Raw genomic sequence first — 115,343 nt, 5'->3', positions numbered from 1 at the left:
TTGGTCAGATGGTTACTGTCGGTACGGATATAGACGCGATAGTAGTAGACATCCCTTTTCACCTCATCCTGCAGGGTGTCCGGCGAAATCATGGTCACTTCCCCTTCCAGCCCGCCGTAAATGGAGTAGTCATAGGCCGTAATTTTCACCAGCGCTTTCTGGCCGGGATGGATAAACGCCACATCACGCGGCGAGATTTTCGCTTCAACCACCATCTGATCGTCAAGCGGGACAAGGCTCATCAGCTTGCCGTTCGGCGGAATAACGCCTCCCACGGTCGTGACGTCAATATCCTTCACGATCCCGCGAACCGGGGCATTGAAGGTCAGCCGGGTCAGGGAGTCCTCACGCCCTTTCATCACCGAACGCTGGGCCTCAATCTCCGCATTGGCTTTTGCCAGCTCTTCACGGGCGCGAACGTAATACTGGTTTTTCATCTCGGTGATTTTGTTCTCAAGCTCATTTTTTTGACGCTCAAGACGTAACACCTCAACCTTGCTGGCCGCCCCCTGGGTCACCAGAGGACGAGTTAACGACAGCTCGCGCTGCACCAGCTCGGCGCCCTGACGCAACCCGGCCAGCCCTTTTTCGAGGCTTTCACGACGGGACTGGTAGAGCGCCGTTTCCTGTTTGACCAGCTCAACGTCGTCATCCAGCTCCTCCGGAAACGCGAGCTCCGTGTCGTTCACTTCGGCCTTCAGGCGCGCAGCGGTTGCCAGCGCCGCATTCAGGCGAGACTCGCTCTCCAGCACGCTCGACTCGGTTTTTGTCCGGTCAAGCTGCGCGAGCTGCTGCCCGCGTTCCACGATGTCGCCTTCGCGCACCATCAGGCTGTGAATGATGCCGCCTTCCAGGGACTGGATGACCTGCTCATGCGAAGACGGTATGACCTTGCCGCTGCCGGTCGTCACTTCATCCAGATGGAACAGGCTTGCCCAGGCGATAAACACCGCCAGCAGGGCGAACAGGGACCATGCCACCAGCGACGAGCGCGGCAGGCGTGGCTCCTTCAGTCGGCTATTGAAACGAGAGAAATCATTCATGCCGCGCCCTCCTCTGCAACCGCCGCTGGCTTCATGGTCACGGTGCGCTGCGCGGCTTTCTGCGGCGCCATACCGTGCTGGTGCAGGATTGCATCGCGCGGGCCGTCCATCACCACCTTGCCGTTTTCCAGCACGATGATGCGGTCAACCAGGTCCAGGATCGGCAGGCGATGCGTCGCCACGACCAGCGTCCGGCGTTTGCCCAGCCATTTGTGAAGATGCTGAATAAACTGCTTCTCGCTCATTTCGTCCAGCCAGGCGGTAGGCTCATCCAGCAGCAGAATATTCGGCGAGGTAATCAGGGCTCGCGCCAGCAGCAGCGCCTGATGCTGGCCGCCGGAGAGACCCGCCCCGCCCTCGTTGATGATGTAGTTCAGCCCCATTTTCTGCTTGCGCACAAACTCCAGCGCGCCGCTGTTGACCAGCGCCTGATGAATCTCATCGTCGGTGGCTAACGGGTTCCCCATCAGGATGTTGTCCCGCACGGAGCCAAAGAACAGCCGGGCCTGCTGGCTGAGCAGCTGCATGTCGCGACGCAGGTCGGCCGGGTCCAGATGATTGAGGGCGATATCGTCGAGCAGGATGCTGCCCTGCTGCGGCTCCTGCATGCCCGCCAGAAGCTGTAATAGCGTGCTTTTACCGGAGCCGTTGCGCCCAAGCACCGCCACGCGCTCTCCGGCGCGGATCTGCAGCTTGCCGATATTGAGCACGGTGAGTTTTTCTTCCTCGTCGTAATAAAACCCGACGTCCTCAAGCGCATAGTCGCCGCGCAGGTGGGCTTTGTGCACCTTCTTGCCGTGCTGCGGATCGTCAATCGGGCGCTGCATCAGGTCGTCCAGCCCCTTGCGGGCCACCTTTGCCGACTGCCAGCGCGACAGCACGCCTGAGATCTGCGACAGCGGCGCGATGGTGCGCGACGCCAGAATCGAGGTTCCCACCAGCGCACCGGTAGTCATGTCGCCGCTGATGACCAGATAACAGCCCACCAGCAGTACCACCGCGTAGACGATGGACTGCACCTCCTGCGTCCAGGTGAGCAGCAGGCCCGTCAGCCAGCGCTGCTTCATGCCGACGCTGGCGGCAACGTCGTTGGTGTTATTCCACTGGTTCTGGAAACGCTGCTCGGCGCGCATCAGCTTGATGTCTTCAATGCCCTGCACCGCTTCCACCAGGGTGGCGTTACGGATGGCGGATTCACGCATCCCTTCGCTGGAGAGTTTCCCCAGCGGGCGCTGCACCAGCAGGCCGGGGATGAGCAGCAGCGGCACGGCGAGCAGGGCCACCAGCACCAGCGGGCCGCCAATCATCCACAGAATAAAGACGAACAGCAGGAAGAACGGCAGATCGGAAATCGCCGCAATGGTGGTCGAGGTAATGAGCTCGCGCACCGACTCCAGCTCGCGGATCTGGGCGATAAAGGATCCGGTTGATTTGGATCGCGCGCCGTTTTTAATCCGCAGCGCGTGGGCAAACACGCGTTCAGAGATACGCAGGTCGGCGCGCTTCCCCACCACGTCAGAAATATGCACGCGCAGCATGCGCATGATGAATTCGAACACGATGGCAATCATCACGCCGCCAAACAGCACCCACAGCGTGGCTTCCGACTGCGACGGTACCACCCTGTCGTACACCTGCATGGAGAAGACCATGCCGGAGAGCGCCAGCACGTTGGCCACCAGCGCCACCAGCATAATGTCGCTGTAGCGTCGCCAGTCCTTCAGCGCCAGCTGCCAGAACCAGTTTTTCTCATAGGGTTTGATGTAGTCGTCCACGCGGGCATCCGGCGTGGATTCAAGCGGGCGCAACACCATCAGCCCTTTTAACCGCGCCCCGAGTTCGTCACGCGTCAGCGTCGTCTCCAGCCCCGCGTCGCCGCTAAACTGCAGGCTGACGTTGCCTTCGCTGTCCATGCGGTTAATGACCGCGATTTGTCCGCCGGTGAATTCCGCCAGCAGCGGCAGGCGCCACGGATCGAGGGATACCGCTTCAGCCGCCACCATACGCATCCCCAGCCCAAGCTGGCGCGCCATCTCCTCCAGCACCAGCTGGCGCGGAGACTGGCTTTCATGGTTAATCGTGACCCGCACATGCTCCGCTGAGAAATCCAGCCGGTAGTGCTTCGCGATGATGAGCATGCCCTGCAGCCAGGGTTCGTACTGTGGATGTGTCTTCATAATGCTACGTCCTGTCCAGAGCGGTAATTTCGCACTGAAATGATACCTCTACGGAATGATTAAAAATCGAACACTTTCTAAACGAGCCCGCAAAATAATCATGTGAAATATAGGGTTATGGCTATTCATGTAAAGAAACGCAAAAGGCCGCGGGGATCGCTCCCCGCGGCGTTGTTTTACGCAATTAACAGCTGATGGTTCGCCAGCAGCGTCGCCAGATCCGTCTGCACGCCGTTCAGGGTCACCAGCGTGGTTGGCGAGAACTGACCGCCGGTACCGTCCAGGTCAACCTGGATCTCGGTATTGCTGCCGTTCTGCACCACGCGGATGTAATCGCTGATATTGCCCGCGCTGCTGTCCAGGGTGGCGACGCCGTTCACGTAGCTCGCCGAGCCCGTGCCGGTATAGCCGCTGCCGGAGAGCAGATCGCGCAGATCAATGCGATCCGTGTCCGCGGTCCCTTCCCAGGTGCCGACCGTAAAGCCGTTCACCACATCGTGGCCGTTACCGCCCGTTGCATCCGAGGCGTTGATCAGCTTGTAGAGCAACGTATCGTGACCGCCGCTGCCGATGTTGAAGGTGTCGTTCCCGCCGCGGCCTTCGAACTGGTTATCACCGCTGTTGCCGGTAATGACGTCGTCGAAGTCCGAGCCGTTGATCCCCTCAATGTTGAGCAGTCGTGACGTTCCGAACCCGGTGTCCTGCGCGGTAGAAAGGCGCAAATCAACGGTCACGCCGGAGGTCGCATTCCGGTAATCCACCACGTCCATCCCGCCGGTGTTGCTCCAGGTGTCGTAGTCGGAATGGGTATTCCAGCCGCCGGAGCCGTTGTAGGTATAGGTGCCGTCCTCTGCGATAAAGGTGTCGTTATACCCGGTCCCGGTTATGGTCCCGCTGTGGCCGCCGGTGGCGGCTTCGGCCGTCAGGACGTAGCCCTCTTTGCCGTTGCCCGCTTCCAGACCGCTCCAGGTGACGTTATCCGACACGCCGTTGGTGATCTTCAGGATCTCGGCCGAATAGGTTTCATTCGGATCCAGCCCGTAGAAGCTCACCAGCGCAGAAGTATCGTTCGACCCGATACCGGACTGGGCGTTGATGATCTGCGAGGCCACCAGCACGCCCGCGGCGTTGTACAGATTGACCGTGTTGCCGTAGTAGGCGTTGATGCCCTCGCTGTCGACAATGTGCAGGTGCATCGCGGTGCCGTCAGCAATGGTTTTGCTGTTTTGCACCAGCATCACCTTGCCGTTCTGCTGAGAGACCAGCAGATCCTGCGCGCCGTCCCAGTTGTAGTCCACCGCCGCCACGCCGGTCGCGTAGGCAATACCGGACGCCAGCTGGCTGGAGGTCCAGGTGGAACCGTAACCGTTGTTGGTGAACAGCGTTGCCGTCTGCGAGCCGCCGTAGGTGCTGAGCTTGATGATGTCCATCTGCCCGTCACCGTTCCAGTCCACCGCCACCGACAGATACCCCGCCGTGGCGTTAGAGGCTTCCACCGCGCTCTTGGTGGCAGAGAGCTTCCCGGTACCGTCGTTGTAGTAGATCACCCCGCCGTTGTTGTTGTAGCTGCTGCCCAGGTACAGATCCATGTAGCCATCGCCGTTGAAGTCCGCCCACGTCATGGACGCCGCCGTGGTGGTATTCGAGGCGTTTGCCACAAACACGTTGGTCAGGTTCTGACCGATAGAGAGCGTGCCGTTGCCGTTGTTGTTGATCACGGTTAACGAGTACGCGCCGCTGCGGTTGGTGTGCTGAACGATATCCACCGTGCCGTCGTTGTTCAGGTCGACGCCGGAGATTTCACGCCCGGAATCGAACTGGCCGTAGAAACCGCCTTCGCCACCGGTGCCGTCCGGCGACAGAACGCCGTTGTTGTTCACCAGGTAGGTCAGTGAGTCCATGCCGGCATCACCGTACGCCAGATCCAGATAGCCATCGCCGGTTTTGTCGTACGCAATCACGCCGCCGTACCAGATAGTGGTGCCCATCGCCAGCTGGCTGGCGTTATAGGTGCTGCCATCGTAGGTCCACATCACCTGCGTTGACCCGGCGTAGGTATTTTCCGTCGCGAAGATATCCTGCGTGCCGTTACGGTCAAAGTCGGCGGCGGTCTGGCTCACCACGTAATAGCCGCGGGTATTGGTCAGCGCATTTCCGGCATAGGTCGAGCTATCGCTGCTGGAGTATGACTGGCCGTTAGCAATGATATTCCACAGACCGCTGCTGTTCATGCCGAGGGTCATGGTGGAGTTGTTGCTGTTCCCCGCCGTGGTTGCCCAGTCGGTATTCACCGAGGTGGTATCAATCACCAGGCTGCCGGTCGCCGTACCGGTGGTATTGCCATTACCTGCGCTGCTCTTCACCTGCGCCGTCACGCTGTAGCTCGACACGCTCAGCGCATCGCCGTCCGGGATCTGCAGATACCAGGTGTTATGATCCGGATCGACCACCACTGCGCCGCCGGTCTGGGAGGTGTAGGTTTTTCCGTTCACCGTTACCACCAGGTATTCACCGTTCACCAGGTCAGCGGAGACGGTACCGCTGACAATCGGCGTGGTGTCCGACGTGGTCTGCGCGGTAATCGCCGCCGTGGTGGTCGGGATGCTGGTATCAACGTTCAGCACAAAACCGTCGGATTCCGTGTAGTTACCTGCCCTGTCGGTGACGCGCACAATGTAGGTGTGGTTGCCGTCGCTGAGGCCGTTGTCCTGGAAGGACCAGCTTGCGCTGCCGTTCATGGTCACCTGGCCGAGCAGGACCCCGTCACGGTAGAGCTGCACAATTTCACCGTCGTCCGGGGCGCGGTTAAGCGTACCGTTGATCAGCGGCGAGTTATCGTCCGTTGCCACCGCGCTGCCAAAGGTCCCCTGACGCTCGCCTTCGCCGTCGGTATAGCTCACTACGGTTCCCACCGTGGTTGGCGGCGTGGTGTCTACCGTCACCACCTGAGAGGCGGTAGAGCCAACGTTGCCCGCCTGGTCGATAATCCGCACCTGGTAGGTGTAGTCCCCGTCAGCCAGATCGCGGGTATCGGTGTAGCTCCAGCGCTGGTTGGTGACCGTGGCGTCTGACCAGGTGTTCCCGCCGTCCAGGCTGATCTGTACGCGCTCGTCGTTTGCCAGCGCGCTGCCCAGCGAACCGTTGATGGTCAGCGTGGTGTCCATGGTGATGAAATCACTCCCGGACTGGCCGGTATCTTCGCTGATGCTGTCGATGGTGACGCCGTACTGCGGCGCCTGCGTATCCACCGTCACCGCCTGCGAGGTGGTTGCCCCTACATTCCCCGCCTGGTCGACGACCCGCACCTGGTAGTTATGGCTGCCGTCGGTCAGGGTACGCGTGTCGCTGTAGCTCCACTGCGTACCGCTGACGGTGGCGTACACCCAGGTGCTGCCGCCGTCCATGCTCACCTGCACGAATTCACCCGCGCCCAGCTCTGCGCCGAGCGTTCCGTGCAGCGTGTACGAGGTCGAACTGGTCAGGAAGTCGTTATTGTCGAAGCCGGTATCCACGGTAATGTTATCCACGGTTACCGTAATCGCCGCATCCGGGGCGACCGTATCGACGGTCACCTGCTGATGGGCGCTGGCCCCCACGTTGCCCGCCGCATCCACCACGCGAACGTAGTAGTCATAGGTCTGGTTACCCAGCGTGCGGCTATCGACGTAGTACCAGCTGTTGCCAGTGACAATCACGTTCTGCCAGGTGACGCCGCCGTCGATGCTGATCTGGGCATATTCGCCGTCGGCCAGCGTCGCGCCGAGCGAGCCGTGCAGCGTCAGGGACGTATCGTTGGTGATAAAGTCGCTGCTGCTCAGGCCGGTATCGTCGCTGATGCTGTCGATGGCGATGGTTTTGCTGGCGTCCGGCGCAACCGTATCAATGGTCACCACCTGGCTGGCGGTGGCGCTGATATTGCCCGCGTCGTCAATCACGCGCAGCTGGTAGTTGTAATCCCCGTCGGCCAGCGTGCGGCCATCGACATAGGTCCAGCTCAGGCCGCTGACGCTGACGTCTGTCCAGGTAACGCCGCCGTCGAGGCTGATCTGCGCGTGGTCGCCGCTGCCCAGCGCCGCGCCGAGCGTCCCTTTCAGGCTGATCTGGCTGTCGCTGGTGATAAAGTCGCTGCCGGACAGGCCCGTATCCTGGGTGATGGAATCCACCGTAATCGTCGTAGCCGCAGGCTTCGTCTGATCGATAACCACGTCCTGGCTGTCCGTCGCCCCCACGTTGCCCGCGTTGTCGATCACGCGCACCTGGTACTGATACGAACCGTCCGTCAGGGTGCGGCCATCGGTGTAGCGCCAGGTGGTGCCGGTCACGGTCAGGTCAATCCAGGTGGTGCCGCCGTCAAGGCTGATCTGCGCCTTCTCGTTATTGCCGAGCTGCGCGGTCAGCGAGCCGTTGACCACGACCTGGCTATCGTTGGTGATGAAATCACTCGCGCTCAGGCCGGTGTCGTTTTGCAGCGAATCAATGCTGATGCCCATCGACGGCGCGGTGAGATCCACGGTGACGCTGTGGTTATCGCTGCCGCTGTTGCCGATGGTGTTGCTGACCTGCGCGTTAATGACGTACGAACCGCCGTCCGCCAGCGCGGCCACCTCTGCGCTGCCCACCGTATAGCTCCAGCTGCCGTCATTCTGAACGGTCGCCGTGTAGGTTTTACCGTTCAGCGTAATGGTCACCGTCTGGCCCGCCGGGGCGTCGGTGGTGCCGCTGACGACCAGCGGCGTGCCGTGCTCGGCGGCGTTGACGATATCGTCCTGCGCAAAGGTGTTGATGGTGATGGTTGGGACATCGCCGTTCAGCGTCACGTCGTGCGTCACGCTGCCCGGGTTGCCCGCCCTGTCGCTTACCGAAGCGGTGATGGTGTAATCCCCGTCGCTCAGGCCGAGGAAATCACGGCCCGGCACGAAGACCGACCACGAACCGTCCTCCCCGACGGTCGCCTGATAGCTGTGCCCGTTGAAGGAGACGGTCACCGTCTGGCCCTGTTCCGCCGTGGTGGTGCCGCTGATGGTCTGGCCCGCCAGCTGCTCCGCGTTGTTGACGATATCGTCATCGGCCACGGTGCTGATGGTCACGGTTGGCGCGACGGTATCGACCGTTAAGGTGTGCGTGGTCTGGCCGTTATTACCCGCGTTATCGTTGACCGAGGCGGTCACCGTCAGCGCGCCCTGGCTCAGCGCGGCCAGATCGGCTGCCGGAACATCCAGCGTCCACGTCCCGTCGTTCGCGACGGTGGCAGTGTAGGTTTTGCCGCCCAGCGTCACGGTGACGGTCTGGCCCGCTTCCGCGCTTGAAGAGCCGTGCACGGTCAGCGGCTGCTGCGCTTCAAGCGCGTTCAGCATGTCGTCACCCGACAGCGTCGCAATGCTCACGACCGGCGCAGTGGTATCCACGCTGATGCCGTGGGTCGCCGACGCGCTATTGCCCGCGCTGTCCTGCGCCGAGACGGACACCTGGTAGCTCGCGCCATCGGCCAGGGCGCCCACGTCGGCGGCAGGTACGGTGGTCGTCCAGCTACCGTCGCTCTGGATGGTGGCCGTATAGCTCTTGCCGTTCAGCGTCACGGTGACCTGCGTCCCGCTGGCGAACTGGGCGCTGGAGCCGTTAATCACCAGTGGCGAACCGGCTTCAGCCGCGTTGATGACGTCATCGCCGCTGAGGGTATTGATGGTCAGCGCCACGGAGGCTGTGTTCACTACCACGTCGTGGGTCTGGGTGCTGCTGTTGCCCGCGCTGTCGGTAATCGTCGCGCTGAGGGTCACGGTGCCGTCGGTCAGCGCGGAAATCACGCTGGCCGGCACGCCCACGCTCCAGTTACCGCTGGCGTCAACGGTGGTGGTGTACTGGTGCGAACCGATGGTGATGACCAGCTTATCGCCGACGCTCGCGCCGGTTGCCGTGCCGCTGACGATCTGCGCCTGCCCGTGCTCCACGCTGTTGATGACGTTATCGCCCGCGACGGCGTTAAAGCTGACGGTCGGCGGCGTGGTATCAAGCGTAATCGCTTTGCCCGCGCTGCCCGGGTTACCCGCGGCGTCGCTCACGCTGACCTGCACGGTGTAGCCGTTATCCGCCAGTGCGGACAGGTCGGAGCCAGGCACGTTCACGCTCCAGATGCCGCCCTGCTGCACCTGCGCGGTATAGCTCTTACCGCCCAGCGTCACGGTGATCGTCTGACCGACTTCCGCCGTGGTGGTGCCGGAAATGGCCACGCCCGCAGCCGCTTCGCTGGCGTTAATCACGTTATCGCCTGCGACCGTATCGATGGTCACGGCTGGCGCGGTGGCGTCCACGCTGTACTCGCGGCCCGCCGAGGCGCTGTTGCCGTGCGCGCTGGTGACGCTCACCTGCACGCTGGCATCACCGTCCTTCAGGCCCGCGAGATCGGCGGAAGGCACGGTGGCCGTCCAGTTACCGTCGGCATCGACTTTCGCGGTGTACGTCTTGCCGCCGAAGGTGATGGTAACGGTCTGGTTTTCCTCCACGTTCGAGGTGCTGCCGGACAGCACCAGATCAGCGCCTTTCTCCGCCGCGTTAATCACGTCGTCGGTGGCAATCGCATCGATGCTGATAGCCACCGCTGACAGATCGACGGTCACGTCATGACTGATGGTCACCGGGTTGCCCGCCGCGCTCTGGCCTGCAACGGTCACGGTGACCGTGCCCGCATTCAGCGCGCTAACGTCCGCCGCCGGGATCGCCGCGCTCCATGTGCCGTCTGCCAGCACGGAGGCCGCATAGGTTTTGCCGTTGACGGTCACGGTGAGCGTGGTGCCTGCCGCCAGCCCGTCGCTGGAGCCGGTAACGATCAGATTCTGCCCGTGCTCGATGCTGTTGATCACATCGTCGCCCGCCACGGTATCAATGCGCAGACCCGGCAGGCTGGCGTCGATAACGATTTCGCGCTCGCCCGCGCCGGTATTGCCGTGGCCGTTGGTGACGGATGCTGACACCGTCAGGTCACCGTTGCCCAGCGCCGTCAGGACGGATTCCGGCACGTTCACGGACCAGGTGAGATCGCTCTGCACCGTTGCGGTGTAGCTGTTGCCGCCGATAGTCACGGTTACCGTGTTGCCCGCTTCCGCGTTCGCTACTTTACCGCTGATGGTCTGACCCGCGGCCACTTCTGCCGCGTTGATGACGTTATCGCCCGCCACGGTATTGATGGTGACGGTCGGCAGCGCGGTGTCGACCAGCAGGGTCGCCGTATTGCTGACTCTGTTGCCCACGCCGTTGGTGGCGGTCGCGCTCAGGGTGTAATTCGCTTCGCCCAGCCCCGCCAGATCCGCTGACGGAACCGTCAGGCTCCAGGTGCCGTCTGCCGCCGTCGTTGCAGTGTAGTTTTTGCCGTTGAGCGTCACGGTCACCACGGTGCCTTCCGCGAGGTTGGCGCTGGTGCCGCTGACGCTCAGATCCTGACCTTTCTCCACCGCGTTCAGCACGTTATCGCCGCTGATTGAGTTGAACGCCACCGATGGCAGGCCGGTATCGACGGTCACGTTATGGCTGCCGGTGCCGGTGTTGCCCGCCGCGTCGGTGACTGACGCAGTCACGGTCACGGTGCCGTCGCTGAGGCCGGAAATGACGCTCGCCGGGACGCCCACGCTCCAGTTACCCGCCGCGTCCAGCACGGTGGTGTAGGTCTGGCCGCCAATCGTGACGGTGACCTTATCGCCCGCTGCCGCGCCGGTGGCGGTGCCGCTGATGATGTGCGCCTGGCCGTGCTCAGCGATGTTAATCACATCGTCGCCCGCCACGGTGTTGATGGTCACCGCAGGAACGGTCACGTCCACCGTCAGATTGCGATCCGCCGACGCCGGGTTGCCCGCCTTGTCGCTGACGCTCGCCGTCACGGTGACGCTGCCGTCGCCGAGCGATGCCAGATCCGCCGCCGGAACGCTCAGCGTCCAGCTGCCGTCCGCGTCTGCGGTTGTGGTGTAGTCTTTGCCGTTCAGCGTCACGGTCACGGTCTGGCCTGCTTCGGCGGTGGTGGTGCCGGATACGGTCAAATCGGACTGCGCTTCTGCGGCATTCAGAATATCGTCAGCCGCCAGGGTATGAATGGTCACGGACGGCGCGGTTGCATCCACGCTGTACTCGCGGCCTGCCGAAGCGCTGTTGCCGTTCACGTTGGTGACGCTCACCTGCACGCTGGCATCACCGTCCTTAAGGTGTGCCAGATCCGCAGAGGGTACGGTGTAGGTCCAGTTACCGCTGTCGTCTACTGTCGCGCTATAGATTTTGCCATTCAGGCTGATGGTCACGGTCTGCCCGGCTTCCACGTTGGTGGTCGCACCGGACAGCACCAGATCCGCGCCCTTCTCCGCCGCGTTAATCACGTCGTCGGTGGCGATGGCGTTGATGCTGATGGCAACGGTCGCCAGATCTACCGTCACGTCGTGAGTGATGGTGATCGGATTGCCCGCTGAGCTGTCGCCGGTCACGCTGATTTTGACGGTGCCTTCCGGCCACGTGCTCACGTCGGAGGACGGGATCGCCGCGCTCCAGGTGCCGTCCGCCAGTACGGTCGCCGCATAGTCTTTACCGTTGACGGTGACGGTCAGCGCCGTGCCTGCCGCCAGCCCGTCGCTGGAGCCGGTGACGATCAGGTTCTGCGCGTGTTCGATGGTGTTGATCACGTCATCACCCGCGACGGTGTCGACGCGCAGGCCCGGCAGGTTAGCGTCGATAGCGATTTCGCGCTCGTCGGTGCCGGTGTTGCCGTGGCCGTTGGTGACGGTCGCCGTTACGCTCAGGCTGCCGTTGCCCAGCGCGGTCAGCACGTCGGACGGCACGTTCACGGACCAGGTCAGATCGTTCTGTACCGTTGCGGTGTAGCTGTTGCCGCCAATGGTGACGGTGACGATATTGCCCGCTTCGACATTCGCCACGGTACCGCTCAGGGTCTGGCCTGCCGCCACTTCCGCCGCGTTGATGACGTTATCGCCCGCCACGGTATTGATGGTGACGGTCGGCAGCGCGGTGTCCACCAGCAGGTTCGCGGTGTTGCTCACGCTGTTGCCCACGCCGTTGGTGGCGGTCGCGTTCAGGGTATAGTTGGCCTGGCCGAGACCGGCCAGATCCGCTGCCGGAACCGTCAGGCTCCAGGTGCCGTCTGCCGCGGTCGTCGCCGTGTAGTTTTTGCCATTCAGGGTCACGGTCACCACGGTGCCTTTCGCCAGGTTGGCGCTGGTGCCGCTGACGCTCAGGTCCTGACCTTTCTCCACCGCGTTCAGCACGTTGTCGCCGCTGATGGCGCTGAAGCTGACCGAAGGCAGACCGGTATCGACGGTCACGTTATGCGTGCCGGTACCGGTGTTGCCCGCCGCGTCGGTGACTGATGCAGTCACAGTCAAGGTGCCGTCGCTGAGGCCGGAAATCACATTCGCCGGCACGCCCACGCTCCAGTTCCCCGCCGCGTCCAGCACGGTGGTGTAGGTCTGGCCGCCAATGGTGACGGTGACCTTATCGCCCGCTGCCGCGCCGGTGGCGGTGCCGCTGATGATCTGCGCCTGGCCGTGTTCTGCGATGTTAATGACATCGTCGCCCGCAACGGTATTGATGGTCACCGCAGGCGCGGTGATATCTACCGTCAGGTTGTGATCCACGGACGCCGGGTTACCCGCTTTATCGCTGACCGATGCGGTAACGGTGACGCTGCCGTCGGTTAATCCAGCCAGATCGGCCGCCGGGACGTTCAGCGTCCAGCTGCCGTCTGCGCTGACGGTTGTGGTGTAGTCTTTGCCGTTCAGCGATACGGTCACGGTCTGGCCCGCTTCGGCGGTGGTGGTGCCGGATACGGTCAGATCCGACTGCGCTTCAGCGGCGTTCAGAATATCGTCGGTCGCCAGGGTATTAATGGTCACGGACGGCGCGGTCGCATCCACGCTGTACTCGCGGCCCGCCGAGGCGCTGTTGCCGTTGACGTTGGTGACGCTCACCTGCACGCTGGCGTCGCCGTCTTTCAGCCCCGCCAGATCCGCAGACGGCACGGTAGCTGTCCATTTGCCGTCGGCGTCCACCGTGGCGGTGTAGTTCTTGCCGCCAAAGGTAATGGTAACGGTCTGGTTTGCTTCCACGTTCGAGGTGGTGCCGGAGAGCACCAGATCCGCGCCCTTCTCGGCCGCGTTAATCACGTCATCGGTGGCGATGGCATCAATGCTAATGGCAACGCTCGCCAGATCCACCGTCACATCGTGGCTGATGGAGACCGGGTTACCGGCGCTGCTCTGGCCCGATACGGTCACGGTAACCGTGCCTGCGGCCAGCGCACCCACGTCCGCAGCCGAGATGGCCGCGCTCCAGGTGCCGTCCGCCAGCACGGTTGCCGGATAGGTTTTGCCGTTTACGGTCACGGTCAGCACCGCGCCAGCCGCCAGCCCGTCGCTGGAGCCGGTGATAATCAGATTCTGCCCGTGTTCGATGCTGTTGATCACGTCGTCACCCGCCACGGTATCCACGCGCAGGCCCGGCAGGTTAGCATCTATCACGATTTCGCGCTCGCCCGTTCCGCTATTGCCCACGCCGTTCGTGACGCTGGCCGACACCGTCAAATCACCGTTGCCCAGCGCGGTCAGCACGGATTCCGGCACGTTAACGGACCAGGTGAGATCGCTCTGCACCGTGGCGGTGTAGCTGTTACCGCCAATGGTCACGGTCACGGTGTTGCCCGCTTCGGCATTCACCACCTTACCGCTGATGGTCTGGCCGGCTGCCAGCTCCGCCGCGTTAATCACGTCGTCGCCCGCAATGGTGTTGACGATCACGCCCGGCAGAACGGATTCCACGTTCACGGTGTGCGACGCGCTGGTATTATTGCCGACGCTGTCCGTTGCTGAGGCGGTGACGGTATAAAGCGCCTCGCCCAGCTGCCCGACCTCGTTCGCCGGAACGGTGGTGGTCCACAGCCCGCTGTCATCTACCGTCGCGCTGTACGCTTTACCGTTCAGCATCACGGTCACCACCGCGCCTGCCGCCAGGCCGGAAGCCGTACCGGAGATCGTCAGATCCTGGGTTTTCTCGGCGTTGTTGATCGCATCGTCACCGGAAACGGTGTCAATGGTCAGCACCGGCGCGGTCAGGTTCACCTCCACGCCGTGCGTGGCGCTGTTGCTGTTGCCCGCTTTATCGGTCAGCGCCGCGGTGATGGTGTAATCCCCTGCGGCCAGGGCGGTAACGTCCGCCGCAGGCACGCCCACGCTCCAGTTGCCTGAGGCATCCAGGGTGGCGGTGTACGATTTGCCGTTGAGGGTGACGGTGACCACATCACCCGCCGCCGCACCGGTCACAGAACCCGTGACAATCAGTGCCTGCGCATGCTCGGCGCTGTTGATCACGTCGTCGTCGGAAACGGTGTGGATGGTCAGCTGCGGGACGGTGGTATCGACCAGCACGTCGCGATCCGCTGAGGCCGGGTTGCCCGCCTTATCAGACACGGCGGCGCTGATGGTGTAGTTGCCGTCGGTAATACCGCTCAGATCCGCGGACGGCACGGTCACGCTCCAGCTGCCGTTTGCCTGCACGGTGGTGGTGTAGTCCACGCCGTTCAGCGTCACGGTGACGGTCTGGCCCGCTTCGGCGTTGGTCACGCCGTTAACGACCAGATCCTGCTGCGCTTCGGCGGCGTTGATGATGTTGTTGTCGCTGACGATCTCAATAGATACCGTCGGCGCGGTCGCGTCCACGCTGTACTCGCGGCCCGCGGACGCGCTGTTGCCGTTCACGTTGGTAACGCTCACCTGCACGCTGGCATCGCCGTCTTTCAGGCTGCCCAAATCGGCGGACGGTACGGTCGCCGTCCAGTTGCCGTCGGCATCGACCGTCGCGGTGTACGACTTGCCGCCGAAGGTAATGGTGACGGTCTGGTTTTCTTCCACGTTGGAGGTCGAGCCGGACAGCACCAGGTCCGCGCCTTTCTCAGCCGCGTTGATTACGTCGTCCGAGGCAATCGGGTTAATGCTGATGGCGACTGCCGCCAGATCCACCTTCACGTCGTGGCTGATGGAAACCGGATTGCCCGCCGCGCTCTGGCCTTCCACGGTCACGGCAATCGTGCCCGCATTCAGCGCGCTGACGTCAGCTGCCGGAATGGCCGCCGTCCAGGTGCCGTCTGCAAGCACGGTTGCGGCGTAGGTTTTGCCGTTGACGGTCACCGTTAACGCCGCGCCCGTTGCCAGGCCCTCGCTGAAGCCGGTGATAATCAGGTTCTGCGCGTGCTCAATGCTGTTGATGACATCGTCGCCCGCCACGGTATCGACGCGCAGGCCCGGCAGGTTAGCGTCTATAACGATTTCGCGCTCGCCGGTTCCGGTGTTGCCGTGGCCGTTGGTGACGCTGGCTGACACGGTCAGATCGCCGTTCCCGATGGCGGTTAAGACCGTGGACGGCACGTTGACCGACCAGCTCAGATCGTCCTGAACCATCGCGGTGTACGTATTGCCGCCAATTGAAATCGTGACAGTGTCACCGCTCGCCGCGCCGCTCACTTTGCCGCTCAGGGTCTGCCCGGCAGCCACTTCCGCTGCGTTAATGACATCGTCCGTGGCGACAGGGTTGATGGTGACCTGCGGCAGCGCGCTGTCAACCAGCACGCTGTGGCCGGTGCTTGCGCTGTTGCCCGCCGCGTCGGTTACGCTCGCCGTCACGACGTAGCTTGCTTCGCCCAGCGCGGAGACATTTGCCGCCGGAACGGTGATGCTCCAGTTCCCGCTGGCGTCGGTGGTGGCCGTATAGCTGATACCGTTCAGGGTCACCGTAATGGTGGTTCCGTCCGGCTGGTTGCTGGTGCCGGACACCAGCAGATCCTGGCCTTTCTCGGTCGCGTTGATCACGTCGTCAGCCGCCAGGGTATTGATGGCAACCACCGGCGCGGTCAGGGAGACGTCAAACTCGTGCGTCGCGGTGGTGCTGTTACCGGCTTTATCGGTGAGTGTCGCGGAGATGGTCTGTTCGCCGTTAACCAGCGCTCCCACGTCCGCAGCCGGAACGCCCACGCTCCAGCTGCCTGACGCGTCCAGCATGGCGGTGTAGTCTTTGCCGTTCAGGGTCACGGTAATCACGTCACCCGCCTGCGCGCCCGTGACCTTACCGGAGACAATCAGCGCCTGGCCGTGCTCGGCAATATTCACTACGTCGTCGCCCGCGACGATGTTGAACGAAATCTGCGGTACGGTGGTGTCGACCAGCACCGCGGAGCCCGCGCTGGCGGGGTTGCCTGCTTTGTCGGACACGGTCGCCGTCACCGCCGCGCTGCCGTCGGCGATGCCTGCCATATCCGCCGCCGGAACGTCGAGCGTCCAGCTGCCGTCCGCCTGCACCTGCGCGGTGTACTGATTGCCGTTGAAGGTCACGGTGACCGTCTGGCCTGCTTCGGCAGTAGAGGTGCCGCTCAGGGTCAGATCCTGCGCCGCCTCTGCCGCGTTCAGCATATTGTCATGGCTGATGGTGTTGATGGTCACCGTCGGCGCGGTGGTATCGACGCTGAATTCCTGCGCCGAAGACGCCGCGTTGCCGTTCACGCTGGTGACGGTTACCTGCACGCTGGCGTCACCGTCTTTCAGACCGCTCAAATCGGCTGCCGGAACGGTCCAGGTCCAGTCGCCGTTAGCATCCACCGTCGTGGTATAGGTTTTACCCGCAAAGGTGATGGTTACGGTCTGACCCGCTTCCACGTTGGAAGTCGTGCCGGAAAGCAGCAGGTCCTGGCCTTTTTCCGCCGCGTTGAGCACGTTATCGTCGGTCACGCTGCTGATGGTGATGGCGACAGGCGCGAGATCGACGTCCACGACGGTGCCGATAGTCACCGGGTTGCCGTAAGCATCCTGCGCGCTTGCCTTGATATCCAGCGAACCGTCCGCCCACTGGGAGACATCGGCCGCCGGTACCGCCGCCTGCCAGGTGCCGTCCGCCAGTACCGTTGCGGAATAATCTTTGCCGTTGATGGTCACGGTCACGGTGCTGCCCGCCACCAGATCGGTGCTGGTACCGGATGCAATCAGGTTCTGAGCGTGTTCAATCACGTTGATCACGTCGTCACCCGCCACGGTATCAATACGCAGTCCCGGGAGCTGGGCGTCGATGGTGAAGTCGTGAGAAGAAGAGCCGGTATTGCCGTGCGCGTTGGTCACGCTGGCGGATACGGTGAGGTCGCCGTTACCGAGCGCGGTTAACTGGCTCTCGCTTAACGGCAGGCTCCAGGTCAGATCGTCCTGCACGGTAGCCGTGTACGTCTGGCCGCCAAGGATAATAGTGACAGTGTCACCTGAAGCCGCGTTCGTCACTTTACCGGTCAGGGTTTGCCCTGCCGCCACTTCCGCTGCGTTAACGATATTGTCGCCCGCCAGGGTGTCGATCGTTACCACCGGCAGCGAGCTGTCCACCAGCACATCATGCGAGGTTGAGGCGCTATTGCCTGCGCTATCCGTGACGCTCGCCGTCACGGTGTAATGGGCTTCTCCCAGCGCGCTTACGGCCGAGGCCGGTACGGTCACGCTCCAGTTTCCGCTGGCGTCAGCGGTGGCGGTGTACTGAATCCCGTTCAGGGTCACCGTAATGGTCGTGCCTTCCGGCTGGTTGCTGGTGCCGGAGAGCAGCAGATCTTCGCCCTTCTCGGTCGCGTTGATCACGTCGTCCGCCGCCAGCGTGTTGATACCGATGACAGGCGTCACGGTATTCACCACCACATCCAGCGAACTGCTTCCGGTGTTGCCGGATCGGTCGGTCACGGAGACGTCGATGGTCCAGGTGCCGTCAGTCAGCCCCTGCACGACGGACGCCGGCAGGCCAAGGCTCCAGTTCCCCGCCGCATCCACCACGGTGGTGTAATCAACGCTGTTAATGGTGATGGTGACCAGGTCGCCCGCCGCCGCACCGGTGACGGAGCCGCTCAGGATCTGCGCCTGTGAATGGGCGAGCTGGTTAACGGTGTTGGTGTTGGTGACAAAGTCGTTGATGGTCACCTGCGGTACGGTTGCGTCCACCAGCCCCACGCGATCGGCGCTGCTGGCGTTGCCCGCCACGTCGCTCACGGTTGCGGTCACGGTCACGATGCCATCCGTCAGGGCACCGACGTCTGCCGCCGGGACGCTCAGCTGCCAGGTACCGTCCGTCTGGACCGTGGTCTGATACGTTTTGCCGTTCAGCATCACGGTGACCGTCTGGCCTGGTTCCGCACTGCTGCTGCCGCTTAACAGTAAATCCTGCTGCGCTTCAGCGGCATTGATGATGTTGTCGGCGGTCAGGTTATCGAGCGTAATCGCCGGAGGCTGCGTATCCACCGTGACCACACGCGCGGCGTCGGCGCTGTTGCCGCTGACGTTAGTGACGCTGACGCTCACCTGCGCGCGCCCGTCGATCAGGGTTTCCATGGCGCTGGCGGGTACGGTCAGGCTCCAGGAGCCATCCTGCTGCACCTGCGCGGTGAAGGTCTGGTCGGCGAATTTCACCACCACGGTCTGCCCCGTCTCCACGCCCTGCGTCTGGCCGGAAAGGGTTAAATCACCGCCTTTTTCTGCCGCATTCAGCAGGTCATCGCCGGAGACGGTATCAATGGTGACCGCCACGGCGTTCAGATCGAGTTCAATCGGGTGTTCAGCCGCAACGGGATTGCCCCAGGCATCTACCGCGCTAACGCTAACCGTCATGCCTCCCGCCGTCCAGGCCTGCAGGTCCGCCGCCGGAACGCCGATCTGCCAGCTGCCGCTGGCGTTAACCGCGGTAACGTACTCCACGCTGTTGATGGTGACGATAATCTGCGTGCCCGCGGCCAGATGACTGCTGGAGCCGGTGACGCTCAGATCCTGCTGCTGTTCGATGGCGTTGATCACGTCATCGCCGGAAATGGTGTTCACGCGCAGACCCGGCAGCTCCGCGTTGATGTTGATATCACGCTCGCCGGTGCCGGTATTGCCGTGCCCGTTGGTGACGGAGGCGCTGAAGGTTAAATCCCCGTCGCCGAACGCCTGAAGATCCGCTGACGGGATTTTCACGCTCCAGGTCAGGTCGCTGCCAACCGTTGCGGTGTAGCTCTTGCCGCCTGCGGTGATGGTGACGGTATCGCCCGCCGCCGCGCCGGTAACGCGACCGCTGAGGGTTTGATCGACGCCCGCTTCGGCGTTATTGACCAGGTTGTCGCCCGCAAACGTATTGATAATGACCTGCGGAAGAACGGTATCCACCAGCAGATTCGCCTCGGCAGAACCGCTGTTACCCACGCTGTCGGTCCCGCTGACGCTGACGGTATAAAGCGTGTTCGCCAGATTCAGGACGTCGGAAACCGGCACCTGGACCGCCCAGATACCGTTTTCGACGGTGGCCTGATAGCTGACGTTGTTCAGCGTCACGGTGACGGTGGAGCCGTCCGGCAGGTTGCTGGTGCCGGTCAGGCTCAGCGGCTGCATCGCCTCCTGGGCATTAAGGACGTTATCCTGGCTGATGGCGTCAATCGTAAATTCCGGCGGGTGTCCGCTCAGCGTAATGCCGTGCGTGGCGCTGCCGGTGTTGCCTGCCGCGTCAGTGACGGAAACCGAAAGCGTGTGGTTGCCTTCACCCAGCGCGCCCAGCACGGACGCCGGAACGCCCACGCTCCAGCTGCCGTCCGCCAGCACCACGCCGGTGAAGGTCTGGCCGCCAAGGGTCACGGTGACCACATCGCCCGCGGCGGCACCGCTCGCCAGGCCGGAAATAATGTGCGCCTGGCCTTGCTCGCTGATATTGAGGATATCGTCGCCCGCCACGGTATGGATGGTGACGATCGGCGCGGCGGTATCCACCGTGAAATCTGCCGTCACGGACGAGCCGTTGCCCGCTTTGTCGCTAACGTTAACCGTCAGGGTGTGATTACCCTCACTCAGCGCCTGCACGTCGTTCACATCAAGCGTGACGGACCAGGTGCCGTCGCTGCCCACCGTGGCGTTATAGTTTTTACCGTTCAGCGTGACCGTGACGATCTGACCGGCTTCCGCATTCGTTTTACCGGTCAGGGTCAGCGGCTGGCCGTGCTCAGCCGCATTAATGATGTTGTCCTGCGCGAGGGTATCGACAGATAGGGTTGGCGCGGTGGTATCCACCCCAATCGTCTGGCTTCCGCTAACGGTGTTACCCGCCGCGTCTTTACCGCTCACGTTGACCGTCCAGGTACCGTCGCCCAGCGCCTGCGCGTCCGCCGCAGGCACGTTAACACTCCACGCGCCGTCTGCCCCGACTTCAGCCGCGTAGGTTTTGCCGTTCAGCGTCACGGTGAGTGCGGTACCCTGCGCCAGGTTTTTGCTGGCACCGGAAAGCGTAAAGCCCGCGGATTGCTCGCTGGCGTTCAGCACGTTATCGCCCGCCGTGGTGGCCAGCGTAATGGCGGCGTCGGCGGTAGAGACCGTCACGGTGATACTGCCCGCAGAGGTGGTTTTACTGCCGTCGATCTGCACGACGGACCAGGTGTGTTCCCCGTCCGTCTGGGTCGGTAATATTACCGTCCAGGTGCCGTCTTTACCGACCATGGCGCTGGCAATGGTGCTGCCGCTGCTGTCTTTGATCTGGATGGTCGCGCCCGGCTGACCGGTGCCGCTAAAGGTTGGGTTGCTGTCGTCCGTGATCTCGTTTGCGCTCAGCACGCCCTGCTTGTCACCCGCTTTATCCGACAGCAAGAAGGTCGGCGTGGCGCTTTCAACTTCTTTCGTATTATCAATGACTTTTGTTTTAGTTTCGCCGTCACCGCCGTTTGCCAGCAGTGCCCCGATGGCACCGCCGCCTAACGCAGCCCCCGCAATCCAGCCCCACGGCGCGTCGCTTAAAACACTTTCCTGCTCGAGGAAAGGTTGAATGCTGCTAATCGGTGTGGCCTGCGCGGTTAACTCGGTCACCGCAGCGCCTGACGCTTCCCCGGCATCAGCAAAAGAAATATGCGTCAGTTCCTGACGGTCGTTGAACACCAGCTCTGACTGATTATGCGTTTCTGGATCTTCGACAAAATAGTTATTGCAGCGAATAACGCTGCCATCTTTCATATAAATGAGGAGATCTTTACCCTGGCGGACATAACGCGCCACATCCTGAGCAGAGCCCTGGATTTCAATCACGCTCGGCGATGAAATAGAGACCGACAGATTTCCTTCGCCGGTTAATTTCGTTTTCTCCGCCGTTTTGCGAATGATGACATCAACAACTTTCATGTTACTCATATTCTTCTCCTTGCAGGTGTACGGATTCCTGTGGATATGTCCACCAGACGGATGTAGCTATCCCTGGGAAAAAACACCCATTATTTTCAGTCTTACTTTGCGCAACACTGCGCGTCTTTTATTAACTCAAGTCGGGTAATTTTGCGGCAGCGTTTTTCTCTATTCCAATAAGCGGCATTAAATTATCAACCGCGGAAGCATAATTAATTGCCGAACTCCAGCCGTCATACTCGGCGATTATTTTCGCTGAGGTGGCCTGCCAGACATCCTGCTCAACGCTGAGCAGATCGTTAATGCTCCGCTTGCTCAGGGTGTATTCATTTTTATAAACATCGCGGGCCCGCAGCGCATTTTCCAGCTGCTGCTTCCCCGCCTCCATTCGTCCCCGCGCGCCGGTCCAGTCAGCCTGCGCGACGGAGGCCTTTTGCAGGACATCGAAACGCGCCTGATCGACCTGAGAGGAGGCCATGGCACGTGCGCCTTCCGCCTGCCGAACGCGCGCGGAAACCGCGCCCCCCTGATACAGCGGCGCGTCGATATTGAGCTGTATCTGGTCGTCCCAGTAGGAACGGTTGTCCGATTCATAACGGGTGCGCCCCCCCTTCAGGCTTAACGTCGGCCAGTGCTGTGACTTCGCCGTTTCCACGCCATACTGAGCCGAACGTTCCATGTTCTGCGCGGCCATCACCGCCGGTATCAGGGAATAATCGATGCGGTTGAGCGAGTCCGGCTCCACGGCAAGATTCGCGGGCACCGGCGAATAGGCCTCTGCCTGCATGCCGGTTAATACCGCAAGCCTGGCGCGCGCGCTGTTTAAGGCGGCGCGATACTGCGCGACCGTCGCCTGCATGCCGGCAATGCGCGTGCGGGTCTGAAGCTCATCGGAGGTCGAACTCACGCCCGCGTCTGCGCGAAGCTTTGCCAGCTGCTCGACGTTCTTGAGCGCCTGCACGTTATCTATTGCCGCCTGCAGCAGATCGGAATAGCGTTTGACCTCGACGTAGCTCAGCGCCGTTTTTTCCGCCACGTCCGAAAGCGTGCCCATCAGCTGATAGCGGTAGCTATCGCGCTGGGCGGAGGACTGGCTGATGCTGTTATTGGTCTTGCCAAAATCGTACAGCAGCTGCGTCAGGCTCAGCCCCCAGGCGGCTGAATTCTTCAGCGACCCGCTGGAATCGGTGGTCTGGCTGTGCCCCGTACTTCCGTTCAACGATATTTGCGGCATCCAGCCGCTGCGCGCTTCATCTATTTGTGCCTGGCCAATACCTAATTGCGCGGCCTGCTGGCTAATTGACGGATCGCGGTCGATCGCAAAAAGAATACTTTCTTTTAAGGTTGTGGTTGCCACCGGGGCAATACCCACCTGATTACTATTGGCGAAAGCCATATTTATGGCTAATGAAATGAATGCCAGTGCTGCTGTAAATCGGCGTAACATAGGCTTTCGTAATATCGTCATGTTATCTCCCTGACTCTGAGTGATACTCAAGCAAATACCCAAAAAGAGGTACAGATAATTAGACAAATATCTTATTTAGCTACCTTGCTGAATTTCAGGTAATACTCCCCATACCCATTTCCATCGGAGATGAGATCTGCCCGCATCTTATTTCAATTAAGAATTTACTTATTTCTTAAACTGGTTAGCAGCATAACAAAATGTGTTATAGCCCACTACAGCCACAATGTTAATGTGGTGTTACAAGCAAGAAAAAATATGGGGTTTCTGGACAAAACTCTAAAAGTATCCTTTCAGATGAAACATATAAACTCTCTGTTATCTAAGGAAAATTCTTAATTCCCTCCGTGCACATTTTTGCGTTAATTTCAGAGCGAGTCAGACACAAAGATTTTCAAAGAAGTGTCAGTTTACGTAGCCAAAGGGATATATTTAAAATTAAAAACTCTTAAAAAACTAATTAAAGCAATCAAACCCTGCATAATTTCTATTAAACAGCATTTAACACCACGCAATGGCGTTACGCTGGTTACATAACCCAAATCGTTAAATAAAACATAACAATAACATCGTGATTAACATTCAAAACGGCTTCCTTATACCCGCTTAATAAAATTTTAATAATCACCCATCTGAATTATCACGCCGCCGCACATCGTCCTGAGGATATTCCCCTTCTCTCTGCGTCAAAATGCTGTATTATGCAAACTATTGCGACATTTTGCAGGAATGTATCCCCATGCACAAAACCGCTCGTCAACGCTACGTCCTGGATATCCTCAGCGAGCAAGGCCAGGCCAGCATCACCGACCTGGCTGAAAAGCTGCAGGTTTCGGCGGATACCATTCGTCGGGATCTGACCGACCTGGAAAACCAGGGCCTTGCGCAGAAGAACCACGGCGGCGCCATCGCGCTCAACCTCTCCGCCATGAACCGTCAGGGCCGCAATACGCTGCTGCCGGAGACCAAACAGCGCCTGGGTAAACAGGTCGCACAGCAGGTTCCACCGGGCTCCACCCTGTTTCTGGATGCCGGAAGCACGGTGATGGCCGTCGCCACCTTTCTTCAGGGGCCGCTCACCGTTATTACCCCCTCGCTGGATATCGCCCAGCATTTTAGCGACCGGGAAGATATTGAGCTGATCCTGCTCGGCGGGAAATGGGACCACAAGCAGCGACTGTTTGCCGGCAGCGCCACGCTGTCTTTGCTGTCCCGTTATCGGGCAGATATCGCCATTCTTGGGGCGTGCGCCATTCATGCCGAACTCGGTTTGAGCGCCGGTAAAGAAGCGGATGCCGAGGTTAAACGCGCGATGCTGGACGCAAGCCACGCGCACTGGATTGTCGCCGACCACCTGAAAATTAACCGCTGCGAGCCGTATCTGGTTTCCGGGTTATCCAGCATTCAACAACTCTTTTTAGATCGTCCCTGGCCTGAGCTTGGGGACCATAGCGCACTGCAGGTTACGGTGTGCGCGAATTAACGTGGAGAAGGTCATGAATAAAGTTCAAACAATCAACATTGCGCTGATCGGGTATGGATTTGTCGGTAAAACCTTCCATGCCCCGCTGATCCAGTCGGTGGACGGGATTAAGCTGGCCGTGGTCTCTTCTCGTGATGAAGAGAAGGTTAAACGCGATCTGCCGGATGTACAGGTAGTAGCGACACCGGAAGAGGCCATTCAGCATCCTGATATCGATCTGGTGGTGATTGCCTCCCCCAACGCCACGCACGCCCCGCTGGCGACGCTGGCCCTGAACTCGGGTAAACACGTGGTCGTCGATAAGCCTTTTACACTCGACATGCAGGAAGCCCGCGACCTGATTGCGCTGGCGGATGAAAAGCAGCTGCTGCTCTCCGTCTTCCACAACCGCCGCTGGGACAGCGATTTCCTCGGCATTAAGCAGATTATTGAGCAAGGCACGCTCGGCAAGGTTAAACACCTGGAATCGCACATCGACCGCTTCCGCCCGGAAGTGCGCGTGCGCTGGCGCGAGCAGAACGTCCCCGGGAGCGGTTTGTGGTTTGATCTGGGCCCTCACCTGATTGACCAGACGCTACAGCTCTTTGGACTGCCGGAGTCGGTTCAGGGGAATATCGCGACGCTGCGCGACGGCGCAGAAATTAACGACTGGGCGCACGTGGTCTTAAACTACCCGGAGCATAAGGTCATTCTGCACGCCAGCATGCTGGTTGCTGGCGGTACGGCGCGCTTTACCGTCCACGGGGACAAGGGCAGCGTGGTGAAAGCCAGAATCGACCAGCAGGAAGCGCAGCTGCTCGCAGGGGTGATCCCCGGCAGTGAAACCTGGGGCGAAGACGACGACAGCATGGTGTTCTTTGGGGCCGACGGCGCACCGCAGACGATCCCTACCCCGAAAGGCGATCAGCGCCAGTATTACGTCAACGTACGTGATGCGCTGCTCGGGAAAATCACCAATCCTGTCCACCCTGTTGAGGCACTGGCGGTCATGGCCGTGCTGGAAGCGGCGGTGAAGTCGTCGGAGACGGGGTCAACGCAAGCGCTGGCGTTAACTGCCGAAGAGCGTGCGCTGCTGGGTTAAAAAACAAGCCGGGTGGCGCTGCGCCACCCGGCAAGCGTTAAAGACTACGAACGCTTTTTCGGCATCATGCGCAGAAGAGTATTATCTTTCCAGAAATAGTGATGCATCAGCGCCGCCGCCGCGTGCAGGCCAATCACAAAGTAGCCCAGGTTCGCCAGCGTCTCGTGCCACTCTTTCAGCACATCAACCAGGTCGAAATTGGACTCCGCCGCATGCGGCATCGCCAGGCCGAAAGCAAACCAGTCGCTGCCCCGGTTGTACATCATCACAATGCCAATCAGCGGCAGCGCAATAAACAGCAGATACACCACCAGATGCCCAAGGTGGGACATCCCCGTCACCATCGCTTTTGGCTTCGGCTGAATCGGTGGCGCGCGGAATTTCAGGCGAACCAGCAGACGCGTCACCATCAGCACCAGGATACTGATACCGCACGAGACGTGGATCATATTGATCGCTGGACGCGCGGTGCGCGGGAAGAAACCTTTGAACTCCATGGCGCAGTAGGCGACGATGATTAACAGAAACACCAGCCAGTGGATGCCGATTTGCAGGCTTGTATATTTAGTGCGCATGTGATTTCCCGATTAAAAACAGTTACCGCGCCAACATAATCTCCTTTCCTTAAAAATTCATTAACTTTTCTGTATGGTTTTTCAAATACTTCCTCCCGCATGAAGCATCTTCAATTGCCGCCCTGCCCGTGATGGTCTAAGCCTGGATGAGTTCAAACTGTCGCATCGACACGTTTACAGGAGAACACCATGAGTAAAATTGGCATTAACGGCTTTGGACGCATTGGGCGCCTTGTACTGCGTCGCCTTCTTGAAACCCAGGACAGCAATACCGTCGTCGCCATCAACGACCTCACCTCACCGAAAGTGCTGGCCTACCTGCTCAGGCATGATTCCAACTACGGTGGCTTCCCGTGGAGCGTCGATTTCACCGAGGATGCGCTGATTGTCGACGGTAAAACCATTGCGGTGTACGCCGAAAAAGAGGCGAAGCACATTCCGTGGAAAGCCGCAGGCGTGGATATCGTCGTGGAGTGCACCGGCTTTTATACCTCTGAAGAGAAATCACGGGCGCACCTGGACGCCGGGGCGAAGAAAGTGCTGATCTCTGCGCCTGCGGGCGAGATGAAAACCATCGTCTACAGCGTGAATGACGACACCATTGACGCCAGTGACACCATTATTTCCGTCGCATCCTGCACCACCAACTGCCTCGCCCCGCTGGCAAAAGCCCTGAACGATGCGTTTGAAATAAAAGTGGGCACCATGACCACCATCCATGCCTATACCGGTACGCAGGCGCTGGTGGATGGCCCGCGCGGGAAAGACCTTCGCGCCTCGCGGGCGGCGGCAGAGAATATCATTCCCCACACCACCGGCGCCGCAAAGGCCATCGGTCTGGTGATCCCGGCGCTCAGCGGCAAGCTGAAGGGCCACGCGCAGCGCGTGCCGGTAAAGACGGGTTCAGTAACCGAGCTGGTGGCGATTCTGGGCAAGAAAGTGACCGTTGAGGAGATCAACGCCGCGCTGAAAAAGGCGACGCAGGGCAATAAATCGTTCGGGTATACCGACGAAGAGATTGTGTCGTCCGATGTGATTGGCTCGCATTATGGTTCGGTGTTTGACGCCACGCAGACGGAGGTGTCAGAAGCGGGAGAGCTGCAGCTGGTGAAAGCGGTAGCCTGGTATGACAACGAGTACGGTTTCGTGACGCAGCTGGTGCGGACGCTGGATAAGTTTGCGGCGCTGTGATTTTCCCCTCACCCTAACCCTCTCCCCAATGGGGCGAGGGAATGGTTCCGTGCTTAGATTATTTTACGCGCCCCCTTCAGAACCGGGTCCTGCTGTAACTGTTCCCATGCGGCAATCACAGCATCCGGGAATTCAACGTGCGCGATAAAATCCCGCCCGGCCGGACCATAGCCGTTAACGTCATCGTACAAACGCGGCAGTTCCCCCAGGACCAGTGACAGGTAGCGCTCAACGGGCCACAGTCCGCTATTGCCCGCGCTAAACTCCGCGCCCTCTTTGCCATTCTGCAGCGTTGGCGTAAACCCGGGATGGCTTATCCACTGCGGTGACACGGGCTCATCCCGACAAACGCGGGCAAACGTTGCCATCGTACGGCGCTGCATCGTCGGGTCCTGCACCACCAGCACCCGCCCGGTTGCGCGCTGATGCTGTTTCAGCATGTTCCAGCTAAAGAGCGCGTTCTCACCGCAGTTGGTGGAGCGATCTTCAACCCACAGGCGCGTCTCGGGGATCTGCCAGAACTCCCGCGCAATGTCGGCAAGAATGCTCGCTTCCGCCCGCCCTTCGACGGGCAAGGTGTGATAACGCGGATGACTGCCGATAGCTGAATATAAAAACGCGGTTGAATGACCAATACCGCCGCTAATCAGGAGCGGGATGTCTCTCTGCGCGGCAATACGGCAGGCCGCCTCAATGGTCGGGATCACCGCGTTTCCTGCCAGGATCACCGCATCGACGTCCGGGGGCTGGCGGCTGTCGCTCAGGTCGTCCTGCGCCAGCCATTCACCGACAGTATTGATGGCCGCCAGCGTGGCATCCGGCAGGATGGGAAAATGGGGCTGAACCATGGTGAACTCCTCATTTATGTCTCTTCAGGGTAGCGGCTTCTTACCGATAACGCAGAGGCGGGCTCTGAAACCAGACGTTGTTTTATCGCCCAAATTGTCATTTTTCTGAAATAACCAGAAACATCCAAAAACAATCGGGTTGCACCTGCATATTATGCTTTTGGTTTTCCATCATACAAAACATCCTGTTGCACATGCCCTCTACAAAAGCACCCAACGCTGCTTATTTCACCGTGATCTGACCAGTTTCATCCCCCGTTAGCTTGCCAAATACAACATCCAACCCTAAGTTGCTTAACAATTTCACAACCTTTTTCATCATCACAGGTTGCACCTGAAGCGCGCCAGGTGACACCTCATACATCATCAACGTGGCGGGGTTTCAGGTCATGACAGAACATGAAAGTACGACGGCGGTATTACGAAAAAATAAGAAGGTATTAATCGCCAGCCTAACCGGGAGCGCCATTGAATGGTTTGACTATTTTCTCTACGGCACGGCGGCCGCGCTGGTCTTCAATAAGATCTTTTTCCCGATGGTCGACCCGGTGATCGGGCTCATTCTCTCTTATCTCTCTTTCTCATTAACCTTTTTCATTCGCCCCATTGGCGGGGTACTTTTCGCCCATATCGGTGACCGCATCGGACGTAAAAAAACCCTCGTTCTTACCCTCTCTCTGATGGGAGGTGCAACCGTCATGATCGGTCTGCTACCCACGTATGAAATGATTGGCCTGTGGGCGCCCGCTCTGCTGATCCTGATGCGTATCATTCAGGGGATGGGCATAGGCGGTGAATGGGGCGGCGCGCTGCTGCTGGCCTACGAATACGCGCCCGAAAAACGTAAAGGCTTCTTCGGCAGTATTCCGCAGGCGGGCGTAACCATCGGCATGCTGATGGCGACCTTCATCGTCTCGCTGATGACCCTGTTCAGCGAGGAAGATTTCCTCTCCTGGGGCTGGCGCATCCCGTTCCTGCTGAGTTCGGTTCTGGTGTTGCTCGGCCTGTGGATCCGTAAGGACATCGACGAGACGCCTGATTTCAGGAAGGTAAAACAATCGGGCAAGGTGGCGAAAGCGCCTCTGCGCGATACTCTGAAACACCACTGGCGCGAAGTGCTGATTGCCGCCGGTCTGAAGGTGGTTGAAACCGCGCCGTTCTACATCTTCTCGACGTTTGTCGTGAGCTATGCCACCACGACGCTGACGTATCAAAAGTCTCAGGCGCTGGAAGCCGTGACGCTGGGAGCCCTGGTGGCCACGGTGATGATCCCATTAATGGGGCTACTCTCGGATAAAATTGGCCGTCAACGCATGTATGCCGCGAGCGTCTTCATCCTGGGGTTGTTTATCGTGCCGTGGTTTATGCTGCTCAATACCGGTACAACCTGGGGCATTGTGCTCGCGACGGTCATCGCCTTTGGCGTGCTGTGGGCACCGGTAACAGCGGTACTCGGCACGCTGTGCTCTGAAATTTTTAGTGCAAACGTACGCTACACCGGCATTACGCTCGGTTATCAGCTGGGTGCCGCGCTGGCAGGCGGTACCGCGCCGCTGATTGCCACCGGACTGCTGGCGAAATATGACGGCGACTGGGTTCCAGTGGCCTGGTATCTTGCCGTCACGGTAGCCATTTCCCTAATCGCGATTTTCTGCGCCAGCCGCGTTAAGCGAACATCCCCTCTGCAGGCACAGCCCGAACAGCTCTGATCGTTGTCGGCCCGACTTTCGGGCCGCTCTTTTTCCTTAAACTTCCCTTCTACATTTGATTAACATGCGTAAATCATATTCACTTGAATTATCATTTGCGGCAGACGTAGAATCGCTAGCCCGCTAATTATTCAATTATTTCTAAGGTAAACGACGTTATGCGCCTGCCCGAACGCGACCCTTATGCTCCTCGCGAGTGGCAGCCACATGAGAAACCCGCCCTGCTGGGTTCGCCTTCCACACCCGAGCACAGTACGCCAAAACGCATTGCCTACGGCGTCGTTGGCCTGCTGGTGTGCCTGACGGGAGCGCTGGGAAATGCGGTGGTGACCGCCAACCTGCAAAACCTGCAGGGAACCTTCGGGGCCTGGTCGACCGAAATCGCCTGGCTGCCCGCGGTCTACGTCATGACCAACATCTCCATCAACCTGCTGCTGGTCAAGTTCCGCCAGCAGTACGGTCTGCGCGCCTTCACGGAAGGTTTTCTGGTGCTGTACGTGCTGGTGACCTTTTTCCACCTGTTCGTTAACGATCTCAGCTCGGCGCTGATGGTGCGCGCCGCGCACGGGATGGTGGCCGCCGCGCTCAGCTCGCTGGGGATTTACTATCAGATCCAGGCCTGGCCTGCGAAGCACCGCCTGAAGGCGCTCACCATCGGGATTACCGGGTCGTCGCTCGCTATCCCACTTGCCCGCCTGTTTTCGACCGAACTGCTGCAGCTGGACGAGTGGCGCGGGCTCTATTTCTTCGAGCTCGGGCTGGCGCTGATCTCCCTGGCCTGCGTGATAGCCTTAAAACTGCCGCCGGGCGATCGGCGAAAGGTCTTTGAGAAGAAAGACTTCATCACCTTCTTTTTAATGGCCCCCGGAATGGCCCTGCTCTGCGCCGTGCTCTCGTTGGGCCGCCTAGACTGGTGGTTCGAGGCGCCGTGGATCGGCTGGTCGCTGGCGCTGTCGCTGGTGCTGATTGTGGCCGCCATCGTCTTTGAACATAACCGCGCCAACCCGCTGCTGAACACCCGCTGGCTGTCGAGCGGCAGCATCGTCCGTCTGGGGCTCATCATGCTGCTGATCCGTATCGTGCTGGCAGAGCAAAACACCGGGGTCATCGGCTGGCTGCAGTACGTGGGGTTACAGAACGAGCAGATGACCCACCTGGCGTGGTCCATTTTCGCCGGGATCGTCTGCGGGATTGTCACCAGCTGCCTCACGATTAAGCCGACCAAACTGGCGTGGCCGATTATCACCTCCCTGGCGCTGATGATTGTTGCCTCGCTGCTGGACAGCCAGTCCAACAACCTGACCCGGCCGGATCAGCTGATGCTGAGCCAGTTTCTGCTGGGCTTCGGCAGCGCCTTCTTTCTGGCGCCCGCCATGCTGGCCGCCATTGGCGGGGTGATCGCCGACCCGCGCAACCTGGTCAGCTTCTCGGTGATGTTCGGCATGAGTCAGAACCTCGGCGGCCTGCTGGGCTCCGCGATCCTCGGAACCTTCCAGACCTGGCGCGAGAAGTACCACTCCAGCCTGCTGGCGGACCAGCTCACCACGCTCAATCCGCTGGTCAACGAGCGTATCCAGCTTTACACCCAGATGTACCGGAGCCTGATTGGCGACAGTTCGCTGCTGGGAACGCAGGCGATCACGCAGCTGCAAACGGTGACGACGCTTGAGGCGAATATTCTGGCTTACAACGATACTTATCTGCTGACGGCGGGCATCGCTGCCGCCACGCTGGTCTGGATTTTATGGCGCTTGCTGCGCCTGCGCATCACTGCCCGTATGGCGCTTAAGAACGCCACCGGCAACAAATAATTGAAATATTTCTGGAGAGTTTATGAGTCAGCAGGATGCCGCCAAAGAGCAGGCCAACACCCGCAAAAATGTGCGCATTGTTTCCGTTTTCACCGCCGCTGCCATCGGTATTGTCGGCGTGCTGGTGATCCTTTACGCGTGGCAGCTTCCGCCGTTCACCCGCCACGCGCAGTTTACCGACAACGCCTACGTGCGCGGTCAGACGACGTTCATCAGTCCCCAGGTGAATGGCTATATCACCGAGGTGAAGGTTCAGGACTTTGTACAGGTTAAAAAAGGCGACCTGCTGCTGCAGATTGATGACCGTATCTATCGTCAGCGCGTACATCAGGCCGAGGCACAGCTGGCAATGAAAATTGCCGCGCTTAATAACAACCTGCAGCAGCGTAAAAGCGCCGAAGCGACGATCGCCAAAAACGACGCGGCGCTGAAAAATGCCCGCGCCCAGAGCCTGAAAACCCAGGCGGATTTAAAGCGCGTGAAGGATTTGACGGCGGACGGCTCGCTTTCCATTCGCGAGCGCGACGCGGCGCTGGCCAGCGCGGCCCAGGGCAGCGCCGACATCGAGCAGGCCAAAGCCCTGCTTGAGATGTCGCGTCAGGATCTGCAGACGGTAATTGTGAACCGCGGCGCGCTGGAGGCGGATGTCGAAAATGCGAAAGCGGCGCTGGAGCTGGCGCAGATAGACCTGCAAAACACCCGCATCATCGCCCCGCGCGACGGCCAGCTCGGCCAGATTGCCGTGCGTCTCGGGGCGTACGTGACCGCCGGGACCCACCTCACCACGCTGGTTCCGCCGCAGCACTGGGTGATCGCCAATATTAAAGAGACCCAGCTCGCGGAGCTGCGCGTCGGCCAGCCTGTCAAATTCACCGTCGATGCCCTGAACAACAAAGCCTATCAGGGCCGCGTGGAGAGCATCTCGCCGGCAACCGGAGTTGAATTCAGCGCCATCACGCCGGACAACGCCACCGGCAACTTTGTCAAAATCGCCCAGCGTATTCCGGTGCGCATCGAGGTGCTCGGCAAGCCTGAGGAGTCCGCCCTGCTGCGTCCGGGCATGTCGGTGCAGGTGACGATTGATACGCGGGAGGGCAAACAATGACCCTTCGCCCGATAGCCGGTCTGGTACTGGCGGTGACGCTTGCCGGATGCCAGTCCGTCGACGTAAAACCGGCGCAGCCGACGCTGCAAATCCCCGCCCAGTGGCGTGCTGACGCCGGTCCTGCCAGCCCGGCGGAGCAGCTCTGGTGGCGCAATTTTCATGACAACAACCTCAACCGCTACGTGGATCGGGCGCTAAAGAACAACAGCGACGTGCTGATCGCCCGCGAACGGATTAACGAGTATCAGGCGCGGGTCTTTGCGGCCGACGGCAGCCTGTTTCCGTCACTTGACGCGGGCGTAACGGGGACGCGCGCCCGTTCGCAATCCGCCGCGACCGGGCTGCCGGTCTACGGCACGCTGTACAGAGGCAGCCTGACGGCGAGCTACGACGTGGATATCTGGGGCGTCAACCGCAGCACCGCCAGTGCCGCCGAAGCCTCGCTGGCGGTGCAAAAAGCCGCCGCTGCCGCCGCGGATTTGACCGTCGCGTCTTCCGTTGCATCCGGGTATGTCACCCTGCTCTCGCTTGACGAACAGCTACGGGTGACCGAATCCACGCTGAAATCGCGCGAAGAGGCATTTAACCTCGCGAAACGTCAGTTTGAGACGGGCTACAGCTCGCGTCTGGAGCTGATGCAGTCGGATTCCGAACTCCGCTCGACGCGAGCGCAGGTTCCCGTGCTGCAGCATCAGATTGCACAGCAGGAGAACGCCCTCAGCCTGCTGCTGGGAAGCAATCCCGGCGCGGTAGCGCGCAGCGAAAGCTTTGAGGCGCTAACGCCGCTGACGCTGCCGTCACAGCTGCCTTCCACCCTCCTGAACCGTCGACCGGATATCGTTCAGGCCGAACGACAGCTGGTGGCGGCAGACGCCTCGCTTGCCGCGTCGCGCGCGAGAGCCTGCTGCCGTCGATCAACCTGACCGCGACCGGATCGGTCCAGGATCGTACCCTTTCAGGCCTGCTGGACAACCCGCTTCAGCTCTGGAGCGTCGGGGGCAGTATTCTCGCCCCGCTGCTGAACCGCCAGGCGCTGAATGCGCAGGTGGATATTTCCCAGTCCCAGCGTAACCAGGCGCTGTACGCCTATGAAAAAACCGTGCGTAACGCGTTTGCCGAAGTGAACAACAGCCTTGATGCTATTAGGCGCTATCAGGAACAGCTGACGGAGCTGCTTGCCCAGCAGGAGGTGGCGCAGGAGACGCTGCGCATTGCGCAGAACCGCAATCGCAACGGCTACTCCTCCTATCTGGACGTGCTGGACGCGCAGCGCACGCTGTACTCGGTTCAGACCAGCGTGGTGCAGGTGAAAAATAACCTGCTGCTGGCGCAAATCGATTTGTACAGGGCGCTGGGCGGCGGCTGGAAGAGCGCGTGAACCGCCTTGCGCGCTGGTGCCCTCACCCCGACCCTCTCCCACAGGGAGAGGGAGAAAAATCCAGGGAGTCAATCTCTGCATCAACAATGGTCTGCAGTAGATAATTACATGATTTCTTCGCTGATCCCTGACGATGACGTGCTTCATCAGGTACTGGAAAACAATAAACGCGCCGGGCTACCCGAACACGATGTTGCGGCCAATCAGGGGCAGCTGCTGGCGCTGTTCGTGCGCATGACCCAGGCAAGACGCATCCTTGAGATTGGTACGCTGGGCGCCTATAGCTCAATCTGGATGGCGCGCGCCCTGCCGCCGGACGGAAAGCTGATTACGCTCGAGGCTGACCCGACGCATGCCGATGTGGCCCGCCAGAATATTCACCTCGCGGGGCTGAACGATCGCATTGAACTGATTGAAGGCCCGGCGCTGAGCTCGCTGGAGAATTTCGGTGACGTTCCGCCGTTCGACCTGATCTTTATTGATGCCGATAAGCCAAACAATCCCGGCTATCTGGAGTGGGCGCTGCACTATTCACGTCCCGGCACGATAATCATTGGCGATAACGTGGTGCGCGATGGCGAAGTGATTAACGGGCAAAGCGACGACGCGCGCGTGCTGGGGGTGCGGCGTTTTATCGAAATGATTGGGGATAACCCGCGCCTAACCGCCACCGCGCTGCAAACGGTGGGGGTTAAGGGATGGGATGGGTTTACGCTGGCAATAGTGAACGGGTGAAAATTGTGCGGCCTGATGCCCTCACCCCGCCCCTCTCCCACAGGGAGAGGGAGAAAACCGGGTTTTAAGCGGAAATCTGCTCCATCGCCTGCAGAATACGCTTATCCGAAATCGGATACGGCGTACCGAGCTGCTGGGCAAAGAAGCTGACGCGCAGCTCCTCGATCATCCAGCGGATCGCCTGCACGTCTTCATCGTCGCGGCGCGCCGGCGACAGCTTGTTTAACCACTGCTGCCACGCCTGCTGCACGCTCTCCACTTTCAGCATCTGCGCGCGATCGCGGTGCGGGTCGATAGCCATTTTTTCCAGACGTTTTTCAATCGCCTGCAGATAACGCAGCGTATCGCCCAGACGCTTAAAGCCGTTGCCGGTGACAAAGCCGCGATAGACCAGCCCCGCCATCTGCGCCTTCACGTCCGACAGCCCCAGCGCCATGGTCATATCCACGCGCCCCTTCAGGCGCTTGTTGATATTGAACACGGCGGTGAGGATCTGCTCGACCTGTTTGGCTATCTCCACCACGGTGTCGTTCAGCTCCGCGCGCACCTTTTCATGCAGCTGAGCAAAGCCCTCTTCCGTCCAGACCGGACCGCCCGCCTCGTGGATCAGCTTGTCCACGCCGCAGGAGATGCAGTCGTCAATCAGATCCAGCACCTTGCCGTACGGGTTAAAGTACAGCCCGAGCTTGGCTTTGTTCGGCAGCTTCTCGTGCAGATACTTGATCGGCGACGGGATGTTGAGCAGCAGCAGGCGACGCAGCCCGCGCCACATCATCTGCTGCTGTTCCAGCGGGTTATCAAACAGTTTGATCGCCACGCTGTCGCGCTCGTCCACCAGCGCAGGCCAGGCTTTGACCTTATAGTTACCGCGCTTCTGTTCGTAGCTTTCCGGAAGCTGACCAAAGCTCCAGATATGCAGCCCGCTCTGCTCGATACCGTCGTCCGCCACCGCAGAAAGCGTCTCCTGAACTTTCCCTTTCAGCGACTCTTTCAGCTCGCTCAGCGAACGTCCTTCCAGCAGCTTTTTGTTTTTATCATCCACCACGCGGAAGCTGATTTTCAGGTGATCGGGCACCTGATCCCAGTTCCAGTCTTCGCGGTCGATGGTGGTGCCGGTCATGCGTCGGAACTCGCGCTCGAGCGCGTCCAGCAGCGGCAGCTCCAGCGGCGTGACGCGGCCTAAAAACGCTTCCGCATAGTTTGGCGCAGGCACAAAGTTACGGCGCACCGGTTTCGGCAGGGATTTGATCAGCGCAATCACCAGCTCGCGGCGCAGGCCGGGGATTTGCCATTCAAAACCGCCCTCATCGACCTGGTTTAGCAGCGGCAGCGGAATATGAACGGTCACGCCATCCGCGTCGGCACCCGGTTCAAACTGATACGTCAGACGCAGCTTGAGGTTGCCCTGATGCCAGAAGTTCGGGTAGTCGAGCTTGCTGACCGACTCCGCCCCCTCTTTAATCAGCATGCTCTTTTCAAAGTTGAGCAGGTCCGGCGTCTCTTTGCTGGCCTTCTTCCACCAGCTGTCGAAGTGGCGGGCGGAGATAACATCGTGGCTGATGCGCTGGTCGTAAAACTCAAACAGCGCCTCGTCGTCCACCAGAATGTCGCGGCGGCGGGACTTGTGCTCAAGCTCCTCCACTTCCGCGCGCAGCTTCAGGTTTTCGCGGAAGAAGGCGTGGCGCGTCTGCCAGTCACCCTCCACCAGCGCGTGACGGATAAACAGCTCGCGGCTGAGCGCCGGGTCAATCTGGCTGTAGTTGACCTTACGCGCGGCGACCACCGGCAGGCCGTAAACGGTCACCTTCTCGGTCGCCATCACCGCGCCCTGCGCGCGCTCCCAGTGCGGCTCGCTGTACGAGCGTTTCAGCAGGTGCTTCGCCACCGGCTCCACCCATTCCGGATCGATACGCGCGGCAATACGCCCCCACAGGCGGCTGGTTTCCACCAGCTCGGCGACCATGGTCCATTTCGGCGGCTTCTTGAACAGGCCGGAACCCGGGAAGATGGAGAAACGGGCGTTGCGCGCGCCGGTATACTCCTGCTTTTCGGCGTCCTTCATCCCAATGTGGGACAGCAGGCCGGTCAGCAGCGCGATATGAATCTCGCGGTACTCCGCCGGTTCGCTGTTGACCGGAATGCCCAGCTCTTTCACCACCTGGCGCAGCTGGGTGTAGATATCCTGCCACTCGCGCACGCGCAGGTAGTTGAGGAAATCCACGCGGCACTGGCGGCGGAACTGGTTCGAGGAGAGCGCTTTCTGCTGCTCGCCGAGATAGTTCCACAGGTTTACGAAGGCGAGGAAGTCGGACTCTTTGTCGTGGAAGCGACGGTGCTTTTCGTCAGACGCCTGCTGCTTGTCCATCGGACGCTCGCGCGGATCCTGAATGGAGAGCGCCGAGGTAATGATCATCGCCTCGCGCACGCAGCCGTGCTTCTGCGCTTCCAGCACCATACGGGCCAGACGCGGATCCACCGGCAGCTGGCTGAGCTGGCGGCCCAGCGGCGTTAGCTTGTAGACCGTCGCCTGCTCGTCGGTGGTAATGGCGCCGAGCTCTTCCAGCAGACGTACGCCGTCCTGAATGTTGCGTTTATCCGGCGCTTCGACGAACGGGAACGCCGCGATGTCGCCCAGCCCCAGCGCGGTCATCTGCAGGATAACGGACGCCAGGTTGGTGCGGAGAATTTCCGGGTCGGTAAACTCCGGGCGCGACAGGAAATCATCTTCCGAATAGAGACGAATACAGATCCCTTCCGACACGCGGCCGCAGCGGCCCTTACGCTGGTTCGCGGACGCCTGGGAGACCGGCTCAATCGGCAGCCGCTGAACCTTCGTGCGGTAGCTGTAGCGGCTGATGCGCGCCGTGCCCGGGTCGATAACGTATTTAATCCCCGGCACGGTCAGCGAGGTTTCCGCCACGTTGGTCGCCAGCACGATGCGTCGCCCGCCGTGCGGCTGGAATACGCGGTTCTGCTCGCTGTTTGACAGGCGCGCGTAAAGCGGCAGGATCTCCGTGTGGCGCAGGTCGCGCTTGCTGAGCGCATCGGCGGTGTCGCGGATTTCGCGCTCGCCGCTCATGAAGATCAGAATGTCGCCCGCGCTTTCGTTGCCCAGCTCGTCAACGGCGTCGAAGATGGCCTGCAGCTGGTCGCGCTCGGTATCGTCCGCCTCTTCAACAATCGGGCGATAGCGCACTTCCACCGGATACGTGCGTCCTGACACCTCGATAATCGGCGCATTGTTGAAATGCTTCGAGAAGCGCTCCGGGTCGATGGTCGCGGAGGTGATGATGATTTTCAGATCCGGGCGACGCGGCAGCAGCTCTTTCAGGTAGCCGAGCAGGAAGTCGATGTTCAGGCTGCGCTCGTGCGCTTCGTCAATGATAATGGTGTCGTACTGCATCAGCAGGCGATCCTGCTGGATTTCCGCCAGCAGAATACCGTCGGTCATCAGCTTGACCATGGTGTTATCGCTAACGTGGTCGCTGAATCGCACCTTGTAACCGATGCAGCCGCCCGGCTCCGTCTGCAGCTCTTCGGCAATACGGTTCGCCACGGTGCGCGCCGCCAGTCGACGCGGCTGGGTGTGGCCAATCAGCCCTTTTAGCCCGCGTCCCAGCTCCATACAGATTTTCGGCAGCTGGGTGGTTTTCCCCGAGCCGGTTTCCCCCGCAACAATCACCACCTGGTGGTCGCGGACGGCCTCAAGGATGTCCTGTTTTTTCTGGCTGACGGGCAGGTTTTCCGGGTAGGTAATTGCCGGACGTGCGGCTTCGCGCAGCACAACTTTCCCTGCCGCCTGTTCAATCTCTTTCGCCATCTCCTGGTAAATGGCCTGTTGTGCATCAGGATTTTTAACCTTCTTCACGCCGTGCAGACGGCGGGCAAAGCGCTGTTTATCGCGCAGCATCAGAGAATCAAGCTGTTGCAGGAGCATCGTGAAGGTTAATTTTTGTTGTTCTGTCATAGCGTTAAAGGGCAGTACACGCCCTGATAAACTCTCTTTTTAATGATTGCTATAGAGTACCACATCGACGCCTTTCGCGCCTTATTCAAAAAATTCGAACATAGGCTTCGATATATTGCGCTATCTCTGTGGCAGGATTGTGAATAGAGTGTCAACAAGCAACGGGGCAACCCCCTTCAATCAAATGCAACAACAGGAATCACCCATGAGCAAAGTATTAGTTTTGAAATCCAGTATTCTGGCAGGGTACTCTCAGTCTGGTCAGCTGTCTGATTACTTCGTTGAACAGTGGCGTGAACAGCATTCCGCTGACGAAATCACCGTGCGTGACCTGGCTGCAAACCCAATTCCTGTGCTGGACGGCGAGCTGGTTGGCGCGCTGCGTCCAGGCGATGCACCGCTGTCTCCACGTCAGCAGGAAGCCCTGGCCCTGTCCGACGAGCTGATTGCTGAGCTGCAGGCGCACGACGTTATCGTCATCAACGCCCCAATGTACAACTTCAACATCCCTACCCAGCTGAAGAACTACTTCGACCTGGTGGCGCGCGCTGGCGTAACCTTCCGTTACACCGAGAACGGCCCTGAAGGTCTGGTGAAAGGTAAACGTGCGATCGTACTGACCAGCCGTGGCGGTATCCATAAAGACACCCCAACCGACCTGGTTGCGCCGTACCTGAGCCTGTTCCTGGGCTTCATCGGCATCACTGACGTGAACTTCGTGTTCGCTGAAGGTATCGCTTACGGTCCGGAAGTGGCGACCAAAGCGCAGACCGATGCGAAAGCCGCCATCGACAGCCTGGTAGCAGCCTAAGACTTCACCCTCTCACCGCCTGGTGGGAGGGTTTTTCTTTTCCCCGCATTTCGTTATCATCCGCTCCCACTCTCCAGCCGGGCGGCCTGATGTCTGCGATTATTGATTCTTTTATTGCCCCACCGTGTCACGACGACATTCAGATCCTCTGGCAGGATGAACATCTGCTGCTGATCGATAAGCCTTCCGGTCTGCTCAGCCTCTCGGGCAAAAATCCGCAAAACCTTGATTCCGTCCATTATCGTCTGGTCCAGACGTTCCCCGGCTGCACGCTGGTACACCGTCTGGATTTCGGCACGTCCGGGCTGATGGTGGTTGCGCGCAATAAGGCCATCAACGCGGCGCTGTGCCAGCAGTTCAGCCAGCGCAGCGTGGAGAAGGTCTACAGCGCCCTGCTTTGCGGCCATGTGGAAAACGACGAGGGAATAATAGACGCACCGATTGCCAAAGACCCGGCGCTGTTCCCGCTGATGTCGATTTGCGCCCTCAACGGAAAACCCGCCCGCTCCCGCTATCGGGTGGTAGAACGGTTTTATCAGGGTACGGGACTGCCGTTAACGCGGGTGATACTTACGCCGGAGACCGGGCGAACCCATCAGCTGCGTATTCACTGTCAGCAGCTGGGGCACCCGATTCTGGGCTGCGATCTGTATGGCGGTCTTGAAGCGCCGGGGGCGGAGAAAACGCCCCGGCTGATGCTGCATGCAAGCGAACTGAATTTTATTCATCCCGTGAGCGGAGAGCCGGTTAACGCCCGTCACGCCGCCCCGTTCTGAATGCGGTTTACCACATCAAATCGTCAGGGATTTTGAAGTCCGCGTACGGATCGTCTTCGTCCTGCTCTTCCTGGCTGAGCGCGCTGTTTAACACGATGCTGTCGGCATCGCGCTGGGCAATTTTATCGGCCACCACCGCCGGAATAATCGCGTATTCACAGTCGCCGCTGGCGTTGATGACCAGACGGGCAATCGCCAGACGGCCATTAATCAGCTGAGCCTGGGTTTGCTTGTCGACGTCGATTTTTTTGATCAGATTGCCGTCGGTGAAGTTAAAGGTGATATTACCTTTCGCCACAGTGATGCGGTTCATCTCAATCAGCTGCTTCACCTGTGCCTTAAACTCTTTCGCCAGCACGGCCTGCTTCTGCTGTTCGCTCAGCAGCTTGTCGCGCTCGATCTGCGCTTTCTTGTTCTCTTCTACCGCTTCCCGGGCCTCACGCGCCTGAACGCGTGATTTCTTTGCCGTGCGCTGCACTTTTGCCGCTTTTTTGCTGCTGACCAGGCCCGCTTTCAGCATCTGCTCTTGTAAGGTGAGTTTTGTCATGATTGTTTCTAAACCGGTTGGAAATTTTGGCGATTATAGCGGGAATTGCGGAGCGTGTGCCAGAGAAGTAGGCATGGCGCTTTGTCGCATGGGCCTTGTTTATTATTTATTCAGCGTTTACTAACATTACAGCCGCAAGAGTGATTAAAAATTGTCAGGTCATTTTCTTAAAAAAAATGAGCAGTTCGTGAATATGATGCGGATTGAATAATTGCGATCGCTTCAGGCGTAGGCTGTTTTTTCTTATTAAGAGAATGAAAAAAAATATGCCCTTAAAAGGAACAATGATGCTTAACGATAAGGATTCCGCATGTTTCGACTCTACCGGTCACATGATTTAACACGGCAATTAAACCCTGAAGATTTTCAATACATTCTTACTCCAGCAGGTTCACTGAAAGAGGCGTGTAAACATTATGATCTGTCTTATGAAGCAAACGGTCATAGCCTCTCTTTTGGTCTTCCCAAAAGAAAATACAGCATATCTCCACATCAAAGACCATATGAACGAAGGCAATGCAGCTACGCAGATCCCATTTATGATCAAGTAGAACGCGAACTTCAAATTGGCTGGCTTGTTGGAGTAGATACCTCCAGGCGCTGGAGCAGCGACCGGAACCCGTTTTATATCGACAATAACGGCGAGCTAATTTTTACCCCTACTTCCTCATCGTGGCATGCATGGTATAAGGACGAAATCATGAGCGCTTACCGGCACGTTATTGCCGATCGGCAAGGCAGGAAGCCTGCTCCCACTCAACGGATGCATTATGATTATTACGGGCCAACAACTTCACCGTCGGGGAAAACGCTGAATAGTAAAGCTGTTGGTCGACTGCTCGCCGCTGGTGGGGTGTATAACGGCAATATTAAAGGTTTTCATGAAACCGCACAGCAGCTTGGTGGGGATGCCCCCGCGGGCTACGATCAAATCATGAACAACAAAGGGTTAATGATTGCGGGTGCCTCCATTGCAGCAGGATTGACAATTGGCAGGTTGAACCCTTTAAGCGAAATAGACGAAATATCGGGTCTCAGTAAGATACCAGCACTTGAAAACCCATATGTAAAAGGTTTCACCTCTGAGAATGGTACATTAGTGAATGCTGAACACGCCGTTATCGACCCAAAAAAACTCGCGGCTTATGCTTTAGATTCAACACATCCTACAGGGGGGCACAAAGCCAGGGTGTTTGAATCAGCGCTGGGATACAACCCAACTAATGCAGATGTTTTAGCCGCAAGAATCCAGGAAGGCGTATTATCGGCCCCAGCCAAAGTGTTGCAGGCAAATAATTACGCCAAACAATGGCTGTCGATATGTCCATTTTAGGCGTCAATGATGAAACAGCGATCGTGCGTACAGGTTGGATGTATGAAACAGACGCGTTAGTTCCTCGCCTGACAACCATATTCGTTAAATGAGAAAATACAAATGAAAAGAGCCGAATTAGACGTAGTGATTTTAGGCGAGGATTTACCGAATGAAGGACTGGTAAAAGGGACTATTGGTACGATTGTTATGGTTTTCGACACCCCTACGCGGGGCTATCTTGTCGAGTTTTGCGATGAGGAAGGAAGAACAATCGCAATGCCTGCTTTGCTTCCCGCTCAACTAAAGAGTTATTTCACTCCAGGTATCCTTAAAACACTGCTGGTTGACAATAATTTCCCGGTAGCCAACCCAGTAGATCCTGACGTAATGACAGACTTGATGTACAAAGCCGCCCCTGCTGAATGGGATGCTCAGAAGAGAAGAGTTTACCAGGATATCCAACGTCTGATGGTTAACCGGCTGGACTACTCTGGTATGTTCGAAATCATGGATGGCCTTGAGTATAACGGTTTGACGCTGTACAGCCTGGTGCAGGCGGAGAACGGTGAACCCGTATGGTCGAATATCTACATTCGTAACTTTGAAATACGTGACAACGAAAGCTATGTTGATCCGAACCTTACTGACAAGGTACTCATTGGTGAAGATGGTATGACCGTGTTTGCCTACAACTTCACAGATGACTGTTTCGAGATCCGTGATAAAGCATCAATGGATTATGCGATTGAAACACATGCTAACCTCAGCGAATTGTTGTCCACGCTGATTGATACGTTGAGCTGAAATCCGCAACATCAATTGCTGGTTGTATTTTCAACCAGCCTATTGGATCACATTAATAAGGAGGTATAACGAAAGCATTCCGATACCTCTTCTCTCACTGCCCTCTCCAGCCTGTGCGCAACACTGTTCATGAACTTCGCTCATGTTGCATTGAAATTAAGTCACTTCCCCTACGCCGCGGGCTCAGGCATAAATTATGCATCGGTAACTTCTTAGCAACATGAACTTAGGATGCATAACCACAATGAGCAAAGCTTTCACATATACCCTTAAGCGCAGTTGCTTCGATGAGAATTACAACCCGTCAGAAAATACGCGTACGACCACCAACTTTGCCAACCTGGCGCGCGGGGAAAAACGTCAGGAAAACCTGCGCAATACGCTGGTGATGATCAACAACCGCTTTAACGCCCTGGCGCGCTGGGATAACCCAAACGCCGATCGCTACGCGGTTGAGCTGGAAATCATCTCTGTCGACTTGAACATTGGCGCGGAAAAACCGTTCCCGGCCATTGAGATATTGCAAACCACGATTGTCGACAAAAAAAATAACCTGCGTATCCCTGGCATCGTCGGGAATAACTTCTCTTCTTACGTGAGGGATTATGATTTCAGCGTGCGCCTGCTGGAACACAACAAGAACCAGCAGCACTTCAGCATTCCGGAAAAGTTTGGCGAACTGCACGGCAATATTTTCCGCCACTTTGTCAATTCGCCGGAATACAAAGAAAACTTCAGCAAGGGTCCGGTGATCTGCCTGAGCGTCTCCAGCAAAGACACCTATCGCCGCAACGGTAACCAGCACCCGGTACTGGGCATTGAATATCAGCCGGATGGCGAGTCGCTAACGGAACAGTACTTCGCGAAGATGGGCCTGCAGGTTCGCTATTTCATGCCGGAAAACAGCGTGGCGCCTTTCGCGTTCTTCTTTACCGGGGATTTGCTGAGTGACTACACCGATCTGGAGCTGATTGCCACCATCAGCACGATGGAGACGTTCCAGAAAATCTATCGCCCGGAAATTTATAACGCAAACTCGGCGGCGGGACTGTGCTACCGACCGGATCTGAACCAGCAGGATCACTCCTTAACCAAAATTGTTTATGACCGGGAAGAGCGTAGCCGACTGGCGATTGAACAGGGTCGCTTTACCGAAGCGTACTTTATTAAGCCTTACCAACACATTCTTGAGCAGTGGTCTGATAACTACACGCTTTAATTCATCAAAAAAGGTCTTTTATTATGAAAACATTGCTCCCGACTTCTACGGCTGGCAGCCTGCCTAAGCCGACCTGGCTTGCACAACCTGAAACGCTGTGGTCACCCTGGAAATTACAGGATCAGGAACTCCTGGCGGGTAAACAGGACGCGCTGCGCCTGTCCCTGGATGAGCAGATCCGCGCGGGTATCGATATCGTCAGCGACGGAGAACAGACTCGCCAGCACTTCGTCACCACCTTTATTGAACACCTGAGCGGCGTGGATTTTGAAAATCGCCAGACGGTGCGCATTCGTAACCGCTACGACGCCAGCGTGCCGACCGTGGTTTCAGCCGTTGCGCGTCAGAAGCCGGTATTCGTGGACGATGCGAAGTACCTGCGTCAGCTCACGGACAAGCCGATCAAATGGGCCCTGCCCGGGCCAATGACCATGATCGACACCCTTTACGACGCGCACTATAAAAGCCGCGAAAAGCTGGCCTGGGAATTCGCCAAAATCCTCAATCAGGAAGCGCGTGAGTTAGAGGCCGCGGGCGTGGATATTATCCAGTTTGATGAACCGGCATTTAACGTCTTTTTTGACGAGGTGAACGACTGGGGTATCGCCGCGCTGGAGCGCGCCATTGAAGGGCTGAAGTGCGAAACCGCGGTACACATCTGCTACGGCTACGGCATCAAAGCCAATACCGACTGGAAAAAAACGCTCGGCTCAGAGTGGCGCCAGTACGAAGAGGCCTTCCCTAAGCTGCAGACCTCTAATATCGACATTATCTCCCTGGAGTGCCACAACTCCCGCGTGCCGATGGATCTGCTGGAGCTGATCCGCGGTAAAAAGGTGATGGTCGGCGCGATTGATGTGGCAACCAACGCCGTTGAAACGCCGGAGGAAGTCGCCGATACGCTGCGTAAAGCGCTGCAGTTCGTCGATGCCGACAAGCTTTACCCGTCTACCAACTGCGGCATGGCTCCGCTTTCACGTCAGGTGGCTAACGGCAAGCTGAAAGCGCTCAGCGCCGGCGCAGAGATTATCCGCAAGGAGCTCGGCGCGTAATCCCTTACGTTTGCCAGTAGAGCGGCGTACCGAAAAACGCCACGTAATAATCAATCACCGCCCTGACGTTCAGGGGCGGATGACGTGCGTTAGGATAGATCGCCGCAATATTGAGTTGCTCCGTGTTGATGGCGCACGCCATTTCCGGCATAAGGGCGATCAGCTCGCCCCGCTTCAGCCTGTCGCCAATCAGCCAGTCCGGAAACAGGACGATCCCCATCCCACCCAGCGCGGCAATAAGCAGCGACTCCGCATTATTGGACGTCATCAGCGGCGCGACGGGATAATGCACCCAATTCTCCCCTTTGCGCCGCACGAGCCAGCGGTTAGGCCCGGACGAACCGCGATAGACCAGACATTTGTGCTGGCTCAGTTCGGTCGGGTCGGCCGGGACGCCGTGCTGACGCAGATACGCGGGCGACGCGGCGAGGTGGTAGCGCTGCTGCCCAAAAACACGGGCGTGGAACGTCGAATCCGTCAGCGTGCCGATGCGGAAGATGAGATCGGCGGCATCCCGGTGCGGGTCGATAAAGTCATCGGTCAGCGTCAGCTCAATGGTTAACTGTGGATAACGCTCGGCCAGACCTGCCAGTCCGGGCGCAACGTGTCTCTGTCCAAAAAATACCGGCCCGTTTATGCGGACCGTGCCGGAGGGTTCGGTCGAACGTTCATCCAGCTCACGACGCGCCTCTTCGAAGTTATCGACCATCGCCCGGGCATAGCGGATAAACAGATGCCCGCTTTCCGTGGGGATCACCGCCCGGGTATTGCGATAGAACAGCTGCTGGCCGAGCGCGTCCTCAAGCTGATGAACAATGCGCGACACCTGCGAGGCAGAGATTCCCTCTCGTCGCGCGACGACGGAAAAGTTCTGCGTTTCATAGACGGCAATAAACAGCAGCAGTGAGCGAAGGTTCATGCTTCCGGCATCTGACATTAATGCATTTCCTGCAAAGGTGTTTCCTGCATTATGGCATTTTTCTCACTGGTCTACCGACGTAATCTTCTTCGCCTGAAAACGGAGGAAGCGTAATGCAGTTTGTTTTGATTTTACTGGTGATTGCCGGCGGGATGGGCCTCTCCGTCGAGGCGGGGCTACTGGGGCCATTAGGGGGAGAAGTGGGCGATTTATGGGCGACGTTCAGCATTTTTGGCGTCGGCGCCGCGCTGACGTTTCTGCTGATGCTGTTTTTCAGCCCGCGTAACAGCCCGTCGTTTTTCGCCCAGCCCGGCTGGCAGCTGCTCGGCGGCGTGCTTGGCCCTGTTTACGTGGTCATTCTGACGATCGCCACGCCGACCATCGGCATCGCTCTGACGATGATTGGCATTCTGGCTGGTCAGGTTTTTAAAAGCCTGATCATTGACCACTTTGGCCTGCTGGGTACGCCGCACAGGAAGATAAACGCAAAACGTATCGTGGCGCTGGTTTTTATTATTGCGGCACTGGTTCTGGTCGCGCAGGGGTGATGATATGACGCTGATAATGATTCTTCTGGCCGTCTGCGGCGGCGCAACGCTGAGCATTCAGGCCGCGATTAACGGGCAGCTCGGCAGCAATGTCGGGGTATTTAAAAGCGCGTTTCTGACGTTTTCCGTCGGCGCGCTGATAACCGCCCTGCTCATTTTCTTCTTTGAACCGAAGCAGGCGGTCACGCTGCTGGACGTGCCGAAATGGCAGCTCATCGGGGCGATGTTCGGCGTGCCCTACATTGTGATCATGGTCGTGGCGGTGCAGCGCATCGGCACCGCCGTCGCCACGGTGGCGGTGATATTCGGCCAGCTCGCCATGAGTATGTTGATTGATAACTTTGGCTGGCTGGGCAATCCCGCCATTCCGTTTTCACCGAGCCGTCTGAGCGCGGTGGTGTGCCTGGGGATTGCCCTGGCCTTTATATACTCGGGAAGCAAATCCCGCGCCGAAAGCTAAAAAATATTGAGGAACATAGAGTGTACCGAATGACCACAGCCGCCCTATGTTCCCCTCACCCTAACCCTCTCCCCATAGGGGCGAGGGGATAGTTCACTGCTCGCATCATCACTCTTTACGGGTAAAGAACAGCGTCACCGTGGCGACGGTGACGCCAAATTTCTTCATCTCGGTTTTATTAAACAGATGCGTTTCATCCTGCAAATACATCCAGTCGTCGAAGTTCAGTAGCCAGGTGCTGCCGTTGGCCTTCACGTTCATGCTGTAATGCCAGTTAAAGGCGTTGCCTGCTGCCTGCCCCGTGGCAACGCCTTCAATGTCCCCTGCCGTTCCCTCGTAGCGGTCGTTCCCCACGCGCCGGATGTGCCAGACCCGCTGCTGCTTCTCGCCATCGTCGTAGACAAAGTGCTCGTTGAGCGTCAGCGTATCGCCGATAACGTCTCCGGCAATCTCAACGTGGAAACGGCGGATCTGCTTGCCGCTGCGATCCTGCACCATCCCCCACGCTTCGGTTTTGCCCTGGAAGTAGTGGAAGATATCAAGCCGCGGCTGCTGCTGGCGATACTCGGCCACCTCAGTGCTACAGCCCGCCAGCAGCATCGTGAATGCCAGCGCCATCATCAGGATACGTTTCATTTTTGGCCTCCGATTAACTGCTGACGCAGCTCAGGATATTGCGTGCGGGGATCGAGCCAGATGGCCAGAAAACGGGTGCTGAACGCTTCCGACTGGCGCGCTCCGAGTGGAATAAAGGATGTTTGCGCCGCTGACGCGCGATACCAGAACTGCCCCTGCTTATCGTTGAGAACAAACGCCAGCTGTGAGCCCGGGCGGACATCCGGCCAAAGGGACTGGAGCATCCGCAGCCAGGCTTCGCTTTGCGGCTCCTGGGCCAGGATCCCCTGCGCCTGCCACTGGTCGCGGGTCGCCTCAACCAGTTCATCGCGATCGATGTCGCGCGCATAGGTAATAATGAGCGCCTGATCCTGGTCCCGGCTGTAACGGCCGTCCGGGGTGCGCAGCTGGGAGGTGTAGACGGTGAAAGGTCCCCAGGTGAGCGTGGCGTCACCCACCTTCCGCCAGGCAAGCCAGTCGGCGGCCTGGGCAACCGGAACAACCAGCGTCAGCCAAAGCAGCAAAACCACAGATCTCATTTTTGTCTCCCCATCAGCAGGTGGAAAAACAGCATCAGTACCAGCCAGCCCGGCGCCATCCAGCTGACGACGATAAAGGTCGGCTCCAGAAACGTGATGCCTCCCAGCCGCTCGCCGAACAGGTAGGCCACCGGTCCGCCCACGGCGGCCAGCAGGGTCAGCAGCCAGCCGGGTAGCGTGGTGGTGCGCGTCAGCTGCGTCCAGACCGTGGCGAACATCAGCCACAGTGCCACCATCCATAACGGCATCAGGGACTCGCCCGTAAAGGCAATCAGCCCGGTCAGGGCCCAGAGTGCGTCCAGCAGACTGCCCGCCGCGGCCAGCCCAATGGCGTAAAAACGGTAAGCAGGCGGCAAGAGCAGGCACGCCAGGATCGCCAGCGCAAGCCAGATAATCAGGCCCTGTTCGCGAAAGAGCACCACCAGCACCCAGTAGAGATCGAACGCGACGGCGAGCAGGAAGACCTGAAGGTAACGTCTCATACGCGCTCGGCGGTCAGCTGCACCACGCTGATGGTGCGAGCGTTAAACCCGGCCTCACAGTAGCCAAAGTAGTACAGCCACATGCGGCGGAACCGTTCATCGAAGCCGAGCTTTTCAATCTCCTGCCAGGCATGGACAAACCGCTGCCGCCAGTGGGCCAGCGTGCGGGCGTAGTCGGGGCCCATGTCGAAAAGATTGCGCACCACGAAATCGGTGTGGCGCGTCATCAGCTCGTTCATCGCGGTGATGCTCGGCAGGAAGCCGCCGGGAAAAATGTAGCGCTGGATAAAATCGACGCTTTTGCTGTAGTCGCGATAGCGCTGGTCCTGAATGGTAATGGCCTGAATCGCCATCCGTCCTCCCGGGCGCAGCCGCGCCTGGCAGGTGCGGAAGAACGTGGGCAGATAGCGTTGCCCGACGGCTTCAATCATCTCGATTGAGACCAGCTTGTCGTACTGTCCGGTGAGGTCGCGATAGTCGCAGAGCAGTACCTCAACGCGATCCTGCAACCCCGCGCGGGCGATCCGCTCTGTCGCCCAGCTATATTGCTCCTGCGACAGCGTGGTGGTCGTCACCCGACAGCCGTAATGACGCGCCGCGTATTCCGCCATCGCGCCCCAGCCGGTGCCAATTTCCAGCAGATGGTCACCCGGGCTTAGCGCCAGCTGGTCACACAGGCGCGCCATTTTGGCCTGCTGGGCCGCCGTCAGATCCTGCTCGTCAGCGGTAAATAGCGCGCTGGAATAGAGCAGCTCTTGATCCAGAAAATGGGCGTAAAAGGTATTGCCCAGATCGTAATGGGCGGCAATATTTTCGCGCGCCTGCATGCGGGAGTTACGCCGCGTCCAGTGGCGTATCCGCTCCAGCGGCCTGCCGAGCAGACGGAACCCGTTTTCCAGACGGCCAAGCACCTCGCCGTTTATCGCGAGCAGCTCCAGAAGCGGCGTAAGGTGCGCAGTTTCCCATTCGCCGTCCATCCAGGCTTCTGCTGCAGCAAGGCTCCCGCCTGTTAACACGCGCCAGTAGACGCCGGGCGTGAGGATCTGCACGTCGGCGTGCAGCGCGGAGGATGTCTCGCCAAAATGAAAGGTCTGCGCCCCTTCACGCAGCGTGAGCGAGCCGCCGCGGATACCGCTTAACAGACGAAACAGCAGCCATCGCGCGATGCGGACGTTGCGCGGAATATCGGGTTCCAACGCAAAGACGGGATCGGTCATGAGCGTTCACTCCTGCTGACGGGATGGTTATACAGCGGCACGCGCTTGAGCCACAGGCGCAGCGCCTGCCAGTAAATGGCAAAAACGGTTTTCAGGGTCATGAGCGGAATGCGCAGCAACAGCGAGCGCAGCGCGGAGCGCGTCAAAGGCTCCCGGCGCAGCGCCAGCGTGGCGTCAAAAACCTTCGCTTCCTGATGATTTTCAATGTGCATATGCAGCGTGTTATCCGGGTCGTTAAAGCGCCAGTGGTAGATCATGTCCATCGGGTTGAAGGGGGAAACGTGAAACGCTTTTTCCGTCGGCTGCGCATCCTGTCCGTTGACGGCATAGTAATGACGTTCATTCCACGGCGTGTTGCGGACCTCCGCCAGAACCCAGCGCAGCGTTCCCTTCCCGTCGTAGCAGTAGTAAAAGTTGACCGGATTGAAATGAAAGCCGAAATAGCGCAGCTGCGTCAGGAGCATCACCCGCCCGTCCGGACGTTCCCCGGTCAGGCTCTCCAGCCTGCTGAGCACGTTCTCTTTAAGCGGCGTGCCGAGCGGATAGTCAGCGTCGTGGAACGATGCGCCGGCAAAGCGATTGCGCCGCACGCCGACTGACGGCAGCAGCGGCAGTTCATCGAGATCCAGCCAGGCCATAAAGACGCTGTAGCTGAATTCATGGGTTTTCGGCTGAAGGCGGCGGTGGCGTAATACGCCGTGGTAGAGGCAGCTGTTCATCTCAGTTCCCCTCTCCGGCCGCTATCGCATTGACCACGTCCAGCGCGCTGCGCACGCCATCTTCATGAAAGCCGTTGTACCACCAGGCACCGCAGTACCAGCTCCGGTTATGACCGTTGATCTCGCCGCGCCGCGCCTGCGCCCGCCAGCTTTGCGGGTTAAACAGCGGATGTTCATAGACAAAGCGTTGCAGAACGAAGCGTTCATCTACCGGCGCGTCCGGGTTGAGGGTGACGCAGAACAGCGGACTGCCCGCAGGGAGCCCCTGCAGGATGTTCATGTTGTAGGTGACGCAGGCGCTGGCCTGCTCGTGAGCGCTCAGGCGGTAGTTCCAGCTGGCCCACGCGCGCCGCCGCTCCGGCAGCCAGCGCGGATCGCTGTGTAAAACGACCTCGTTGCGCTGCCAGCCGATATCGCCGAGCACCTCGCGCTCTGCGGGCGTCGGGTCATCAAGCATCGCCAGAGCGCTGGCGGAGTGGCAGGCAAAAATCACCCGATCGAAGGTATGGCTGCCGTTTTCAAGCTGAAGCGTAACCCCGTGCTCGTGGCGGCTCACCCGCTGCACCGGAGAATTGAGATGCAGATTCAGACGGTCGCCCAGCTTGTCGAGCATGGCGCGGATATACTCCCGCGATCCGCCCGGCACCACGTACCACTGCGGGCGCTGGGTGATATCCAGCAGCCCGTGGTTTTGGAAGAAACGTAAGAAAAGCGGCAGCGGGAAACGCTTCATCTCCTGCAGCGACGAGGACCAGATGGCGGCCCCCATCGGCAGAATGTAGTGGCGCGCAAAAAACGGCGTGAAGCCGTGCTTTTCCAGAAACGTTTGCAGCGTGGCGTTCGGGTCCACCTCCCCGTCCAGCGCCTGTTTCGCCAGACGATTGAAGCGGACGATCTCCCCGAGCAGCCGCCAGAATGCCGGATTCACCAGGTTTCGGCGCTGGGCAAACAGCGACGTCAGGGTGTGTCCGTTGTACTCCAGCCCCGTCGCCGGGTTGTGCACCGAAAAGCTCATCTGCGTTTTTTGTCCGCTGATGCCCAGCTCGCTGAGGAGGCCCATAAAGCGCGGATAGGTGCGATCGTTGTAAACGATAAACCCGGTATCGATCGCGTAGGTACCCTGTGGCGTCGGGACGTCAACCGTTGCGGTATGGCCGCCGGGCGTGGCGCCCGCTTCAAACAGGGTCACCTGATGGTGCCCGGCCAGGCGCCAGGCGCAGGTCAGCCCGGCGATGCCGCTGCCGATAATCGCAATGTTCATGAACGCACCATCCTGCGCAGCAGCGCGCGCTGAAGAAACGCAGGCAGCCCGGAGAGCAACCGCAAAATAAAGCCGAACCCGTCAGGAAACGCGATATGCATTTTCCCTGCCGCCAGCCCGGTACGGATCGCCTTGACCGCCTCGTCGACGCTCACCCTGCCCGGCATGGCAAAGTCGTTTTTGCGCGTCAGCGGCGTATCAACAAAGCCCGGGGAGACCACCGTGACGGCAATTCCTTTTGGCTCCCAGTCCAGGCGCAAACTCTCGGCAAACCAGCTCAGGGCCGCTTTGGACGCGCCGTAGGCCTCTGCCCGTGGGAAAGGTAGCCAGTGGGCCATGGAACTCACCAGCACTACGCGGTTGCCAGCCGTCAGCTGGGGCTGCAGCGCGTCAAGACAGTTCACCGGGCCGAGGAAATTTGTCGCCATAACCCGCTCCACCAGCGCCGCATCCACCACGCCTCCATCGAGATATTCGCAGGTACCGGCGCAGAGAATAATCAGATCGGCGTAGCTGCCGGTCAGCGCCTGGCGACAGGCATCCCTGTCTGTCATATCGAACAGGCGAACGGTGAGATTGGGGCAGGTCTGATGCAGCGCTTCGAGGCGCGCCGGATCGCGTCCGCAGGCAATCACGTGGTAGCCGTCTGCGGCAAAGGATTTCGCCAGCCCGGCGCCAATGCCCGAGCTTGCACCGGTGATCAGCACCGTTTTCATGATTTGACCCTCCGCTTCACGCCGCGTACCGCCCAGCCCAGCAGAGGAAGATGTTCGTAGATCATCTCTCCCGCATCGTAGTAGTCGCGCTGGTGCGTGATGAGATCGTTTTCCGTGTTCACCACCGAACACCCCGGCAGTTCGAGCGGCTCTCCCCCGGCAATGCGCGGATGCGACCAGTGCATTACCCAGGTCACAGCAAACCGGTTCCCGCTGCACAGCGGCGTATCGATGGAAAAACGGCAATGCTCGACGTTGGCCAGCAGATGGGTGAAATAGCGCTGAAGCGCGAAAATCCCGTCATGCTCGCCAAACGGATCGATAAGCGTGGCATTCGAATGGTAAAGCCCCACCAGCGCGGACGGCGGCTGGCTATCCAGTGCGGCGTAGTACTCAACAAACCGACTCACGACAGAGGGCAAAGTGCTCATGGGTCACATCCTGGCTGTAAACAACGTGGCGTAATCGCATACTTAAAACTTACACAATTAACGTTATTTGTCCAAGTTTGTGATGATTTATTTTTTATTTTAACTATATATCAATAACTTAATAACAGTAAAAAAGTGAGTTTTGTAGACCGGGTAAGGAGTGGCCGCCACCCGACTTTAACTTTCAGGATTTCCTTAAGGCAAACTCGCAGGTCTTCTTCCAGGCTTATCCTTTTTATTCATAAGGATGCCTGCATGAAACGTTTCTTTCTCTCCCTATTCTCAAGCCCGGAATCCTTACTGCAGGTGATGAGCCAGCAGGAAATCATAGAAGCCGTCGAAGATGGCGATCGCATCATTATCGACCAGGACGGAAACGCCTCGGTGAACTACAAAAGCAACGAGGTACGGCAGGATTTTCTGCGTCACGTCAACATGCTGAAGAGGGCCTGATATGGGAACGGCGATATTTATGGTGCTGATGGTATGCGGGTACTGGTACACCAGCCGCGACCTGTCGACACGCTTTAAAATCAAGCGCTCCTTTGGCTGGGACGTCTATTTTCTTGTGGCGCTGTACGGCTGTATTTTCGTTCTGCAGGGCGTGATTGCCACCGGTCTGCTCTGGCTGCTCCTGCTCGCTCTTTCTGCAGCCAACAACGCTTTTCACTTTGCCTCGCCGAAATATACCGACTGGCAAATCGACTTTATGAACTGGAGCTTTTTAGGCATTCAGGCGCCGGTGGTCGTGATGCTGGCGTTTGCCATCCTGTTTTGCCTCTACCGCTCTAACTGGGCAGGCAGCGCCAGGCTGGACGGCGAAAGCCGGAAAAAGCTCTATAAACGTCTGGCGCAGTCGAGCGGTATTGAACAGCTGCTGTATCAGTGTATGGAGCAAGGGGAACTGGCGCAGGTCACGCTGCGGTCGAGGCGGATTTACGTCGGCATGATCCACACCGCGACGCTGGAATATGAAAAAACGGCCAATATCGTGCTGATCCCGATGTTAAGCGGGTACAGAGATGCGAAGACGATGAACTTTCGCATCGAGAATAACTACAGCAAGTGGTATGCGGAGCATGACATCACGCTCGACTCCGAGCCCCGCAGCGCCATGTCATTCCGGAAGGTGATTTTACTCAATCAGATTGAGAGCCTCTCGCTGTTCGATCCCGCCAGCGCCAGCGCGCTATCGCTGGCACAGCGCGACGAGAGCTCTCGCCCTAAAGAGACATCCCCATAATTCTGAGAATGCTCTGCTGTGAAGCGGTTTCGAAAAGGACGTTCTTAACGCAGAGCATGCCCTGCTTCTGGTAGAACCGGTACGCTCCCGCGTTCTGCTCAAGCACTTCCAGCCAGAGATAGTCTTTTCCCCTGCTCCGGGCCATATCGGTGATGCTGTTGAACATCACCTGGCCATAGTTCTTGCCGGTCTCGGTGGGATCGAGGTAGAGCTTGTTGAGGAGAACGCCCTTCTTGTCCGTTTCCGGGAGCAGGGCTTCCCAGGTCACTTTCATAAATCCCACTGGCCGATCGGTCTCAGCAACACACCAGGAAACAGCGTTATCTTTCAGGCTCTGTTCAAGTACGGAAAGCGCGTACTCGCCGTCCAGAAAATCCTTCATCTCTGCGTCTGACACCCACAGATGCTGAAAATGGGCGGGATAGATTCGGTATCCCAGCTCGCTTAAGAGCGCGGCATCGGCACGGGTGGCCTGTCGAATTTGAAGCGTCATGGAAAGTCTCCCTGGTAATCACCCGCGTTGGGCATTTTGGTAGAGATCCCAGCGGTTGCCGTAAATATCTTCAAACACCACTACCGTACCGTACTCTTCCTCACGAGGCTCTTCGCAGAAATGAACGCCTTTGTCTTTCATGGCACGGTAATCGCGCCAAAAATCGTCCGTCTGGAGGAAGAGGAAAACTCTGCCGCCGCATTGATTGCCGATAAAGCTTTCCTGCCTCTCGTTAGAAGCGCGAGCCAGCAAAATGTTGCAGTCACTTTCCGGGTTGGGTGAGACGACCACCCAGCGTTTACCCGGTTGAGGCGTATCCTCTACGAGGGTAAACCCCAGCTTGTTGGTGTAGTATTCAATGGCGCGATCGTAGTCATCAACCACAATAGCCACGCAGCCAAGGCATCGCTTCTGTGTTCTCATTTTTCGTTTCCTTTGCATAAATGGGTTACGGGCAACGCTATTCCATTGCAGCGTGCTGGCCGCCGGGTTTACTGGCTTGCGTAAGCCTCGCGCTTTTCTGCCCATTTCAGCATGGCATCAAGCGCCGGACATAATGCCTGCCCCCAATCGGTGAGGCGATACTCCACTTTCGGTGGCACTTGCGGGTAGACCATCCGCGAAACGATACCATCGGATTCAAGTTGCCTGAGCTGCTGCGCCAGCATCTTCTGGGAAATACCGGGGATCAGTTTTTCGAAATCTGAGTAGCGCTGCACTTTTCCGTCGAAAAGATGAAAAAGAATAATTAATTTCCAGCGGCCTTCCAGCAGCCGTAACACTTGCTCCACCCCGCTCGCGGCAGATTCCGGACTATATAACTTACTCATAATTCAGTAGCTCACTTTTTCGTGCGTACTTGTCAATTTCTCAGTCTATGTTGAATATACCTGTACTGTAAATAACGGGAGTGCAAGGTCATGTCATTAGATATTGATTTTAAAGGCAAACGCGTGCTTGTTACCGCGGGCACGAAAGGGCTCGGAAAAGCGGTCGTCGGGCTTTTAAAACAGCTCGGTGCAACGGTATTCACCACTGCGCGCCACGAGCCGGACGTAGATGTCGCAGATACTTTCGTCGCCGCTGACCTTACGACGGTCGCTGGATGTGCCGCTGTCGCATCTGCGGTTCAGGAGCAGATGGGAGGCGTCGACGTGATTATCCATGTTGCGGGCGGTTCAACCTCACCTGGTGGCGGTTTTGCTGCGCTTGGCGAAGAAGAGTGGCAGCAGGAGCTCAATCTTAATTTGTTGCCTGCAGTACGCTTAGATCGCGCCCTGCTTCCCGGAATGCTCGCGCAGGGAAATGGGGTGATTATTCACGTGACGTCTATTCAGCGCGAGCTGCCGTTACCGGAATCAACAACGGGTTATGCGGCGGCTAAAGCAGCCCTCTCAACCTACAGTAAAAGCCTTTCAAAGGAAGTCTCACCGAAGGGCGTTCGGGTGGTGCGCGTTGCGCCCGGCTGGATCGAAACTGAAGCGGCGGTTGCACTGGCGGAGAGGCTGGCAAAGCAGGCAGGTACAGACTACGAAGGCGGCAAGCAGATTATTATGAAGGCGCTAGGTGGAATACCGCTCGGACGCCCTGCCAGACCGATTGAGGTGGCCAACCTCATCGTCTTCCTCGCTTCATCGCATGCTGCGAGTATCACAGGTACTGAATTTGTGATTGATGGCGGCACCATTCCCACAGTGTAACGCGGGTGCTTAATCGGCTCGGTGCGAGAGTTGATTAAGCACCGGGGAATATCACTGTTCGGACAGTTTCTCCAGGCCCTTTTTTAACACATGTCTTACCGTTTCTGAATCCATACCCATCTGTGCATGAATAATTGCGCCGTCAATGAGCAGCATGATTTCATTGACGACGCGCTCATCAGCACTCTTCGTCAGCAAGGCAATAATTTTCTTTGTTTCTGATTTATGACTGCGGCATATCTCTTTTATTTCGTTTTCAATATCTTCCGATTTCGCCTCTGCGCTGGCGTTAATAAACGCGCAGCCGTGGAACTCGGGCGAAATAAACCATTCGTAAAGCGTTGCAGATATCGCATCGGCAGGTATTTCGCCTTCATCGAGATGTCGACGCAGCGTGGTCTCAAACCAGTTAATCCATATTTCATGCCGGTAGTTCAAATAGGCAAGAATAAGCAAGCTCTTACTCGGGAAATGGCGATAGAAAGTCACCTTGGTCACTTTAGACGCTTTAATCAGCGTATCCACCCCCGTCGCCCTGAAGCCCGTGGAATAAAACAGATCGTGCGCCGTGAGTAATATCTTATCTCTGACGCTGATTTTAGTATCGTTGCCTGCGGGTTCTGTTTTCACTTTTGGGTAGCCTCTAAAATAATGTTGACAGCGTTATTTTACAGGCATAGATTACCGCAAGTAGACAGACCTGTCTACATAATATAACACTGAGGTAATCGCCATGAACACACGTCCTCCTTTACCGCCCTTCACTCGTGAAAGCGCCATCGAAAAAGTCAGACTGGCAGAAGATGGCTGGAACAGCCGCGACCCGGCGAAAGTCGCGCTTGCCTATACGCTGGATACCCAATGGCGTAACCGCGCAGAGTTCGCCACCAACCGTGAAGAAGCCCAGGCGTTTCTGGAGCGGAAATGGAAAAAAGAGCTGGACTATCGTCTGATTAAAGAGCTCTGGGCATTTACGGAGAACCGGATCGCGGTGCGCTATGCCTATGAATGGCATGATGATTCCGGCAACTGGTTCCGCTCTTACGGCAATGAAAACTGGGAGTTTGAGCCGGACGGACTGATGAAGCGCCGCTTTGCCTGCGTAAACGATATGCCAATCAAAGCCTCTGAGCGTCTGTTCCACTGGCCGCTGGGCAGACGCCCGGACGATCACCCTTCGCTGAGCGATCTTGGCTTATAGGATTTTTGCATCACTCCGGGCCGCCCCGGAGTGATGAACTTACAGCGCGCCCAGCTGTTTCATCAGCGTCAGGTTGTCCTCAATATGCCAGTTAGCCACGATCTTACCGTCACCAATCTCATAAATATCCGTGGCGATAAAATCTATTTTCTGCCCCTTTCCTTTCAGCTTGCCAAATGTTCCGGTGAACGTGCCGTGAAAATGTAAATGCGAAACCACGCGATCGCCTGAAATAATCATTTGCTCAACGTCACAGCGCAAATCAGGCACGGCTGCACGAAACGCGCGGGACGCTAAAATAGCGCCTTCCGGCCCCTGCCTACGCCCTTCCGGAGGCGTTTTATCAATAAAACCTGCCGCCAGGGCATCACGCGCCAGGTTTTCATTACCCGTGTTCCAGAATGAAGCATATTCTCTGGCGGCGGCTTCACTCGCCTTTAATTGCGCCTGCGGCAGGCTGTTGTCCACTATAAGCTGTTTCGGCTGAAGCCATTCCCCCTGCGCGGAAATCGCATTGCCCGACAGACCTGCAAAAATAACCATCGCTACAGCCGAATGAAAATACGTCGTATATTTCATGATATCTCTCAATAGAGTATTACATTACCCGCAGTCGATTTCCTGCGGTTCAAATCAAAGAGGGTCAGTTAATTAACGCCCCGCCCTCAATATCAATGACCGACCCCGTGACAAAGGGATTTTCAATGGCGAAAAGATACCCTTGCGCGACGTTCTCCGCCCTTCCCCAGGCTTTGGCTGGCAGGGTTTCCGCCGCGCCAGCGAGCATTTTTTTCCGCGCGGCGGCGTCCATGCCCGCATACGCTTCCGTGTCGGTCAGCCCCGGACTCACGACGTTGACGCGCAGCGGTGAAAGCTCTTTCGCCAGCACTTTTGTCGCGGCCTCGATGGCGGCATTCATCGTCGTTTTAACAATGGCCCCCGCCACGGTGCGACGCGCCACGAACCCGCTGGTGAACGTCAGCGTACCGCCGGGGGCGATGTTCCCGCTGAGATAGCGGGCGACATTGATGCTTCCCCAGAATTTTGTATCAAAAGCCAGCCTTGCCGCGCGGAGATCCAGCCCGGAAAGAAGCCCTCCCGGAGCCAGTGAACCCGCCGTAACGACGATATTATTGACCTCACCCAGCGTTTCACCGAGTGCGACAAGCTCTGCCTCACGGCTGATATCCAGCACGAGGGTATGAACAGACGCGGCGTGGGCGCTCAGCCGTTGCCGCGCAGCGTCCAGCTTCGCGCCGTCGCGGCCCGCGAGAATAATCTCCTCGCCGCGCCCGGCAAGCAGGCTGCCCACGGCGAAACCGATGCCGGAAGCGCCGCCGATAATTAAGGTTTTACGGGTCATAGCGTTTTCTCCTGCAGGGTGTAAATGGGGTAATCGGTATATCCCGTCGCGGTTCCGCCAAACAGCGTGGCGGGATCGCGCACCTGGGCCAGAGGCAGCTGGTGCGCCAGACGGTGGGGTAAATCCGGGTTGGCAATAAACGGCCGTCCGAAGGCAATCAAATCGGCATAGCCGGCAGCAAGGATCTTTTCCGCTTTTTGAAGGTCATAGTTCCCCGCGACGATAAGGGTTCCGCTAAAGGTCTCGCGTAGCGATTGACGGAACTGCTCTGGTACCTGCGGCGCATCGTCCCAGTCGGCTTCCGCCAGGTGGATGAACGCAATCCCTTCTTGTTCACACCAGGCCGCGAGAGCGAGTATGGCTTCCGTCACCTGCGGATCGTTCATCCCGCGCTGGGTAATAAACGGGGAAAGGCGAATGCCCGTACGCTCGCGGCCAATGGCCTCGGCAATGGCGCTTAGCACCTCCTGAGCAAAGCGGATCCGGTTCGCCAGCGTGCCGCCGTACTCGTCCGTGCGTTTGTTGGAGGTTTGCCGCAGAAACTGGTCGATCAGATAGCCGTTTCCGCCGTGAACCTCCACGCCGTCAAACCCGGCCTGAACGGCATTCAGTGCCGCCTGACGATAGTCCGCGATGATGCTGTGAATGTCCTTGCGCGAGAGCGTTCTCGGCTGCGGGCAGTCAACCATTTGGCCTTCGCCCTTTTCGTTCACCACCCACACCTGCGCGTCCGGCGCCAGTGCTGACGGGGCGACGGGCTGACCATCCTGATGAAAGCTGGCGTGCGACATCCGCCCGACGTGCCAGAGCTGCGAAAAAATCACCCCTCCCGCCTGATGCACGGCGCCCGTCGTGAGTTGCCATCCTGAAACCTGCTCAGGCGAATAGATGCCGGGCGTCCATGAGTATCCCTGCCCCTGAGGCGAAATCTGGGTGGCTTCCGTGATGATTAATCCGGCGCTGGCCCGCTGCCGGTAATACTCCGCCATCAGCGCTGAAGGAATATTTCCCGGTTGAAGGGAGCGCGCTCGGGTCATCGGCGCCATGACGATACGGTTTTTCAGGTCCCGCTGACCCAGCCTGTAGCGTTCAAAAAGTGAGATACGTTGCATGTTTTCATCCCTTATGGTTTGGATGAAATCACTTTACAGACGGCATCTGATTTTGATAATTACGCTAAAATAAGATGCACTTTTCGGAAAATATGAATAATGGGTAAACTCGAAGACATGGCGTTACTGGTGGAAGTTGCCGAGGCCGGTGGTCTTTCTGCCGCCGGGCGACGCCTGTCGCTTTCTCCCGCCACCATGACGGCCAGGCTGAAGGCGATTGAGGAGCGTTACCAGACGCGCCTGTTTCACCGCTCAACGCGATCGATCGCGCTGACCCGCGCCGGGGAAGAGTTTTACCATGCCGCGCTGCGCGTGCTGGAAGAAGTGCATCACGCCGAGTCGTTACTGGCGCAAAAGGAAGGCGTGCTCAGCGGCAACATTCGCCTTTCTGCGCCCTCGGACTTTGGCAGACAGTATCTTAGCCCCGCCGTCGTGGAATTCTCCCGACGCCATCCCGACGTTAAATTTTTCATCTCGTTAAGAGAACACGTTGAGGACCTGGTCGCTAACCGGCTGGATATGAGCGTGCGTTTTGGCAACCTGCCGGACAGCAGCCTTGTCGTCAGAAACATCCGCCCGAACCATCGGGTGCTGGTCGCCTCCGGGGAGTATCTTAACGAACGCGGCATCCCCGCCACGTTTGCCGATTTAGCTCAGCACCGGTGCCTGGCGCTTGAGTCTCAGGGCGTGGTGATGAACGAATGGCGCTTTGAAAAAGATGGCGAGGAAAGCGTCGTTCGCGTTGAGCCTGCCATGGTGTGCGATGACGGGGCTTTGCTTCGTCAATGGGCACTCAGCGGAGCTGGCATCGCGGGGAAATCGTGGTGGGACGTCAAAGACGATGTTGAAACCGGAAGGCTCACGGTACTGTTTGCCGACAGCTTCACCGGCTTTAGCCGATACGATCGCAAAGATGTCGGCCTGCAGCTTGTTTACCCCCAGCGCAAACTGCAGCCGCTTCAGGTCACGGCGTTTAGCCAGTTTTTTCTCGACTGGCTAAAAAAACAGTAAAATTAAATCGCGTCAGGCATCTGCGGTTAATTTCTCGCCAAAATAAGAGATAGCGCGCATTTCGTTGACAACCTCAGGACTACTCTGTGTGCGGTTTTCAGGAGGTACAAAATATGAAAAAGCTTCTGATCTGTTGTTTGTTTGGTAATACCGCAAACTCTCTCGCCAAAAAAATGCAGTCTCTGGCAGAACGCGAAGGCTATCCGCTGATGATTAGCGCTGTTGGGCTGGATAACTTCGCCAGCGTCGCTCCCGCTTTCGATGGTTTCCTCATCGCGCCGCACATTCAGTACAAACTCGATGAGATAAAAGAAACGGTGGGCAATACGCGTTCACTCGCCATTATTGAGAGCCTGCCCTATGCCTCTCTCGACGCGAGGAACGTATTGAATTTCGTGAAGGAACAGATGCCTGAACTGGCTGCCTGACAGATAAGGCCGCATCGGTTTTGCGGCCTCCTCTCACCCGGCGATCAAAACGTGTCGACACAAGGCTGGCCGACCTTATTAAGGGCATTTTTCAACCTGGCTCTGAGTTCAATTAACGCCGCTTCTTTCTCTTCAAGCTGCTGCAGCTTGTGGCGCAGAGACGCCTGTTTTTGCTCAGCGGTAAAGTTGTCGTCAACCCAGACAGCCAAAACATCTGAAATTTCAGCTAAGGTAAAACCCAGCATTTTGGCATGCTTGATCATGTTTAAACGCTGTAAATCGACGGCGGAATAGACTTTATAGTTATTGCTGCGATTGGGTTGCGGGATATTCTCTAACAGCCCCTGTCGCTCATAGTAACGCACCGTTTCTTTCGACAATCCCGTTTTCGCACACAGTTCACCAATTCGCATCGCGTCGCCCTCACCTTGTAAAAATCACGCTTGACCGTGTACCTAAGTGCACGGTTTATGCTGTGCAGCATACATTAGGGAAACGGGATTAAACATATGAATTCTTTTGATTATACAGGTAAAACAGCGCTGATTACCGGAGCGTCGTCGGGCATAGGCCGTGATTTTGCCCGGCAGCTCGCCGACCGCGGCGTGGCCTTGATCCTGGTCGCCCGCTCCGAGCCAAGGCTACAGGCGCTTGCCGTAGAGTTAGTCAGAAAGCACGGCGTCTCCATCACGATTATCGTGCAGAATTTAGTGAAGCCGGAAGCCATTCCGCACATTGTGGAACGGCTTGAAACCTTAAGACGCGTCCCCGACATTCTGATCAATTGCGCCGGCTTCGCCACCTACGGGCTATTCGAAAAGTTGTCGATCGACAGGCAGCGTGATGAGGTAAACGTAAACTGCATGGCCCCCGTAGAGCTGACTCACGCCTTGCTGCCGGGAATGCTGCAGCAGGGCTCCGGGGTAATTATTAACGTTGCCTCAACCGCCGCGATGCAGCCGGATCCCTATATGGCGATTTATGGCGCAACCAAAGCCTTCCTGCTCTCGTTTTCGAACGCGCTGTGGGGAGAATATCGCTCCAGGGGCATCCGCGTCCTGGCGCTTTGCCCCGGCGCAACGGATACGGCCTTTTTTGATGTGGTGAATGCTGAGGAAGCCTCGGTAGGGAAAAGAATGCCCGCTGACAAAGTGGTCGCCCTGGCGTTGAAGGCCGTTGAGAGTAACCGTAACTACCTGATTACCGGATGCGGTAACTGGCTTCTGGGGCAGCTACACCGGTTCGTGACGCGCAGGCGTCTGGTGCTTATCGTTGAAAAAATATTGCGTCCGCGCTCGGCCTGAGCAAAAACGGCTCCGTTCAGCGCAAGGGAGTTGCGCTGAAATGCTCGCTTATCGCAGGCAGATAGATGCCATAGTGCACGAAAAACAGTGATACACTTACCGCACATGGTTGATCGTCCCGTCTGAAGGGCTCATGATGAATGATGGTAACCAAATCTCAGAATGGTCACTCGTTGTTAATCGTAGCCTGTCACGCTAAGCTTAAATAATGACTAAAAATATGAATCCCCCATCATCACGTGGTCCCCTTGACCACGCTGTCAGAGAGCAAATCGTCGAAGCGGCTTTTGAGCACTTCGGCCACTACGGCTATGAAAAAACCACCGTCGCCGAACTGGCTAAATCCATCGGCTTTTCAAAGTCCTATATATATAAGTTTTTCGATTCCAAACAGGCAATCGGCGAGGTGATTTGCGCTAACCGCCTGGAGCTGATCATGGCGGCAGTGCTTTCCGCCATCGAGGATGCGCCGTCGGCAAGCGAAAAATTACGCCGCCTTTTCAAAGCGCTCACCGAGGCGGGAAGCGAGCTGTTTTTCCACGACCGTAAGCTATACGACATCGCCGCCGTCGCCGCGCAGGAGCAGTGGCCTTCCACGCAAAAGTACAGTGAAAGCCTGATGAAGCTGATCGAGAGCATCATTATCGAAGGCAGGCAGGCCGGCGAGTTTGAAAGAAAAACGCCGCTGGATGAAGTCACCTGTGCCGTCTACATGGTGATGTGCCCTTACATTAACCCCGTTCAGCTACAGTACAACCTCGAAATGGCCCCCACGGCGGCAGTGCTACTCTCTTCACTGATTTTAAGAAGCCTGGCCCCCTAACTTGTGACCATTGACAATTTTGGTCACTAGTCAGAGAATGCGGATACCGTCCTGTTACGTCAAAAAGGTTTCCCATGCTCAGGCTCACTTCAGCCCGCGTTGCCGTTTGTCTCCTGCCGTTTGCCCTGGTGGCGTGCGGCGATATTTCCGCGAGTGACGATCCGCGCACCAAGCCACCGCTCGTCAGATCCGCCTCCGTCGAGCTTGCGAACAATAACGCCCGCGCCTTCACGGGCGTGGTGGTCGCAAGAACGCAAAGCGATTTAGGTTTCAGGGTTCAGGGAAAAATCCTTGAGCGGCTGGTCGATACGGGCCAGACCGTCAAACAGGGCCAGCCCCTGCTGCGCCTGGATCCGGTTGACCTGAAGTTACAGGCTCAGGCGCAGCAGCGCGCGGTGGATGCGGCCCAGGCGCGCGCGCGAAAAGCCACCAGCGATGAGGCGCGCTATCGCGGTCTTGTGGCGTCCGGCGCGGTGTCTGCCTCGGAGTATGACCAGATCAAAGCGGCGGCCGATACGGCCAGGGCCGATCTCAGCGCCGCCCGGGCGCAGGCCAGCGTGGCGCAAAACGCCACGGGCTATGCCGTGCTGCTGGCGGATTCGGACGGCGTGGTCATGGAGACGCTCGCCGAGCCGGGTCAGGTCGTCAGCGCCGGACAGGTGGCGATCAGGCTCGCCAGAGCGGGACAGCGTGAAGCGCTCGTCCAGCTTCCGGAAACGCTGCGCCCTGCCGTCGGCAGCGAAGCGCAGGCCACGCTGTATGGCAATGAAAAACATCCGGTCACCGCAACGCTGCGCCTGCTGTCTGATTCGGCCGATGCCGCGACCCGCACGTATGAAGCCCGCTACGTGCTGGATGGCCTGCTGGCGAACGCGCCGCTGGGGGCGACCGTCACGCTGAACGTTCAGGACAACAAAGCGGAAGGTCAGGTCATGCAGGTCCCGCTGGCCTCACTCTATGATGCAGGAAAAGGTCCCGGCGTCTGGCTTATTTCCGCCCAGCCGGCAAAGGTCGCATGGACGCCCGTCAGGGTGCTGAGCGTGGGTGAAGATGCGGCGCAGGTCACGGGCGGCGTGAAGCCCGGTGAGAAGATTGTTGCGTTAGGCGCCCATCTTCTGCACGAAGGTGAGGTCGTCAGGCTTGCTGAGCAGCGCAATGCCGCCCTGGCGGAGAACACACCATGAGCGGAAGCCGCTTCAACCTGTCGGCGCTGGCCGTCCGCGAACGTTCCGTCACGCTGTTTCTGATCGTTCTCGTTACCATCGCCGGAATTTACGCCTTCTTTGGGCTCGGGCGTGCGGAAGATCCGCCCTTCACGGTAAAGCAAATGACGGTGATAACCGTCTGGCCGGGCGCGACCGCGCAGGAAATTCAGGATCAGGTCGCCGAGCCGCTGGAAAAGCGCCTGCAGGAACTCAAATGGTACGACCGTACCGAAACCTATACCCGTCCCGGCATGGCGTTTATCACGTTGTCATTGCAGGACAAGACCCCGCCTGCCGAAGTGCAGGAGGAGTTCTATCAGGCGCGTAAGAAGCTTGGAGATGAATCTCAGCGACTTCCGGCGGGCGTCATCGGCCCGATGATCAATGACGAATTCTCGGATGTCACCTTTGCCCTCTTTGCCCTGAAAGCGAAAGGCGAACCGCAGCGGCTGCTGGTACGCGATGCCGAAGGCCTGCGCCAGCAGCTTCTGCACGTTCCCGGCGTGAAGAAAGTGAACATTATCGGCGAACAGGCCGAGCGGATTTACATCTCCTTCTCCCACGACCGTCTGGCGACGATAGGGCTCTCACCCCAGGATATTTTCAACGCCCTCAACAGCCAGAACGCGTTAGCCGCGGCGGGCTCTATTGAGACCCGAGGCGCGCAGATTTTTATCCGCCTGGACGGCGCGTTCGATGAACTGCAGAAAATCCGCGATACGCCTTTTATTGCTCAGGGCAAAACGCTCAAGCTGTCCGATGTGGCAACGGTTGAGCGAGGCTACGAAGATCCCCCGACGATGCTGATACGCAATCAGCATGAGCCCGCCCTTCTGCTGGGCATTGTGATGCGTGAAGGCTGGAACGGTCTGGCGCTGGGGAAAGCGCTGGATGCGGAAACGGCAAAAATAAATGATAGCCTGCCGCTGGGCATGTCCCTGACCAAAGTCACCGACCAGTCCGTGAATATTCGCTCGTCGGTCGATGAGTTCATGATCAAATTCTTCGTCGCCCTGCTTGTGGTCATGGTGGTGTGTTTTGTCAGCATGGGCTGGCGCGTGGGTGTTGTCGTTGCGGCGGCGGTACCGCTGACGCTGGCGGTCGTTTTCGTGGTGATGGAAGCCGCGGGGATAAACTTTGACCGCGTGACGCTGGGCTCCCTGATCCTCGCCCTCGGCCTGCTGGTTGATGATGCCATCATCGCCATCGAAATGATGGTGGTAAAAATGGAGGAAGGTTACGACAGAATCAAAGCCTCGGCCTTCGCCTGGAGCCATACCGCCGCGCCCATGCTGGCCGGTACCCTGGTGACGGCCATTGGATTTATGCCGAATGGTTTTGCCCAGTCGACCGCAGGGGAATACACCAGCAATATGTTCTGGATCGTCGGCCTCGCCCTGATTGCCTCGTGGTTTGTCGCGGTGGTGTTCACGCCCTATCTTGGGGTGAAGATCCTGCCGGCGATCCCCATAGTCGAAGGGGGTCATGCCGCCATCTATAACACGCCTCGCTATAACCGTTTTCGCCGGCTGCTGGCCCGCGTTATCGCCAGAAAATGGCGGGTGGCCGGGTTGGTGGTCGCCATTTTCATCCTGGCCGTGCTCGGCATGGGGCTGGTTAAAAAACAATTCTTCCCGACCTCCGATCGCCCGGAAGTGCTGGTTGAGGTGCAGATGCCCTACGGTACCTCGATTGAGCAAACCAGCGCCGCCACCGCAAAAATCGAAGCGTGGCTGGGCCAGCAGCCCGAAGCCAAAATTGTCACGGCCTATATTGGTCAGGGTTCACCCCGTTTTTATCTGGCGATGGCGCCAGAACTGCCCGACCCGTCTTTTGCGAAAATAGTGATCCTGACGGACAGCGAGACGTCACGCGAGGCGCTCAAGCTCCGGCTGAGGGACGCTGTCGCCAACGGCCTTGCCCCCGAAGCGCGCGTGCGGGTAACGCAGCTGGTGTTTGGCCCGTACTCGCCCTTCCCGGTTGCCTGGCGCGTGTCGGGGCCGGATGTCGAACAGGTTCATGACATCGCTGACCGGGTGAAAGCCGTGCTCCAGGCAAGCCCGATGATGAGAACCGTCAACACCGACTGGGGCTCACGCGTTCCCGTCCTGCATTTCACCCTCGATCAAAACCGCCTGCAGGCGACCGGCTTGACCTCAAGTGCCGTTGCCGATCAGCTTCAGTTTCTGCTCTCAGGCGTGCCTGTCACCTCCGTGCGGGAAGATATTCGCTCGGTTGAGGTCATTGGCCGCGCGGCGGGAGATATCCGTCTCGATCCGGCCAAAATCGAAGGTTTCACCCTTGTCGGCAATGCGGGACAGCGCGTTCCGCTGTCTCAAATCGGCAAGATTGAGATCGGTATGGAAGATCCGATCCTGCGCCGCCGCGATCGCACTCCGACGATTACCGTGCGGGGCGATATCGCTAACCATCTTCAGCCACCGGATGTGTCGGTCGCCATCATGAAGCAGCTCAATCCGATTGTTGATGCGCTGCCGGCCGGATACCGAATAGACATGGCGGGTTCGATTGAGGAATCGGGCAAAGCCACGCAGGCCATGATTCCGCTGTTCCCTATCATGATTGCCCTGACGCTGCTGATCATCATTTTGCAGGTGCGCTCAATCTCGGCGATGGTGATGGTGTTCTTAACCGCGCCGCTGGGGCTGATTGGCGTGGTGCCCGTGCTGTTGATTTTCAATCAGCCGTTTGGCATCAACGCGCTGGTCGGCTTGATCGCCCTTTCCGGCATTCTGATGCGCAATACGCTGATCCTGATCGGTCAAATCGATCATAACCAGAAGGAGGGCCTCGAGCCGTTCCAGGCGGTGGTTGAAGCGACGGTCCAGCGCGCACGCCCTGTCCTTCTGACCGCCATGGCCGCCGTGCTGGCGTTTATTCCCCTGACGCATTCGGTGTTCTGGGGCACGCTGGCCTACACGCTGATAGGCGGAACGCTGGGCGGGACGATCGTCACGCTCGTCTTCCTGCCCGCGATGTATGCGATCTGGTTCCGGATCCGACCATCGGAACAACGCGTGCAGCACCGAACAGAAAACGTGTAAACTACCATGAGTAGATAACACTTATGAGGAAAGCATGGTTGTTAAGCGCTTAAGAAAAGAGGACCGCCGCGTGCAGCTGCTGGAGGTTGCGCGCGGAATCGTTCGTCAGCAAGGCACGGAGGCCCTAACTCTTGGCTACCTGGCCGAGCGGGCCAACGTGACCAAGCCTATCCCCTACGATCACTTTGGCGATCGTGAAGGGCTGCTGATGGCGCTGTACCGGGACTATAGCGATCGGCAGCTGGCGAAATTCCGCGAGACGCTGGCGGTCGACAGCAAAACGCTGGAGAAGACGATCCGCTTTTTCAGCGCCGCCTATATCGACTGCGCCATTAGTGCCGGGCCGGAGACCGGCCCAATCGCCGCGGCGCTGTCCGGATCCCACGCGCTGCAGACGTTTCGTGAGGCATGCGTGGCCGAATGCGCCGACTGCCTGCGTACCGCGCTTTCCCCGTTCGTTGCGCTGAAAGGCGTTCAGGGAGAAGCGGTACTGACGGCCATCATTGGCGCGGCGGACGCGCTCAGCACCGCCGCGGGCAACGGCGTGCTCGCCCGGAACGTGGCGGAAGATACGCTCAGCGGCGCCATGACCGGCGTGCTGGAGACCTACGTGAATAGCACAAAATGATCGCTGGGGGCGGATTGACACCTAAGTTACCAATAGTAATATAGGCGTCAGTTCTCACCCATTCGAGGTCGCTATGTCTGCTACAAATGCCATTAATAACGCACTGATCGTGACGGCTCATCCTGTCGACAATTCGTTATCCCATTCGCTGGCAGCCCGTATTGCCGGAAAATTACGCGAGCAAGGTACGCAGGTTGAGATTGCCGATCTGCATGCTGAAGGGTTTAATCCGGCGATGACCCGCGCCGATCTCGATTTGTATCACGGCGATCCGAGCGCCCTTCCCGACGATATTCTGCGCGAGCAGCAGCGCGTCGAGCGAGCGGATATGCTGGTGTTTGTCTTCCCCGTGTACTGGTGGTCGGTCCCCGCGCTGTTGAAAGGCTGGTTCGATCGCGTATTAACCCTGAACTGGGCGTATAAGGTGGCCGACGACGGCCGGATTGTGGGCAGCTTACGCGACGTTCCCGTCCGCCTGATTGCCACAGGCGGCAGCGATCTCACCGGATTCGACAAACACGGCTATTCGACGGCGATTCAGACGCAGATAATCGAAGGCGTGTTTGGCTTCTGCGGGTTGAAGAACGTTAAGCTCGATATCCTTTACCAGGCAGACGCGGCGACGCCTGAGCAGGTTGAGGATTTCCTGCAGGGGCTAGAGAGTCTTAAATAATCCCGGCTATCCAGTCACAGCAAAGGCGCGCCTCCTTCGCCAGAAGGAAGCGCGTGTTTCGTTATCACCTACCACCGTCAGGGGCGATCTTTTAATCCTGCTGGCTAACCGGAACTCTCTTTCCAGCGATTATTCAAAAAATAACGAGAAAAGGCCAATCGCCATCACTACGCTCATAATCACCTGAATCAGAATAATAAAAAAAGCGACCCCACCCAAGACTGTGATTTTTCGACGCAGAATGAAAGTAATGCCGGAAAGTACAGCACTGAACAGAATGGCTTTAAGGATATAGGAAAGCGGAACCATTGCCGGGTGACCGGTATGCACTCCAGCAAGCCCAATGAGACCCAGCAGAAAACCTCCGCAGAATCCCCATCCCCAGAAAGTCATCGGTAAGCTCATCTGCCCCGCGACTAATCTTTTCAACATACGCACATCCTTTTTGTGATTATTTTTATCAAAATTCACCGGTTTACAGGGTAAAACCCCCGTCCCCCACCTGCGCCTGGGCGTACCATTTCATCAGCTCCGCGCAACCGGGCGCGTTCTCAGCCGGTGACCATGGGGCGGTATCGTGCTCCGGAACAGGCTGATAGCCGCCGTGTTTTACCTCGAAAATGACGCCGCCTTTATCCAGCGACAGCACGGCATGCCAGGTACCGGCATCCATCTCCAGCACTTTGCAGTCTTCACCTAACACCACGCGCTGGGTCACGTTACCGCCGTCATCAAAATTCAACACCAGAAAGCGACCGCTCAAAGCCGTCAGCAGTTCAAACGTGTGCGGGTGGCGATGAGGGCGAACATAGGTACCAGGCTCCATCGCGATAGCCAGGCGCTGTACCGGGTCGCTCAGCTCGGGATGTAAATTGCGGTGCGCGCGTAAGCGAGGAGAATTGGCAGCCTGCTCGCTTTGTTGCTGCAGGTCACTGAACGTAATTTGTTTCATATACACCTTTGTGAATGGAGTCAGCGGACGGCAACCCTTTAGCCGCACGACGTTATACCATTCTGGACGGTCGATGAGCGATGGCATTTGTGAAACAAATCGCTGCAGCGTGAGGATGCGCGCGATCGCCCCCAAAGCGCAACGTTGAGTAAAACTCACATTGATGCCCACTATTTATCGTTTTTAAAAAGTGACGCACCTGAAATACCATCCATTCACCCCTGGGATAGAAAAATAAATAATACTAAGCCTGTATGGAGCACCTATGACACTCGATGTTTTATTCCCTGTATTGAATATTATCTCGCCTCATAAATTTAGCGCCCAAACAAATGTGCATGAGTTGATAACGTTACTTTCAGCAGAAAAGGAAAGCTCAGAAGCGCTATCGCCCTTCATCCATCGACTGCATCTTTTGGCTTTCGCCCAAAGCAATCCGGGTAACGCCGAAGAGTTGCTCTCAGCGCATTTACCAAAAGAGGATGGGATCCTTCCGCTGCTGGACTTTGCGGACTGGCCAAAGGTGCGTTACGCCGCGTCAGGCGAAGCTCAGACGCGTGAATCGCAGGAGTATTTCCGTGATATGACCTCGGCTGCCAATCTGTTACGCACTGCGCTGATCGACGCCGAGCGAGCAAAGGGAACGCCTGCGCTTTATATTCTGGATAAATTACTCAACCTGAACAGCGCCCTGCCGGAGCGATATAAACAGATGGCGAATATTCCCTACGCATAAATATGTTCTATATGCGGAATATCCTTCACTAAATATTCCGCTATTTATTAAACCCGATTTTCATTGTAATCAAGACAGACGATATCCAACGAAGGCAGCACCGGCGCATTAAGGTTAAGCCACGCCAGCAACCGTTCAATACTCTGTCTTCTGAGCGAATTTTTCGGCCAGACGAGGTAGTAGCCATCGCCGGTTGCGATAGCTTCCCTGAAGGGTAGCGCGAGCAGGCCGCTTTTCAGCGCGTCGAGCGTGAGGCGGAGGTCGGCCATCGTCACGCCGTGACCGTGCATGGCGGCCAGGCTTCCCTGCTCCAGGGTGTCGAACACGATTCCACGACTCACGTCGAGCCCTGGGAATGACCCGGTTCTTTTCAGCCATCGCTTCCAGTCCCGTCTGTCCGGAGAGGGATGGATAATATCGCACTGCGCAAGCTGATGCCGGGCTGAATCAAGCAAAGACGGGGTACAAACCGGAATGAGCCATTCACTGAAGAGCAGCCTGCTTTCCGTAGACTCGCCGAAATAGCCATTACCGAGCAGGATCGCACAATCGTAGGGCTCACGGCTGAAGTCAACGGTGTCGAAGTCCATCCAGACGCTGGCAATTTCAATTTTTGGCTTAGCGTGGTTCTCGCGAAAGGATTTAAGCACATTCAGCAGCCACCGCATCGTCAGGGTGCTGGGGGCTTTGAGGCGCAGAAGGTGGTTTTCGCTTCTGAATGCGCGACAGGCCCACTCAATATTCGAGAAACTTTCGCTGAGCTGTCCGGCCAGAATACGTCCGGCATCACTGACCTCCACTCTCGGCCCCTGGCGTTTAAAGAGCTCACAGTCGAACCACTGTTCAAGCGTCCGGACATGCCTGCTGACCGCGCCCGGCGTGATATTCAGTGCTTCAGCCGCTTTGCTGAAGGAGTTCAGCCGCGCGGCAACTTCAAAAGCGCGCAGCGCATACAGTGGTGGTAAAGACATACATTCCCTTTCTGTGAGGTTTAGCTATGCAGTTTTTGTATTATCGGCACTCGGTGACTTGTCGCTCAGGTCCTCAGACGGGAACGTCATCAGCAGCTCCCTGAGCAGGGACTCAAGCTGCGCGCGCTGCGCGTCAGACAAGTTGCTCAGCAGCGCATTTTGCGTTTGTGTATGGACGATCAGCGCCTGTTCGATGCGCTCCTGCCCGTGCGGTGTCAGGCTTACGAGGGTGCTGCGCTTGTCATCCGGATCGGCAATTCGCCTGATAAGCCCAAGCTGTTCGAGATGGCTGAGCCGGTTCGTCATCGCCCCTGAGGTTACCAACAGCGATTTATAGAGCTGCGTGGGGGAAAGGCAGTACGGCTCACCGGCGCGACGCAGCGTGGCGAGCACGTCAAACTCGCCCTCGCGAAAGCCAAACTGCGCCATCGCCTGCGCCCATTCTTTTCCCAGATGCTTCATCAGCCGGAGCATTCGGCCAAAAATTTTCATCGACGAGGCGTCCAGCTCCGGCATGGCGCGGCTCCACTGGCCGACAACGAAGTCTACGTGATCTTGCATTTTCACCCCTGATGGCGTGCGAATTTATCCTGTTGTGCGGTACATCTTACGCAAAAACACATTTTATCTTAACGTTAAGATAAATGCTCGTGCGATTTGCCCGGGCCATTCACAACCGAAAAGGACTCAATGTTGAAACGCACGTCGCCTTTACTCTTCGCCGTTATCGCTTTTATCGTCGGGCTGAACCTGCGCCCCATTCTGGCTTCTGTCGGACCGCTGTTTTCCGTGCTGCAGCGCGAAGCGGGGCTGACCGCTACGCAATTCAGCCTGCTGACCACCCTGCCGGTCGCGATGATGGGGCTTGCCGCCCTGTGTGGCCCCTGGCTTTTAGCCCGAGTCGGCGCCGTTCGGGGAATTATGTTTGGGCTCTTCATCCTGCTTGCGGCCTGTTTGCTGCGCGGTTTTAGCGCCTCACCGGAGAGTCTTATGGGCACCGCGTTACTGGGCGGGGCCAGCATAGGCACGATGCAGGCGTTAATGCCTGCCCTGATAAAAAAGGAATATACGCAAACGGCCAGCACGGTAATGTCGCTTTTCAGCACGGGCATTATGGCAGGAGCGGCAGTCGCCGCCGCCAGCGCCGAGCCGTTGTTTTCATGGCTCACGCTGAAGCCCGCGCTGGCAATGGCCGGGCTGTTAGCGCTGCTGGCGCTGATACTGTGGTTAACCCTGGTTAAGCATCCTCAGGAGGAAAAAACAGCACGCGAAACCGTTACGCTCTCGTCCTCCCGTACAGGGCTACTGCTGCTCTTTTTCGGCGTGGGAACGGGAGCCTACACGCTGGTATTGGCCTGGCTGCCCCCGCTCTATATTCAGGCGGGATGGTCCGCACGCAGCAGCGGCTACATGCTGGCCTGGCTGACGTTAACCGAGGTTGTCGCCGGGTTTGCCGTCTCCGCGCTGATCGGTAAATTCCCCGACCGCCGCGTGCCGCTGATTGCCGTTTTGCTGTTGCTGCTGGCAGGATTACTGTGTCTGGTCTTTGCGCCGGGTACGACGCCTGTATTATCCACGTTGCTGCTTGGCACCGGGATCGGCGCCCTCTTCCCGCTGTCGCTCATCGTCACGTTCGATCATGCGCGAACGCCCGCGCAGGCCGGGAAGTTGCTGTCTAAAGTTCAGGGTGGCGGATACACGATCGCCGCGCTTATGCCGTTAATTGCGGGGATCGTTCGCGACAGTTCGGTCTCGCTGACCAGCGCATGGCTGATCATGAGTGCGGGAGTCGTGCTGCTGATCGTTATCGCGCTGAATTTTAAACCCGTCGTGGACGTGCAGGCACGGTGAACGCGATACCAGTTTTGAGAGTCGTATTTCCGCCGATCGTAAGATAAATTCAGGGTGAATTTCACCTCATTCAGGAGTGGATATGCCGCAGACGTTACCGGAAATTGATGTCTTGTTCGTCGCCGGGTTCGGGCCCATTTCGCGGGATACGGAGTCCAGCAGCGCGTTTTATGTTCAGACACTCGGCCTTCCGCTGAAGCCGATGGAGGGGAATACCGATTATCTGCTCACTGAGGAGGATCAGCTGGAAGGCGTGAAGCATTTCGCCGTCTGGCCACTCGCACAGGCGGCAGCATCCTGTTTTGGAGAGGAACAGTGGCCAGTTGAGCACCCGATACCGCAGGGATGGGTTGAGTATGAGGTACAGGATTTAGACTCGGCTACACGCGTTCTGAGTGAAAAAGGCTATCGGCTGCTGGTGGCTAACCGCACGGAACCGTGGGGGCAAACCGTCACTCGCCTGCTCAGCCCGGAAGGCTTGCTTACCGGGCTGACGATTACGCCGTGGCTGCGGGGGTAAATGGGTTATTGGAAAGCAGCATTGTAGTGGGAAACGCCTGCTTTGAGCGAACAGTGGGCGCACCCTTATGCTATTTTCACCAACGGTGTGACTCTATTTCTGGGTACTTCAGCCGGCACTGCGGGCAAGCTCATCTATTTTTGTGCCAAAAACCCGATGATAGTTAACACTCTTGATAACCTGAGCACCGAAAGACTCATAAAACTTTTGCGCCAGTGGGTCTGCTGCCACAGATAACCAATCGAGCTGTAAACATCCCCGATCTTGAGCCCGGCTGGCTATAAAACTCATCAGCTTTCTACCCACTCCAGCCCTCCTGAAAGGTGCTGAAACAAAAAGCTCTTTGATAAACATTTGCCCGCTGAAACGTGGTGAAGGGTACATCACTGAGACACATGAAAACGCAGCTATTACTCCTTCACAAACCACTTTGTGAACTTCAGTATGAGAGTCGACTGCAAGGACCTTATCCCTCAGATATGCGGTCATGTCACTCCTGGACAAGCAAACATCCTGGTTATAATAGTTTTCCATCTCGATAAAAATATCAACCAAATCAGGATATTCGTCTGGTTTGCAGATGGTGATGTTCACGCATATCTCCTTAAGCAAATAGTACCAATTTAAATTAACACAAAAGCAATAAAGCTATATCAATAAAGGTTACTACCGCAAATTGTTAAATAACGCAGTTGTTTCATAGTTGCTGAAGCAGTTTTGAGCTCGGAGCGGACACTCAGTATATAAGTGAAAAAATTGCTGATTTTGCATTCAGGCCCTGTTAAGTTGAATGACGATGAAAACACACTCAGTCCTAACCTATTCAATGATTATTATCACCTGTCTGACTCAGGTGGGATAACGTTCGCCATTTTCCCGCCGGTAAGGCGGGCCTTACCGGTAACAATCCAGTGAGGTAAAGAATGGACACAAATGCAGTAACGACGCCTGAAAAACCTGTCTTGCACTTGTTATGTGGAAAAATTGCATCCGGAAAATCCACATTGTCAGCAAAATTAGGATCATCACCTGGGACTGTAATTGTCAGCGAGGATCGCTGGCTGGCTGCCCTCTTTACCAATGAAATGCAATCCATATCTGATTATGTGCAGTATTCATTAAGACTAAGAAATGCCATGAAGCCTCATCTGGTGTCACTACTCAAAGCTGGTTTATCAGTGGTTCTTGATTTCCCGGCAAACACACAAACAAATCGTGAATGGATGATGAGCATTATTAAGGAGTCAGGTGCCAGTAATCAGCTGCACTATCTGAAAGTTTCTGATGAAGTATGTAAATCCCGCTTGCGCGCCCGTAATGCAGAAGGCGTGCATGAATTTTCTGCCTCAGATCAACAATTTGACATCATAACGCGCTATTTCGAAGAGCCAACGGCTGATGAAGGGTTTGATATTACCGAATACAGCTAAATTTACCTTCCTGCACAAAAGCCGCCAGTTGGCGGCTTCATTATTTTCCATCTCATACGGTTATAAACGGTACTACAGCGAACTAAAAGTCCGCTCCTGGCACAAAGCGGACATCGGGTATTCCGGAAGTGCCCGACTCATGGTTAATTCCATTCACCAAAACTCTCACCTCCCCAAAGCCTCCACAATCACCCTCTCCATTTTCTCTGGCGTGGTCATCGGTGCAAAACGCTTGAGTGGTTTACCGTCGCGGCCGATCAGAAACTTAGTAAAGTTCCACTTGATCCGCCCTCCCAGCACGCCGGGCAATTCGTTTTTCAGATAACGAAACAGCGGGTGCGCCGCATTGCCGTTAACCTCCAGCTTCTCAAACATCGGGAAGCTCACGCCGTAGTTGATGTGACAGGTTTTCGAGATTTCGTCGGCGCCGCCGGGTTCCTGTTTACCGAACTGGTTGCAGGGGAAGCCCAGCACTACTAGTCCTCGATCGGCGTATTTCTTGTATAGTGCTTCAAGGCCAGCATATTGCGGCGTGAAGCCACACTGGCTGGCGGTATTGACGACCAAAACCACCTTTCCCGCATAGTCGGCCATTGAGATAAGGCGGCCATCCAGGCGGGTGGCGGTAAGTTGATAAAAGCGAGTCATACTGAAATCCCTCAAGGCTGGCCGAAAAGTCACGGTGACCTTCAACAGGGCCGCCGCCGTTTAGAAAGTTTACATTCAGGCAGGCTATTTGTGATACATTCCTGGCGCGCCAATGACCACCACACTCGCTATCAGGTATGCAGAACATAACAAAAAAAATTCGCTGGCTTCTGCTTACTCTCCCACTCCTCAGCGGTTGTGGCACGCTTTCACAGATGTCCTCCCCGGAAGGTACTCAGGAACTTCTCACCCATGATTCGCTGGATGGCGACGTTGACAGCGTGGTGCGTCACTATATGGCGCAAAAATCCGTTCCCGGGATGACGGTCGCGGTGATCCATAATCACGGCTCGCCGCAGTTTTACACCTGGGGCGTAACCGATGCGGTCAATCGCTATCCGGTCAGGCCCGACACCCTGTTTGCGCTCGGCTCGCTCAGCAAAGGGATCACGGCGGAAGTGGTGGCTTGTCTGGTGAATGAAGGGCAACTGAACTGGAACGATAACCTGGCGACATTGCTACCGCCGGGTACGCCGCTTAGCGCGGATGCACAAAAAATTACCCTGCTTGAACTGGTAACCCACACCTCCGGCCTGCCGCGTCAGAATATGGATGTTCCGATGCTTGGAAAATTCATCAGCTACTTAAGCACCGGCGATAATTTCTATAGCGAGCTTGATAGCGATAACGTGCTGCGCTACCTCGCTGACTGGCGGGCGCCAAAGAATAAAGTGCCGCAATATTCCAATACCGGCTACGCCCTGATCGGCTATATCCTGAAGCACAAAACCGGCGAAGATATCCAGAGTTTAGCCTCGCGCTATATTTTCCGTCCGCTGAAAATGGCTAACAGCAGCTTTATTCCCCAGCAGCTAAAAGGATACCCGGAGCGTGCGCTCGGCCATGCGGGCGATCAGCCGAAATTTATCCCGCGCGGGCAGCTCACCCCAGACTGGCATTTTTCCAACAACATGGTGGCGGCAGCGAGCTTATACAGCAACGCCGAAGATCTGGCGACCTATGCCCGCTATCACGTATCGACGACCCACAGTCCCCTGCTTGACAGCGTCTTTGCCGAAGTGAGAAATACCGATATTCAACGTCCCGACGGAGTACAGGGTATTGCCTGGACCACTGACTTTATCGGTCTGGAAAAAATCACCTATCAGGTCGGCTATATCGGCGGCTACTCCAGCTTTATCGGCTATGACAAAGAAAAAGGCAATGCGGTGGTGGTGCTGCAAAATACCTTTAACTGGAGTAATTACATCGGCATCGCGCTGTTGATGGATATGGCGAAAAAAGACGGTCTGAGCCCTACACCGCCGACTTCGGCCTTAAGTTCTCATCAAACGCCAGCCGTTTCCGGTCAGGCTCAACTTCTCGCAGCGGCTCCACCTGGTGCATAGTTAGCTTGCAGCGCTCCACCAGCACCTGATACTCCCGCGTGCCCTGCTGCTTCCACGCCAGCTCCTGTTCGCTGAGTTCGCGAATCGCTTTGGCGGGGCTGCCGATAATCAAATGGTTGGCGGGCATCTCCGCTTTCGCCTTCACGAACGCCGCCGCGCCGACGATGCTGTTTTCACCGATGACCGCCCCGTCCATCACCACCGCGTTCATGCCCACCAGTGCATTGCGGCGGATCACGCAGCCGTGGAGAATAGCGCTGTGGCCGATATGCCCGTCCTCTTCCACCACCGTGTCCTGCTCCGGGAAGCCGTGCATCACGCAGTTATCCTGAATGTTGGCACCGTCTTTCACCACGATACGGCCAAAATCACCGCGCAGGCTGGCGTTAGGACCGACGTAAACGCCTTTGCCCAGAATCACGTCGCCAATCAGCACCGCCGTCGGGTGAACATAGCTCTCGTCCGGCACGACCGGCGTCAGACCGTCAATTTGATAAACTGGCATCTTCACTCCTTATGTGCTTGTAAGACCACCAAAGCGTTGATAGTAGAGCGTGCCGGGCACGGGCAACTCGCCCACGGAGGTTTCGCCCTTCTCGCTGACAAACGCCAACGCCCCCGGCGCGACACGCTGATAGATGTTAATGCAGAGCTGTCGGGCGCTTTGCCCCGCCCAGTGCGCGGGCAGCAACTCTTCCGGCAGCAGCGGATCTTTCAGCACCACGCGACGATAAAAGTGAATCAGCAGCAGCTGGATCTGGAAACAGCGTTCCGGCGTCAGCTCCTCCGGCGCGGCCTCTTTCAACAGCGGCAGCAGCGGACGGAATGAATCGATGAACGTCTCGTACATCGCGTTTTGCTCGGTTAACTGCCAGCACTCCTCCACCCGCGAACGCAGCGCGGCACGGGAGAGCGCCAGCGGCGAGTGGGCTTCAAAGAAAATCACGTTTTCCGCCACGCCGGCATCGTGAAGCAGAGACTGCACGTCCGCCAGATGCTGCGACGGCGAGGCCATCAGGCTCGGCGCCAGCGTGCCAAACCCCTGCCAGATCAGCTGTTTTTTGACGTCGGCAAGGGTGGTTTTATCCAGACCTTCGGAGAGCAGCAACAGCCATTTGCCGTCCCATGCGGGCAGTTCCGCACGGTAAATCTTATTCTCCGCGCGACGCGTCAGGCGAAGCCCCTTATCGCTCAGGCGGTAAAAGCTGCGACGTCCGATGCGGGAAACGTCCAGCCAGCCCTCTTTGTTGAGGCGAAACAGCGCGGTGCGCACGAAGCGCTCGCCAAACCCCATGCCTTCCAGCAGGGCGGCCAGGCTACCGAGCCAAATCTCACCGCCGCGATGGGAAAGCGCGTCACCGTATAACGAGGAGATAAGCGAGGTCCCGCTGACGGGAACGGAGCTGACCGCGTGCTGGATAAAGGCGTCGAGTTTATTCATGTGATTCATTCTGTTGTTATTTTTGTCCTGGATGAATCATAGCATAGGATTTTGGGGTTTCCCCCTCACCCTAACCCTCTCCCAAAGGGAGAGGGAACTGTTTACACCCTCTCCCTTTGGGAGAGGGCCGGGGTGAGGGAAAACTTAGCCGTTGGCCGCAGCTTTACGCAAGTCAAACACCCGGCAGGCTTTGCCCTCTGAGCGCGGGATGCTGCCGCAGTTAACGATCATTACGTCGGTGGAAATCCCCACCATCGACTTAATGCGGTGGCGAAGCTGGTGGCACACCTGGCAACGCTGCTCATGGGTCAGCGTGAGGCTACTCTCTTTCAGCTCGACCTTCACGGAAAGTGAATCAAGATGCCCGCGACGGTTCACCTCCAGCTGATAGTGCGGAGAAAGGTGTTCGAACTTGACGATCTCCTCTTCCAGCTGCGACGGGAAGACGTTGACGCCGCGGATGATCAGCATATCGTCACTGCGCCCGCTGATGCGGTCCATGCGGCGCATGCTGCGCGCGGTGGCCGGGAGCAGACGCGTTAGATCGCGGGTGCGGTAGCGGATCACCGGCAGCGCCTCTTTGGTCAGCGTGGTGAACAGCAGTTCGCCCTGCTGCCCGTCATCCAGCGGCGTGCCGTCGTTCGGGTTGACGATCTCCGGGTAGAAGTGATCTTCCCAGATGGTCGGGCCGTCGACGGTTTCGATACACTCCATCGCCACGCCCGGCCCCATCACCTCGGAGAGGCCATAAATGTCCAGCGCCGTAATGCCCAAGCGTTTTTCAATTTCGCGCCGCATGGCCTGCGTCCACGGCTCGGCGCCGAAGACGCCCACGCGCAGGGAACAGCCGCTGGCATCGCCGCCCATCTGGCGCTCCAGTTCCTCAATCAGGTTGAGGCAGTAGGACGGCGTTACCATGATCATATCCGGCTGGAAATCACGGATCAGCTGCGCCTGTTTCTCCGTCTGGCCGCCGGACATCGGGATCACCGTCGCGCCTAAACGCTCTGCGCCGTAGTGCGCCCCCAGCCCCCCGGTAAACAGGCCGTAGCCATACGCCACGTGAATTTTGTCCTTCGCGCTGCCGCCCGCGGCGCGCAGGGAGCGGGCCACCAGATTGGCCCAGTTGTCGATGTCGCCCTGCGTGTAGCCGACAACGGTCGGTTTGCCGGTGGTGCCGGATGACGCGTGAATACGCACCACCTGCTCCATCGGCACGGCAAAGGTATCGAACGGATAGTTATCCCGCAGGTCCTGCTTGGTGGTGCACGGGAATTTACGGATATCCGCCAGCTCGTTGAAATCGTCAGGGTGAATGCCCGCCGCGTCAAACTTGCGTTTGTACATCGGCACGTTGTTGTAGGCGTGATGCAGCGTCCACTTCAGACGCTCGGTCTGCAGCGCCTGTAACTCGTCAAGGGAGGCCGTTTCAATCGGATCAAGCTTTGTTGTATTTGTCATTGTAGGGTACTCACATTGTTTTTATGCTCAAACACGCTCAAGGATCATGGCAATGCCCTGACCCACACCGATGCACATCGTACACAGCGCGTAGCGCCCGCCGCGTCGGTGCAGTTCATTGCTCGCGGCCAGCGCCAGCCTGGCACCGCTCATCCCCAGCGGGTGGCCCAGCGCAATCGCGCCACCGTTCGGGTTAACGTGCGCGGCATCATCCGGCAGGCCCAGCTGACGCAGCACGCCCAGCGCCTGCGAGGCGAAAGCTTCGTTAAGCTCGACAATGTCCATATCGTTAATGCTGAGTCCTGCGCGTTCCAGCACCTTGCGGGTCGCCGGGACCGGGCCGAGCCCCATCAGACGTGGCTCCACGCCTGCCGTCGCCATCGCCACGATCCGCGTGCGCGGGACCAATCCCTGCGCCAGCGCCATCTTCTCGCTGGCGACGATCAGCGCCGCAGCGCCGTCGTTGACGCCGGAGGCATTCCCCGCAGTGACCACCCCGTTCTTACGGAACGGCGTTTTTAGCCCGGCGAGCTGTTCGAGCGTGGTGTCCGCGCGCGGATGTTCATCCACGCTGAACTCAGTGACCGTCCCTTTTTTTCCCGGCACCGGTACCGACACAATCTCCTGCGCCAGAATGCCGTTCTGCTGAGCCTGCGCGGTACGCTGCTGGCTGCGCAGCGCGAACGCGTCCTGATCGGCACGGCTGATATTTAACAATTCAGCTACATTCTCTGCCGTTTCCGGCATACTGTCAGTTCCGAATTGCTGATGCATGAGCGGATTCACAAATCGCCAGCCGATAGTGGTATCAAAGATTTCCGCCTGACGCTGAAACGCGGCGGTGGCTTTGCCCATCACAAACGGCGCGCGGGACATGGACTCCACGCCGCCCGCAATCAGCAGCTCGCCATCGCCCGCCTTAATGGCGCGGGCAGCAAACCCAATCGCGTCCAGACCTGACCCGCACAGGCGGTTAATGGTGGTTCCGGACACCGTCTGCGGCAGCCCGGCCAGCAGGGACGACATGCGCGCTACGTTGCGGTTATCTTCCCCCGCCTGGTTAGCGCAGCCGAAAATCACATCGTCGATCCGCTCGAGGTCGAGTTGGGGATAGCGGGCCAGCAGCGCGCGCAGCGGCACGGCACCGAGATCGTCGGTCCGGACTGCGGCAAGCGCGCCGCCGTAGCGACCCACCGGGGTTCGAACGCCATCACAAATAAATGCGTCACGCATCAGGCCTCTCCTGTCACGCTGCCGCCGATGCGGTGAGATTTCCCGCGAAAAAGGGCGACGGTTTTCTGTTGTTGGTTCTGGATTTCAATGTCGTACACGCCGGTCAGCTTGCCCTGATGCATCACCCGCGCGGTGGCGGTGAGCGTGTCCCCGGCAAAGCCCGGACGCAGAAAATCAATCGAGCAGCCTGAGGCTACCGCCGCCAGCCCCTGGCTGTTGCAGGCGTAGGCAAAGGCGGTGTCTGCCAGCGAAAAAAGCTGTCCGCCGTGGCAGGTTTGGTGGCCGTTAAGCATCTGCGGGGTGATGGTCATGGTCACCACCGCGTAGCCCTCGTCCATGGCGACAATGTCCATCCCCATCGCCTGCGCGCAGGCGTCCCGTTCGTACATCGCGCGGGCGTTATGCCAGGCGTTATGACTCATAGCTACTCTCCAGAAGCGCGCGCTGGCGCAGCAGTGAACAGGGGCGATAGCGCTCCTCGCCGTAATGACGCTGCAGGTTCTCCAGCAGCGTCAGCAGGCGCTGCCAGCCCAGCCGCTCGCCCCAGGCGATCGGCCCGCTCGGGTAGTTCACGCCCAGGCGCATGGCGGTATCGATGTCCTTCTCGCTGGCGACCCCTTTTTGCAGGGCATCCAGCGCTTCGTTGGCAATCATCGCCAGCGTGCGCCAGACCAGCAGGCCGGGATAATCGGCAATTTGCACCACCCGGTTACCCTGCTGCTGCAGGTAGCGGATGGCCTTTTGCGTCGCGGTGTGCGGGTTGCTGGCGGCCGCCGCAATCACCGCCACGTCGCGCTCAATGCGGTCCACCACCACCACCGGGCCGTTGAGCCGCAGCGCCAGCGCCTGAGCGGTTTCGCCCTGCGTTTCGATCAGGTACACATCATCAATTTCGGTGACACCGTCACGTCTTTTTTCCACGCGCATCGGGCTGTAGCTGTCGTTGACGGCCGGCACCCACTGCACGGCGGGTTTGTCACCCTGCCAGTCGTAGACGCCCTTCCCGCTCTTTTTGCCCAGCCTTCCCGCCAGCACCAGCTCCTGCTGCACCAGCGAAGGCAGAAAACGACGCTCCTGCCAGAAGGCGTTAAATACCGAGCAGGTCACCGCGAAATTCACGTCCTGACCAATCATGTCGGTCAGCTCCAGCGGCCCCATCGGGAAACCGCCGCCGTCGCGCAGGGCGGCATCAATCACCTCCGGCGGCGCGACCTGCTCTTCCAGGGCGCGCCAGGCTTCGGAATAAAACGGACGCGCGACGCGGTTGACGATGAACCCCGGCGTTGACTGGCAGCGAACGGGCTGTTTGCCCCAGTTCAGCGCCAGCTCGCACAGCGCGTCGGCTACTTCCGGAGAGGTCGCCAGCCCGCTGACCACCTCCACCAGCTTCATCACCGGCGCCGGGTTAAAGAAATGCAGCCCTGCGACGCGCTCCGGGTGGTGGACGTCCGCCGCAATCGCCGTGACGGAGATGGAAGAGGTATTGCTGGTCAGCACCGTCTGCGGCGGGCAGATCTCAGCCAGCCGAGCAAACAGCGCCTTTTTCACCTCCAGACGCTCGGAGGCCGCTTCTATGACCAGATCGGCCGCGGCGAGCGTCTCGATATCCGTGACCGGAAGCAGCCTGGCGAGGATCTGGCTCCCGGCATCGGCGGAGAGTTTTCCGCGCGTCACCCGGGAGGCCAGACGCTGGCGGATCCCGTCGATGGCCCGCGATATCGCGTCGCTGGAGATGTCGTAGATCAGCACCTGATGCCCATGGCTGGCCGCGACTTCGGCAATCCCTGCGCCCATGGTGCCGCTGCCAATCACGGCGACAGTCCGTATGTTCAGCATCTTATTTCCCCGTAAAGTTCGGCGCGCGCTTCGCCAGGAAGGCGCTGACGCCCTCGCGGTAGTCGTCGCTGCGCCCGGACAGGCGCTGGTAGTCGCGCTCCAGATCGAGCTGGGCGTCCAGGGTGTTGGTTTCCGCGGCATTGATCGCCTGCTTGATCAGCCCCAGCCCGAAGGTCGGTTGAGACGCAAAGTGCAGCGCCATCTGCTGCGCGGTAGTGGAGAGCTGTTCGTCATCCACTACCTGCCAGATCATCCCCCAGGCCTGCGCCTGTTCGGCGCTGAGCTTGTCGCCGAGCAGCGCCAGCCCCATAGCGCGGGCGCGTCCGGCCACGCGCGGCAGCAGCCAGGTGCCGCCGCAGTCCGGCACCAGGCCGAGCTTGCTGAAGGCCATCACGAAGTTGGCGGAACGCGCGGCGATCACCATATCGCACCCCAGCGCCAGCGTCGCACCCGCCCCCGCTGCTACGCCGTTAACCGCGCAAATCACCGGTTTCGGCAGCTTTGCCAGGCGGCGCACCAGCGGGTTATAGAAGGTTTCAACGGACATCCCCAGATCCGGCGCCGGGCCGTTGGGGTCGACGTTGCGGTCGTTCAGATCCTGACCGGCGCAAAAGCCGCGACCCGCCCCGGTGATCAGCAGGCAGCGAACGGTGTCATCACGCTCGGCCTGTTTCAGGCACTCGGCAAGCTGCTGGTGCATCACGTCGTTAAAGCTGTTCAGACGCTCCGGACGGTTCAGCGTAATGGTCATTACGCCCTGCTCAACATGACTGAGAATACATTCCACAATTAGCGTCCTTTAAAGTCGGGGGTGCGTTTTTGTAAGAAGGCGTCGATGCCTTCCCGGCGGTCTTCGGTGGCAGAAAGCAGCGTAAACAGCTGGCGCTCCTGGGCCAGACCGGCCTGGAGCGGCACCTCCTGAGACTGGCGCAGCGCCTGTTTCGCCGCCTGCAGCGCCAGCGGAGAGTGGCGCGCCATCAGCGCCGCCTGCTTCAGGGCATACTCCAGCGTCAGCGCTGGCGGGAAAACGTCGCTCACCAGCCCGGCGCTCAGCGCCTGCTGCGCGGAGATACTCTCGCCGGTCAGCACCATTTTGCTGGCAAGGGATTTACCGACGCTGCGGATAAGACGCTGGGTGCCGCCCGCGCCGGGCATAATGCCCAGCGTAATTTCCGGCAGGCCAAAGCGGGCGTTATCGCCAGCAATGACTACGTCGCACAGCAGCGCCAGCTCGCAGCCTGCGCCCAGCGCGAAGCCATTCACGGCGGCAATCAGCGGTTTAGGAAAAGCGTTGATGCGCGCCCACAGCTGCGGGCGGATATCGTTCAGCGTGGCGGGCAGGTCTTTCTCCGCCATTTCGTTGAGATCGGCCCCGGCGGCAAAGCAGCGCTCGCTGCCGTAAATCACGCAGACGGCGATGTCGGCATCTGCTGCGGCGTCCTCAAGCTGCTCGGCAATCTGGGTTAACAGCGCGTTATTGAGGGCGTTGCGCGCCGCCGGACGGTTTAGCGTCAGCTGCAGCACGCGGCCATGACGGGTAACAGTCAGTTCGCTCATGCCATCCCCTTCGCGTCGAAGTCGACAATCACGTCGGCGGTTAACGGCAGCGACTGGCAGCTCAGCACGTATCCGGCGGCCAGCTCGTCCGGCTCCAGGCTGTAGTTGGTCGCCATGTCCACCTTCCCACGCAGCACTTTGCATATACAGGTGGCGCACACGCCGCCCTTGCAGGCATACGGGAGATCCGCCCCCTGACGCAGGGCGGCATCCAGGATGCTTTCGTCGTCCGCCGTCAGGGTGATTTCGCGGTCGCGCCCGTCCTGGCGCACGGTCACTTTCTGTCCTTCCGCCTGGACATGCACCGCGCGTTTTGCGGTGGTTCCCGGGGTGTTAAAGCGCTCAAGGTGAATGGAGTTGTCCGGCATCCCCAGCGCCTTCAGCGTCGCTTCGGCGTCGTCCATCATCGCCGACGGGCCGCAGATAAACGCCTCGTCGTACTGGCGGAAGTTAATCAGGGTTTTCGCCAGCGCCTGCAGCTTTTCCCCGTCGATGCGGCCATAAAGCAGATCGCTGTCCAGCCGCTCCTGGCTGAAGATGGAGACCAGCTGCAGCCGCTGCGTGTACTTGTCCTTCAGGTCCGCCAGCGCCTGGCGGAACATCATGCTCTGGCTGCTGCGGTTGCCGTAGATCAGGGTGAAGTGGCTCTTGGGTTCGGTCGCAAGCGTCGCGGAGATAATCGCCAGCATCGGGGTGATCCCGGAGCCTGCCGCAATCGCCAGATAGTGGCCTTCGCGTTCAGCCCGCGGCTGGTAGCCAAACTGCCCCTGAGGCACCATCACCTCCAGCGCCATACCCGCTTTGATCTCATCCCGGGCATAGCGGGAAAAGCGCCCGCCGTCGATGGCTTTGACCGCCACGCTGATTTCGCCCGGGGCGGTACTCCGGCAGATGGAGTAGCAGCGGCGCAGCTCGTCCCCGCCAAGCTTCGTTTTTAACGTCAGGTGCTGGCCGGGGCGGAAGCGGTAGGCGTCCTGCAACGCCTGCGGCACCGCGAACGTGATGGTCACCGCGTCGCGGGTTTCGGGTTCCACTTTTGCCACTGTTAATGAATGAAACGTTGTCATGGCAGCCTCAAATGCATTTGAAATAGTCGAAGGGCTCGCGGCAGGTGTTGCAGCGGTAGAGCGCTTTGCAGGCCGTCGAGCCAAATTCACTGATAAGCGAGGTGTCGGTGCTGGCGCAGCGCGGGCAGGTCACCTCCACAGGCGCGTGCGCGTGGCAGCTATGCCCCACGGGCGGGCTGATGCCGTACGCCCGCAGACGCTCGCGCGCGTCGGCGGTCATCCAGTCGGTGGTCCAGGCGGGCTCAAGCTGGAGCACAATGTGTACCGGGGTAAAGCCGTTCGCGGTCATCGCGTCGCGGATCGCCCCCAGCAGGTGCTCCGTTGCCGGGCAGCCCGAGTAGGTGGGCGTGAAGCCAATGACCCAGCCTTCCCCCTGCGCCTTCACGCTGCGCACCATGCCTAAATCGGTGATGGTTAATACCGGCACTTCCGGATCGGGGATCTGGCTTAACAGCGACCAGATCTGCGGGATTTGCGCGGGCGCGATGTCGACGAGGCGTTGCATAGCGTTCTCCTTCACCACTGCTGACCGGGATACGCGCGCTGGAGGTACTGCATTTCCGCCAGCATCGGGCCCAGATGTTCGGTATGCAGCCCCCTCTTGCCCCCGGTGCGGTACGCCACCTCTGCGGGAACCTGCAGGCAGCCTTCATTGAGACCGGCAAAGACTTCGCTTTCCCACGGCTGGCGCAGGACGCGCGGGTCAACCGCCACGCCGGCGTCAATCAGGGCCAGCTCGACGTCATCGGCTTCAAACAGCTCCGCCGTAAAACGCCACAGGTTGTCGATGGCCTGCTGCATTTTTTGCGCGGACGTTTCGGTCCCGTCGCCCAGACGCACCAGCCAGCCGCGGCTGAAGCGCAGGTGGTAGCGCGCCTCTTTAATCGCTTTGGCGGCGATGGCCGCAAGCTGGCCGTCGCTGCTCCGGGTCAGGCGTTCGTACAGCGCCACGTTCCAGGCATCCATCAGGTACTGGCGGGCAATGGTGTCGGCGAAGCTGCCGTTCGGCTGCTCCACCAGCAGGACGTTGCGGAACTGGCGCTCGTCGCGGCCAAACGCCAGCGTGTCTTCATCGCCCTGGCCTTCCCGCTCCGCGGCATAGGTCAGGAAATTGCGCGCCTGGCCCAGCAGGTCGAGACCGATATTGGCGAGCGCGAGGTCGATTTCCAGCTCCGGCGCGTGGCCGCACCAGGCGCCGAGACGCTGGGAAAGCACCAGACCGTTGTCGCCCAGACGCAGGGCATAGGCAGTCACTGAATTCATTCTTTGCCTCACATATGCTCGATGCCGTCGGGGATGGTGTAGAACGTCGGGTGGCGGTAAACCTTGCTTTCCGCCGGGTCGAAGAACTCACCGCTCTCTTCCGGCTGGGAGGCGACAATCTCGCTCGCCTTAACCACCCAGACAGAACACCCTTCGCTACGACGGGTGTAGGCATCACGCGCATTTTCCAGCGCCATGCGATCGTCGGCGGCATGCAGACTGCCCACGTGACGGTGGGATAACCCTTGTTTGCTGCGTACGAACACTTCGTACAGCGGCCAGTAGACGTTGCTCATCGTGATTCCTCTTAAGCCACTTTGCGGGCGTGTTGTTTTTCCGCGTGCGACAGTGCGGCTTCGCGCACCCACGCCCCCTCTTCCCAGGCTTTACGTTTGGCGGCCAGGCGCTCGTAGTTGCAGATGCCGCGCCCGCTAATGACCTCGTCAAACTCATGCCAGTCGATCTCGCCGAAGCGATAATGACCGCTCTCTTCATCAAATCGCAGGTCGGGATCCGGCACCGTCATGCCCAGCATCTCCACCTGCGGCACCGTGTTGTCGACAAAGCGCTGGCGAAGTTCGTCATTGCCGAAGCGTTTGATTTTCCACGCCAGGCTGCGGTCGCTGTTCGGCGAGTTGTCGTCGTTCGGCCCGAACATCATCAGCGCTGGCCACCAGAAGCGGTTGATGGCGTCCTGTAGCATCTGGCGCTGGGCATCGCTGCCCTGCGCCAGCGCCATGCAGGCCTCAAAGCCCTGGCGCTGGTGGAAGCTCTCTTCTTTACAGATTTTCACCATCGCGCGGGCATACGGACCGTAGGAGGTCCGGCACAGCGCCACCTGGTTGACGATAGCGGCACCGTCCACCAGCCAGCCGATCACGCCGATATCGGCCCAGCTCAGGGTCGGATAGTTGAAGATGGAGGAGTATTTCATCCTGCCGTCGAGCATTTTCTGGTAGATGTCTTCCCGCGCGCAGCCCAGCGTTTCCGCCGCGCTGTAGAGATAGAGTCCGTGCCCGGCTTCGTCCTGAACTTTCGCCAGCAGGATCGCTTTTCGGCGCAGCGTCGGCGCGCGGGCGATCCAGTTCCCTTCCGGCAGCATGCCGACAATTTCGGAGTGCGCATGCTGACCAATCTGACGGATCAACGTCTTACGGTAGGCGTCAGGCATCCAGTCCTGAGGCTCAATCGCCGTCTCCTGCGCTATGCGCTGCTCAAACCGTTGTTCTTGCGTCACGTCATCACCTTTATGATTCGTTAGTTTGCAAATTAAGACGTAAAGTTGAATCACTTTGTTTTTTAAAAGTTACACATAGGTTAAATATAACCCCAAGAATTGTTTCCTGGTTTTGTGATGCTGCTCGCAAGGCTTTTGCATCATGCCTTTCAGAAAGCGTCTCAAAGAGATGAGATTCATCCAGCCAGATCACAACGTTAACAATTCATTAAAAACTCAGCTTGATTTTTATGATTCACGATCAAACTATTAATGAGTAAATCACGTAACATTTGGAGATAAGCGATGCAGCAGTTAGCCAGCTTCTTATCCGGTACCTGGCAGTCTGGCCGGGGCCGCGAGCGCACTATTCATCACGCCATCAGTGGCGAAGCCCTGTGGAGCGTGACCAGCGAAGGGCTGGACATGGCGGCCGCCCGTCGCTATGCGATTGAGCGCGGCGGCGAAGCGCTTCACGAGATGACCTTTATCGAACGTGCTGCCATGCTGAAGGCGGTGGCAAAGCACCTGCTTAGCGAGAAAGAGACGTTTTATGCCCTGTCGGCCCAGACCGGGGCGACGAAGGCGGACAGCTGGGTGGATATTGAAGGCGGCATCGGCACCCTCTTCACTTACGCCAGCCTGGGCAGCCGCGAGCTGCCGGATGACACCCTGTGGCCGGAAGACGAGTTAATCCCCCTGTCGAAAGAAGGCGGCTTTGCGGCGCGCCACGTCCTCACCTCCAAATCCGGCGTGGCGGTGCACATCAACGCCTTTAACTTCCCCTGCTGGGGGATGCTGGAAAAGCTGGCGCCGACCTGGCTTGCCGGGATGCCCGCCATCATCAAACCCGCTACCGCTACCGCACAGGTGACGCAGGCGATGGTGAAATCCATCGTCGACAGCGGGCTGGTGCCGGACGGCGCCATCAGCCTGATCTGCGGCGGCGCGGGGGATCTGCTCGACCAGCTCGACAGCCAGGACGTCGTGACCTTTACCGGCTCCGCCAGCACCGGGCAAAGCCTGCGCGTGCACCCGAATATCGTGGCGAATTCGATTCCGTTCACCATGGAGGCCGACTCCCTGAACTGCTGCGTGCTGGGGGAAGACGTTACGCCGGACCAGCCGGAGTTTGCCCTGTTCATCCGGGAAGTGGTCCGCGAGATGACCGCCAAAGCCGGGCAAAAATGTACGGCCATTCGCCGAATTATCGTCCCGCAAAACCAGATTGACGCGGTGAGCCAGGCGCTGGTTGCCCGCCTGGAAAAAGTGGTGGTGGGCGACCCGGCGCAGGAAGGGGTGAAGATGGGGGCGCTGGTCAACGCCGAACAGCGCGCGGACGTGCAGGAGAAAGTGGAGCAACTGATCGCCGCTGGCTGCCAGATACGTCTGGGCGGCAAAGCGGATTTGCAGGCCGCGGGGGCGTTCTTCCCGCCTACCCTGCTATTCTGCCCGCAGCCGGATGAAACCCCGGCGGTGCACTCAACCGAAGCCTTCGGCCCGGTTGCGACGCTGATGCCGTATCGCAACGCGCGCCACGCGATGCAGCTTGCCCGCGCGGGCGGCGGCAGCCTGGCCGGTACGCTGGTCACCGCCGATTCGGCGATTGCCCGCCAGTTTATTGCCGGTGCGGCGCGCGCCCACGGGCGTATTCAGATCCTTAACGAGGAATCATCCAAAGAGTCTACCGGCCACGGCTCCCCGCTGCCTCAGCTGGTGCACGGCGGCCCGGGCCGCGCGGGCGGCGGCGAAGAGCTGGGCGGCCTGCGCGCGGTGAAGCACTACCTGCAGCGCACCGCGATTCAGGGCAGCCCGTCGATGCTGGCGGCCATTGGCAAACAGTGGGTGCGTGGCGCAGCGGTGCAGGAAGACCGCGTGCATCCGTTCCGCAAATACTTCGAGGAGCTGCAGCCGGGCGACAGCCTGCTGACGCCGCGCCGCACCCTCACGGAAGCGGACATCGTGAACTTTGCCTGCCTTAGCGGCGACCACTTCTACGCCCATATGGACAAGATCGGCGCGGCGGAGTCGATCTTCGGCGAGCGCGTGGTGCACGGCTACTTTCTGATCTCCGCCGCGGCGGGACTGTTTGTTGATGCGGGCGTCGGGCCGGTTATTGCCAACTACGGCATGGAAAACCTGCGCTTTATCGAGCCGGTTAAGCCGGGCGATACCATTCAGGTGCGCCTGACCTGCAAGCGTAAAACGCTGAAGAAACAGCGTACCGCCGAGGAAAAACCAACCGGCGTGGTGGAATGGGCGGTTGAGATCTTCAACCAGCACCAGCAGGCCGTGGCGCTCTACTCCATCCTGACGCTGGTGGCGCGCCAGCAGGGCGATTTCAGCTAACGTCCCTTCCCCTTTACCACAATGGCTGGTGGCTCCCGGTAATTTGACGCTGCTTACAGATTCACTGGGGGCCTTCAGCAAGGCCCTCAACATAAAGTGAACGGAATAACCACCACAGCCGTATGTTCCCCCTCACCCCAGCCCTCTCCCTCAAGGGAGAGGGGGTCGCCTGTGCTGACATCATTTATGGGGAGAGGAAATGGCCCGGCATGTGATTTATCCCCGCTCTTTTTTTAACCTGGCAAGGCTGACAAATAATCTGGCAGATGCAGGCAAACGCTTTTCTCAGGCGCCTGTCAGGATAAGGCTGTCACAACACAATATCCCCTAAATAATTCGAGTTGCAGGAAGGCGGCAAGGGAACGAATCCCCGGGAGCGTACATAAGTACGTGACTGGGGTGAGTGAGTGCAGCCAACGCACCTGCAACTTGAAGTATGACGGGTATAAACACAACAAGATGAGGTCTACGATGGGAAGCAATTCTTCTTTTTCTGCCCGTAGAACGGCGCTGGCCATGGCCGTTGCGCTGTGTTGCGCGTGGCAATCCCCTGTTTTCGCCCACGGCAGTGAGGCGCATATGGTCCCGATGGACAAAACGCTGCAGGACTTTGGCGCGGACGTTCAGTGGGATGATTACGCACAGATGTTCACCATTGCGAAAGACGGTGCCTTTGTGAAGGTCAAACCGGGCGCAAAAACCGCCATCGTCAACGGTAAAACCCTCAGGCTTGAAGTGCCGGTGGTGATGAAAGGCAAGAAAGCCTTTATTTCCGATACCTTCATCAACGATGTTTTCCAGTCCGGCCTTGACCAGACCTTCCAGGTTGAAAAACGCCCTCACCCGTTAAACGCGCTAACGGCGGACGAAATTAAGCAGGCCGTTGAGATTGTGAAAGCCTCGGCGGACTTTAAGCCGAATACCCGCTTTACCCAGATCGCCCTGGCAGAGCCTGAGAAAGCCAAAGTGTGGGACTTTGTGCTTAACGGTACGGCAGTGGATGCTCCGCGTCAGGCGAAGATCGTCATGCTCGATGGCAAGCACGTTATCGAAAGCGTAGTGGACCTGAAGGATAAAAAAATCCTGCGCTGGGAACCGGTAAAAAACGCGCACGGCATGGTGCTGCTGGATGATTTCACCGCGGTTCAGCAGATCATCAACGAAAGTACCGAGTTCGCCGAGGTGCTTAAAAAACACGGCATCACCGACCCGAAAAAAGTGATCACCACGCCGCTGACCGTCGGCTATTTCGACGGTAAAGACGGCCTGAAGCAGGAAGATCGCCTGCTGAAGGTGGTGAGCTATCTGGACGTGGGCGACGGCAACTACTGGGCGCACCCGATTGAAAACCTGGTCGCGGTTGTCGATCTTGAGCAGAAAAAGATCCAGAAGATTGAAGAAGGCGCCGTTGTTCCGGTTCCCATGACCCCGCGTCCCTATGATGGCCGCGACCGCGTAGAAACGGTGAAGAAACCCCTGGAGATCGTCGAGCCGGAAGGCAAGAACTACACCATCACCGGGGATATGGTGCACTGGCAGAACTGGGATTTCCACCTGAGCCTGGACTCCCGCGTCGGCCCGATGATTTCAACCGTCACCTATAACGACAACGGCAAAAAGCGCCAGGTGATGTATCAGGGGTCACTCGGCGGCATGATCGTCCCTTATGGCGATCCGGACGTGGGCTGGTACTTTAAAGCCTATCTCGACTCCGGCGACTACGGCATGGGCACCCTGACCTCACCGCTGGTGCGCGGTAAAGACGTGCCGTCCAACGCCGTGATGCTCAATGAAACTATCCCGGATTACACCGGCGCGCCGATGGAGATCCCGCGCGCGATCGCCATTTTCGAACGCTACGCGGGGCCGGAATACAAACATCAGGAGATGGGCCAGCCGAACGTCAGCACCGAGCGCCGCGAGCTGGTGGTGCGCTGGGTGAGTACCGTGGGCAACTACGATTACATCTTCGACTGGGTGTTCCATGAAAATGGCACCATCGGCATTGATGCCGGCGCGACGGGTATCGAAGCAGTGAAAGGCGTTCAGGCGAAAACCATGCACGACGCCACCGCCAAAGACGACACCAAATACGGCACGCTGATCGACCATAACATCGTGGGCACCACGCACCAGCACATCTACAACTTCCGTCTCGATATGGACGTGGACGGCATCAACAACAAGCTGGTGGCGATGGATCCAGAAGTGAAGCCGAATACCGCCGGGGGCCCGCGGACCAGCACCATGCAGATCAATCAGTACGATATTGATACCGAGCAGCAGGCGGCGCAGAAGTTCGATCCGGGCACCATTCGGCTGCTGAGCAACACCAGTAAAGAGAACCGCATGGGCAACCCGGTCTCATACCAGATTATCCCTTACGCGGGGGGAACGCACCCGGTGGCGACCGGCGCGAAATTTGCCCCGGACGAGTGGATTTATCATCGCCTGAGCTTTATGGACAAACAGCTCTGGGTGACCCGTTACCATCCGGATGAGCTCTACCCGGAAGGAAAATTCCCGAACCGCTCGGTACACGACACGGGCCTGGGACAGTACAGCAAGGATAACGAGTCGCTCAACGATCGGGATGACGTGGTCTGGATGACCACCGGCACCACCCACGTCGCCCGCGCGGAAGAGTGGCCGATTATGCCGACGGAATGGGTGCATACCCTGCTTAAACCGTGGAACTTCTTCGACGAGACGCCAACGCTCGGGAAAAAGAAAGACGAAAAGAAATAAATAACGTACCGGGCGCAATGCCCGGTTTTTCATCCATTTACTTGCTGAATACCACTCCCCGATTATAGTTATTTCTACCTCGTTTATTCCTATTGCATTTCTTGAACCACTTTCAGCCAGGACACGAAGTTTCCACGAACGACGTAATACACCACTGAGAGGTTAGGATGAAATTCAATTTGATCGTCAGGAGTCTTGCTCTGGCTGGACTTGTTATTTCCGTCAGCTCCGCGTATGCCGCAGAAGCCCCGAAGGACGCCACGGCAGCAACGCAACAAGCCAATAACGCCCTCTTTAATCAGCTGCCTTTCTCCGACAACACCGATTTTACGAACGCCCATAAAGGCTTTATTGCACCGATTCCTCAGGAAATTATCAAAGGGGAACAAGGTAATGTCATCTGGGATCCACAGCAATATTCGTTTATTAAAGAAGGCGATAAAGCACCGGACTCCGTTAATCCCAGCTTATGGCGTCAATCTCAGCTGATTAATATTAGCGGCCTGTTTGAAGTGACCGATGGCGTATATCAGATCCGAAATCTTGACCTGTCAAATATGACCATCATTGAAGGGAAAGAAGGTATTACCGTGGTTGACCCGCTGGTGTCGGCAGAAACGGCGAAGGTCGGGATGGATCTCTATTTTAAAAATCGCGGCAAGAAGCCTGTCGCCGCCATTATTTATACCCACAGCCACGTTGACCACTATGGCGGCGTGCGCGGCGTGGTGGATGAAGCCGACGTGAAGTCCGGCAAAGTGAAGGTCTACGCGCCAGCCGGGTTTATGGAAGCGGCCGTTGCCGAGAATATCATGGCGGGCAACGTGATGAGCCGCCGCGCCAGCTATATGTATGGCAACCTGCTGAAGCCCGATGCCAAGGGCCAGGTGGGTGCCGGTCTTGGGACAACGACCTCCGCCGGGACGGTCACGCTGATTGCCCCGACCAATATCATTGAGAAAGACGGGCAAAAAGAGGTTATCGACGGCCTGACCTATGATTTTATGCTCGCACCGGGATCCGAAGCGCCATCGGAAATGCTCTGGTATATCGAAGAGAAAAAACTGATTGAATCCGCTGAGGACGTGACCCATACCCTGCACAACACCTACTCGCTGCGCGGGGCCAAAATCCGCGAGCCGCTGCCGTGGTCGAAATACATCAACCAGGCGATTGTGCGCTGGGGTGACAAAGCTGAAATCATCATGGCGCAGCACCACTGGCCGACCTGGGGCAACGAAAACGTGGTCAAGCTGCTGAAAAGCCAGCGCGATCTCTATCGTTACATCAACGACCAGACGCTGCGTATGGCCAACGAAGGGCTGACGCGCGACGAAATCGCCGCTAACTTCAAGCTCCCGGATTCACTGGCGCATACCTAGGCCAACCGCGGCTATTACGGTTCGGTGAGCCATGACGTAAAAGCCACCTATGTGCTGTATCTGGGCTGGTTTGACGGTAACCCGGCGACGCTGGATGAACTGCCGCCTGAAGAAGGCGCGAAGAAATTCGTGGAGTATATGGGTGGCGCGGATGCCATCCTGAGCAAGGCGAAAACCGACTTCGACCAGGGTAACTACCGCTGGGTGGCGCAGGTGGTGAGCAAAGTGGTCTTTGCCGATCCGAACAACCAGGCGGCACGCAACCTGGAAGCGGATGCGCTGGAACAGCTTGGCTACCAGGCTGAATCCGGTCCATGGCGTAACTTCTACCTGACCGGTGCGCAGGAACTGCGTAACGGCGTGGTGAAAGGGCCAACGCCGAATACCGCCAGCCCGGATACGGTGCGCGCGATGACGCCGGAGATGTTCTTTGACTATCTGGCTGTCCATATCAACGGACAAAAAGCGGGTGACGCCAAATCGGTGTTTAACATCGATCTGGGCAGCGATGGCGGGAAGTACAAACTCGAGCTGGAAAACGGCGTGCTGAACCACACGGCGAACGCGGAAGCAAAAGAGGCGGACGCGACGCTGACGCTTAACCGTGACACCCTGAATAAAATCATCCTCAAGGAGGTGACGCTGAAACAGGCCCAGGACAGCGGAAATATTAAAATTACTGGCGACAGCGCGAAACTTGATGCCATGCTTAGCTATATGGACAAGTTTGATTTCTGGTTTAACATTGTGACACCGTAACGGTGCACGCAAAAGGGCGGTTCGTCCGCCCTTTCCTGCTTCACGTGTTAGCCAGAAAGGGTAAAAAGCGTCAATGGAAAAAAGAAAAAAACCGACACTTGAACGGGCAACCTGGCCAACGCGCCATGCTATGGTCATGCACGGGCTGGCGATGAACCTGCCGTGGCTGGCCTTCGTGAATATCAGCTTCGCGGTGATGATTCTGCTGCGACACGTTTTGCTTAATACCAGCGATCCCCTTTATCCCCCTTCGCCGCAGCTGACGAGAATAGTTGATGCCTCCATGCTCGGCATTATCATCCTCTCCGCCGCGCTGATCCTGATGGCCTGGCGGCGCATCGCCGGCATCAGCGTGGTATTGTTTATCTGCAGCGCCATCTGGTCGGTCTCCTGCTTCTGGTTTATCACCCAGCTGCTGCTCCCGCACGTCTGGCCGCTGTGCGTCATTTTATTACTCGCTGGCTTAACAGCGCTCTATTTTTATCCTGAAGGGCTACTCGCCTTTGTGCTCCCGCTCTGGATCACCCTGCCGGTAGCAAGCTGGATACGGAACGATGGCCTCAACCTTCACTTCATTGTTATCTGGAGCGTGTTTTCGCTGATCCTGATTTGCGGGCGTTTCATCCTGCTGAGCTGGTTTGACGAGGCCTGGCGACGTAACCAGCAAAATCAGCTATTGATCTCCAGGCTGGATGCGCTGGCGCATCAGGATCCGTTAACCAAAACCGCCAATCGCCGGAAAATGGAAGTGGTGCTGGAGAACGCGGTTGAGCAGAAAAAAACCTTCTCGGTGATTATGCTGGATATCGACTATTTCAAACGCTACAACGACACCTACGGGCACCAGGCGGGTGACGACTGCCTGACCCGCGTGGCGCGGGTGCTGAAGCAGTCGGTGCGCACGCCTGACGATGTGGTGTCACGCTACGGCGGCGAGGAGTTTGTGGTGATCCTGTTTAACTGTCCGGAAAACATTGCGGAAAAGGTGGCCTTACGCATTCAGGACGGCCTGCGTACAGAAGCTATACCGCACAGTGCGTCAACCGTTAGCGATCGTGTCACCGTGAGCATGGGGATTGCGAGCATGGCGGAGGGGTTAGCAGGCACCGAGATCATCGCCCGCGCCGATGCGGCGCTGTATCGGGCGAAAGAGGCCGGGCGGGATCGGTGGTCGCTGTAAACATGTCGGGTGGCGGCTACGGCTTACCCGACCTACAAAATTCGCCCGGTGCAGCCTGATGCCCTCACCCTGACCCTCTCCCACGGGAGAGGGAACAAACAAAAAAAAGGCAACCTCCAGGTTGCCTTTTGCTTTTACTAGTAGCGCACGCACACCGATTTGGTTTCACACCAGCCGTCCAGCCAGTCCGGGCCAAAGTCACGTCCGGTGCCGGACTGCTTCATGCCGCCGAACGGCAGGTTGGCGTCAATCAGCGTATGGCTGTTCACCCAGACGGTGCCCGCCTGCAGCCGGTCGGTATATTCCAGCGCCTTGCTGATATTCTGCGTCCAGACGCTGGCCGTCAGGCCATACTCGCTGTCGTTTGCCAGCTGGAGCGCCTCTTCTCCGTCGGCGACGCGTACCAGGTTGACCACCGGGCCAAACACCTCTTCACGGGTCAGGCGCAGTGAAGCATCCGGGTTCACCACCAGCGTAGGCGAAACGTAATAGCCTTTGCCTTCCGGCCCCCGGTTACCGACGATCAGCTCCGCGTTGCGCGACTTCGCTTCATCAAGGAAGGTCTGCACCTTGTCGCAATGTGCGCGCGACACCAGCGGGTTGATAAACGCCTCCGGCGACATGCCCGGCCCGACGCTCAGGGATTTCACCGCCTGCTCAAACCCGCTGACCAGCGTGTCAAACAGCGGCGCTTCAATATAGATGCGCGAGCTCGCCGCGCACACCTGCCCCTGGTTCAGGAAGCTGCCGGTCATCAGGCCTTCGATCACCCACGCCGGGTCTGCGTCTTTTAGTACGATGGCCGGGTTTTTCCCGCCCAGCTCCAGAGTCACCCCGGTTAGCGTGTCCGCCGCCGTGCGGGCGATTTGCTTGCCCGTCGCCGTTGAGCCGGTAAAGCTCACTTTTGCAATATGCGGATGCGAGGCCAGCGCTGCGCCACACACCGCGCCGCTCCCGGTCACCACGTTGAACACTCCGTCCGGAATGCCCGCTTCGCTTGCCAGTTCCGCCACGCGCAGCATGGTCAGCGGCGTGGTCTCTGAGGGCTTGATGACAATAGAGCAGCCCGCGGCCAGCGCAGGCATCACTTTCCACATCCCGATCATCAGCGGGAAGTTCCAGGGCACAATCCCGGCCACCACGCCAACCGGCTCCTTACGCGTCCACGCCTGATAGCGGGCGCCCTGCGGCAGCGGGATGGAAAGGTCGAGAGTCTTACCCGAAATTTTGGTGGTCAGCCCGGCGGTATAGCGCATCCAGTTCAGGGTGCAGCCGACTTCAAACATGCGGGAAATGTTGATGGATTTGCCCTGCTCCAGCGTTTCAAGCTGGGCCAGCTCCTCGCTGTGCTGTTCGACCAGATCGGCGAAATGAAGCAGGATCCGCTCGCGCTCCGCCGGCAGTTTTCCGGCCCAGCTGCGGGCGACAAACGCGCGCCAGCCGGACATGACGGCACGGTCAACGTCATCGACGCTGGCATCGGCAGTCGAGGCAATGACCTCGCCCGTGGCCGGGTTGAAGACGTTCAGCCGCTTTTCACTGTCCGACGCGGCCTGACGCCCTTCAATCCACAGGCCATGCTGTCGGTCTAAAAATTGTTGTACGGCAGGCTGAATGGCTACCTGTGATTCAGACATAGGATACTCCTTCGTTATTCTTCGCAGGGTGTCCATCCAGTCTAAGTGGGGTTTTGCGTTCTCGCTTTTGTCTCTGTGACATTCGCTTTGCCACCTGTGACAGGCTCCGCAAATCGCGATAATTGCCGCTTATATCGCTGTTACCGGTGAGTGTTCTTTCCTATAGTCAGCCTCATAGCTCTGACAAAATGCAACACAAATGCAACAATGCAAAAACGTTGACGGTGCAGTGAGAGAAACGATGGCGTGTGCAAGCGAGCAGGAACAGTATCAGCAGTGGCTGGCGCAAATTAACCAGGTTTGCGGGCGTTTTAACGCGCAGCCCACCGGGGGGAAATTCTTCGGCGAGCTGGAGACCAGCTATGCGCGCAGCCTGAAGCTCAGCACCGTGACCGCAGGCGGCGTCAACCTGTTCCGCTCCCGTCAGGAGATCGCTCAGAGTAATGATGCCTGGTTCTATACTGTGTTCCAGCTCGAAGGCAGCGCGGAAATTGAGCAGGATGACCGTCGCGCGCTGCTCAGAACCGGTGATATCACGCTGATTGACGCGTCACGTCCCTGCTCGATCAACTGGCGGGAAAAATCCCGCCAGATTTCGCTGCTGGTTCCCCGTCAGATTATTGAGCAGCAGTGTCGTTTCCAGGAGATAAGCTGCGCGACCGCCCTTTCCCGCACCTTGCCGACTGTACAGCTGAGCCATCGCCTGCTGATGGAGAGCATGAGCAATGCCGACCTGAGTGACCGGGAGAGCGAAGCGGCGCTCGAAGCGATGATCTGCCTGCTGCGCCCCGCGTTCCAGCAGCGTGAAATCATTCAGCCGCGCAAGGAGCGCCAGTTCCAGCATGTGGTGGCGCTGATTGACGACCATATTCAGTCTGAATCGCTGCGCCCGGAATGGATTGCCGCCGAGAGCGGCATGTCCGTGCGCAGCCTTTACCGCATGTTTGCCGAGAAGGGGCTGGTGGTGGCGCAGTACATCAAAAACCGTCGTCTGGATCTCTGCGCGCAGGCACTGCAATCTACCGGCGATGACGAAAAGCTGGCGGGCATTGGCTACAGCTGGGGTTTTACCGACCATAGCCATTTTTCAACGGCGTTTAAGCAGCGTTTTGGCGTCTCGCCGGGTGAATACCGCAGGCGCTACCGCTAACTACTTTTTGAGCCATTTTCCGTTAATGCCCTTCACGTATTCGCCCGGCTGCGCGCGGGCAACCAGTTTCTGACCGGCCATTTTAGCCACTTCATCGACCGGCAAATTATTGCTGTCAGCCAGCTTCTGGTAGTTTTCCGTGCGCGCCGCATTGATACGATTGACCAGCGCCAGCGTTTCCGCGTCCTGTTGAATCGGGGCAAGATAGCCGCTGAGGGTTTCCCCCACGCGCCCCTGCGCCCGGGCATCGTTTAAGGTCAGCGCAGCCGCCTGCACGTTCATCCCCAGCGCCAGTAAAATCAGAGCTAATCGTTTCATGGCATCCTCAGAACAGATCGCTGCGCGATTTCAGCAGGGTTTCAACGTCTTTATCGACCTTAATGTGGATTTCATGTTCGATTTTGACATTCATATTAATTGTAATCGGCTCCTTTGGCGCAGCGACTTCAATGCGCGGCGTACAGCCGGTCAGTAACGCGGCAACGGCAACGGTGAGCACACCAGCCATCTTTTTCATTGTTGTTCCTCACTTTCCTTGCCAGTCGAACTGCGGGGAGCAGGTATCGCCGCATGTTGCTCAAACCAGGTTTGCAGATTGTCCCCAAAGCGCAGGCTGCGCCAGAGGGTAAAGACATTCTCGTCATGGGTATAGTTCAGGTTGACGGAGCTGCTTTTGCCATCCACCCGGCTGGTCCCCTTGATGGTCGCCTGCATGGTTAATTCGCCCAGATTATCTAAATTGATTTTCGTCCACGAACGCGAAATTTCCATATAGCGGAGCCAGTTAATCGCCGCGCCCGCCACCATATTATCTTTCACGATGGCGTCGGCCGTATCTTTGTCGATGCGCAGCGTCATTGGCCCCGGGTTGGTCAGCCAGCCATCTTTAATGATCCATTTTTCATTGTCCAGCCAGAACGGCAGCGCCCCGCTCACCGGCCCTGACATGGCAAACTGTTTCGGATTAACGGCGCTGATCAGCTCGCTCGAAGAGATATTGTCCACGCGCAGCAGGGCCGGATCGTGCTGAGGCATCCGCAGCTGCTGCATGGTGATCTTCCCGCCGAGGGTTTCCACCTTCACGTTGGTGAGAAGCAGCGGATTGTCCTCCGTCCAGGGATAATCCCCCTGTAGATCGGCGGTAATGTTGCGCGCGGTCACCAGGTTTTCCACTTCGCCTATGCGCAACGTGACCGGACCGCGCGTGCCGAGAGACCAGGTACCCTCGCTGAAGCGGAACGGCAGCACAAAATCGACGCCGTTAATCTGGTTATCCGGCATCCAGGCGCTGCCGGATTTCAGCACGCCGTGCCCGCCCGCTTCAAAGCCCTGATCGGCCGCCGCCGAGAAGGCGACCTGCGCGTAAAGCTCCCCGTCGCGCAGCGTCATTTTCCAGTCCGGCGGGATCAGCGGCTGGAAGACGGTGAGCGACTGTTTCGGCCACCAGGCCTGCCCGCGAAGGCGCACGCCATCCCAGCGTCCGTTCACCTGTACCGGACCGATTTTGTCCGCATGGAGGTCGCCCTTGAACTGAAAAATGGTCGGGTCGGTGCCGTCGACGCTGAAGGTCAGGACCGAGGGCGGCAACGCGCTGCCGCCGGAGAAACGGGTTTGCCCGGCGTTGAGCGACAGCGCGCCGCTGAAGGCCGGTTTTTCGGGGTCACGCAGCCAGCGCACCGGTTGATCCAGCACCAGACGCGGCTTGCTGACCTCCATCGTGCCGTACTGGAGCTTGTCAAAACCGGTGGAGAGCGCCGTCAGCTCAATAAGATTGTCGCGCCACTCGCCTTTCCCGGCGACATCCCAGCGGGCATGCATCGGCGTGAAACCGCCTTTCCCCCAGTAGCGCCACTGCCACAGGCCGTTATCAGGTAAAAAGTCGTTGGCCTGGCCGTCCAGATGGAGTTCAAAATCGCCCATCTGGTTTTCATGAGCGCGCAGAATCGCCTGTAAACGACCGTCCACGCCCTTCTGCGTCAGCTTCACGCCCGCCAGCGGCCAGCGGATTTCATCGATATCGAGTGAGTCAATGATGCGCCCGCGCGAGCGGAGCAGCGCGCCCGGCTCAAAGGCCAGCTGCGGTTCATACAGGCTGCCGGTCAGCGTGGCGGGCAATTTTGCGTAAAGAATGAGATCGTTTTGCTTCGCTTCACCGCTCAGATGCAGGGGCATGTCGCTGTTTTCCATGCTGAGCCTGCCGGGCCCAATGTTCAGTACCGCGTTGCCTTTCCCCGCGTCACCCTGGGTAAGCACATTCAGCCGTCCGGTCAGGGTGGTGTTATCCAGCCCCTGCTGCCAGTTGTCGGCGCGAAGGGATACCCGCCCGCTCAGCGGCATACCCGAGAGATCCCAGTTCCAGCGCCCGTCGCTGATGTTCAGCTGCTCCGCGGTGATCTGCCACGGCAGGTCAAGCAGCGGATCGGGGTTGTCCCGCGCCATCACCACCAGCTGTCCCTGATTGTCTTCCCAGTCCAGATCGGCATCGACCAGAGACGTCAACTGTGGCACGTTAAAGGTCGCGACCGCGTGGCCCTTCACCGGCACGCCATCCGGTACCAGCGGCAAGGTAAACTCGCCCACCAGCTTAATCGGCTGCGGCTGGTCCGGGAGCTGGACATCGAACTGGCTGACCGAGAGCGTCTGACCGCGAAGCGTGCCTTTAATGCTGACCTGCTCGCCTTTATAGGCGATCTCCTGAATGGACGGCGTCAGCGACGCATACAGCTCGCCCTGCCACTGCTGCCAGGGCGACAGCGTCAGACGGTGAACCGTGATCCAGGTATTCGGTAATACCGCCTGCCACTGTGCCAGCGTTTTGGGGGCGACCGTTGAGGGCGCAGACTGGGGAATTTTGCTCAGACAGACGGAGTTAAGATCCAGCGCACCGATATCCAGCTTCCAGCGGCTCGGATGTGACAGCGTCACGTTATCGATGCGGGCAATTTCGCAGTCCTCAACCAGATAGCGAAGATCGGGGATCACCAGCGCGTGGCGGGTAAGTTTCGGACTCTCTTCGAAAGCGATGCGCGTCCCGACGGGCAGCCAAATCCCGGCGAGCGTCGGTACCCACTGGGCGAGCGTCATCAGCAGCGTCAGCGGCAACAATATGAACAGCAGTAAAAGCGCAAGAGCGGCTTTGTATTTACCCTTCATGGGCAGTTAATATCCTGATTTAGCGAAAGATTTAAGCCGGCAGTGCCGATCATTGTCGCATGTTTAGCCAGTCAGTTGAAGGGAATGCCATTTTTAAGGATAGATGCTCTAGAATAATTGATAGAACTTATTGAATTCAATAATATTTTATAAATTGTAAGATAATTTTAATCATGCTAACGTGAATGCAAAATCACTGGAGAAAGTCTTATGAAACTCGCGGTATATAGCACAAAGCAGTACGACAAAAAGTATCTGCAACATGTTAACGAGGCTTACGGGTTTGAGCTTGAATTTTTCGACTTTCTGCTGTCCGAAAAAACCGCCAAAACGGCGCACGGCTGTGAAGGCGTCTGCATTTTTGTTAACGACGACGGCAGTCGTCCGGTGCTGGAAGAGTTGAAAAAACAGGGCGTGAAATATATCGCCCTGCGCTGCGCGGGCTTTAATAACGTGGACCTCGACGCGGCGAAAGAGCTGGGGCTGAGGGTGGTGCGCGTCCCGGCGTACTCCCCGGAAGCGGTCGCGGAACATGCAATTGGCATGATGATGTCGCTCAACCGTCGTATTCACCGCGCTTATCAGCGCACCCGTGATGCCAACTTCTCTCTGGAAGGGCTGACCGGCTTTACCATGTACGGCAAAACCGCGGGCGTGATCGGCACCGGTAAAATTGGCGTCGCCGCCCTGCGCATTCTGAAAGGCTTCGGCATGCGTCTGCTGGCGTTCGATCCGTACCCGAGCGCCGCTGCGCTGGAGCTGGGCGTGGAATACGTCGACCTGCAGACCCTGTTCTCCCAGTCTGACGTGATCTCCCTGCACTGCCCGCTGACGCCGGAGAACTACCACCTGCTTAACCAGGCGGCGTTTGACCAGATGAAAGACGGCGTGATGATCATCAACACCAGCCGCGGCGGGCTGGTTGACTCTCAGGCCGCTATCGAAGCGCTGAAAACCCAGAAAATTGGCGCGCTGGGAATGGACGTGTACGAGAACGAACGCGATCTGTTCTTTGAGGACAAGTCGAATGATGTGATCCAGGACGACGTGTTCCGCCGCCTGTCAGCCTGTCATAACGTGCTGTTTACCGGACACCAGGCGTTTCTGACTGCCGAAGCGCTGATCAGCATTTCAGAAACCACGCAGGGTAATCTGCAGCAGCTGGAAAAGGGCGAAGCGTGCCCTAACGAACTGGCGTAAGCGTGACGCCGGGTGGCGGCTATGCCCCACCCGGCGTACTGTCTGTTTCCCAGGTCCAGTGCGCAAAGCACCACCACAGCAGGACGGCCACCAGCGCAATCGCGCTCAGGACACTGAATGCCGTGGCAAATGAGTAATGACCGGCAATCGTGCCGGTTAACGCCGGGCTCATGGATGCCCCTACCCCCTGCATCAGCATCACCACACTCTGCCCGGCATTGACGTGCCCGCTCCCGCGCAACAGCACCACGATAAACGACGGCACCGCGACGCCCAGGATCCCTGCGGCGAGCCCGTCGAGAATTTGTACCGGGATCATCATGAGCGGCGCGTCCGTCGACGCCGCCAGCGCGGCGCGCACCGGCATCACCAGCAGCGCCAGCATAATTAAGCGCCAGTAGCCGTAGCGGTCTATTCGGTGGGCGACCCAGATGGCGACGGGGATCATCACGGCCTGAGAGATGATAACGGTGCCCGCCGCGTACAAACCGGGGTTGATCGAGGCGGGCGCGGCGGCCACCCTCATGCTCAGCATCGGCAGCAGCGCGGCGTTCGCCAGGTGAAACAGCAGCAGCGTCAGTCCGGTCACTAACAGCGCCCGGTTTTTAATCAGCACGGCAAAGCCGGGAACCGGCAGGCTCGCTGAAGAAGAGAGCCCCCTCGCCGCGTCGTTATCGATATCCCCGTTGCGAATGGCAAGCAGCGCACAGAGCGTTAACAGCGTGGTACAGGTCATCAGCAGGAAAATCCCGCCGACGCCCCAGTACCACGCAATGCCCCCTGCAATCAGTGCGGTAACAAAGTTACCGCCGTGATTGAACGCCTCATTTTTGCCCATCTGCGCGCTGAACCCGCTCTGGCCGGTCAGCCCCAGGGTAATCCCGGCGATCAGCGGCCCGACAAACGCCGCGCAGATACCGGAGACAATTTGCGAAACGGCGACAACAGCGCTCTGCTGGCTAAACCAGAGCAGGAGCGTGCTAAGAGTGATGAGCAGGCACACTAGCGCCAGCACGGTCCGCTTGCTGCAGGAGGTGTCGGTGATGAATCCCGCCGGCAGCGTGGCCAGTAATCCCGCCAGCCCACCGGCCGTCATCAGGATGCCGATATCATCGGGAGCCCAGTGGCGTTCGGTCAGAAAAATACCGAGAAAAGGACCGAGGCCATCGCGGACATCCGCGATGAAAAAACTTGTCAGGCATAATGCCCGCAGCGAACGAAGAGACATACTTCCTGCCTTTGTCTGTTATCGCCTGTAAAAAAGGAAATGTAGTATAGCGGGTATTTTTTAAAATCAGATGACGTCTTAAAAAATATGCCTTGCGAACTTAAACAATTCATAACGGAGGCTGTTTTTTCGCTTTACTCATTATCGACCCTGACTATACTGGCAATAAATTTTCACAGGAGTCCTTCGTTGGATAGTTATTTTATTGTTGATACGAAGGTAAGCTAGCGCGATTTCCTCGCTGCTTACCTGAAACGGTGGGCAGCAATCCTCTTTAAGCGATTGTATCCCGAAATAGTAAAACCACTCAATTTGTGGGGCATCGCATGTTCATGTTTACACATTCACTCTTTCCGCCACCGTCGTCCTGACACGTTTAGCATTTAAACGGCGTTATGATGTGCTTAGCAAAGCACTGACGCTTATTATTTAATAACGTTAACAGGCGACAGGCTGATGTTCCCTTATATCTCTCATCTGCTCGCAGCGATGCTGCTGGGCGCAATTATTGGCGCGGAAAGACAGTGGCGCCAGCGTATGGCCGGACTTCGTACTAATGCACTGGTTGCCACGGGTGCGGCAGTGTTCATTTTAAGTTCGGTATCGACTTCTCCTGATAGCCCGGGGCGTATCGCAGCGCAGATCGTCTCCGGAATCGGCTTTCTTGGCGCTGGCGTCATTATGCGTGAAGGAATGAATATTCGTGGTTTGAACACCGCCGCAACGCTGTGGTGCTCGGCCGGAATTGGCGTACTGTGCGGATTAGGCCAGTTCTGGAATGCCGCCATGGCCAGCCTAATTATTCTCTGCGCTAACATATTGCTTCGCGAAGCCGCGCAGCGAATTAATCAACTGCCCGTGCTCCATGAAGGCGAAAAATGCTATGTACTTAAAATCACCTGCAATGATGAGCATGAAGATGCGGTGCGGCAGAGCGTCGTAAATATGGCGAAAGAGTTGACGTTAAGTCTGAAAGCGATTTATTCCGCTACGGCGCAAGCAGAAGGTAAAACTGAAATTCGGGCGGAAGTGATGACCCGGGAGGAATACCGAAAATTACTCGATCTGATTATGGGGAATATGGGCGGGAATAAAATTATCGCGTCCGTCAGCTGTCACGCAATATGAACAAGGTACCGGGCCTTGCGCCCGGTTTAGGCTTTGGCGTTTTGCAGAAAACGGACCGTGACGCGGAGAGATTCATCCCCGAATGCCCCTGTTCGTTGTCACGCCACGTTGACGAGATCACGGGCAGGTTCGACTGTACGCCTATCACATAACCGAAATTTGTCCCCGTTATGACAGCTTGCTCTCTGTTTTCCTGAAATTAACGGTCTACCCTGAATTGTGTGAAAAACACTCAGGAGGGACAAATGTATAACTCAATTTTGGTTCCAATTGACATTTCAGAGGATAGCCTGACGCACATGGTTATCCCCTTCGTTCAGGCACATACAGCACTTAACACAGCTAAAGTTCACTTTCTTACCGTCATTCCATCGCTTCCGTATTATTCATCATTAGGCCTGGCCTATTCTGTTGAAATGCCGAAGCTGAAAGAGTTCCAGCACGCGGCCTTAGCGAAGCTGGATGAAATCGTTAAGCAATTCAAAATTCCTCCCGACAAGATACAGACTCACGCCGTGACGGGCTCTCCAAAGGATCAAATCCTTAAGCTCGCTGACACGATCGATGCCGACCTGATTATCATCGCTTCCCACAAACCTGACATATCGACGTATCTGTTGGGTTCGAACGCTGCGGCAGTGGTTCGGCATGCGAAATGCCCTGTCCTGGTCGTAAGATAGAAAGCGGCGTTTACGATCGTGGATACGAACGGAGAGCGGATAACAAAAACCGGGCGAGAAGCCCGGTTTTTCATTTACGCTTTCCTGAGTGAAAGCGCGATTTAGAGATTTACTCTGTTGGCGTTTAAATTTAAGTCCGTAATGGCGGCCGGTTTTCCAAGCAGGTAGCCCTGAACTTCATCACATTTATTTTTTTTCAGAAAAGACAGCTGTTCGACGGTCTCCACCCCTTCTGCGGTTACCGCCATGGAATAGGCTTTCCCCAGGTCGATAATTTTCTCCACGACTGACTGGTTCTGCGGCGAGTCACCGAGGGTAAAAATAAAGCTCTTGTCGAGCTTAAGCCCGTCAAACTGAAACTTCCGCAGATAGCTCAGTGAGGCATAGCCGGTACCGAAATCGTCAATCAGAATGCGGACGCCCATTCTTTTGAGAGACTTCATGGTCTGCAAGGTTTTTTCCGGGTCGGAAAGCGTAACGTTTTCAGTGACTTCAATTTCCAGCCGGTTGGGTTCAAGCCCTGTTTCGTGAAGGATCTCTTTTATTCTTTCGGCAAGATCGCTTGCCTGGAATTCGATAGCAGAAATATTGACGGAGACCGATAATCCCGGCAATTTGTCTTTCGTCTCCGTACAGGCTTTGCGTATGACCCAGTTGCTCAGGCTAATAATCAGCCCGGTTTCTTCTGCCAGCGGGATAAACTGATCGGGCATTATGGTCCCCCGAGCCGGGTGCTGCCAGCGTACCAGCGCTTCGACGGCCTCAATTTTAGAATACCGGAGGTTATAACGCGGCTGGTAAACCAGGTAGAGCTGTTCTTCGCGAATTGCGGTCTTGAGTTCTAATTCCAGTTTCCTGCGTTCGGTCAACTTTTCCGACATATCCGGGCGATAATAGACCCATCGGTTTCTGCCGGATTGTTTCGCCTGATACAGCGCAATATCCGCGTAGCGTAGAAGATCGTTTGCGCTGCTGCTATCCCGGGGAGCCAGCGCAATGCCCATGCTTACGCCTATCGCCACATCATTGCCCTCAATGGCGAAAGGACGGTTAAGTTCTTGCACGATACGACGACACACCTCCTCAATCTGGTCTTGCTGGCTGGTGTTGCCGAGGAGAAGCATAAATTCATCCCCTCCCTGCCGTGCGACAAAATCACCTCGACGCACGCAATTTTTAAGACGTGAAGCGACCTCGCCAAGCAGGGCATCGCCGGTGGAGTGCCCGAAAATATCATTGACGGGTTTAAACTTGTCTAAATCAAGGCAAATCATGGCAAACGGATAACGGTTGAGGTCTTCTTTCGCCAACTGGCCAGCCAGAAATTCCTTAATATGATACCGGTTCGGCAGACCGGTTAATTCATCATGGCGTGACAGGAACTCCACGCGTTTTGTTGCTTCAACTTCCTGAGAGACGTCGGTTGCCGCGCCTCGCAACACCACCGTTCCATCAGGCTGAGCAGAAAACTTTGCCAGAAGCGTGCAATATGACGTGGTTTGTTGCGCGTGAGTATAAGGACAGTTTTTAAATTCAAAGCGTTCGGTTAAGTCCCGCTGCCCGGCGCAGTCATGTGATAATCCGCCTGTCGCCGGAAAGAGTTCATCCAACCTACGGCCTATCCATTTGCTATTTTCATATCCCGTTATTGTAGAAAAACGACCCGATAGCCACGTTATCCTTAACGATAAATCTGTTTCCCAGAACCAGTCGCTGGTTGTTTCACTGACGTCCCGGAATCTTTTTTCACTCGTAATAAGATTCAACCGCGCCTGCTCGAGGAGAAACGTATTTTCGTCAAGCATTCTCGCCTTGTGCATAATATGGCGCATTAATATCACCGTCATCGATACCGTCAGAACGACGGAAAGAATGAGCAATGGCAAAAAATAAATTATTAACGCCTGGCCGGGATTTTCACCGTCCCAGATAATTTGCACATCCCCGTTTTGGGTGCTTAATGTAAATTCCGTCTGATTATTTATTTGAGAAGTGGCTGGATCAGATGAAGTACGAACGTTCTGGATGCCGTCATCCTGACCAATCGTGAGGAGTTTTTTAGCCGTTAACTTGTCTATAAACACCATTGTCGACGGTTTTCCGGGCATGGTTTGCACGCTCGCATCATCGCCCGTCGTTATCCATTGCGCAGAAACAATGGCCGGCACGGAATCGATAAGCGCTAGCACAGAAACCGGCACTCCCTTTTTTATACTCAACTCATGGAGTAAACGGTCTTTGGTTGATTTGTCTAACCAGCGCTCCAGCTCCTGAAGCTTCAGCTTCCCGTCAACCACACTGTATCGCGTGCTCCCTTCCGGAGAGAGAACAAACACCCCTTCGTAGCCAAAGTTGTCATACAGGGACTTACCCAGGTTCTGCTTATCCCATGCCCAGTGAACGTCATTGTTCAGATGAAGATGTTTGTAGGCATCTCCCCACTCGGCATTGTCTTTCAAATGACTTCGCATGCTCTCCTGGCGGGTCTCCAGGGCTTTCCTTAACAAAAATTCATCGTGCTGGTCGCTGATTTCATTTACATTATCTTTTATTATTAGCAGGGAAATTATTGCCGCAATAAAAATACTTATCAACAACGTTACAATATAAGTAAAGGTTTTATTTATCAGGCCTTTAGAAGGCTCGGTATCCGTGAAGCTCGGATTGTTCAGAGGTAGGGTCATCTTTCGCCTTCTTAACTGCTACTACGTCGATTTTTATGCCACTTTCATTTATCGGCACAAAATAACAAAAATCTATAGCTAAAAACCTGAGGCTAAAGAATATTTAATTTCTCCAATTCAGATCAAATTATTAATTATTAACTAACTTACAGCTTAAAGGTTGTTAATAAGATATATTGCCTGGTGTAATTTTTAACTCAGCGTTTATCTTTAAAAAAGAATGTACATACTCCATAAGTATAACTATTTTACCGGGCTCGCTGTCACTCCGTTATATTGAGACCTGATATCAGGTCTCAGTTTTATTCATCCCGCTTCGGCGAGGCTGCGGGGGCGGCATACCAGTTTTCTTTCGCCACCATTACGCTTTCTTCAGGCTGCATGACAAAGTTTGGCGACATGATCTGGACATTGAATTCGTTGAACACATCCTGAATGTGAGTGAAGAGCTCATTTCGCGCGACGGCTAGCGACGTATCAGGTCTCAGCGTGACCTGCAGTTCATAGGCTATGTACCAGTCCATCAGCGCCAGCTGCCGCACCAGGGGCGGAATCGTAAGGTCAACGCACTGAGTCCGCTTCGCGGCCAGCTCAAGCATGGCATGGACCTGCCGCCAGGGTGTGTCGTACCCGATGGTGACGCTTACGGTTAGGTTGATGCTGCCATCGTTATTTTGCGCGCTGAGGTTCGTTATCTTGCCACTCACCACGACGGCATTGGGTACGGTAACGATATAGTTTTCTCGCGTAATAATTTTGGTGGCGAGCATACCAATTTCACTCACCTTACCTTCGTTATCCGCGATTCGTATCACATCGCCTTTGCGCAGCGCGCGCGAGTAAATCAGCACCAGACCACTCATGGCATGATTCATCACGCCTGCCGATCCCAGGGTCAGCATCAGACCAAAAATACGCTTATGCCTTTAAAGGCCAGCGAGTTTGCACCCGGTAAAAAGGGATAGGCCGCAGAGAGCGCGAACAACCACACCATCACGGAAATAAGTTTTCGCGTCGCGCCGACGGTTTCCGGATGAAGGCCCGGTAACTGTAGACGCCCGGCCTCAACCTGATTGAGGATCACTTTTAGAAGTTTAAGGATTAATGCGGTAATGAAGAAAATGATAAGAACAATCGACAATCCTGGTAATGCGGACGCCATCGCTAAGGCAATCTGTCGTATGACATGCCACGACCAGTCACCTAATGATGTTGCCCAGACGCGCGTCCAGGGGAACAGGCTAAAGGCCCAGCTAAGCCAACCATAAAAAGCTAAAATCACCACAAAACACATCAGCAAGCCATAAAGACGGGCTTCAATGACGCCTGTAAATCGCCGCCAGTTTTGAGGTATCCAGCTTCGTTTCTCGGCTACCCTGCGGCGATAATATCCTCTCACCCATTTCCAGGAACGCAACGCAACATAACTCAGCATCAACCATGTCAGGAAACCGGCCGCGGTCTTCGCAGCGGAAAGCGCAAGCCACTGCGTATCATATTGGTCGCGAAGCGAGATGCGCTGCGCTTCCATTCGCGCCAGGACACGTTGCGCTGCCTGGTCTAAGGTCAGATCGTCCCCTTCGTCCAGATCCGATTCGGTCAGCAGCATGACCGGCTTAGCGTTCATTACGAACAGTCTGCCTTGCTGGTTGTAGCGCGTGACAGGAATGATTGTCAGCGGTTCACGAACATCTTCCTGCGTGAAATTTCGCAAGGTATCCCGAATGCGTAATACGCGTTCTTCTGGCGTGGTGAAACCGAACTTCGCCTGTAGCATAACGATGGGCTGGTGGAAAATATAAACCGTCCGCGCACGTTCTTGTTCCGTAGGTTCGAGCCGGGGTTCAGCCGATATGGCACTGAATGAGAGAAAGAAGACCGAGACGATTAAAGAGCTTATCAGAGATAGCACTACTTTGTTCATGTCTACCATCCAGAGCAGTCACGCCATCGTTTAAAACCGGGCTTCACGCCCGGTTCTGTTTTCTGCCCAAAGGGCTCTATTCGCTCAACCCGCGATTTTCCAGCATCGGTTCAATCTTCGGATCATGCCCGCGCCACTGCCGATAAAGTTCAGCCAGATCCGTGCTGTTACCACGGGACAAAATCGCCTCGCGGAATTTTTGTCCGTTTTCACGAGTCAGACCGCCCTGTTCGACAAACCACTGATAGCCATCGTCCGCCAGCATTTGCGTCCACAGGTAGGCGTAATATCCCGCCGCGTAGCCGCCGCCGAAAATATGGGCAAAATAGCTGCTGCGATAGCGCGGCGGTACGGCGGGCAGATCCAGCCCCTCTTTTTTCAGTGCTGCCGCTTCAAACGCGTCTACGCTCGAAACGGCTTCGCTAATCCCGTGCCAGTTCATGTCCAGCAGCGCGGCAGCCAGCAGCTCCGTCATGTCATAACCCTTATTGAAATGGGTCGCGTTGAGCATGCTTTCCCGCAGCGCGTCCGGCATCGGTTCACCGGTTTCGTAATGGCGGGCGTAGTGGGTAAATACCTGTGGATGGCTGGCCCAGTGTTCGTTGATCTGCGACGGGAATTCAACGAAATCACGCGGCGTATTGGTCCCGGAGAGCGTGGCGAAACGCTGGCTGGCAAACAGACCGTGCAGCGTATGGCCAAACTCGTGGAACAGGGTGATCACGTCATCCCAGGAGAGAAGCGCGACGCCGCCGTTAGCCGGTTTTTGGTAATTACAGACGTTGTAGATCACCGGACGGGCGGCAAGCTCGAAGGATTGCTCGACGAAATTCCCCATCCAGGCCCCGCCCTGCTTGGAATCGCGGGCAAAAAAGTCGCCGTAAAACAGCGCCATGCCCTCACCGGTGTGGTCGAAAATTTCCCAGACGCGGACGTCCGGGTGATACACCGGAATATCGAAGCGCTCCACAAAGCGGATGCCAAACAGCTGGCTTGCGGCCCAGAATACGCCATCGTGCAATACGGTATTGAGCGCAAAATAGGGTTTGATTTGCGATTCATCGAGGGCATATTTTGCCTGACGCACGCGCTCGGCATAAAAGGCCCAGTCCCAGGCCTGTACGGTGAAACCGCCCTGCTCGTCATCAATCACTTTCTGAATATCGGCCTGCTCGCGCTCTGCCCGGGCGCGGGCGGCGGGCACAATGCCGCGCATAAATTCCAGCGCGGCGTCCGGGGTTTTCGCCATCTGGTCGGCGATACTCCAGCTGGCGTAATCGTCAAATCCCAGCAGGCGGGCCTGCCGGGCGCGCAGCGCCGTAAGGCGGAGGATCAGCTCGCGAGTGTCGTTTTCATCCCCTTTCTGGGTGCGCGTCCAGCCTGCGTTGAACAGGTTTTCGCGGGTCTGACGATTGCGCAGCGCGGAAAGCGCGGGCTGCTGAGTCGTGTTCAGAAGCGGGATCAGCCAGCGGTCGTTTAACCCTCGCTCCGCGGCAGCCTGCGCCGCGTCGGCGATCTCGCTGGCGCTGAGCCCATCAAGCTGGTGCGCGTAATCCACCACCAGCCCACCCGTCTTATCGGCAGCCAGCAGACGCTGATTGAACTGGCTGGTCAGGGTCGCCGCCTCGGTATTCAGCGCCTTCAGCTCGGCTTTTTCCGTTTCATTGAGACGCGCGCCGGCGAGAATAAACCGCTGATACGTCTCCTCGACCAGCCGACGGGATTCGGCGTCCAGCGCGGCACGGTCCTGCCAGACGCTCTCCACGCGGGCGAAAAGGGTGTCATTCAGCCAGATGTCGTTTGCCAGCGCGGCAAGCTCGGTGGAGAACTGCTCCTCAAGCTCCTGCAGGTACGCATTTGTGTGCGCGGAGGTCATGGCGAAGAACACGCTGCTGACGCGCGAGAGCAAAGCGCCGCTTTTCTCCAGCGCCAGCACGGTGTTGGTGAAGTCCGGCGCAGCGGTTTGGGACACAATGGCGTCTACGTCCGCCCGCTTCTGGCGAAGCGCTTCATCAAAGGCCGGGCGATAGTGGCTATCGTTGATTTCATCAAAATGGGGGGCCTGGTAAGGCAGCAGGCTGATGTCAAAAAAGGGGTTCGTGGCCGTCATCTTTCGCTCCTGAGTACGGGTATCCTCCCAGAGTAGGCCAGGCCGCCATCCCCTGCAACGCCGTCATACAAATGTTGCCTTAACGCACCCTCTGCGGCCGTGCTATGTTAGTACAACACAAAAAGCGTTGAGGAACAGTGAGATGATTATTTTAGTTACCGGGGCAACGGCAGGTTTTGGTGAAAGCATCACGCGTCGCTTCGTCGCCAACGGGCACAAGGTTATTGCCACGGGCCGTCGTCAGGAGCGCCTGCAGGAGCTGAAGGACGAATTAGGCGACAGCATCCTGACCGCGCAGCTGGACGTGCGTAACCGCGCGTCCATTGAAGAGATGATTGCCAACCTGCCCGACGAGTGGCGCGCCATCGACGTTCTGGTCAACAATGCCGGTCTGGCGCTGGGCATGGAGCCCGCCCACAAAGCCAGCGTTGAAGACTGGGAAAACATGATCGACACCAACAACAAAGGACTGGTCTATATGACCCGCGCGGTGCTGCCGGGCATGGTCGAGCGCAACCGCGGCCACATTATCAACATCGGCTCCACCGCAGGAAGCTGGCCTTACGCGGGCGGCAACGTCTATGGCGCGACGAAAGCGTTTGTGCGCCAGTTCAGCCTTAACCTGCGTACCGACCTGCACGGCACCGCCATTCGCGTTACCGATATCGAGCCGGGCCTGGTGGGCGGCACCGAGTTTTCCAACGTGCGTTTCAAAGGCGATGACGCGAAAGCGGACAAAACCTACGAAAATGCGAACGCGCTGACGCCGGAAGATGTGACCGAAACGGTCTGGTGGGTGGCAACGCTGCCAAAACACGTCAACATCAATACCGTGGAAATGATGCCCGTCAGCCAGAGTTTTGCCGGACTTAGCGTCCATCGTGGCTAACTCTGCCCTTCCCGGCCTGCGGGCCGGGTCTGTTTCGGGTTATAAAAGAATGGTAGTATGTTCAGGCTAACTCTCTGAGAAATGACAACTCATGGCCGCTGAATCGCAACTCAATCCCACCCAGCCC

At 57.8% G+C, this 115,343-nt stretch carries 90 protein-coding genes and 6 pseudogenes (2 of these 96 cut by a window edge); 43 read left to right on the top strand and 53 right to left on the bottom strand.

What is annotated here, in order from left to right; translation table 11 throughout:
- From ACWKXN_RS04945 to ACWKXN_RS04925, 5 genes and pseudogenes are all read right to left on the bottom strand, one after another.
- On the bottom strand, positions 1-1,043 hold the 5' portion of the coding sequence (locus ACWKXN_RS04945; RefSeq protein ID WP_029740549.1) for an HlyD family type I secretion periplasmic adaptor subunit. Its footprint begins 133 nt before the window's first position; the window shows 1,043 of its 1,176 coding nt (coding positions 1-1,043); it begins with the start codon at positions 1,041-1,043; its stop codon lies off the left edge, out of view.
- A complete protein-coding gene (locus tag ACWKXN_RS04940; RefSeq protein WP_454543397.1) occupies positions 1,040-3,220 on the bottom strand; it encodes a type I secretion system permease/ATPase in 2,181 nt (726 codons plus the stop codon). Before ACWKXN_RS04940 ends, ACWKXN_RS04945 begins: the two co-directional genes overlap by 4 nt.
- A 176-nt stretch (positions 3,221-3,396) precedes the next feature.
- Positions 3,397-4,995, bottom strand: a pseudogene (locus ACWKXN_RS04935) (FG-GAP-like repeat-containing protein); the annotation flags it as partial.
- Positions 4,996-5,535: 540 nt separating this feature from the next.
- Positions 5,536-21,402, bottom strand: a pseudogene (locus ACWKXN_RS04930) (Ig-like domain-containing protein); the annotation flags it as partial.
- 121 nt (positions 21,403-21,523) lie between these two features.
- Positions 21,524-22,861, bottom strand: a complete 1,338-nt coding sequence (locus ACWKXN_RS04925; RefSeq protein WP_039262548.1) for a TolC family outer membrane protein — start codon at positions 22,859-22,861, stop codon at positions 21,524-21,526.
- Between the two features lie 739 nt (positions 22,862-23,600).
- On the opposite strand from ACWKXN_RS04925, the gene ACWKXN_RS04920 reads away from it, so the two are divergent.
- Positions 23,601-24,344: a DeoR/GlpR family DNA-binding transcription regulator gene (locus ACWKXN_RS04920; protein ID WP_033145477.1), complete on the top strand. Its 744-nt coding sequence runs from the start codon at positions 23,601-23,603 to the stop codon at positions 24,342-24,344.
- 13 nt (positions 24,345-24,357) lie between these two features.
- Positions 24,358-25,425, top strand: coding sequence for an oxidoreductase (locus tag ACWKXN_RS04915; protein WP_213787372.1), 1,068 nt, complete (start codon positions 24,358-24,360; stop codon positions 25,423-25,425).
- A 44-nt stretch (positions 25,426-25,469) separates the two neighbouring features.
- Here ACWKXN_RS04915 and cybB read toward each other — a convergent pair whose 3' ends face one another.
- On the bottom strand, positions 25,470-26,000 hold the full coding sequence (gene cybB, locus ACWKXN_RS04910) for a cytochrome b561 (RefSeq protein ID WP_454543396.1): 531 nt from the start codon (positions 25,998-26,000) through the stop codon (positions 25,470-25,472).
- Positions 26,001-26,189: 189 nt separating this feature from the next.
- Between cybB and gap the strand changes: the two genes are divergently transcribed.
- Entirely contained in the window at positions 26,190-27,191 is a 1,002-nt protein-coding gene (gap, locus tag ACWKXN_RS04905) for a type I glyceraldehyde-3-phosphate dehydrogenase (RefSeq protein WP_029740556.1), read from the top strand.
- A 53-nt stretch (positions 27,192-27,244) separates the two neighbouring features.
- Here gap and ACWKXN_RS04900 read toward each other — a convergent pair whose 3' ends face one another.
- On the bottom strand, positions 27,245-28,039 hold the full coding sequence (locus ACWKXN_RS04900) for a YdcF family protein (protein ID WP_454543395.1): 795 nt from the start codon (positions 28,037-28,039) through the stop codon (positions 27,245-27,247).
- A 389-nt stretch (positions 28,040-28,428) separates the two neighbouring features.
- Here ACWKXN_RS04900 and ACWKXN_RS04895 point away from each other — a divergent pair, with 389 nt between their 5' ends.
- The 5 genes and pseudogenes from ACWKXN_RS04895 to ACWKXN_RS04875 all read left to right on the top strand — a co-directional run bounded on the left by ACWKXN_RS04895 (position 28,429) and on the right by ACWKXN_RS04875 (position 34,777).
- Positions 28,429-29,748, top strand: a complete 1,320-nt coding sequence (locus tag ACWKXN_RS04895) for an MFS transporter (RefSeq protein ID WP_454543394.1) — start codon at positions 28,429-28,431, stop codon at positions 29,746-29,748.
- Positions 29,749-29,906: 158 nt separating this feature from the next.
- Positions 29,907-31,559, top strand: a complete 1,653-nt coding sequence (locus tag ACWKXN_RS04890) for an MFS transporter (RefSeq protein ID WP_039262556.1) — start codon at positions 29,907-29,909, stop codon at positions 31,557-31,559.
- Between the two features lie 22 nt (positions 31,560-31,581).
- Positions 31,582-32,664: an HlyD family secretion protein gene (locus ACWKXN_RS04885; RefSeq protein WP_039262559.1), complete on the top strand. Its 1,083-nt coding sequence runs from the start codon at positions 31,582-31,584 to the stop codon at positions 32,662-32,664.
- Positions 32,661-34,042 (top strand): annotated as a pseudogene (locus ACWKXN_RS04880) (efflux transporter outer membrane subunit). Before ACWKXN_RS04885 ends, ACWKXN_RS04880 begins: the two are co-directional and overlap by 4 nt.
- A gap of 108 nt (positions 34,043-34,150) precedes the next feature.
- Positions 34,151-34,777, top strand: a complete 627-nt coding sequence (locus tag ACWKXN_RS04875; RefSeq protein ID WP_454543393.1) for an O-methyltransferase — start codon at positions 34,151-34,153, stop codon at positions 34,775-34,777.
- 64 nt (positions 34,778-34,841) lie between these two features.
- Here the strand turns inward: ACWKXN_RS04875 and hrpA are convergent, their stop codons facing one another.
- Positions 34,842-38,744 carry an ATP-dependent RNA helicase HrpA gene (hrpA, locus tag ACWKXN_RS04870; protein ID WP_454543392.1) on the bottom strand — a complete coding sequence of 1,301 codons (3,903 nt, stop codon included), beginning with the start codon at positions 38,742-38,744 and terminating at the stop codon, positions 34,842-34,844.
- Between the two features lie 205 nt (positions 38,745-38,949).
- On the opposite strand from hrpA, the gene azoR reads away from it, so the two are divergent.
- Together azoR and ACWKXN_RS04860 are read left to right on the top strand one after the other, a co-directional pair.
- Positions 38,950-39,555: an FMN-dependent NADH-azoreductase gene (gene azoR, locus ACWKXN_RS04865; protein WP_059311330.1), complete on the top strand. Its 606-nt coding sequence runs from the start codon at positions 38,950-38,952 to the stop codon at positions 39,553-39,555.
- Between the two features lie 89 nt (positions 39,556-39,644).
- Positions 39,645-40,331, top strand: a complete 687-nt coding sequence (locus ACWKXN_RS04860; protein WP_213787378.1) for a pseudouridine synthase — start codon at positions 39,645-39,647, stop codon at positions 40,329-40,331.
- A 7-nt stretch (positions 40,332-40,338) separates the two neighbouring features.
- Here the strand turns inward: ACWKXN_RS04860 and ACWKXN_RS04855 are convergent, their stop codons facing one another.
- Positions 40,339-40,878: a DUF2058 domain-containing protein gene (locus tag ACWKXN_RS04855; protein WP_023311631.1), complete on the bottom strand. Its 540-nt coding sequence runs from the start codon at positions 40,876-40,878 to the stop codon at positions 40,339-40,341.
- 310 nt (positions 40,879-41,188) lie between these two features.
- Here ACWKXN_RS04855 and ACWKXN_RS04850 point away from each other — a divergent pair.
- From ACWKXN_RS04850 to ACWKXN_RS04835, 4 genes and pseudogenes are all read left to right on the top strand, one after another.
- Positions 41,189-42,303, top strand: a pseudogene (locus tag ACWKXN_RS04850) (DUF6883 domain-containing protein).
- Between the two features lie 10 nt (positions 42,304-42,313).
- Positions 42,314-42,997 (top strand): YrhA family protein, encoded by a 684-nt coding sequence (locus ACWKXN_RS04845; RefSeq protein WP_182072691.1) that lies wholly within the window; start codon positions 42,314-42,316, stop codon positions 42,995-42,997.
- Positions 42,998-43,241: 244 nt separating this feature from the next.
- Positions 43,242-44,216, top strand: coding sequence for a DUF1852 domain-containing protein (locus ACWKXN_RS04840; protein ID WP_045142958.1), 975 nt, complete (start codon positions 43,242-43,244; stop codon positions 44,214-44,216).
- A 23-nt stretch (positions 44,217-44,239) separates the two neighbouring features.
- Positions 44,240-45,268 carry a methionine synthase gene (locus tag ACWKXN_RS04835; protein WP_023311627.1) on the top strand — a complete coding sequence of 343 codons (1,029 nt, stop codon included), beginning with the start codon at positions 44,240-44,242 and terminating at the stop codon, positions 45,266-45,268.
- Between the two features lie 4 nt (positions 45,269-45,272).
- On the opposite strand, the gene ACWKXN_RS04830 is transcribed toward ACWKXN_RS04835, so the two are convergent.
- Positions 45,273-46,205, bottom strand: coding sequence for a LysR substrate-binding domain-containing protein (locus ACWKXN_RS04830; RefSeq protein ID WP_454543391.1), 933 nt, complete (start codon positions 46,203-46,205; stop codon positions 45,273-45,275).
- A gap of 95 nt (positions 46,206-46,300) precedes the next feature.
- On the opposite strand from ACWKXN_RS04830, the gene ACWKXN_RS04825 reads away from it, so the two are divergent.
- The gene (locus ACWKXN_RS04825; RefSeq protein ID WP_032657293.1) at positions 46,301-46,735 is read left to right on the top strand and encodes a DMT family transporter; all 435 of its coding nucleotides are present in this window, start codon (positions 46,301-46,303) and stop codon (positions 46,733-46,735) included.
- Between the two features lie 4 nt (positions 46,736-46,739).
- Positions 46,740-47,195 carry a DMT family transporter gene (locus tag ACWKXN_RS04820; protein ID WP_096151586.1) on the top strand — a complete coding sequence of 152 codons (456 nt, stop codon included), beginning with the start codon at positions 46,740-46,742 and terminating at the stop codon, positions 47,193-47,195.
- A gap of 108 nt (positions 47,196-47,303) precedes the next feature.
- Here the strand turns inward: ACWKXN_RS04820 and ACWKXN_RS04815 are convergent, their stop codons facing one another.
- Genes ACWKXN_RS04815 through ACWKXN_RS04780 form a run of 8 tightly spaced genes read right to left on the bottom strand, consistent with a single transcriptional unit; the run spans position 47,304 to position 53,175 of the window.
- Positions 47,304-47,831 (bottom strand): DUF3833 domain-containing protein, encoded by a 528-nt coding sequence (locus tag ACWKXN_RS04815; RefSeq protein WP_454543390.1) that lies wholly within the window; start codon positions 47,829-47,831, stop codon positions 47,304-47,306.
- On the bottom strand, positions 47,828-48,349 hold the full coding sequence (locus ACWKXN_RS04810; RefSeq protein ID WP_047061806.1) for a hypothetical protein: 522 nt from the start codon (positions 48,347-48,349) through the stop codon (positions 47,828-47,830). Before ACWKXN_RS04810 ends, ACWKXN_RS04815 begins: the two co-directional genes overlap by 4 nt.
- Positions 48,346-48,831 carry a DUF2878 domain-containing protein gene (locus ACWKXN_RS04805; RefSeq protein WP_143347050.1) on the bottom strand — a complete coding sequence of 162 codons (486 nt, stop codon included), beginning with the start codon at positions 48,829-48,831 and terminating at the stop codon, positions 48,346-48,348. The genes ACWKXN_RS04810 and ACWKXN_RS04805 overlap by 4 nt, the downstream gene beginning before the upstream one ends.
- On the bottom strand, positions 48,828-50,048 hold the full coding sequence (locus tag ACWKXN_RS04800) for an SAM-dependent methyltransferase (RefSeq protein WP_039262577.1): 1,221 nt from the start codon (positions 50,046-50,048) through the stop codon (positions 48,828-48,830). Before ACWKXN_RS04800 ends, ACWKXN_RS04805 begins: the two co-directional genes overlap by 4 nt.
- A complete protein-coding gene (locus ACWKXN_RS04795) occupies positions 50,045-50,767 on the bottom strand; it encodes a DUF1365 domain-containing protein (RefSeq protein WP_048981092.1) in 723 nt (240 codons plus the stop codon). The genes ACWKXN_RS04800 and ACWKXN_RS04795 overlap by 4 nt, the downstream gene beginning before the upstream one ends.
- 1 nt (position 50,768) lies before the next feature.
- Positions 50,769-52,028, bottom strand: coding sequence for an NAD(P)/FAD-dependent oxidoreductase (locus tag ACWKXN_RS04790; protein WP_454543389.1), 1,260 nt, complete (start codon positions 52,026-52,028; stop codon positions 50,769-50,771).
- A complete protein-coding gene (locus ACWKXN_RS04785; protein WP_032657315.1) occupies positions 52,025-52,744 on the bottom strand; it encodes an SDR family NAD(P)-dependent oxidoreductase in 720 nt (239 codons plus the stop codon). Before ACWKXN_RS04785 ends, ACWKXN_RS04790 begins: the two co-directional genes overlap by 4 nt.
- The gene (locus tag ACWKXN_RS04780; protein WP_182071280.1) at positions 52,741-53,175 is read right to left on the bottom strand and encodes a nuclear transport factor 2 family protein; all 435 of its coding nucleotides are present in this window, start codon (positions 53,173-53,175) and stop codon (positions 52,741-52,743) included. Before ACWKXN_RS04780 ends, ACWKXN_RS04785 begins: the two co-directional genes overlap by 4 nt.
- Positions 53,176-53,430: 255 nt before the next feature.
- On the opposite strand from ACWKXN_RS04780, the gene ACWKXN_RS04775 reads away from it, so the two are divergent.
- Together ACWKXN_RS04775 and ACWKXN_RS04770 are read left to right on the top strand one after the other, a co-directional pair.
- On the top strand, positions 53,431-53,628 hold the full coding sequence (locus tag ACWKXN_RS04775) for a hypothetical protein (protein ID WP_023311615.1): 198 nt from the start codon (positions 53,431-53,433) through the stop codon (positions 53,626-53,628).
- A 1-nt stretch (position 53,629) separates the two neighbouring features.
- Positions 53,630-54,418 (top strand): hypothetical protein, encoded by a 789-nt coding sequence (locus ACWKXN_RS04770; protein ID WP_029740578.1) that lies wholly within the window; start codon positions 53,630-53,632, stop codon positions 54,416-54,418.
- Here ACWKXN_RS04770 and ACWKXN_RS04765 read toward each other — a convergent pair.
- The 3 genes from ACWKXN_RS04765 to ACWKXN_RS04755 form a co-directional block, all read right to left on the bottom strand.
- A complete protein-coding gene (locus ACWKXN_RS04765; protein ID WP_454543388.1) occupies positions 54,399-54,911 on the bottom strand; it encodes an N-acetyltransferase family protein in 513 nt (170 codons plus the stop codon). The genes ACWKXN_RS04770 and ACWKXN_RS04765 overlap by 20 nt on opposite strands.
- An 18-nt stretch (positions 54,912-54,929) precedes the next feature.
- On the bottom strand, positions 54,930-55,334 hold the full coding sequence (locus tag ACWKXN_RS04760; protein ID WP_039262586.1) for a VOC family protein: 405 nt from the start codon (positions 55,332-55,334) through the stop codon (positions 54,930-54,932).
- 68 nt (positions 55,335-55,402) lie between these two features.
- Positions 55,403-55,741 carry a winged helix-turn-helix transcriptional regulator gene (locus tag ACWKXN_RS04755; protein ID WP_023311611.1) on the bottom strand — a complete coding sequence of 113 codons (339 nt, stop codon included), beginning with the start codon at positions 55,739-55,741 and terminating at the stop codon, positions 55,403-55,405.
- 90 nt (positions 55,742-55,831) lie between these two features.
- Between ACWKXN_RS04755 and ACWKXN_RS04750 the strand changes: the two genes are divergently transcribed.
- A complete protein-coding gene (locus ACWKXN_RS04750; protein WP_033145455.1) occupies positions 55,832-56,611 on the top strand; it encodes an SDR family oxidoreductase in 780 nt (259 codons plus the stop codon).
- 51 nt (positions 56,612-56,662) lie between these two features.
- Here the strand turns inward: ACWKXN_RS04750 and ACWKXN_RS04745 are convergent, their stop codons facing one another.
- The gene (locus tag ACWKXN_RS04745) at positions 56,663-57,241 is read right to left on the bottom strand and encodes a TetR/AcrR family transcriptional regulator (protein WP_454543387.1); all 579 of its coding nucleotides are present in this window, start codon (positions 57,239-57,241) and stop codon (positions 56,663-56,665) included.
- 103 nt (positions 57,242-57,344) lie between these two features.
- On the opposite strand from ACWKXN_RS04745, the gene ACWKXN_RS04740 reads away from it, so the two are divergent.
- Positions 57,345-57,812 (top strand): nuclear transport factor 2 family protein, encoded by a 468-nt coding sequence (locus ACWKXN_RS04740; RefSeq protein WP_023311608.1) that lies wholly within the window; start codon positions 57,345-57,347, stop codon positions 57,810-57,812.
- Between the two features lie 39 nt (positions 57,813-57,851).
- Here ACWKXN_RS04740 and ACWKXN_RS04735 read toward each other — a convergent pair whose 3' ends face one another.
- The 3 genes from ACWKXN_RS04735 to ACWKXN_RS04725 all read right to left on the bottom strand — a co-directional run bounded on the left by ACWKXN_RS04735 (position 57,852) and on the right by ACWKXN_RS04725 (position 60,287).
- Positions 57,852-58,391 carry an ester cyclase gene (locus ACWKXN_RS04735; protein WP_422714612.1) on the bottom strand — a complete coding sequence of 180 codons (540 nt, stop codon included), beginning with the start codon at positions 58,389-58,391 and terminating at the stop codon, positions 57,852-57,854.
- Positions 58,392-58,455: 64 nt separating this feature from the next.
- A complete protein-coding gene (locus ACWKXN_RS04730; RefSeq protein WP_182071274.1) occupies positions 58,456-59,175 on the bottom strand; it encodes an SDR family oxidoreductase in 720 nt (239 codons plus the stop codon).
- The gene (locus tag ACWKXN_RS04725) at positions 59,172-60,287 is read right to left on the bottom strand and encodes an alkene reductase (protein ID WP_334753382.1); all 1,116 of its coding nucleotides are present in this window, start codon (positions 60,285-60,287) and stop codon (positions 59,172-59,174) included. Before ACWKXN_RS04725 ends, ACWKXN_RS04730 begins: the two co-directional genes overlap by 4 nt.
- A 99-nt stretch (positions 60,288-60,386) precedes the next feature.
- On the opposite strand from ACWKXN_RS04725, the gene ACWKXN_RS04720 reads away from it, so the two are divergent.
- Together ACWKXN_RS04720 and ACWKXN_RS04715 are read left to right on the top strand one after the other, a co-directional pair.
- The gene (locus tag ACWKXN_RS04720; protein ID WP_023311604.1) at positions 60,387-61,298 is read left to right on the top strand and encodes a LysR family transcriptional regulator; all 912 of its coding nucleotides are present in this window, start codon (positions 60,387-60,389) and stop codon (positions 61,296-61,298) included.
- A 113-nt stretch (positions 61,299-61,411) separates the two neighbouring features.
- Positions 61,412-61,726 (top strand): PTS sugar transporter subunit IIB, encoded by a 315-nt coding sequence (locus ACWKXN_RS04715; RefSeq protein ID WP_134866328.1) that lies wholly within the window; start codon positions 61,412-61,414, stop codon positions 61,724-61,726.
- 44 nt (positions 61,727-61,770) lie between these two features.
- Here the strand turns inward: ACWKXN_RS04715 and ACWKXN_RS04710 are convergent, their stop codons facing one another.
- Positions 61,771-62,139, bottom strand: a complete 369-nt coding sequence (locus tag ACWKXN_RS04710; protein ID WP_334753383.1) for a MerR family transcriptional regulator — start codon at positions 62,137-62,139, stop codon at positions 61,771-61,773.
- Positions 62,140-62,235: 96 nt separating this feature from the next.
- Here ACWKXN_RS04710 and ACWKXN_RS04705 point away from each other — a divergent pair, with 96 nt between their 5' ends.
- The 6 genes from ACWKXN_RS04705 (at position 62,236) to ACWKXN_RS04680 (ending at position 69,424) form a co-directional block, all read left to right on the top strand.
- A complete protein-coding gene (locus tag ACWKXN_RS04705) occupies positions 62,236-63,030 on the top strand; it encodes an SDR family NAD(P)-dependent oxidoreductase (protein WP_454543386.1) in 795 nt (264 codons plus the stop codon).
- 208 nt (positions 63,031-63,238) lie between these two features.
- A complete protein-coding gene (locus ACWKXN_RS04700; protein WP_087822516.1) occupies positions 63,239-63,853 on the top strand; it encodes a TetR/AcrR family transcriptional regulator in 615 nt (204 codons plus the stop codon).
- Positions 63,854-63,927: 74 nt separating this feature from the next.
- Positions 63,928-65,037 carry an efflux RND transporter periplasmic adaptor subunit gene (locus ACWKXN_RS04695; protein ID WP_454543385.1) on the top strand — a complete coding sequence of 370 codons (1,110 nt, stop codon included), beginning with the start codon at positions 63,928-63,930 and terminating at the stop codon, positions 65,035-65,037.
- Positions 65,034-68,123, top strand: coding sequence for an efflux RND transporter permease subunit (locus tag ACWKXN_RS04690; protein WP_454543384.1), 3,090 nt, complete (start codon positions 65,034-65,036; stop codon positions 68,121-68,123). The genes ACWKXN_RS04695 and ACWKXN_RS04690 overlap by 4 nt, the downstream gene beginning before the upstream one ends.
- Positions 68,124-68,157: 34 nt before the next feature.
- The gene (locus tag ACWKXN_RS04685; RefSeq protein WP_038417506.1) at positions 68,158-68,751 is read left to right on the top strand and encodes a TetR/AcrR family transcriptional regulator; all 594 of its coding nucleotides are present in this window, start codon (positions 68,158-68,160) and stop codon (positions 68,749-68,751) included.
- A 73-nt stretch (positions 68,752-68,824) separates the two neighbouring features.
- Positions 68,825-69,424: an NAD(P)H-dependent oxidoreductase gene (locus tag ACWKXN_RS04680; RefSeq protein ID WP_064672439.1), complete on the top strand. Its 600-nt coding sequence runs from the start codon at positions 68,825-68,827 to the stop codon at positions 69,422-69,424.
- Positions 69,425-69,553: 129 nt separating this feature from the next.
- Here the strand turns inward: ACWKXN_RS04680 and ACWKXN_RS04675 are convergent, their stop codons facing one another.
- Together ACWKXN_RS04675 and ACWKXN_RS04670 are read right to left on the bottom strand one after the other, a co-directional pair.
- Positions 69,554-69,856: a hypothetical protein gene (locus tag ACWKXN_RS04675; RefSeq protein ID WP_033145442.1), complete on the bottom strand. Its 303-nt coding sequence runs from the start codon at positions 69,854-69,856 to the stop codon at positions 69,554-69,556.
- Positions 69,857-69,899: 43 nt separating this feature from the next.
- Positions 69,900-70,376: a WbuC family cupin fold metalloprotein gene (locus tag ACWKXN_RS04670; protein ID WP_182383498.1), complete on the bottom strand. Its 477-nt coding sequence runs from the start codon at positions 70,374-70,376 to the stop codon at positions 69,900-69,902.
- 265 nt (positions 70,377-70,641) lie between these two features.
- On the opposite strand from ACWKXN_RS04670, the gene ACWKXN_RS04665 reads away from it, so the two are divergent.
- Positions 70,642-71,112, top strand: coding sequence for a hypothetical protein (locus tag ACWKXN_RS04665; RefSeq protein WP_143347063.1), 471 nt, complete (start codon positions 70,642-70,644; stop codon positions 71,110-71,112).
- 47 nt (positions 71,113-71,159) lie between these two features.
- Here ACWKXN_RS04665 and ACWKXN_RS04660 read toward each other — a convergent pair whose 3' ends face one another.
- Together ACWKXN_RS04660 and ACWKXN_RS04655 are read right to left on the bottom strand one after the other, a co-directional pair.
- Positions 71,160-72,083 carry a LysR substrate-binding domain-containing protein gene (locus ACWKXN_RS04660; protein WP_143347064.1) on the bottom strand — a complete coding sequence of 308 codons (924 nt, stop codon included), beginning with the start codon at positions 72,081-72,083 and terminating at the stop codon, positions 71,160-71,162.
- A gap of 24 nt (positions 72,084-72,107) precedes the next feature.
- The gene (locus tag ACWKXN_RS04655; RefSeq protein ID WP_033145438.1) at positions 72,108-72,644 is read right to left on the bottom strand and encodes a MarR family winged helix-turn-helix transcriptional regulator; all 537 of its coding nucleotides are present in this window, start codon (positions 72,642-72,644) and stop codon (positions 72,108-72,110) included.
- A gap of 129 nt (positions 72,645-72,773) precedes the next feature.
- Here ACWKXN_RS04655 and ACWKXN_RS04650 point away from each other — a divergent pair, with 129 nt between their 5' ends.
- Positions 72,774-73,934 (top strand): MFS transporter, encoded by a 1,161-nt coding sequence (locus ACWKXN_RS04650; protein ID WP_454543383.1) that lies wholly within the window; start codon positions 72,774-72,776, stop codon positions 73,932-73,934.
- Positions 73,935-74,016: 82 nt separating this feature from the next.
- Entirely contained in the window at positions 74,017-74,454 is a 438-nt protein-coding gene (locus ACWKXN_RS04645; protein ID WP_454543382.1) for a VOC family protein, read from the top strand.
- A gap of 108 nt (positions 74,455-74,562) precedes the next feature.
- On the opposite strand, the gene ACWKXN_RS04640 is transcribed toward ACWKXN_RS04645, so the two are convergent.
- Positions 74,563-75,048: a GNAT family N-acetyltransferase gene (locus tag ACWKXN_RS04640; RefSeq protein ID WP_167819424.1), complete on the bottom strand. Its 486-nt coding sequence runs from the start codon at positions 75,046-75,048 to the stop codon at positions 74,563-74,565.
- A gap of 329 nt (positions 75,049-75,377) precedes the next feature.
- Here ACWKXN_RS04640 and ACWKXN_RS04635 point away from each other — a divergent pair, with 329 nt between their 5' ends.
- Positions 75,378-75,884, top strand: a complete 507-nt coding sequence (locus tag ACWKXN_RS04635) for an AAA family ATPase (RefSeq protein WP_047061757.1) — start codon at positions 75,378-75,380, stop codon at positions 75,882-75,884.
- Positions 75,885-76,049: 165 nt separating this feature from the next.
- On the opposite strand, the gene ACWKXN_RS04630 is transcribed toward ACWKXN_RS04635, so the two are convergent.
- Positions 76,050-76,532 carry a glutathione peroxidase gene (locus tag ACWKXN_RS04630; RefSeq protein ID WP_048977914.1) on the bottom strand — a complete coding sequence of 161 codons (483 nt, stop codon included), beginning with the start codon at positions 76,530-76,532 and terminating at the stop codon, positions 76,050-76,052.
- A gap of 137 nt (positions 76,533-76,669) precedes the next feature.
- Here ACWKXN_RS04630 and ACWKXN_RS04625 point away from each other — a divergent pair, with 137 nt between their 5' ends.
- A complete protein-coding gene (locus tag ACWKXN_RS04625) occupies positions 76,670-77,941 on the top strand; it encodes a serine hydrolase domain-containing protein (RefSeq protein WP_454543381.1) in 1,272 nt (423 codons plus the stop codon).
- Here the strand turns inward: ACWKXN_RS04625 and paaY are convergent.
- From paaY to paaA, 13 genes are all read right to left on the bottom strand, one after another.
- The gene (paaY, locus tag ACWKXN_RS04620; protein WP_033145432.1) at positions 77,850-78,446 is read right to left on the bottom strand and encodes a phenylacetic acid degradation protein PaaY; all 597 of its coding nucleotides are present in this window, start codon (positions 78,444-78,446) and stop codon (positions 77,850-77,852) included. The two genes, ACWKXN_RS04625 and paaY, sit on opposite strands and share 92 nt — an antisense overlap.
- A 9-nt stretch (positions 78,447-78,455) precedes the next feature.
- Positions 78,456-79,391 carry a phenylacetic acid degradation operon negative regulatory protein PaaX gene (paaX, locus tag ACWKXN_RS04615; protein WP_048977910.1) on the bottom strand — a complete coding sequence of 312 codons (936 nt, stop codon included), beginning with the start codon at positions 79,389-79,391 and terminating at the stop codon, positions 78,456-78,458.
- A 135-nt stretch (positions 79,392-79,526) separates the two neighbouring features.
- Entirely contained in the window at positions 79,527-80,843 is a 1,317-nt protein-coding gene (gene paaK / locus ACWKXN_RS04610) for a phenylacetate--CoA ligase PaaK (RefSeq protein ID WP_454543380.1), read from the bottom strand.
- 27 nt (positions 80,844-80,870) lie between these two features.
- A complete protein-coding gene (gene pcaF / locus ACWKXN_RS04605) occupies positions 80,871-82,076 on the bottom strand; it encodes a 3-oxoadipyl-CoA thiolase (protein ID WP_048980799.1) in 1,206 nt (401 codons plus the stop codon).
- The gene (gene paaI / locus ACWKXN_RS04600; RefSeq protein ID WP_039262613.1) at positions 82,076-82,498 is read right to left on the bottom strand and encodes a hydroxyphenylacetyl-CoA thioesterase PaaI; all 423 of its coding nucleotides are present in this window, start codon (positions 82,496-82,498) and stop codon (positions 82,076-82,078) included. The genes pcaF and paaI overlap by 1 nt, the downstream gene beginning before the upstream one ends.
- Positions 82,488-83,912, bottom strand: coding sequence for a 3-hydroxyacyl-CoA dehydrogenase PaaH (gene paaH, locus ACWKXN_RS04595; RefSeq protein ID WP_454543379.1), 1,425 nt, complete (start codon positions 83,910-83,912; stop codon positions 82,488-82,490). The genes paaI and paaH overlap by 11 nt, the downstream gene beginning before the upstream one ends.
- Before the next feature lies 1 nt (position 83,913).
- Positions 83,914-84,702 (bottom strand): 2-(1,2-epoxy-1,2-dihydrophenyl)acetyl-CoA isomerase PaaG, encoded by a 789-nt coding sequence (gene paaG, locus ACWKXN_RS04590; protein WP_454543444.1) that lies wholly within the window; start codon positions 84,700-84,702, stop codon positions 83,914-83,916.
- On the bottom strand, positions 84,702-85,469 hold the full coding sequence (gene paaF / locus ACWKXN_RS04585) for a 2,3-dehydroadipyl-CoA hydratase PaaF (protein WP_454543378.1): 768 nt from the start codon (positions 85,467-85,469) through the stop codon (positions 84,702-84,704). The genes paaG and paaF overlap by 1 nt, the downstream gene beginning before the upstream one ends.
- A complete protein-coding gene (gene paaE, locus ACWKXN_RS04580; protein WP_454543377.1) occupies positions 85,466-86,536 on the bottom strand; it encodes a 1,2-phenylacetyl-CoA epoxidase subunit PaaE in 1,071 nt (356 codons plus the stop codon). Before paaE ends, paaF begins: the two co-directional genes overlap by 4 nt.
- 7 nt (positions 86,537-86,543) lie before the next feature.
- Entirely contained in the window at positions 86,544-87,041 is a 498-nt protein-coding gene (gene paaD / locus ACWKXN_RS04575; protein ID WP_048980795.1) for a 1,2-phenylacetyl-CoA epoxidase subunit PaaD, read from the bottom strand.
- Positions 87,042-87,052: 11 nt separating this feature from the next.
- Positions 87,053-87,799, bottom strand: coding sequence for a 1,2-phenylacetyl-CoA epoxidase subunit PaaC (gene paaC / locus ACWKXN_RS04570; RefSeq protein WP_094935216.1), 747 nt, complete (start codon positions 87,797-87,799; stop codon positions 87,053-87,055).
- Positions 87,800-87,807: 8 nt separating this feature from the next.
- Positions 87,808-88,095, bottom strand: a complete 288-nt coding sequence (gene paaB / locus ACWKXN_RS04565; protein ID WP_033145422.1) for a 1,2-phenylacetyl-CoA epoxidase subunit PaaB — start codon at positions 88,093-88,095, stop codon at positions 87,808-87,810.
- 11 nt (positions 88,096-88,106) lie between these two features.
- Positions 88,107-89,036, bottom strand: coding sequence for a 1,2-phenylacetyl-CoA epoxidase subunit PaaA (gene paaA, locus ACWKXN_RS04560; protein WP_454543376.1), 930 nt, complete (start codon positions 89,034-89,036; stop codon positions 88,107-88,109).
- Between the two features lie 285 nt (positions 89,037-89,321).
- On the opposite strand from paaA, the gene paaZ reads away from it, so the two are divergent.
- The 4 genes and pseudogenes from paaZ to ACWKXN_RS04540 all read left to right on the top strand — a co-directional run bounded on the left by paaZ (position 89,322) and on the right by ACWKXN_RS04540 (position 97,433).
- Entirely contained in the window at positions 89,322-91,364 is a 2,043-nt protein-coding gene (paaZ, locus tag ACWKXN_RS04555) for a phenylacetic acid degradation bifunctional protein PaaZ (RefSeq protein ID WP_058840681.1), read from the top strand.
- A 471-nt stretch (positions 91,365-91,835) separates the two neighbouring features.
- Positions 91,836-94,112 carry a primary-amine oxidase gene (tynA, locus tag ACWKXN_RS04550; RefSeq protein ID WP_454543375.1) on the top strand — a complete coding sequence of 759 codons (2,277 nt, stop codon included), beginning with the start codon at positions 91,836-91,838 and terminating at the stop codon, positions 94,110-94,112.
- Between the two features lie 167 nt (positions 94,113-94,279).
- Positions 94,280-96,253 (top strand): annotated as a pseudogene (locus ACWKXN_RS04545) (alkyl/aryl-sulfatase).
- A gap of 73 nt (positions 96,254-96,326) precedes the next feature.
- A complete protein-coding gene (locus tag ACWKXN_RS04540; RefSeq protein WP_454543374.1) occupies positions 96,327-97,433 on the top strand; it encodes a GGDEF domain-containing protein in 1,107 nt (368 codons plus the stop codon).
- A 137-nt stretch (positions 97,434-97,570) separates the two neighbouring features.
- Here ACWKXN_RS04540 and ACWKXN_RS04535 read toward each other — a convergent pair whose 3' ends face one another.
- The gene (locus ACWKXN_RS04535) at positions 97,571-99,070 is read right to left on the bottom strand and encodes an aldehyde dehydrogenase family protein (protein ID WP_454543373.1); all 1,500 of its coding nucleotides are present in this window, start codon (positions 99,068-99,070) and stop codon (positions 97,571-97,573) included.
- Positions 99,071-99,311: 241 nt separating this feature from the next.
- On the opposite strand from ACWKXN_RS04535, the gene feaR reads away from it, so the two are divergent.
- Positions 99,312-100,220 carry a transcriptional regulator FeaR gene (gene feaR / locus ACWKXN_RS04530; protein ID WP_033145415.1) on the top strand — a complete coding sequence of 303 codons (909 nt, stop codon included), beginning with the start codon at positions 99,312-99,314 and terminating at the stop codon, positions 100,218-100,220.
- On the opposite strand, the gene ACWKXN_RS04525 is transcribed toward feaR, so the two are convergent.
- Genes ACWKXN_RS04525 through ACWKXN_RS04515 form a run of 3 tightly spaced genes read right to left on the bottom strand, consistent with a single transcriptional unit; the run spans position 100,221 to position 103,373 of the window.
- On the bottom strand, positions 100,221-100,538 hold the full coding sequence (locus tag ACWKXN_RS04525; RefSeq protein WP_028017556.1) for a YdbL family protein: 318 nt from the start codon (positions 100,536-100,538) through the stop codon (positions 100,221-100,223). It lies immediately after the preceding gene.
- Positions 100,539-100,545: 7 nt separating this feature from the next.
- Positions 100,546-100,737 (bottom strand): YnbE family lipoprotein, encoded by a 192-nt coding sequence (locus ACWKXN_RS04520; protein ID WP_014169918.1) that lies wholly within the window; start codon positions 100,735-100,737, stop codon positions 100,546-100,548.
- On the bottom strand, positions 100,734-103,373 hold the full coding sequence (locus ACWKXN_RS04515; protein ID WP_454543372.1) for a YdbH family protein: 2,640 nt from the start codon (positions 103,371-103,373) through the stop codon (positions 100,734-100,736). The genes ACWKXN_RS04520 and ACWKXN_RS04515 overlap by 4 nt, the downstream gene beginning before the upstream one ends.
- A 210-nt stretch (positions 103,374-103,583) precedes the next feature.
- Here ACWKXN_RS04515 and ACWKXN_RS04510 point away from each other — a divergent pair, with 210 nt between their 5' ends.
- Positions 103,584-104,573 carry a 2-hydroxyacid dehydrogenase gene (locus ACWKXN_RS04510; protein ID WP_454543371.1) on the top strand — a complete coding sequence of 330 codons (990 nt, stop codon included), beginning with the start codon at positions 103,584-103,586 and terminating at the stop codon, positions 104,571-104,573.
- 19 nt (positions 104,574-104,592) lie between these two features.
- Here the strand turns inward: ACWKXN_RS04510 and ACWKXN_RS04505 are convergent, their stop codons facing one another.
- On the bottom strand, positions 104,593-105,801 hold the full coding sequence (locus ACWKXN_RS04505) for an MFS transporter (protein WP_454543370.1): 1,209 nt from the start codon (positions 105,799-105,801) through the stop codon (positions 104,593-104,595).
- A gap of 456 nt (positions 105,802-106,257) precedes the next feature.
- Between ACWKXN_RS04505 and ACWKXN_RS04500 the strand changes: the two genes are divergently transcribed.
- Both ACWKXN_RS04500 and uspF read left to right on the top strand, forming a co-directional pair.
- Complete coding sequence (locus ACWKXN_RS04500) at positions 106,258-106,929, top strand: MgtC family protein (RefSeq protein ID WP_033145409.1); 672 nt, start codon at positions 106,258-106,260, stop codon at positions 106,927-106,929.
- A 245-nt stretch (positions 106,930-107,174) separates the two neighbouring features.
- On the top strand, positions 107,175-107,609 hold the full coding sequence (gene uspF, locus ACWKXN_RS04495) for a universal stress protein UspF (RefSeq protein WP_023292544.1): 435 nt from the start codon (positions 107,175-107,177) through the stop codon (positions 107,607-107,609).
- 101 nt (positions 107,610-107,710) lie between these two features.
- Here uspF and ACWKXN_RS04490 read toward each other — a convergent pair whose 3' ends face one another.
- From ACWKXN_RS04490 to dcp, 3 genes and pseudogenes are all read right to left on the bottom strand, one after another.
- Positions 107,711-110,293 (bottom strand): bifunctional diguanylate cyclase/phosphodiesterase, encoded by a 2,583-nt coding sequence (locus ACWKXN_RS04490; protein ID WP_454543369.1) that lies wholly within the window; start codon positions 110,291-110,293, stop codon positions 107,711-107,713.
- A gap of 302 nt (positions 110,294-110,595) precedes the next feature.
- A pseudogene (locus ACWKXN_RS04485) lies at positions 110,596-112,217 on the bottom strand (mechanosensitive ion channel family protein).
- A 76-nt stretch (positions 112,218-112,293) separates the two neighbouring features.
- Positions 112,294-114,327, bottom strand: coding sequence for a peptidyl-dipeptidase Dcp (gene dcp / locus ACWKXN_RS04480; RefSeq protein WP_454543368.1), 2,034 nt, complete (start codon positions 114,325-114,327; stop codon positions 112,294-112,296).
- A gap of 142 nt (positions 114,328-114,469) precedes the next feature.
- On the opposite strand from dcp, the gene ydfG reads away from it, so the two are divergent.
- Together ydfG and ACWKXN_RS04470 are read left to right on the top strand one after the other, a co-directional pair.
- Positions 114,470-115,216 carry a bifunctional NADP-dependent 3-hydroxy acid dehydrogenase/3-hydroxypropionate dehydrogenase YdfG gene (ydfG, locus tag ACWKXN_RS04475; RefSeq protein ID WP_447753162.1) on the top strand — a complete coding sequence of 249 codons (747 nt, stop codon included), beginning with the start codon at positions 114,470-114,472 and terminating at the stop codon, positions 115,214-115,216.
- A 91-nt stretch (positions 115,217-115,307) separates the two neighbouring features.
- A protein-coding gene (locus tag ACWKXN_RS04470) for a GntR family transcriptional regulator (protein WP_023311557.1) crosses the window boundary here: on the top strand, positions 115,308-115,343 show its start. 651 nt of this gene lie beyond the right edge of the window; 36 of the gene's 687 nt are visible here — the first part of the coding sequence; the start codon lies at positions 115,308-115,310; its stop codon lies off the right edge, out of view.

It is taken from the genome of Enterobacter sp. UPMP2060, assembly GCF_053709655.1.
This window is presented reverse-complemented; position numbering and strand designations above follow the sequence as displayed.

Excerpts from the sequence above, each read along its gene's own strand:
- ACWKXN_RS04940 (WP_454543397.1), bottom strand. The coding sequence starts at position 3,220 with ATGAAGACACATCCACAGTACGAACCCTGGCTGCAGGGCATGCTCATC.
- ACWKXN_RS04925 (WP_039262548.1), bottom strand. The coding sequence starts at position 22,861 with ATGACGATATTACGAAAGCCTATGTTACGCCGATTTACAGCAGCACTG.
- ACWKXN_RS04920 (WP_033145477.1), top strand. The coding sequence starts at position 23,601 with ATGCACAAAACCGCTCGTCAACGCTACGTCCTGGATATCCTCAGCGAG.
- ACWKXN_RS04915 (WP_213787372.1), top strand. The coding sequence starts at position 24,358 with ATGAATAAAGTTCAAACAATCAACATTGCGCTGATCGGGTATGGATTT.
- cybB (WP_454543396.1), bottom strand. The coding sequence starts at position 26,000 with ATGCGCACTAAATATACAAGCCTGCAAATCGGCATCCACTGGCTGGTG.
- gap (WP_029740556.1), top strand. The coding sequence starts at position 26,190 with ATGAGTAAAATTGGCATTAACGGCTTTGGACGCATTGGGCGCCTTGTA.
- ACWKXN_RS04900 (WP_454543395.1), bottom strand. The coding sequence starts at position 28,039 with ATGGTTCAGCCCCATTTTCCCATCCTGCCGGATGCCACGCTGGCGGCC.
- ACWKXN_RS04895 (WP_454543394.1), top strand. The coding sequence starts at position 28,429 with ATGACAGAACATGAAAGTACGACGGCGGTATTACGAAAAAATAAGAAG.
- ACWKXN_RS04890 (WP_039262556.1), top strand. The coding sequence starts at position 29,907 with ATGCGCCTGCCCGAACGCGACCCTTATGCTCCTCGCGAGTGGCAGCCA.
- ACWKXN_RS04885 (WP_039262559.1), top strand. The coding sequence starts at position 31,582 with ATGAGTCAGCAGGATGCCGCCAAAGAGCAGGCCAACACCCGCAAAAAT.
- ACWKXN_RS04875 (WP_454543393.1), top strand. The coding sequence starts at position 34,151 with ATGATTTCTTCGCTGATCCCTGACGATGACGTGCTTCATCAGGTACTG.
- hrpA (WP_454543392.1), bottom strand. The coding sequence starts at position 38,744 with ATGACAGAACAACAAAAATTAACCTTCACGATGCTCCTGCAACAGCTT.
- azoR (WP_059311330.1), top strand. The coding sequence starts at position 38,950 with ATGAGCAAAGTATTAGTTTTGAAATCCAGTATTCTGGCAGGGTACTCT.
- ACWKXN_RS04860 (WP_213787378.1), top strand. The coding sequence starts at position 39,645 with ATGTCTGCGATTATTGATTCTTTTATTGCCCCACCGTGTCACGACGAC.
- ACWKXN_RS04855 (WP_023311631.1), bottom strand. The coding sequence starts at position 40,878 with ATGACAAAACTCACCTTACAAGAGCAGATGCTGAAAGCGGGCCTGGTC.
- ACWKXN_RS04845 (WP_182072691.1), top strand. The coding sequence starts at position 42,314 with ATGAAAAGAGCCGAATTAGACGTAGTGATTTTAGGCGAGGATTTACCG.
- ACWKXN_RS04840 (WP_045142958.1), top strand. The coding sequence starts at position 43,242 with ATGAGCAAAGCTTTCACATATACCCTTAAGCGCAGTTGCTTCGATGAG.
- ACWKXN_RS04835 (WP_023311627.1), top strand. The coding sequence starts at position 44,240 with ATGAAAACATTGCTCCCGACTTCTACGGCTGGCAGCCTGCCTAAGCCG.
- ACWKXN_RS04830 (WP_454543391.1), bottom strand. The coding sequence starts at position 46,205 with ATGTCAGATGCCGGAAGCATGAACCTTCGCTCACTGCTGCTGTTTATT.
- ACWKXN_RS04825 (WP_032657293.1), top strand. The coding sequence starts at position 46,301 with ATGCAGTTTGTTTTGATTTTACTGGTGATTGCCGGCGGGATGGGCCTC.
- ACWKXN_RS04820 (WP_096151586.1), top strand. The coding sequence starts at position 46,740 with ATGACGCTGATAATGATTCTTCTGGCCGTCTGCGGCGGCGCAACGCTG.
- ACWKXN_RS04815 (WP_454543390.1), bottom strand. The coding sequence starts at position 47,831 with ATGAAACGTATCCTGATGATGGCGCTGGCATTCACGATGCTGCTGGCG.
- ACWKXN_RS04810 (WP_047061806.1), bottom strand. The coding sequence starts at position 48,349 with ATGAGATCTGTGGTTTTGCTGCTTTGGCTGACGCTGGTTGTTCCGGTT.
- ACWKXN_RS04805 (WP_143347050.1), bottom strand. The coding sequence starts at position 48,831 with ATGAGACGTTACCTTCAGGTCTTCCTGCTCGCCGTCGCGTTCGATCTC.
- ACWKXN_RS04800 (WP_039262577.1), bottom strand. The coding sequence starts at position 50,048 with ATGACCGATCCCGTCTTTGCGTTGGAACCCGATATTCCGCGCAACGTC.
- ACWKXN_RS04795 (WP_048981092.1), bottom strand. The coding sequence starts at position 50,767 with ATGAACAGCTGCCTCTACCACGGCGTATTACGCCACCGCCGCCTTCAG.
- ACWKXN_RS04790 (WP_454543389.1), bottom strand. The coding sequence starts at position 52,028 with ATGAACATTGCGATTATCGGCAGCGGCATCGCCGGGCTGACCTGCGCC.
- ACWKXN_RS04785 (WP_032657315.1), bottom strand. The coding sequence starts at position 52,744 with ATGAAAACGGTGCTGATCACCGGTGCAAGCTCGGGCATTGGCGCCGGG.
- ACWKXN_RS04780 (WP_182071280.1), bottom strand. The coding sequence starts at position 53,175 with ATGAGCACTTTGCCCTCTGTCGTGAGTCGGTTTGTTGAGTACTACGCC.
- ACWKXN_RS04775 (WP_023311615.1), top strand. The coding sequence starts at position 53,431 with ATGAAACGTTTCTTTCTCTCCCTATTCTCAAGCCCGGAATCCTTACTG.
- ACWKXN_RS04770 (WP_029740578.1), top strand. The coding sequence starts at position 53,630 with ATGGGAACGGCGATATTTATGGTGCTGATGGTATGCGGGTACTGGTAC.
- ACWKXN_RS04765 (WP_454543388.1), bottom strand. The coding sequence starts at position 54,911 with ATGACGCTTCAAATTCGACAGGCCACCCGTGCCGATGCCGCGCTCTTA.
- ACWKXN_RS04760 (WP_039262586.1), bottom strand. The coding sequence starts at position 55,334 with ATGAGAACACAGAAGCGATGCCTTGGCTGCGTGGCTATTGTGGTTGAT.
- ACWKXN_RS04755 (WP_023311611.1), bottom strand. The coding sequence starts at position 55,741 with ATGAGTAAGTTATATAGTCCGGAATCTGCCGCGAGCGGGGTGGAGCAA.
- ACWKXN_RS04750 (WP_033145455.1), top strand. The coding sequence starts at position 55,832 with ATGTCATTAGATATTGATTTTAAAGGCAAACGCGTGCTTGTTACCGCG.
- ACWKXN_RS04740 (WP_023311608.1), top strand. The coding sequence starts at position 57,345 with ATGAACACACGTCCTCCTTTACCGCCCTTCACTCGTGAAAGCGCCATC.
- ACWKXN_RS04735 (WP_422714612.1), bottom strand. The coding sequence starts at position 58,391 with ATGAAATATACGACGTATTTTCATTCGGCTGTAGCGATGGTTATTTTT.
- ACWKXN_RS04730 (WP_182071274.1), bottom strand. The coding sequence starts at position 59,175 with ATGACCCGTAAAACCTTAATTATCGGCGGCGCTTCCGGCATCGGTTTC.
- ACWKXN_RS04725 (WP_334753382.1), bottom strand. The coding sequence starts at position 60,287 with ATGCAACGTATCTCACTTTTTGAACGCTACAGGCTGGGTCAGCGGGAC.
- ACWKXN_RS04720 (WP_023311604.1), top strand. The coding sequence starts at position 60,387 with ATGGGTAAACTCGAAGACATGGCGTTACTGGTGGAAGTTGCCGAGGCC.
- ACWKXN_RS04715 (WP_134866328.1), top strand. The coding sequence starts at position 61,412 with ATGAAAAAGCTTCTGATCTGTTGTTTGTTTGGTAATACCGCAAACTCT.
- ACWKXN_RS04710 (WP_334753383.1), bottom strand. The coding sequence starts at position 62,139 with ATGCGAATTGGTGAACTGTGTGCGAAAACGGGATTGTCGAAAGAAACG.
- ACWKXN_RS04705 (WP_454543386.1), top strand. The coding sequence starts at position 62,236 with ATGAATTCTTTTGATTATACAGGTAAAACAGCGCTGATTACCGGAGCG.
- ACWKXN_RS04700 (WP_087822516.1), top strand. The coding sequence starts at position 63,239 with ATGACTAAAAATATGAATCCCCCATCATCACGTGGTCCCCTTGACCAC.
- ACWKXN_RS04695 (WP_454543385.1), top strand. The coding sequence starts at position 63,928 with ATGCTCAGGCTCACTTCAGCCCGCGTTGCCGTTTGTCTCCTGCCGTTT.
- ACWKXN_RS04690 (WP_454543384.1), top strand. The coding sequence starts at position 65,034 with ATGAGCGGAAGCCGCTTCAACCTGTCGGCGCTGGCCGTCCGCGAACGT.
- ACWKXN_RS04685 (WP_038417506.1), top strand. The coding sequence starts at position 68,158 with ATGGTTGTTAAGCGCTTAAGAAAAGAGGACCGCCGCGTGCAGCTGCTG.
- ACWKXN_RS04680 (WP_064672439.1), top strand. The coding sequence starts at position 68,825 with ATGTCTGCTACAAATGCCATTAATAACGCACTGATCGTGACGGCTCAT.
- ACWKXN_RS04675 (WP_033145442.1), bottom strand. The coding sequence starts at position 69,856 with ATGTTGAAAAGATTAGTCGCGGGGCAGATGAGCTTACCGATGACTTTC.
- ACWKXN_RS04670 (WP_182383498.1), bottom strand. The coding sequence starts at position 70,376 with ATGAAACAAATTACGTTCAGTGACCTGCAGCAACAAAGCGAGCAGGCT.
- ACWKXN_RS04665 (WP_143347063.1), top strand. The coding sequence starts at position 70,642 with ATGACACTCGATGTTTTATTCCCTGTATTGAATATTATCTCGCCTCAT.
- ACWKXN_RS04660 (WP_143347064.1), bottom strand. The coding sequence starts at position 72,083 with ATGTCTTTACCACCACTGTATGCGCTGCGCGCTTTTGAAGTTGCCGCG.
- ACWKXN_RS04655 (WP_033145438.1), bottom strand. The coding sequence starts at position 72,644 with ATGCAAGATCACGTAGACTTCGTTGTCGGCCAGTGGAGCCGCGCCATG.
- ACWKXN_RS04650 (WP_454543383.1), top strand. The coding sequence starts at position 72,774 with ATGTTGAAACGCACGTCGCCTTTACTCTTCGCCGTTATCGCTTTTATC.
- ACWKXN_RS04645 (WP_454543382.1), top strand. The coding sequence starts at position 74,017 with ATGCCGCAGACGTTACCGGAAATTGATGTCTTGTTCGTCGCCGGGTTC.
- ACWKXN_RS04635 (WP_047061757.1), top strand. The coding sequence starts at position 75,378 with ATGGACACAAATGCAGTAACGACGCCTGAAAAACCTGTCTTGCACTTG.
- ACWKXN_RS04630 (WP_048977914.1), bottom strand. The coding sequence starts at position 76,532 with ATGACTCGCTTTTATCAACTTACCGCCACCCGCCTGGATGGCCGCCTT.
- ACWKXN_RS04625 (WP_454543381.1), top strand. The coding sequence starts at position 76,670 with ATGCAGAACATAACAAAAAAAATTCGCTGGCTTCTGCTTACTCTCCCA.
- paaY (WP_033145432.1), bottom strand. The coding sequence starts at position 78,446 with ATGCCAGTTTATCAAATTGACGGTCTGACGCCGGTCGTGCCGGACGAG.
- paaX (WP_048977910.1), bottom strand. The coding sequence starts at position 79,391 with ATGAATCACATGAATAAACTCGACGCCTTTATCCAGCACGCGGTCAGC.
- paaK (WP_454543380.1), bottom strand. The coding sequence starts at position 80,843 with ATGACAAATACAACAAAGCTTGATCCGATTGAAACGGCCTCCCTTGAC.
- pcaF (WP_048980799.1), bottom strand. The coding sequence starts at position 82,076 with ATGCGTGACGCATTTATTTGTGATGGCGTTCGAACCCCGGTGGGTCGC.
- paaI (WP_039262613.1), bottom strand. The coding sequence starts at position 82,498 with ATGAGTCATAACGCCTGGCATAACGCCCGCGCGATGTACGAACGGGAC.
- paaH (WP_454543379.1), bottom strand. The coding sequence starts at position 83,912 with ATGCTGAACATACGGACTGTCGCCGTGATTGGCAGCGGCACCATGGGC.
- paaF (WP_454543378.1), bottom strand. The coding sequence starts at position 85,469 with ATGAGCGAACTGACTGTTACCCGTCATGGCCGCGTGCTGCAGCTGACG.
- paaE (WP_454543377.1), bottom strand. The coding sequence starts at position 86,536 with ATGACAACGTTTCATTCATTAACAGTGGCAAAAGTGGAACCCGAAACC.
- paaD (WP_048980795.1), bottom strand. The coding sequence starts at position 87,041 with ATGCAACGCCTCGTCGACATCGCGCCCGCGCAAATCCCGCAGATCTGG.
- paaC (WP_094935216.1), bottom strand. The coding sequence starts at position 87,799 with ATGAATTCAGTGACTGCCTATGCCCTGCGTCTGGGCGACAACGGTCTG.
- paaB (WP_033145422.1), bottom strand. The coding sequence starts at position 88,095 with ATGAGCAACGTCTACTGGCCGCTGTACGAAGTGTTCGTACGCAGCAAA.
- paaZ (WP_058840681.1), top strand. The coding sequence starts at position 89,322 with ATGCAGCAGTTAGCCAGCTTCTTATCCGGTACCTGGCAGTCTGGCCGG.
- tynA (WP_454543375.1), top strand. The coding sequence starts at position 91,836 with ATGGGAAGCAATTCTTCTTTTTCTGCCCGTAGAACGGCGCTGGCCATG.
- ACWKXN_RS04540 (WP_454543374.1), top strand. The coding sequence starts at position 96,327 with ATGGAAAAAAGAAAAAAACCGACACTTGAACGGGCAACCTGGCCAACG.
- ACWKXN_RS04535 (WP_454543373.1), bottom strand. The coding sequence starts at position 99,070 with ATGTCTGAATCACAGGTAGCCATTCAGCCTGCCGTACAACAATTTTTA.
- feaR (WP_033145415.1), top strand. The coding sequence starts at position 99,312 with ATGGCGTGTGCAAGCGAGCAGGAACAGTATCAGCAGTGGCTGGCGCAA.
- ACWKXN_RS04525 (WP_028017556.1), bottom strand. The coding sequence starts at position 100,538 with ATGAAACGATTAGCTCTGATTTTACTGGCGCTGGGGATGAACGTGCAG.
- ACWKXN_RS04520 (WP_014169918.1), bottom strand. The coding sequence starts at position 100,737 with ATGAAAAAGATGGCTGGTGTGCTCACCGTTGCCGTTGCCGCGTTACTG.
- ACWKXN_RS04515 (WP_454543372.1), bottom strand. The coding sequence starts at position 103,373 with ATGAAGGGTAAATACAAAGCCGCTCTTGCGCTTTTACTGCTGTTCATA.
- ACWKXN_RS04510 (WP_454543371.1), top strand. The coding sequence starts at position 103,584 with ATGAAACTCGCGGTATATAGCACAAAGCAGTACGACAAAAAGTATCTG.
- ACWKXN_RS04505 (WP_454543370.1), bottom strand. The coding sequence starts at position 105,801 with ATGTCTCTTCGTTCGCTGCGGGCATTATGCCTGACAAGTTTTTTCATC.
- ACWKXN_RS04500 (WP_033145409.1), top strand. The coding sequence starts at position 106,258 with ATGTTCCCTTATATCTCTCATCTGCTCGCAGCGATGCTGCTGGGCGCA.
- uspF (WP_023292544.1), top strand. The coding sequence starts at position 107,175 with ATGTATAACTCAATTTTGGTTCCAATTGACATTTCAGAGGATAGCCTG.
- ACWKXN_RS04490 (WP_454543369.1), bottom strand. The coding sequence starts at position 110,293 with ATGACCCTACCTCTGAACAATCCGAGCTTCACGGATACCGAGCCTTCT.
- dcp (WP_454543368.1), bottom strand. The coding sequence starts at position 114,327 with ATGACGGCCACGAACCCCTTTTTTGACATCAGCCTGCTGCCTTACCAG.
- ydfG (WP_447753162.1), top strand. The coding sequence starts at position 114,470 with ATGATTATTTTAGTTACCGGGGCAACGGCAGGTTTTGGTGAAAGCATC.